Below are 115,343 nucleotides of genomic sequence, written 5' to 3'. Positions count from 1 at the left end.
GTTGATGAACCATATCAGCTGATGCATACTTTAACATCTCCCAATTTTCACTCATAAATGCAGCTGTTAAAAGTGATGAATGAGATATATTAAAAATTGTATCCTCTTTTGAATATTTATATGGAAGAGTTTTTCTTGATAATGTAGTTGAAATTGGTCTATTTGGTACAACAACAACTGCTTTTAAAGTTCTAGGAATTGATTTATTTATAAATTTTACCTCATTTTCATGTACGCTTGCTACATTAAATCCACCCATAACAGCTGGTGTTATATTATCAGGATGGCTTTCGTATGCCAAGGATAGATTTAAAAGTCTCTCTTTTTCTACTTTTATTCCTTCAATTGCATAAGCACTAGCAATTGCAGAAACAATAACAGCAGAAGAGCTTCCTAGACCTCTTGAAAGTGGAATTTCATTAAAAAATTCAAATCGAAAATGTCTCTTTTTTTGTGTCAAATTGTAGTAAAAGTCGTTAAAAATAGATATAAACATATTATTGTCTTTTAATGCTGGGTTATTTGAACCCTCACCTTTTAAAGATACACTATGAAATTTTGATGGTCTTATTATTACTTGATTTTTTAAATTTAAAGCTACTCCTAAACAGTCAAACCCAGGCCCTAAATTTGCACTGGTTGCTGGAACACTAATTCTCAAATATTCTCCTTTTTAAATGGTTCCCCTTTAAAAAGGAACCGAATCTCTTATAACTACTTTTTATAGTGTAGATTAAAAATCTCCCAAAAGTAGCAAAAACCTAAAGAGCTTCAAAATGAAGCCTTTATACAGCGGGTAAATTATATATTGGCAAAGTATCTTTAGAAAAATTTATATTTTCTAAACACTTTGGTAATTCAAAATCCGAGATTTTACACATATTTGGCAAAAAATCTACTTTAATCTCTCCATTTTCATTTATAAAATATTTTTTTCCTAATGCTTTTATTGGAGAATTTTGATTAAAAAGAAACCCATTTGATGCTAGAAACTCAATATTTTTTATCATAGATATAGTTTTTAAAAATATATAAGCAATTTTTATAGACATAAATGAACCTGGTGTATTTATATAAATTATAGTTTTTATATCAAACTCTTCTAATAAATCTTTAAATAAAACTGGTAATTCATCAGATGTTAATCCATTTTGTTCTATTTTTCTTAAAAGTTGTTTATCTTTATAAACTCCTATTAAAAGTGGTTTAGAAATAGTTATAACTAAAATTTCTATCAAATTTTTACTCTGCACTCAACTGTTTTGCAAATGCAAGCTCAAAAACTTCAGCTTCACTACTTGCCTCTTCTAAATCAATGATTTCATAATTATCTTTATCTTCATAAAGTTTTTTTGTTAAAAGATGATTCAAGTGATGACTTCCAGCCACTGCTTCGTACTCGCCAATCATTGTATACTCTAAAAGTGCCATATCACCAATTGCATCAAGGATTTTATGTCTTACAAACTCATCTTCATATCTTAAACCCTCTGGATTTAGAATTTTTGTTTCATCTAAAACTATAGCATTTTCCATACTTCCACCAAGTGCTAAACCAATACTTCTTAAATATTGAACTTCATGTAAAAATCCAAATGTTCTAGCTTTTGCAATACTCTCTTTGTACTCTTCAATTGAGTAATCAAAATGAAATTTTTGCTGTCCAATTGCTGGATGATTAAATTTAATCTCAAAATCATAAACAATTCTATTTGATGGTTTTAGACTTACTCTTTTCCCATCTTCTGTTGTAACAACAACCTCTTTTTTGATTTTTATTGCTTTTTTTCCCTCTTCTTGCTCTTGTATTCCAGCCTCTTCAATTAGCATACAATATCCAGAAGCACTTCCATCTAAAATTGGAATTTCATCATTATCTAAAACAACTCTTAAATTATCAATTCCATAAGCATAAATCGCAGATAAAAGATGTTCAATAGTTGAAACTACTACTCCATCTTTACCTAAAACTGTTGCCATTTTTGTATCAACAACATACTCTTTTTTTAGTGGAATAGTAACTGCTGCATCACTTCTATATATTATAATTCCACTATTTGATGGCAAAGGCTCTAATCTCATTCTTACAGGGACCCCTTTATGAAGCCCTATTCCAACAATTTCGATATCACTCTTTATTGTTCTTTGTTTCATTTTTTATTTCCATCTATAATTTTTATTGCACTATTTATTGTATTTGTAAGATTTAGTTTCATCCAATTTGAATCCAACCACTCATTTGGATTTGCTTCAATTCCTTGAATTAAAATTCCAAAGTGTAAATGATCTCCAAATACAGCTCCAGTAGAACCTGTATTTCCAATTTCTTGTCCAGCAACAACCATATCTCCAACATCAACACTCTGAGCACTTGTATGTGCATAAAGAGATGACAATCCTAAACCATGGTCAATAATAATACTCTCTCCATAAATTCCTAAATAACCCCTAAATATAACCTTTCCAGGATTAGTTGTAACAATACTTGCTCTTTTTACACTAGCCCAATCCATTCCTAAATGCCATGCTTCATCTATTTTTTCATTATTATAAGAATAGTGTCTTCTCTCTCCAAACATTGCAAAAGTTTTTGCATTTGTCATTCTTATAAAAGTTTTAACATCAAAAGGCATATTTTGACTATCTGCAAAATTCTTGATTACAACATTTCTCATAGTTGATAGATTTTTTGCTCTTAAATCTTTGTTTGCTTTTACAAAAATATCAGCAGGAGTTGTTGGAACATCAATATTGCTAAGCTCTAAAACATTTTTACTAACACTATAAATAAAATCATCACTAATATTTAAATTATCAACTTTTTCTTTAAATCTATCATAATAAAAAGGAACTTTTGCAGAAGCTTTATTTCCTGCCATATCAATAGCAACAACTTTAACACCTTTAAAGTCTGTTAAATCTATTGGCCATGTAATAATAGAGATATAAAAATTTTTTTTATGAAATGGAAAAAGTTCAAAAATAACTTCATCATTGAATGTAACATAATAATCTTTTAGGTTTTCATCATTTATTTCAACAATTAAAATTCCACTACCACCTTGTTTTATCATGTATGAATTTGAAATAACACTTGCTTGTGGTGATCTTCTATCAATTATTAAATTTGTATCCTTAATAGCTTCATTTCCATCAAAAAAATTCCAACTGCTACTATCTTTTGCTTTTACTCTTAAAATTGCATTTGTAGCTTTAAATCCATCTGTTGGCTTAAAAGGTTTTATTTCAAAAGTCAAAATTCCACTATTTGTATCTTCATTTATTAGTTCATTTTCTAAAACAAACTCTTTTTGGTCATCTATTAATATTGTTTCAAAAGATTTCAACTTACTTTTATCTGCAACTTCAACTCTTATTGGAGTTTGTAAATTCCAATAAATATCTTTTTGATTAACTTCAGTTTGAACATAAATACTCGGTTCTTCTCTATCTAAAGTTAAAATAACACCTAAAACAATAACAACAACAATCATAACTGAAATACTTATATATAATAATCCACTTTTTTTATCCATAATATTTTATAACTTCCTTTAATACTAAATTTTTTGCAACTTCTACATCTTTTGTATCTATTGTACATCCTGATGCATTAAAATGTCCACCACCATCAAAAATAGAAGCTATTTTTGAGACATCAAGCTCATTTTTAGATCTCAAAGATACTCTACAAGCTCCATTTATAAATCGTATAAAAAATGCAATTTTTACTATTTGCATACTCATAATCATATCAAGAGCATCTTCACAATCTCGACTGTGTGCACCAGTAATTTTAAACCACTCTTCAAGAGCATAAATAGTAGCTATTTCTCCCTCTTTATAAAGTTCTAAACTATCTAAAACTTTTGGAATAATTCTGTATTTTGCCAAACTATCTCTTCTTAAAAGCTTATTTGCGATAAATGATGGACTAGCACCACACTCAACCAAAAAGTTAACTTTTTTAAAAGTATCTTCATCGCATCTTCCTAAAGAAAATGCCAAAGTATCATCATATATTCCACAATAAAGTGATTGCGCACTATATTTTGATATATTTAATCCATTATGTTTGAAAAATTCAAAAACAATCTCAGCTGTACTGCTTTTATATGGATCTACTATATTTATTGTGCCAAAATTATTATTTGAAGCATGATGATCAAAATTTATAAGTGGTACATCTTTTGATAAATCAAATCCAATCCTCTTATAAGTTCCACAATCAACACTAATAGCTAAATCATAAAAAGGTGGTAAAATATTTGTTATTTTATCAAATCTATTCAAAAAATCTAAATTTTTTGGTAAATCAGAGCTAATATTAAAAACTTTATGTTTGATTTTATTTTCTGCAAATAAATTTGATAGAGCCAAAGCACTCCCAATAGAATCAGGATCTGGATTTACATGAGTTATTATTAAAATGTATCTACTTTTTTCTATTAGTTCTAAAGCTTTTTGATACAAACTCATATCTATTTTATTGCTCAAAATAAAATCTTTTTTCAAAATCAATCAACTCTCATTGAAAAATCAAGCCAAGTTGCTTGATGAATTATACTTCCACTACTAACAGCATCAACTCCTGTTTTTGCATACTCTTGAATAGTGTCAAGATTTATATTTCCACTAGCTTCTACTAAAATATGAGGATATTTATCATCTCTATATTTTACAACATCTTTTATTTGTTGAAATGTCATATTATCACACATTATAATATCAGCACCAGCTTCCATAGCTGTTTCAACTTGAGAAAAAGTTTCACACTCTATTTCTATTTTTGTAACCCAAGATATTCTTTTTCTTGCTATTTTTACAAATTCTGCCAGATTTTCAATAGTTCTAAGGTGCGTATCTTTAAGCATCAAACAATCATCAAGACCCAATCTATGGTTTATTGCTCCACCGACTCTTGAAGCATATTTTTCAAAATCTCTCAATTGTGGTCGTGTTTTTCTAGTGTCCAATAAAACAACATCAAAACCATCTAGTTTTTCAACAAATTTACTAGCCATTGTAGCTATTCCGCTTGCATGCTGAAGCATATTTAAAAAAGTTCTCTCACTTGAAAGTAGTTTTGAAGCTTTTCCTTCTAGTTTTGCCAAAATATCTCCAGCTTGTATTTTGTCACCATCTTTTTTCAAAAAATCAACTTTTATTTTTTCTGTTTGAGCTAAAGTTTGAGCATATTTAACACCAGCTAATACTCCATTACTTTTAGAAACAATCTTTGCTGTAAATTTTCCATCAGGAGCAATATCGTAAAATAAATCTCCTCTTCCGTTGTCTTCTGTTATTGCTTGCTTTACAAACCTTTTAATATGAATCATATTTCAAACATCCTTTCAAGAGCTATTTTTGCCCAGTATCTTGTCTTGTCATCTACTTTTATCTCTGATAATTCACTTATTTTATTCTCTTTTATAGATTTTAAAGTCAAATAAACATGCTCTAAAGTTGTCTCATTCATAGTAGGACACTCTGGTTTTGTTGAACTTAAAATATATGTATTTTTCTCTCTTAATCTATTAACCATATTAAACTCTGTCCCAACAACAACTTTTTGTTCCTCTGGTAGCTCTTTTATAAATTTTATTAATTGAGAAGTTGAACCAACAAAATCAGCTTTATCACAAACAGCTGGATCACACTCTGGATGGACAGCTACAATAATACCTGGATATTTTTCTCTATAAAAATCTATATCATCAATATTAAATTGTTGATGAACACTACAAAAACCGTTATAACAAATAATATCAGCATCTTTTAAATTTGTTCCATCTCCTATAACTGCTGATTTTAATCCTAAGCTTTTTGCAAAATTTTGTCCTAAACATCTATCAGGTACAAAAAATATTTTTTTACCATATTTTAAACCTTTTTCAATTATTTTATAAGCATTTGAAGATGTACAGACCATTCCACCCATTTCACCAACTCTAGCTTTTACGCTTGCACTTGAGTTAATGTAAGTAATTGGTAAAATATCATCATTTGATATTCCAGCTTCATTCATCTTTTTCAAATTTTCTAAAAAATAACCTTCATCAATCATTCTAGCCATTGCACAACAAGCAATTCTTGGCATTAGAACTCTTTTTTCTGGATTTAAGATTTTTGCACTCTCTCCCATAAATCCAACACCACAAAATACAACAAACTCTTTGTCGCTTTCCATAACTTTTTTGGCTAATTCAAGGCTATCACCAGTTATATCAGCTAATTCAAATACTTCATCTCTTTGATAAAAGTGAGCTACAAGTACAACATCTAGCTCTTTTTTTAGTTTTAAAATCTCTTCTTTATAATTCAATAATATTACCTTTTAAAAATTTTATTAAGTGAGAATATATCAAAAATTTAGTTATAATCTCATTTAATTTTAAAAACAACAAAGGTTATTGATGGATTTTTTTACAAATGAAAATATAATTTTTTATCTTTTAGCATATTTAATAGGCTCTATCCCTTTTGGTTTAATACTAGCAAAAACTTTCGCAGGTGTTGATATAAAAAATGATGGAAGTAGAAGTATTGGTGCCACAAATGTTTTAAGAGTAGTAAAAAAAACAAATCCTAGTTTAGCAAAAAAATTAGGTATTGCAACAGTTATTTTAGATGCTTTAAAAGGTACAATTTTACTTTTAGTTGGTATATTTATTTTTAATTTAAGTGAGCAAACTCTTTGGACAATGGCTGTTTTGAGTGTTTTAGGGCACTGCTATTCTATATATTTAGGATTAGAAGGCGGAAAAGGTGTTGCAACTGGACTTGGAGTTTATATTGTTTTAATTCCAATTTCTACACTAATTGGTGCAATTGTTTGGTTTATTTGTGCAAAAGTTTTAAAAATATCATCTTTATCTTCACTTTTGGCACTAATTGCGGTAATTATTAGCTCTATTTTTATAAACAACGGTTTAAATATAGGTTCAAATGCACCTATGTATCTAATTGCTTTTATAATTTTATACAAACATATTCCAAATATTATAAGACTTCTAAAAGGTGAAGAGAAAAAAGTAGTATGAAAATAGAGATTGAACAACTTACTTTTAAATGTATTATTGGAATTCTTCATTTTGAGAGAGTAAAAAAACAAAAAGTTATAATCAACCTTAGTTTTGATTATGATTTTATTAAAGATAATTTCATAGACTATTCAGAAGTTGCAAATCTTGTAAAAAAAACTATGAAAGAGCATAAATTTGAACTTATTGAAGATGCAATAAAAACAATAAAAAAACTTCTAGAAGATACTTACACAATAAAAAATCTCAAATTAAAAATCTCAAAACCAAATATTTTAAAAGATTGTATAGTAAGCATTTCTTCTTAAAAAAATTTAGTAAAATTATGGTAAAATCTTGTATTTTTAAAAAAAGGATTTTATCTTGAAAAAAATTATTGCTTCTTGTGCACTATTATGTGGAGCTTCTCTTTTAGCAGACACTACTATGTGCTTTAAAGAAAACTACCCATCTATGGCAACTATTGAAACTGTTCCTCTAAATGGTGGAGCTTGTGGAGGGAAATACTCTATTAATGATATGAAAAAAAAGGGTTGGCTTGTTGATGATATTAAAATAAATGGTTCTAGTTATATTTATATCTTAAAAACTCAAGATCATGGAAAAACTATGGCTGGTGTTGCACCATCTGGAATTAGTCAAGAACAAATGGAATCAAATATTCTTGCTAAGCTTGAAGCTAAACAAGAAGCTGAAGAGCAAGCTGCTATTGTAAAAGAGAATGAAACTATGTTAGCTGATGCAAAAGTTTTATATACAAATCAATGTCAAAGCTGTCATGGAGAAAAAGGTGATAAAACAAAAGGTAATTCAAAACTTAAAAATATAAGCCAGAAAGATATGGAACAAGCTCTGAAAGATTATGAATTAGGAATTAGTGAAGAGAAAAGAAGTTCTATTTATGGACCTGCTCATATTAATTTCTTAAATAACAAAAGCATAAAAGGTATCAAAGCTTATTTAGATAGTATTCAATAATTTTAAAGAGCATATTGCTCTTTAAATAATATTTTATTTACTCACAACATATTTAAAAACCTCAAAATAGAAAAACTAAAGGATAAAGCTATATGGATGCCTATGAATATTCAGAACTTCTAAAACTACTTAACACAAAACTAAACAACATAAAAGGTATTTTAAAGCCTGATTTATTAAATAAAAGATTGCAAGAGATTATAGAGCTTGAATCAGCTCAAGATTTTTGGAATGATATTGACAACGCTACAAAAATTGGAATAGAAAAAAATAGAATTTTAGGAAAACTAAATAAATTTAATAAGGCTTATGAGTCATTAAACGGTACAAATGAACTTTATGAGATGGCAAATAGTGAAAAAGATGAAGATACTTTAGAACTTCTATATGAGGAAGCTAGTGATTTAGAAAGTTTAATAAAATCAACTGAAATATCTGTAATGCTTTCAAATCCAGATGATACACTAAATGCAATCGTAACAATACATCCAGGAGCTGGTGGAACAGAGTCACAAGATTGGGCCTCAATTTTATATAGAATGTATTTAAGATGGGCTGAAAGAAATGATTTTAAAATTGAAGTATTAGATTATCAAAATGGTGATGAAGCTGGAATAAAAGATGTAAGCTTTGTAATAAGAGGTGAAAATGCATATGGATATATGAAGACTGAAAATGGTATTCACAGGTTAGTGCGAATATCTCCTTTTGACTCAAATGCAAAAAGACATACATCTTTTTCATCTGTTATGGTAAGCCCTGAAGTAGATGATAATATTGATATTGTAATAGAAGATAAAGATATAAGAATTGATACATATAGAGCCAGTGGTGCTGGTGGACAACATGTTAATAAAACAGAATCGGCTATAAGAATTACACATATTGCTACAAATATTGTTGTTCAGTGTCAAAATGATAGAAGTCAACATAAAAACAAAGCAAGTGCAATGAAAATGCTTAAATCAAGACTTTATGAGCTTGAACTTGAAAAACAAAGAGCATCTAAAGATACGGGTGATAAGAGTGAAAATGGATGGGGGCATCAAATTAGATCTTATGTTTTACAACCATATCAGCAAGTAAAAGATAGTAGAAGTAATATTGGATATTCAAATGTAGAAGCTATTTTAGATGGAGATATTACAAAAATTATGGAAGATGTTTTAATAGCTACTAGCTCAAATTAATCTTTTATAAAAAATTAAACCAAATAAAAAAGGCTAGAAGAAAATCTTCTAGCCTTTTTCTATTTTTACAAGGAAATCTTATAAAAATGATTTTGAATATGCACTGTCAGATACATTTTGAGTATCTACGATATATGGAACAAGTGCCATGTGTCTTGCTCTTTTAATTGCTTTTTCTACCATCTCTTGAGAATTTTTAGAATTTCCTGTAAGTCTTCTAGGCATAATTTTACCTCTTTCACTCATAGAAATTTTTAAAAGCTCAATATTTTTATAATCAATAAAATCTACTTTCATTTCAGTATATTTACAAGATTTTTTTCCGTATTTTCTTCTTTCAGCCATTTTTAACTCCTTATTTTCTAAAACGGTATTTCGTCGTCGATATCGATTTCAGGAATATTTTGCTCAGCTCTTGCTTGAGTTACTCTTCCTGCACCTTGATTTGGATTGTATGAAGGTTCATTGTATTGCTCTTTTGGAACTTGATTATAAGAGTTATTCCCGTAAGAACCACCCTCATTTGAACCTTTGCTATCCAACATTTTCATCTCTTCAACTCTTAAAGAGTGTCTGCTTCTAGAACTTCCGTCTTGCGCAGTCCACTGTTCAAGAACCAATCTTCCTTCTAGTAAAACTTTAGAACCTTTTTTTAAGTATTGATTAGCAACTTCTGCACTTCTTCCAAACATATTAAACTCTAGAAAACAAACTTCTTCTTTTTGTTCTCCTGTTTGTGATTTATATCTGTAAGATGAAGCAATTGAACTTTTAGCAACTGCTGAACCACTAGGTAGATATTTCAATTCAATATCTCTCGTAAGATTTCCAACCATAATTGTCTTATTATACATAAAAGGCTCCTTATTTTAAAGCGTTACTTTGAAGCTCTTTTTATAGCTTCTTCACTCATTTTAGTCCAAGAAGAAACCTCTTTTTTAGTTTCATATTTAATAAACATAAATCTAATAAGTTCTTCGTTGTTTCTATAATTTCTTTCAATCTCTGCAATTGAATTTGCTGGCGCTCTAAAATAGATTACATAGTAGTAACCTCTTTTACATTTTTCAATTTCGTATGCTAGCTCTTTTATACCAATATTTTCAGTTGCAACTATCTCTGCACCATTTTTTTCAAATAGAGCTTTAACTCCATCAAGTTGTGCTACTGTCTCTTCTTCAGTTAAAGTAGGCTTTAAAATAAACATTGTTTCATAATGTTTTAATTTTGACATTCGTTCTCCTTATAGATTGTGCCGATTTTCTTTACATTCCCATTTCATCAGCAAGGATATTTTTTTGTAAAGTTTGGGATTTTATCTAAATGAAACTATAAATTTTCTTAAACTTGCTTGTAAATATAAATTTATATTATCAATTTTTTCTGTTTTTATAGCTAATTCTAAATTTAAAATATACTCTAGCATATCTAAAAATTGTTTTGGTTTTATATTTATTGCTAGTTTTGATTTTTTTTCCCAAATATTCTTTGGAGGATTATAACCTAAAACTTCAATAGGATTTACAACCGCATAAATTCTAGCATGTGAGCTAATCATAAAAAGTTGTTGAATAAATGAACTAATTTGATTTAAAATAAAAACCTCATTTAATCCCTCTTCTAAAAGAAGTGTTAAATCATCTGATATATCTTTTGAAGCGATTAAATCATGTAAAAAATCATCAAAATTCACACTTCCAACACCAAAACAGTGTAAATCAACCAATTTAGTAGTTACTCTTTCATTCAAAAGAGCTAATTTACTTAAATCATTTGAGCTAAGACTGATATTTTGTCTGTGCATAAAATATAGATGACTCAAAGCATTTTCATCATAATCAATTTTTAATCTCTTTGCCTCATTTTGTAAAAAACCTATAGCTTCATTTGGCATTAATGCAAAAAATCTAACTGCACAAGCATTTTGTTTAGCACTAAAACTACTCTCCATAGATTTAAAATCAGTATCTCCAATACAAGCTAATATAAGTGTGCTATCTTTGTTTATATTTGCAGCTTCAACTAAAATATCTAACTCTTTTTTTGGAATTTTTTTATCTATTTTTATCAAAACTACATTATTTGATGAAAATAAAGATGACTGAAGAAGCCTATCTTTAGCATATTTAAAGTTGTACTCTTCAAAATATAGTTTTTCTATCTCTTCATCTTTTGCTATTATTTTTGAGACTAAATATGCATATTGCTCAACTAAAAACGTTGATTGACCATAAAACATATAAGAACTAAATCTTTTATCTGCTTTTAAATATTTATCAAATTCACTTTTATACATGGTTAAAATATTACCCTAAGTTTACTTTTATTATAATTTTTCTTATTTTAATTACTAAGGGGTTTATCATGTATAAAGTTGTTCTTCCTATTTTAGGCTTTGAAAAATTTTCAAAAATTGATGTAGAGAAAATAGACGAATTCGTTTCTTTTTTAAAGTTCGAAGATGGTTCTAAAATATCTATCATAAACATAAATGTTTTAAACAAAGTTTCGTTTGATTTTCAAATTGACAATAAAACTTTAGAGGCTTTAAAAATAAAATCAAAAGATGACTTCTCTACTTATTTTATCTTAGTTTCTCAAGAGCCTGTTGAGCACTCAATTATTAATCTAGTTGCCCCAATTTTCATAAATGAAAAAGAGAAACTAGTTGGTCAATATGTTACAAGCGAAAAAGTTGAACCTTATTTAGCATCTTTAAATAAGTGTATTAATTTATAATATTTTAGCAACTATTAATTTAGTTGCTAAATTACTTGAAACTATTTTTACTTTATGTTTTGAAAATAGTTTTTGCCCCTTATAATTTTCTATAGTTACTTTTAATCCAATCATGTTTTCATAACAAACAGCCTTTGCTCTTTCAATATCAACTATTTTTACTTTAATTTCACCATCAATATTCTCTTTTGCCCATCTTGCATATTTTCTATCTTCAAAATCCCAAACAAGTTTATCTATTTTTCTTTCTTGTTCTGAAATATGAGTACAAATATCATCTATGTTTTTTGGTAATTTTTTACTCTTTAAAATACGATGAATTACCAAGTCAGAATACCTTCTTATAGGACTTGTAAAGTGTGAATATGAACTAAATCCTAAACCAAAATGACCCAAATTCTTTGAGCTATATTTTGCTTGAGTTAAACTTTGAATAACAAGTTCATCTATTTCATCTCTTAAAAATAATTTATTTGATTCTTCTTGAATATGCGAAATTGTTTCATGTACATTATCTTTTAATTTTGCTTTTACACCCAAAATATTAACATCATCAATTAATTTTGATATAGCTTTAAAATTTGGCTCTTCATGAATTCTAAAAATTCCCAAAGCTCCAACTTTTTTACTAGCTTCAATATTTGCAAGTAGCATACACTCTTCTACTAATTGGTGAGAGGATGTTGATTTTTCTACTTCAATATTTTCTAATAAACTGTTTTTTAATTTAAGTCTATTCTCTTGTGTTCTAAAGTCATAACCCTTTTTTAATCTATCGTCTCTAAATTTTTTTGTAATTTTATAAAGCGGAATAATATAATCAAAAATTCTCTTTTCATTTTCATTATATTGGTCAAGTTTATTCTCTAAAACTCTATCAATTCTTCCATATGAAAAATTCCTATGATTTTTTATAGTTGCACAAAATAGTGAACTATTTTGGACTTTTAAATTTTTTAGATCTAATTTTAGTTTAAAAACATACGCGTATCTATCTTCATTCTCTTTTAGAGAACACAAGTTTTCACTTAAAAGTGGAGGAAGCATTGGCAATGTTCTACTTGGTAAATATATTGTTGAAGATTTTTTAAAAGCTAAAACATCAAGTTTACTCCCCTCTTGTACAAAATGAGAAACATCTGCAATTGCTACAAATAAAGTACTATTTTCTATATCAAAAAAGATAGCATCATCATGGTCTTTGGCACTATTTGGATCTATTGTGCAAAATGGTAAATCTCTTAAATCAACTCTTGTTTCTTCTTTTTTAGACTCATCTTCAATAAACTCATCTATTTCAATTTTTTCTTCATCTCTATAAAGTTCTTCATAAATATACAAACTTATAAATTCATCTATTTTTGCATCATCTAAATTTCCAATAAACTTGATTTCTTTAAACTCTTTATTATCAATTATTAGAACATCACCATTTACATAAGCTTTTGTATTTTTACTAGGTATTTCTATGTTCTCTTTTAAAGTAAAAAATGAGCCATCTTCAACATATACTAAAATTTCAGCTTTTTTTCCTTCAAGTACTTTTATAACCTTCGCTTTTATTTTACTTCTTGGATTAAAAACTCTTTTTACCAAAATTAAATCATTGTTAAATGCGCCATTTAAACTATCAAGTTCTAGTTTTATGTTTTTTATTGGATTTACTAAATCTTCTAAAATAGCAAAATTCTTTTCAATCTTCAAAACTCCAATTTTATATTTTGAATTTATCTCAAAATCTTCACCATTTTTTACTATTATCTCATCTTTTATGTAATTTTCTATTATATTTTTTTCATCTTGCGAAAAATTAAATATCTTTTTTTCAATTTTTGTAAATATATTTTTTAGCAATTCTTATCCTTTTATTTGCACTATTATATAGTTTTTCTTTTAAATCTAATATTTATATATATTTTTGTATAATCTTGATAAATTTTTAAAAAAACAGAGGGTAGATAAATGGCAATAAATGTATTCTATGACAAAGATTGTAATATAGAGTTAATAAAATCAAAAAAAGTTGCAATGATTGGATTTGGTTCACAAGGACACGCACACGCTGAAAACTTAAGAGATAGCGGTGTTGAAGTTGTTGTTGGTTTAAGACAAGATGGTAGTTCTTGGAAAAAAGCTGAAGCTAAAGGTTTCAAAGTTTTAACAGTTGCTGAAGCTACAAAAATTGCAGATGTTGTTATGATACTTTTACCAGATGAGAGTCAATCTGAAATTTATGAAAAAGAGATTAAACCAAACCTAAAAGATGGTGCTTATTTAGCATTTGGACATGGATTTAATATTCACTATAAAAGAATTATTCCTTGTAAAAAAATGAATGTTATGATGATTGCTCCAAAAGCTCCAGGTCATACAGTTAGAAGCGAGTTTACAAAAGGTGGAGGAATTCCAGATTTAATTGCAATTCATCAAGATGCATCTGGTGATACAAAACAAGTTGCTCTTGCATACGCTAGTGCAATTGGTGGTGGAAGAACAGGAATTATAGAAACTACTTTCAAAGATGAAACTGAAACAGACCTATTTGGTGAACAAGCAGTTCTTTGTGGTGGAGCAACTGCTTTAGTTCAAGCTGGATTTGAAGTTCTAACAGAAGCTGGTTATGAGCCTGAAATGGCATATTTTGAGTGTTTACATGAGTTAAAATTAATTGTTGACTTAATGTATGAAGGTGGAATTGCTGATATGAGATACTCTATTTCAAATACAGCTGAGTACGGAGATTATGTATCAGGACCTAGAGTTATAAATGATGAGTCTAAAAAAGCTATGAGACAAATATTAAAAGAGATTCAAAATGGTGTATTTGCTAAAGATTTCATTCTTGAAGGACAATCAGGATACCCAAGAATGAATGCTGAAAGAGCATATACAAGAGCTTCTTTATTAGAGCAAACTGGTGTAAAACTTAGAAATATGATGCCTTGGATTGCATCTAAAAAAATAGTAAATCAAGAGACTAACTAATTATTTTAAGAGCTTTTGCTCTTAAAATAAAACTATCTTATGACAAAAAAAACAAGAAAAAAACGAAAAATTTCACCTATAAAAAAAAGCTTAAGAAAAAGAAATCTTGCGAGAAATTTTATAGTACTTTTAACTCTTATTTTTCTACTTCTGCTTTTTGCTTATTTTTTCTTGAGTAAAAATAATCAAAGAATAAAATCTTCTTCTAACAATAACATCTTACAATCTCAAAAATTATATACAAATGATGAAATTATGGAAGAGGTTATCGAAAGCTTAAATCCAGATAGTAAAAATAACATTTTAGAAAAAAATTTACAATTAGAAGAAGATAAAAAAGAGATTTTTGAAAAAGAGCTAAAAAAAGATATTTTAAAAGAGGTTTTAGAAAAACAAAAAGAGATTGAAAAATCAAAAATTGAACAAAAAATAGAAATAAAACAACCCAAAGAACCATCAAAAGAGATAGAAGATGAGATAATCGAAGAAAAAGTTCAAATAGAAAAACCTATAACAAAAGAAAAAAAACAATTAATAACAAAAAAAGATAGCTACAAATATGATTTAAAAACTAAACCAAAACTAGTAATTATAATAGATGATGTAGTATCAAAATCACAAAAAGATAAAATTTTAAATATTGGATATCCTATAAGTATGGCATTTTTACCACCTAATGGTGCACAAAAAGAGTCAGCTACTATTACACAAAATTTACCATTTCATATGATACACTTTCCAATGCAAGCTTCTAAAAACTTTAAAAATATTGAAATTGATACTTTAAATATATCTGATAGTTATGAAAAAATAGAAGCACGAGTAAAACAGCTTAGAGCTTTGTATCCAAATACTACTTATACAAATAACCATACTGGTTCGGTTTTTACAGAAAATTATGAAGCTATGGATAAACTTTTTCGTGCATTAAAAAAATATAATTTTATATTTGTAGATAGCAAAACAACTCCAAACTCTGTAGCAAAAGAGTTATCTATAAAATACCAAATGCCATATATTGTAAGAGATACTTTTTTGGATAATGACAGAAGCTTTACAGCTATTCAAAATCAGCTAAAAGATGCAATAAGAGTTGCCAAAAAACAAGGTTTTGCAATAGCTATTGGACATCCTTATGAAGTTACTTTCAAAGTTCTAAAAGAGTCAAAACATCTTTTAAACGATGTTGAACCGATATTTTTAAACAAACTTCCATATTTATAAAAATTTAGTTAAAATAAATACAAAAATTATCAAGGGTTTTTTATGATAAATCAATTTGATTTTAAAATCAAAGAACTTGAAGCTATGAAGAAATACCCAAAAGAGCTCTATTTTATAGGAAATACTGAACTTTTAAAAAGAAAAAAAATCTCTATTGTAGGCACAAGAAGACCTTCAAATTATACAAAAGAGTTTACTTATAAACTAGCTTCCAATGTCATATACAATAACAAACTTAAATATACAACAACTAACTTAAATATAATTATATGATGATTTTAAAAAGTACAAATGAATTATTAAAAATATTCATCTCATATACAATTATAAACTTACATCAAAAAGAACTATCTTGAGTTTACATAAAATTGTTACATCTGAAAAAGATAAATTAATAAGATTAAATAGTTTATTTACGGAAGATGAACTTCAAGACCTAAAACTTACAGGATATGCTTATTATTACAAGTTTAATCATTATTTACTCATAATTCCATGTAGTGTAATCTTTGAAAGATACTATGCAACTAGAGCACCATTGTTAAAAGCTACTTTGAATGGTGATCTTAAATCAATATATTCCAAATTTAAATATTCAAAACGACATAATAAAATTGATATACATACTAGAAGACATTTTTCTGATAAAGTTATTGCTTTAGTATGTCAACTATTAATTGAAAAAAGAATAGAAAAGAATTTTCTATATATTTTTTTTCAAAAAATCAATAACAATAATAAATTAGATTATTCTCAAGTACGATGTTTTTTTCCTTATTTTGGCGAGTTTAATTTGGAATCACATTCAAATGAATTTATACATCCTAAATATGGTGAAGTATGTATTGTCAGAAATATTAAAACTAAAAGCTTTTTAAATATGTATGAACTTAAGAATATAAATATTCATTATAAAATATATAGTACCTCTATGCATAATGATTACTTTCCTGTTATAGATTTAGATTTAGAACAATATAGGTATTTCAATTATTGTTCATTAATGATAAGTAATAATTTTAAACAAGTTTTTAAGAACTTGTCTATTATTCAAGAATATAAAATAAATACCCATTATAAATTGGAAATTAGTTTATCACATGCAGAATATAAAGAATACTTAATTGTTTTCATGTTTATTCTAAATGACAGAAAACTAAAAAGAAATTTCTTTTGCTTTTATGTAAATAAAATTTTTACTTATATTGAAGATGATATAATTCAATTTTTGGAGTTGAAAAAACTAGAAGAACTAGAAGAAATATGTATACTTTTGAAAGCAAGATATAAAACTTATGAAGCACGTATCCCAAAATATCACATGAGTGATTATCAACAAAAAATGCTAATTAATGAAATAGCTAATACCTGCGTATAATATACTATTATACGGTTTATAAATGTTTATTTTTCTAACTTGCCTTTATTTCACACATCGTTTAAAAGCTAACTCTTTTATTCCGTAGTTCCATAAGGTTTGTTGCACTTCGTAGTTTTTACTTTTTGAACACATTGAGGAACACTGAAAATTAATATAAGTGATTGAATTCAAAACCTAGAAGTTTTGAAAAAAATTTCCAGAATTTTATGTCCTATTTCTTGTTGAAAGATTATAAAGCACATAAAATATATTAATTTAGTCGCTTAACTTTTTATAAAATATAATTAACAATTAGATTTTATTACAGAACCTATTGCTAGACCTATAGATTTAAATTCATCTGAAAAAAAAACATCTGATTTTGCATTATTACACCAATAACAAATAAAAGTACAATTATCCTCAGAATATTCTTTATCTTCTTTTCTATCAATTTCTAAGTTTTTCCCTCTAGTTATCTTTCTTTTGGAAGTTGTTCTTTCATAGAATGACTTTATTTCAATATCCGTACTATTGCAATAGAAGCACTTTTTTTCAGTTTGAATATACCATTTTATAAATTCTTCTCTTTTCCAAAAATTTTCTAAGTCATATCCCGGTTTCTTTTTTACTCTAGATTTAATACCACTATATTTATTTGATGCAATTTTCTGTTCTTTTGAATATTCGGTACTCATATTGTTATAATTTTCTCCTTAAATTTATACATAAAAATAAAAAATACATAATTTCTTATTAATTAACAATCTTTCTAGATATATATAATTTCAAAATAACCTAATGTATCTAATGAACTATCAAATCTATCTTCATGTATAGCAATACATAATAAATGGGTAGGTCTAGAAAAACCTACATAAGCCATTTTAGTACTTTGAGTATGTCTTAATGCCGGATTATTAAAAGGCACATTTTTAAATTGTTCTAAAAGCCTTTGCGATTCATATTCAGAATAATAAGAAGATTCTAAATATAAAGTTGCTGTATGGGTTTCACCCTTAACACTATGAACTGTTGAGATATGAATATCAAATCCATCTTGATTATAAATATTTTTAATTTCACTAGATGTGATATTAGCTGAGATTAATAAAGATTCATCATTAATAAATACTCTACTATTAACAATTGATTTCTCAAAAATATTTAAAAAAACAGGTATGTATTCTTTTATTTCATTGAAAGTAATATCAAGATTATTTGTCACTAAAAGTTTCTTACACCATTTGTAAATATTTAAATTGAAATCATCATAAATACTATTTTGTTGTTCTTTTTGTTTTTCACTAATTATATTTATTAATGATTTTTTTGTATAAAACCTATCATTTTCATCTTTTGTATTTTCTAATTTTAATATCTTTACAAGAGCATTTAGAATACTTTTTTTAATGCCTTTAAAACTTCCATTTCCTCTTTCAAAATAGACCAAATAACTTTTTAGATTTTTATAATTTTCTTTCACTTTATGTTGATTTTCTTCAAAGTTTTCAAAATAGTTTTTTAAAGCGATTTTTGTTTCATGTTCTTTTATCCAAGCAATAGCTTTAAAAGGTTTTTCTTTATCTATTTGAAACAATCCATCATTTACATAACTCCTAATTAATTGTGAATATTTAGGAATTATATCTTGAATATTTTCATCTTTATATATAAATAAGTGAGGTTTTAAATCTTCTCGACTATTTTGTAAAGAATTTATTGGGGTATTAATTATTCCAAAGTTTTGAACAAAAGTTGCAATTGTTTGAGAAAATCTATTTGTTCCTGTAAGATTTAAAACTTTTTCTCTATCTTGCCAAATTACATCCGTTTCAATATTTCCTCCATTATAAATAGCTTGATTTTTATCTCCAATCCTTTGAAAAATGGTTTCGGAATTAATAAAAAACATTTTTTCTAACAAATCATGCTGAATTTTATCCATATCTTGCATTTCATCGATGAATACTATAGTAAATCTTTTTCTTAATATATCAATTATATTTTCTTTTTTTACTAAGTAACGATTTGCCAAAAAATACATATCATCAAAATGTAATATCCCTGCCTTTAGAATATTTAATTTCATTTCATATAAAGCTTTATAGGTAGGACTTTCTTTATTCTTTAACCTAAAATTACTTTCTAAACCATTTATTCCTTCAATTAAATTTACATTATCATTAAATCTTAAAGATTTTTTGAAATCATCACTATCTTGTAATCTATTAACCCATTGTGTTGCACCATAAGGTAAAATATATTTTGATACTGTTTCATCATAGGTAATATTATCTATGATATTTATTTTTTTCTTTAGTATTTGTTTATAAAAAGGTATTGATAGGAATTTATTTACAAAAGATTGAATAGTACCGATAAAATTTGGATAAGAAAAAAGCTTTGGACAATACTTACCTATTTTATTTTTTATTTCATCAATTGCAGTATTAGTATGAGAGATAACAAGTATACCTGAGCCATCATCAAAAGGTAAATATCTTTCTAAAATTAATAATTTAGCAAGAAGGACCGTAGTCTTTCCACTACCAGGGACAGCTTGTAAATCAAGGGTGGTTAAATCTTTTATAAAATTAATTCTTTCATTGCTATCATCTTCAAATCTTTGACCTTCTTTTAACAGAATATTTTCTGCGTATTTAATATCTTCATCAGTAATATTAATATTATGAACAAGCATGTTCTATAGCCTCACATAAATATTTAATATTAGAATCTTGTTTAATTTGTTCAGGTTCTATATCTTCAGAACTATTCTCTAATATATCTGCAAATCTTTGAGCAATTATAGACTTAGATATTTTTTCTTTTGCATTATCTGAAAATTTTAATTCACCTAAAATTTGCCAATAAATATCAAATGCTATGTTATCATTATCCTCATTCCAGTTACTAAATGCTGTTTCATAATTAGAAACAGCATCTCTATAGTCTTGTAATATTGATTCTCGAATACAATCATTTTCTTTCTGTTCCAAATGAGCTTCAAGTATAGCTTTAAAAAATATTTTTCTTAGAACTTCAGTTTTCGCAATACAATATTCCAATGTCCAATGAGGAGAAATAAATGCTTTAATATTTGAAATTCCTACTGATTCAAAACTTGCTTTTTTATCTCTAATTACATCATCAGGAACGAATTCTGTAATAATATTATTCTCTGCATATTTACTTGTATCTAAATTTTTTTTAATAGCATATCTTTCAGGTCTTAAATCCAAGTCTGTAATAACTGAAACTTTAATCCCTATATCATTTTGCAAATCATTTCTTTTAAAAATATTTACATATCTAAGAAAAGCAGTATTTCCAACATTAACTACTGAAACTTGTTTTTCAGTTAAGTCATATCCTATTTTTTTGGCTAAAGAAGGTATGAGCATTTCTTCAGCCCAACCTTCAACTAAAATAACTCCTTTTGCAAAAAATAAATTTGATTTTGTAGTATCTAAAAACCTTTCCAAAAATTTATAATCTGTATCTTTAAGAGCTGTATTTTCTTTAGCCATAGAATTTGCTTTATTGTTACAAATAATTAGATTATCTAACTTTACTTTAGATGCAAGATTTGGACTATGTGTTGTTAAAATAAGTTGTTTATTTTCTTCTTTTTGCAACCTCTCAATAACCTTCATTTGAGCTTGAGGATGTAAATGTGCCTCTAACTCTTCAATTAATCCAAGCTTTAAACCATGGTAATCTTCTTTTCCAAGATGTAATAACTCTGTAGCCATAAATAACCTATTTAGAGTACCTAGTCCTAAGTTTTTTTCATCTTTTATAAATATTGATATTTTTTCTAAAATTTCTCGTAGTTTGCTTCCACTTATTTCAAATTCACTTTCTTTTGAAGGTTCATAAAAAGCTTTAATATATGTATCAATTTTATCTTTTAAGACTTTTCCTAATTTCTTTTCATCTTCAGTAAATTCATTACCATCTTTATCTTTGCCCTCAAAATATTTCTCAATTGTTTGATTAAATTCTTTAAAATAATCGATTAAATAATGTGTTTCTTCTTTTCCTTTAAAAGCTTCATCACCTAATAAAATTTGAGAAACCCTAGAATTCTTTTTGGCTACCAATTCATTCTGAGCGTCACGAAGGGGTTTAAGATAAGTAACTTTTAAATACTCTCTAGCTTCTGCAGTCATCTGTGAACCATCTTCATCAACACCAGCTTTTACTTCAGAAGGAAATATTCTTTCATCATTTCTTGATACATCATATATTAATCTAAGAAAAACTTTTTCACCTTCATAACCTAACCATTCAACAAAATTTTTCGCTTCATCATCTGTTAAATCATTAAATTCCACCTCTATTCTAAAGCGTTTAGAATTGTTATAAAAATCAAGATTTTCTATTTTTATGTATTCATAACTATGTGTTTTTAATATAAGTTTTATAGCATCAATAATAGCAGTTTTACCTGCATCATTTTGACCGATTAGCACATTTAAATTCTTTTGAAAAGTTAGATTTAAATCAGGAATATTTTTTTTTAAATTGTACTCTTGTTCATTTCCATATTTTCTAAAGTTCCAAAGTTTAATATTAGATAAAAACATTTATTTCCTTATTATAAATATCAATGATTTTATCATTTTTTCGTCACAAATTGAGTCACATTTTTTATAATTTGTTATTTTTTTACTTATCTTATCAAACACTTCTTCAAATCTTCATCAGTAGGTCTAATATATCGCATAGTAGTTTTTATATCACTATGACCAATAAATTCTTTAATGAATTTAGGATTAATAGATTTTGACATATCAGTTATAATTCCTGCTCTAAAAGAGTGAGATGAATATCTATGTCCGAGAACTTCTTGAATAAAACTATTTACTTTTGCAATAAATGTTGAACTACTTGGAGTTTTTAGTGGATTTCCTTTTGTTGTTATAACAAAATCTTCATCTTTTGAATCATCATTAAATACAAAATGTTTTTTAATTTATTTAATAGCTTCTTTTGAAAAAAATAGTTTTCTTTCTTTTCTAGTTTTATGAGTAACTATAATTAGTTCTTCTTTTTCAAAGATTATATTTATATCTTTTACTTTTAATTGTTTAACTTCATTAACTATCATACCTGTAAAATATAATAGAATAAAAGTTCGTCTTAGATTGTTTTTAGTATTAGTAGTTAAATCTTCTTTTCCATTTAAATATGTTAAAAGTTTTTAGTATTCAACTTCTTTAATATTTTCTCTAATTTTAGTAAATTTTTTCTTTTTCATATTATTCCCTCATAATTTGTCTTTTATAAGGTTATTTTAGGTGCTTTAAAATCACAAATGACTGACATAAGGACTTTAAAGCTGATGAACTACCCTAAATTATATACTTAAGAAATTTATAGTGTGAATGAAGTACGTAAATTTATGTGATTTAATAGAAATAAAAAATATACAATAAATATTTTAAATTAATTAATGTTTGATTTTAAAAGGTTTTATTAGTTATATTAAAAACAAAATTTTAATAATCATGAATAATAAACTATGAAAGAGTTTTATGGAAAATCAAAAACACGATGCTGTACTTAATGAAATAAATTTAGTGGGAATAAAAAAGCAAATATTTAAAAATAAAGATGTTATCTCTCATATAAAAAAGTTAGGATTAGATGATAATTTATTGGAATATGAAAAAAATAAAATTTTAGATATTGAAAGATCTATTAGGGATGTTGTTAATTATCAAGAAATAAATACTTGTATAATACCTATAGATAAAAGTAAAATTTTAGGAAAAGAACTTTATGACAGATTAAATATTCTTTTGAGAAAAATGGTTGATATAAATAATAAATACGTTGGTCAAATAGTTACTTCTGCTTTAATTAATCTAAGTGAAAACAAAGAATATTTTTCTATACGTAATGAGTTTTTAGAGTTGTCTAAAGAATATTGTTCTAAAAGAATTTCTAAAATTAACAATAAAGACAAAGATCAAGTTGATAGATATTATAGAATTTATCATGAGATTCTTCCTTGGTTTGATCAAAAAATCTCTATAAGAGAAAATACAATATTTTATTCTTTCATTGATTTGTTCCTTGAATATATTCCTTATTTCCTTTATGAACATACATTTAAACAATATGTTGAAATTAAAGATAGAACATCAATTAATTTAATTGGTAATATAGCATTAGAAAAAAGAGAATTTATAAAAAATCAGTTATACCTCTACAATTTTCATCAAAACTTCCTTAAAGAGTTATTATCTCTTACTAATTCAATTCAATTATCATCTAATTTAGAATCCCTAAATAAGGATGAGTTATTAAAAAAAGTTTTTGAATTAGCTCAAGATATAAAATGGTGGGGGACATTTATGAGCTCAAGCTATAAAGACTCTGATAATTTAATTCCTATTATTAAAGATGAATTTGATATATCATGGGCGTGGAATTTTGATAATTCTATTGGATTTATCTCATTCTGGTTTGATAATAATGAATTGAATAAACAATTAAAGAAAAAAAGAATATTTCAGGTTGTTCTAAATTATGATGGAGTTTTTGAAGATAAAATAAGACGTTGGATATCTACTTTAAATATTAATAATATAGATAATTTGTATGCTTTAAAAATAAATCTATTTATATTAGAAAAAATTTATTCTTATTTAGAAAATATATATAATAAAATAGATCATAATAAAATTCTTAATCAATTTATGAATAAGCATAATAATAATTTAATTATCGAGGATGAAGAAAAAAATATTGCAGATCTAGATGATGTAAAATTTGATAAAAATGAGATATTCACAATAAAACAATCAAGATTATTAATTATCTTAAAGTCAATTGGATGTGAAATTAGAGAAGGTAAAGGTAGTGAGATTTCAATATATAAATTTGGAGGAAAACATTATACTATGGGACATCATAAAAAAGATGAATATATTTATCCTCCTACGATAATTAACATATTGAAAACTTTAAATATTTCTCCCAAAGATTTTATGCAGTGTTTAAAAAAGATACACCCAACCGTTCTAATGAACTAATATTTAATCACCTAGATGCTAAATAAAATAAGCCTATCTATAATTATTGAGAATAATAATCTTTTGTTTAATTTATATTATATGATTTTGATAAATCATTGTAAACTAAATTTTCTTTTTTTAATTCATTATTTACTGTGATGTTTGAGTTACTATCTATTGGTATTTCAGAATTATCTTTAACTAATGTTTTTTTTGATTTATAAAATAAAATGTAAATTATATACAAAACTAAAGAGCCAATAAAAATTTCCACGCATATCCGTTATATTTTTTATAAATAATCTAATGCTTATACTTTTAAATATCATAACTTATTATTATTTTATACTAAAATTATCTAAAAACTCAATTGATTATAACTACTATGAAAATTACATCCAGTAATTCTACTCATACTCGACCTATTTACTTCTATTCCTTGTGAAATAAGATATTTCTTTGCATTTTGGATTTCTTCATCTGTTATTATTCTTGCATTATAGATTTCTCGGGGTATTATACTATTAATCAATTCATTATACCAATAAGATATGTAAGCCTTATCTCTTGTCATTTGCCAGTGAGATATTCTATTTTCTAAAATAAATCTTTTAAATTTAATAGGATATTCTTCAAATAAATCAATAATTATTGAAAATATTATAAACTGTTCTTTAATTGAAAGATAAAAATGAGTTGGTAAACTATTTGGAATTCTTTTCTTTATATCAATATATTTAAAAATATCATATTTTTTCACTAATTCTAAGTTTTTATGCTTAACAATCTTTTTTACTATTTGTAATAGTGCATCAAAGAACAAAAAAGAGTAGATATATCTATCACCTAATATCACAAAACCTTTTTTTATTATATCATTTAGTTTTTTTGTATGATTAATAAAAATCGATGGAATTTTTATTATTTCCACTTTTGTTTTTGATAAATCAAAGCCACAAAAGTGACAATATTTAAAACTCTTTTTTTGTTCAAACATTTTTGAAATTTGTAACTTTGATTTACAATTAGGACAACAATCATGAAGATAACAATTATGCTTTAAACATATTGTATTAATTATTATTTTCCAATTCTTTTTAAAATATACTATTTTTTCTTTCAAACATTTAGGACAAAATCTTAAAGAACAAATTAAAGAATTTTGTCCATTAGATATAATATTTTCTTGTAAATATCCATTATAACTTTTTAAAGTTGCTTGTCTCAAATTTATATTATTTGATTTTGACTCTAAAACTTTTATTTCATCATCTGATAATACAATATCAAAATTATTAGCCGTTAAAATTTGACTATTTCTTGATAAATGTAATTGTAAAAATGTATGAGGATGAGTATGATGAGCATAGGCAGTTCTTATGAACCAAGAGCTTAATAGCTCATCTTCGTATATTTTTGGTGCTACAACAAAATTTGTATCTTTTATAACAATATTTTTTAATCTTTTTATCATATCTCACTCAATTCTACTATTTTTTTAACATTTGACATTGAAATATAATCACATTCCCTGATTTCTTTAAGAGTAATTCTTTCACTTTCACTTTTTATAGCATAAATTGCTGCTTTTTTTAATAATCCGACAATATCACCTATATTGCCATCTGAAATTTCAAGAATCTCCATTGCTGTATTTGATGTTAAAATAATAGATTCTTTTTTTAATGGTAATGTTTTTATAAATGTAGCTAGTAAAGAAACGAACTCTTTATCCATTTTCCATTTTCTTAAATAAATTGGTCTAAATCTACTACTTATTTGAGTATCAGTACTTACAGCTCTTAGTGCATCTTTAGTACCAGAAAGAACAATTGGTATTTTTAAATGATTACTAAGATTTTTAATTGCATTTAAAACTTGTTTCTGTTTTGCAATCGAACCACTTAAGATATTGTGTATTTCATCTATGATAAGCATATCAACATTCAATAGATTTAAATAATACTGCACAAGATATTGTTTTCTAGCAACTGAATCTCTTTCATTAAATGGAGCAAAAATTTTATTTAATATGTTACTATAAAGCCTTGATTCATTTGGTTCATTTGGTGCTAAAATAGATAAAGCAGGTATACCAATTGCATTATAATTATCAAAAAACTCTTTTGTTAATTTGTCTGAATTCTCACTATAATAATCATAGCTAGGATTTCTTCTAACAAACTCTTCCAAAAGTGAAGTTTTTCCATTATTCGATGAGCCTACTAAAAGAATACTAGTAACTCTTGTCTTGTTTTTCTCATAAGTTTTTATACTTTCTAATGTTTGAATAATTTCTTCTGCTTGAGGATAATGTACCCATCTATCCTCTGAAATATATGTTATTCTTTCTGAATTTGTCTTATTTATAATTTGTTGTGCTTCATTTGTTAATGCCATACCATTCATTTTGAATCCTTTGAAGTAATATCATAAATTTGTATATCTTTGAATAAAGAATCAAAATGCTCTGATGATAAACTAATAGATTCTTTTTTTATTTCATTACTTTTAAGTGTTGTAATTTTTTGCCTTGAAGTATCTCTCTGATGCTGTGAATGTTTATTTTTTACTTCATTTTCTATCTTTAATAACTGTTCATAAGCGTCAAATATATCATCTTCATTGTAATTAGTTATTTTTCTATCTTTTAGGTGTTTTTTGACAGCATATAAATCCCATAGTGTCATAACTGGAGCTGAAAGTTTTCTATATGGTATTTCAAAATATTCTTTTAATTCTGAATCATAAAAATATATTTTCTGAATATTTAGAGGGTCTCTTTTTATTTTATGTTTTATTTTTGATTTTTCACTATCTGTTTTACCTATCCAATGTCTTAAAACATCAGAATAATAACCTATACCATCAAGTGTAATTCCATCTTTTTGAACTGTTCTATATTCAGTAGGTAGAAGCGAAATTTTTACATCTTCAATATTATCAATCATAGAAGGCAAATATCCAATACCAGCATTTTCATCATCACCTATCAATCCTTGCATATATTTTTGTTCAGGTGTCATCTCTATACCACTATGATATTTTTTATGATAAATGTTTACTATATAATGAATCAACCATTCTTTTAATTCATCCAGTGTATACATCGCTTCTTTATCTGATTTGTAAGCACCTTTCTCAGTTATATTTGAAAATGTAGTTCCTGCCAAATTATGTACTTCTTTATTTATAGTTCCAAGTACTCGCTCAACATGAGCACCAAATTGTGGTCTAGCAACTGGTCTTTTCATCAAAGTAATTCCATATTCATCACATACTCTTTGCATATCTGAACTAACTAAGTCAGCACCATTATCTACTCCTATTATTCTTGGAATTCCAAAAATATTCCAATCACCATCAATATTATATTGGTGAAGTATTTTTTCTTTTTGAGTAAATACATTATATAAACATTGTGATACATTATAATATCCTGGTGCTTGTAGTGACACATAAATTCCTGCTATCATTCGAGAATAAACATCAATAGCCAAAGTTAAATATGGTCTACCTATTGGTTTTCTATAGATATTATCAACAACTCTTATATCCAAAGGTGTATGATCAATTTGTATAAATTCCAATGGATAATTTCCTTCAGGAAATTCCCCTTCAAAATTATCAAATTGTTTTCTAGCTTCTTTATATCCTTCTCGTTCTTTTACTACTCTTTTAGGGTCTAGAGATTCAATTCTATTTCTTAGAGTGTTTTCATGTGGAGGAATTATATTTTGATGTTTACATGAAGTGTAGATTTTGTTATAAATTCTTTTAAAACTATATCGCTGTTTATTTAGATACAAATCTTCAAGTACTTCTGTTATCACATTATCTACTTTTGGATCAAGTCTACTTCCTTTTTTACCTCTTTTTGATATATTTGATACTAATGAACTTATCTCATTTGTTTGTTCAAAAAGTTTTATCCATTCATACAAGGTAACATAACTATAGCCATATTTTTTGCCAACTTCTTCTACTTCATTTTTTGTTCTCTTTACAAAAACTAAATCTTTAATAATCTCATATCTTTTATTTGCTTCTTCCCATTCTTGGTCTGAGTAATTATCAAGGTAAGTTTTCACATCAACAACATTAATAATTTTAGAAGATAATTCATTAAGTGTTACAAATAAAATATCAAATGTAACTAAGTTTTCTATTTCAACTTCATTTATACTAATTATTCTTACGATTTTATATTGCTCATTATTGTAAAAAACAACTGAACCAATTTTTAATTCTATTTTTCCCATTACATCATAACCTTTTTTTCTAATTCAGTATTCATTGTAAATTTTTTATAGAGATTAACCACCTTAATATTTTCAAATACATATCTCCATACATAAGGTAAACATTTCATTTGTTCCATTTTATTGTCACTTAATACATCCAATAATTCTTTTACATTGATTTTATCAACTTCATTAAGTATCTTATTAATTCTTACTATTTTCTCATTATCTTGAGAAATAAAAGCAAATTTATATAAAAATTTTAAATTATCAAGATAAATTTTACTAATTTCTTCATCAGTAAAAATATCGAATTTTAAAGTATACTCATTATAAAAATATGATTTAAGAAAATCTATTTTTTCTCTAAGTTCACTATCATTTCTAATCTCGTTTATATATTTTACTTCATAATATCGATCTGTTCCATCTTTATAAGCAACAAGACAATCTGGTGTATATTTTCTTTTTGAACCATCTTTATACTCATAATTTATTGTTATAGGTTGTTCTGCATAAGAAATCACATTCTCATCGAATTCTAACAACATATAAAAATCTCTTTCAAGAACAGACTCAAAAGCAATTTGTTTTTTATTTTTATAACTAGCGAAATATCCTGTACAAGATATATAACTTTTTTTGATTTTTCTAGTACTCATATTTATATTATACAAAGCTTTCTCAAATTCTCCAACCGCTAATTTATTTAAGTTAGTTATTATTGTATTCAATTTATTTAACCTTTATCTTATATTTATTTAAGTTAATTATTGTAGATTTTCTTACGAATTGTTTCATATTTTTATACTGTGAATTAAGTTTGTTGATGGAACTGACATCCAAACTATCTCAAAATGGAATTTGTATAGTAAGTGGTGCAGCCATGGGAGTTGATAGCATAGCTCACAGTGGAGCTGGAGTAAATAACACAATAGCAGTTGTAGCAAATGGTTTAGATATAAAATATCCAACAGTGAGCAAAAATCAAATTGTTGAGATTGAGAAAAATGGTTTAATTATTTCAAGTTTTAAAGAGGGCGAAAAAGCAAGAATCTATAGTTTTGTACAAAGAAATGAGATAGTTGTAGCTTTGGGTGAAAAATTAATAGTTACTCAAGCTGATTTAAACTCTGGAAGTATTACATCTTTGGAATTTGCACTTAAACAAAACAAAGAAATTTTTGTTTTACCACATAGAATAAATGAGAGTTTAGCCACAAATGAATTAATCAAAAAAGGTTTAGCAAAAGCAATTTATGATATTGATGAGTTTGTACAAGATATTATTGGAGTTGGTCTTTTTGGGTTTGAAAATAGCTTTGATGAGATTTTAGAATATTGTAAGAATAATCCAATTTATGATGAAGTACTTTTAAAATATCCAGATAAAATTTTGGAATATGAGTTAGATGGCAAAATATCTATCAAAGATGGAAAAGTTTTTGTAGTTTAGCCACAAATACTAATAGATACAAAATGTATCTATTAGTATCTTAATTGATAAGTTATATCTCCAGCTCCAACACCCAAAAATATCCCCTCATCATAAGTTTTTATGATTTTATCATCTTTTATGAGCTCAATTTTTCCTTTATATGAAACTATTCTATCAGCAAAAATTGGATTATAACTAGCAAACTCTTTTTGAAAATCAATATCTATCTTTTTCTCACCAGCAACTGTCCATAAAGGAAGAATAATTAACTCATCACATCTTCTAAAACACTTTTTAAAGCCTTCAAGATTATCACTAGTTCTACTATATTTATGAGGTTGCCAAAGAACTATTCTGTTATTAAAGTTTGTAAGATTATCATATAACTCAACTGATTTCATAGTTGCTTCAATCTCTGTTGGATGATGTGCATAATCATCAATTACTACAAATTTATCATTTGATTGAACAATATCAAATCTCTTTTTTATACCTTTATAGTTTAAAAGATTTTTTCTAATAGTCTCAATATCTAGCTCATTTAAAGCTGCAAGAATTGCTAAAGAGGCATTTGAAGCTATATGAAAACCAAATCCCCAAACTTCAAAAGTACCATAATCTTTTAAATCAAATTTAGTACAAGGTTGTCCATTTTTTAAAGTGTAGCAAAGATTTTTTATATCTTTTGATGGATAAAGATATGTTGCATCTTCAATTTTTAATTTTTGGACATCTTTATCCTCAGCATTTACAACTCTTTTTTTTGCCAAATTTAAAAAAGTTTCATATGATTCATAAAATTTATCATAATCATAGTGATAATACTCCATATGCTCAGGTTCAGCATTTGTAACAATTGCACAATATGGATTTGAAAGTAAGAATGAAGCATCACTCTCATCAGCTTCAAATGCAACTGTTTTATCTACATATCTAAAGTTACTTCCAAACTCTTTTGAAATAGCACCAATTAATGCACTGCTTTGTAAAATTGTTGCTAATATTGCTGTTGTAGTTGATTTTCCATGAGCACCTGCAACACAATAATTTTTCTTATCTCCTAAAATTATAGGAAGTGCTTCTTTTCTTGATAGAGTTCTTATTTGTTTAAGTCTTGCTTCTATTAACTCAGGATTCTCATCTGTAACTGCTGCTGAATAAATTACTAAATCCAAATCATCAGTTATATTTTTTGCTTCTTGCGGACAAGATACTTTTATTCCCTCTTTTTCTAACTCTTTTGTTATAGATGAACTTTTCATATCGCTTCCACTAACGCTATGACCATCAAAGTTCAAAAATCTAGCTAATGCTGAAAGCCCTATTCCACCAATTCCTATAAAATGAACTCTCAATTTATTTCCTTTTTTCGATTAAATGTTTTAAGTTTTCATACTCTTTTTGTAAAAACTCTTGATGATTTTTTAAAAAATCATCAACATCAAAGTTAAAACTTGTAATAAAATACCCATACTCTTCTTTAGATTCTAGTTCATCTTTATCAACAAACTCTTCATAAAAATCTTCAAAATCAAGCTCTTTTGATAAATTCACAAGTAAAACTTCCATATTTTTTTTCAAAAACTCATCATTAATACCATTTGCAAGAGTAAAAAATAGTGCTTTTGCTAATTCAAAATCACTATTTGACCATTTTTCAATAGCAAGTTCATAAAAAGCTCTAATAGTTAGAAAATCACTATTTTCTAGCTTCAATAACTCATTTTTTTCTAATTTTTCTTCAAGATTTTTACTTGCAACCTTTAAAATCTCATCATAAATTTTGTTTGTTTTTTCTTCTTCCAAATCTAAAACTAGCATAGTGTCTAAAATTTCATACATCATCTCTATGTTTTGATTTTTTATTGAATTTTGCATTGCTGCTTCTAAATATATTAAAAAATCTGGGTTTGTTCTAGCTTCGTTTAAATCATCTTTGTTCATTTTTGTACCTGTTCTTCAGAAATTGGGATTAAGATTTGATTAAATTTATTCATATCAAAAGCAACTAAATCACTATTTGTATAGAAAAATTTGATAAATGACCTTTTTTTAAACATTTTTTGTTTTAAAGGTAATATTTGTAACATCTCTTTTTGTTTTTTTAACTCTCGTATTGGATTTTCAACACCTTTTATAATCTCTAGTTTTTCATTAAAAATTTTTGCCAAATTTTCATAGTGGTCTAGCAGACTCAACTGGTTATCTTTTTGTCCTATTGGATCATAATCAAATATTTTTGTTTTTAATTTTAATTGAGTTGCAACATCAAAAACTATTGGTGAAATTTGCTCATAACTTGCACTATCATTTAGAACAATTCCAACATTTTTTGAAGCTTTTAAACTCTCTTCTCCTATTTTAAAAATTGGAATCTTTAGCTCCAAAAGAAAATTTAATTTATATAAATCTTTAAACATAAATTTTGTCAAAACAAGTAAACCAATATTATATTTTCTACTATCTTCTTTAATTATCTCTTTAAATCCTAAATTTGCATAATCTATTTGTAAAATTATTGTAGGAAAATATTTTAATTCAGTTTTTATAAGCTCCATAATTGAAACAGTTGAAGGTCTTGTAACTTTTACAATAAGCAAAGAATTTTTTAATTTTTCATTTAGATATTTTGCTTCATCAAGAGCTTTTTTTACACTCTTTTCATTTTCTAAATATAGATCCAAATATAAATAGATTTTACTTCCAAATGGCATAGGAAATTGACCTTGAGTTTTTCCTATTACATTGTAAATATTCATCAAAACAGTTGGTTTTCCAATAACTAAAATCAAATCATTTGGTTTTAAAACCAAAGATGACTTTAGATTCATTAATTTTTGATTTCTATAAAGCCCAAAAATTCTCCAATCTTTTTGCTCAATAGAGTCAATAGAACGATAAGCATAAGAACTTCCAAATGGAATTTTTATCTCCATTATCTCACCTTGTTTTAGACCAATATTTTGTGCTAAAACTGGTACATTTGGTAATCGTTCAACCATTCCATTTGCTAAAACATCAATTCCTTTGTAAATGCTAACCATTGGATCTTTTATATTAATTCCCCAATAATCTAAAATAGTAATTTGCAGATTTTTTTTGTATTCTCTAATATTTTTAATAACACTCATCATCTCATCTTTTGAGCTAAGTGCCATTAAAACTTCACTATGAATATTTTTGTCAAGAACCATTGATAATTTTGAATTGGAAGTAGGATCAAATTTATAGAATGTAAAGTTTGAGGGCTTTTGAATAGGTAAAATCACATCATTCATATATACAACATCATAGTTGTTATCACCTGTATTTGACTCTACAATTCTTTGCAAAAGCTTCTTTGCAACTATTCCATCAAGTATAATTAATATCTTTTTCATGGGCGAAATTATATCTTAAAAAGTTTAATAGTAGATTTTAGATAGAATATAGCCTTAATTAAAAAAAGGTTTATAATATTTATGGAATTTCAAATTGACGCAACTTCAAATGGTGCTAGAGCATGTACAATTAAAACAGCTCATAGTACTATTTTAACTCCTGTTTTTATGCCTGTTGGTACTCAAGGAACTGTAAAAGCTTTAGATGCTACAGATTTACTAGAAATGGGTACTAAAATTATTTTAGGAAATACTTATCACTTGTATTTAAGACCTGGTAGTAAATTAATCAAAAAGTTCGGTGGGCTTCACGGTTTTTCAAAATTTCCAAACTCATTCCTTACTGATTCAGGTGGATTTCAAGCATTTTCACTAAGTGATAATAGTAAACCAGATGAAAATGGAATAATGTTTAAATCTCATATTGATGGAAGCCGGCACTACTTTACACCAAAAAGTGTTTTAGATACACAATATGAGCTAAATAGCGATATTATGATGATTTTAGACGATTTAGTAGCTCTTCCAAATACAAATGAAAGAATAAAACTATCAATTGAAAGAACTACAAAATGGGCTAAAGAAGCAATTGATTATCATATGGAGCAAAAAGCTCGTGGAATTGGAACAAAGCAAAATATTTTTGCAATTATTCAAGGTGGAACGGATAAAGAGTTTAGAAAACAAAGTGCAACTTCTCTTTGTGCAATGAGTGATTATGATGGTTTTGCTATTGGTGGACTTAGTGTTGGTGAACCAAATGCTATTATGTATGAAACTGTTGAGTGGACTACACAATTTATGCCAAAAGAAAAACCTAGATATCTAATGGGAGTTGGAACTCCTGAAGATTTGATAGAAAATATTGAGCGTGGTGTTGATATGTTTGATTGTGTAATGCCTACAAGAAATGCAAGAAATGGTACACTTTTTACAAGTTTTGGAAGAATGAATATAAAAAAAGCAGAGTTTAAAGAAGATAGTAAACCAATAGATGAAACTTGCTCTTGTTACACTTGTAAAAATTTCACACGAGCTTACTTAAATCATCTTTTAAGAGCTGGAGAAATAACATATTTTAGACTAGCTTCTATACACAATATCTATTATTATTTAGATTTAATGAAACAAGCTAGAGAGGCTATTTTAGAAAATAATTGGCTTGAATTTAAAAAAGATTTTTATGCTAAAAGAGGCAAATAAATCTTTTTTTTGATAGAATAGGCAAAAAAATTTAAGAGCAACTCATTGCTCACTTTAGGATTTTGCTACTTTTAGTTAAATTTATTTAACGCTAAAAAGTAGTATTTAAATATTTTGGTTACCTTTAAAATGGTAACCTTTTAAAGGAAAAATTTATGATAACTGTAGATGATAATTTAATAGCAAAATTAGAAAAACTTTCAAGTTTAAAAATAGAAGATGATAAAAAAGAGAAAATAAAAAGTGATATTTCTCAAATGCTTGAGTTTGTAAACAACTTAAATGAAATTGATGTTTCAAATGTTGAAGCAATCGCAAGTACAGTAAAAGGTGGAACTCCTTTTAGAGAAGATATTGCAGTTTCAAGCAAAGAGATATCTGATGCAATTTTAAAAAATGCACCAAAAAGTGAAGATAACTACTTTGTAGTTCCAAAAATTATAGAGTAAAAAACATGATAAAAGTTTATGGAATAAAAACTTGTGGAAGTGTACGAAATGCTTTGAAATTTTTCAAAGACCACAATATAGAAGTTGATTTTGTAGATTTTAAAACTACAAAAATAGATTTAGAAACTGTTAAAAAATGGTCACAAAAAGTTGATATAAACATACTTTTTAACTCAAAAGGTACTAAATACAAAACTATGAATTTAAAAGAGTTAAATCTTGATGAACAAGGAAAAAAAGAGTATCTTGCAAATGAACCTATGCTTTTTAAAAGACCAGTTATAGAGTATGGTGATAAACTTCTAGTTGCTTGGGATGAGGAAGAGTATAAGAAGATTTTTTTATAAATCTTCTTATACAAATTTTAAAAAAATTATCTATACTCCCAAACAACTCCCAAAGCTGTATCCATAATTGATATATTCATAGCAGACAAATCATCTCTTATGCTATCCGCTTTTACAAAATCTTTATCTTTTTTAGCCTCTGTTCTTTTTAAAATTAGCTCTTCTATTTGTTTCTTTAACTCTAAACTAACTCCAAATTGGAAATAAGAGAAAGCATCACTTCCACCAAAACCTAGAATTTTTTCAATAAACTCAATATTTGCAACTATCTCTTGTTTTAGAAGCTTATCTTTTGGATTTTTATCCAAACTATCATTTGAATTGTTTATAAATTCATCAATAGTAGCAAGAGCTAATGATGTATTCAAATCATCATTTAATGCTTCCAAAATACTCTTTTCAAACTTTTCATTCACTTTTGAAGTAGCTACCTCATAAACTCTTTTTTTTACTCTATAAAGTTTATCTAGTCTTTTTTTTGAGACAAGTAAATCCTCTTCATTGAAGTTTATATTTACTCTATACGAAGAGCTCAGAAGATAAAATCGAACAACCTCTCCACTATAAGATTTTAAAACATCTTTTAAGAAAAATGAATTTCCCAAAGATTTACTCATCTTTTCACCATTTATATTTACAAAACCGTTGTGCATCCAATATTTTGCAAGATTTTGACCACTCGCACATCTTGTTTGACTAGCTTCATTTTCATGATGAGGAAAAAGTAAATCAGCTCCACCACAATGAATATCTATTTGAAAAGGCTCATCTTTATATGCTAAATGTTTTTCAATCATAGCACTACACTCAATATGCCATCCAGGACGACCTGAGCCAAAATTTGAAGCAAAAGATACATCACTAGATTTTTCAAATTTCCATAAAGCAAAATCAGAGCTATTTCTTTTTTGATTGTTTGTTTCAACTCTTGCAATTGAGTTTTCATCACTTGCTTGGTGTGATAATGAACCATAAGAGTTATCTTTAGAAACATCAAAATATACACTATCTTCTGTTTTATATGCAATATCTTTTGAAAGTAAATTTTCTATCATAGCTTTCATTGCATCAAGATTTTCAGTCGCTTTTGGCTCAAAACTGTTTGGTAAAATATTTAGAGTTTCCATATCATTTTTATAAGTTTTTATATAAAAACTTGTAATTTCATCTAAAGATTTACCCTCTTCTTTCATTTTTTTAATAATCTTATCATCAATATCAGTAAAGTTTTTTGCAAAAACCACTTCATAACCATTTGATTTTAAAACTCTATGAAGTAAATCAAAAGCAATAGCACTTCTTGCATGTCCCAAATGAGAATTATCATAAACAGTTGGTCCACAAACATATATTTTTACTAAATTCTCTTTTAAAGATACAAACTCTACTTTTGATTTTTTTGATGTATCATAAAAATATATATTTTTCATACTATTTAAATAGTGCCTCTAGGCTTGATGCATCTGTTATTTTTTCATCTTTTTTAGTTTCAGAATGTGAAGCTAATACCCCTGTTTCAATCTCAACAATCTCTATATCATATTTTGTAAGCATAGAAGCTAATCTTATATTTAATCCAGCTTTTCCTATTGCTTTACTTTTTTGCTCACTGTTTATTGTTACAATTGCCTTACCTTTTTCACCATTTTTTGGATGTTCTTCTATTTTTACACTATTTACTAAAGCTGGACTTAAAGAACGAGCAATAAACATCTCTGGAACACTAGAGTACTCTATACAATCAATATTTTCTCCATTTAACTCTTTTGAAACTGCGTTTATTCTAACACCTTTTACACCAACAATTGCTCCAATTGCATCTATTTGTGGACTTGTAGATATAAGTGCTATTTTTGATCTACTACCTGGAATTCTAGCACTTGCTTCAATAATAATTTTTTCATCTTTAAGTTCTGGAACCTCTAATGTAAGTAAATTTTCCAAAAACTTTGGACTTGTTCTTGATAACTCTACCATCAAGCCCATATTTTTATCAATATTTACAGATTTAACAACAGCTTGAAGAGTATCTCCTACTTTAAAATACTCGCCTTTTATTCTATTTTTTCTTTGAAGAATACCTTTTATTTCACCTATTTCAATAAAAGTACTATCATTTTTATCTACTCTTGTAACAACGGCAGATACAGTTTTTCCAACTTTTTCTTTGTATTTTGTCATGATATTTTCTTCTACAAATCTTTGAAGTTTGTATTCAAAATTACTTGAAAGAATTGTTGCTGCATTTCTTCCCATATTTTCAAACTCTAACTCATAACTCAAAGAGTCTCCTAGTTCCAAGTCACTATTAATAGCTTTTGCTTCATCTATTGCTATAAAATTCTCTTTGTTTATAGGAGTTCCATCTTCATTTTCTAAATCTTCAAATAATCTTTTATCATCATTTGCTACAACTTCTATTTTTTGGAAAAGTGTTAATTTTTTACTTGCTCTATCTACTTTTGCATCAAAAATCAAAGTATAATCAACCATTTTTTGAGCAGTTTTAATCAAAGCCTCTTTTAAAGCGTTTTCTACATCAGTGATTTTAAGACCCTTTTCGTAAGCTATTGAGTCTAAAATATCTATTATTTTATCCATAATTGTATCCTATAGTTTTTTTAACATTGAAATGGTAAGTTTGATTTTCAATGCAAGTTTTAGGGCAATAGTATATCAAAAATACCTTTTATACAAATTAAAGCAATTTTTCACTAAAATATACGATTATTTGAAAAAAAAGGTTTAATGAAATGGAATTATTAATTGCTAGAAATGAATTAAATGAAAAGCCAAAAAAAGTACAGTTGGAAAAAATCAAAGATGAGTTAAAAAAAGAGGCTCAAAAAATATTTTACTTTGATAGAGACAACTCTCACAAAGATATGATGGCTTTAGTTGAAGCTTTAGAAAAAGAGGGATTTAATATCTATTTTAGAGAGATTAAATTTGGATTAGCTGATGATGAGTATATGTATGAGGTTCATGCACTTTAATATTTTATAGTGATAAAAAATATGAGTAAAAAACTATTTATACAAACTTTGGGTTGTCAAATGAATGACACTGATAGTAAGCATATTCAAGCAGAACTTGAGAAACACAAAGGCTATAGTGCTACACAAAATATTGAAGATGCTGATTTAATTATTATAAACACTTGTTCTGTTAGAGAAAAACCAGTTCAAAAACTATTTTCTGAAATTGGACAATTTAATAAGAAAAAAAAAGATGGTGCAAAAATCGGAGTTTGTGGATGTACTGCTTCTCATTTAGGTGAAGATATTATAAAAAGAGCTCCTTATGTTGATTTTGTTTTAGGTGCTAGAAATATTTCAAAAATCAAAGATGTTGTTGATATAAAGGGCTCTGTTGAAATAAGTATTGAAAATGATGACTCTCAATATGAGTTTGCTATAGCAAATAACAACAACTTTAGAACAAGTGTAAATATATCTGTTGGTTGCGATAAAGAGTGTACATATTGTATAGTTCCTAGCACAAGAGGTGATGAGATATCTATTCCACCTCTTATGATAGTTTCACAAATACAAAAAGCTGTTGATAATGGTGTCGTTGAAGTTGCACTTTTGGGACAAAATGTAAACTCTTATGGAAAAAGATTTAGTAATAATGCAGATAAATATAGCTTCACACAACTTCTTCAAGATATATCAAAAATAGATGGTTTGCAACGTATTAGATTCACATCTCCTCATCCACTTCATATGGATGATGATTTTATAGAGGAGTTTGCAAGAAATCCAAAAATCTCGAAATGTATTCATATGCCATTGCAAAGTGGTTCTACAAAGATTTTAAAAGCAATGAAAAGAGGATATACAAAAGAGTGGTTTTTAAATCGTGCTTTTAAAATGCGAGAGTTAATTCCTGATTTAAGAATTACAACAGATATTATCGTAGCATTTCCAGGGGAAACAAATGAAGACTTTTTAGATACTTTAGATGTTGTAAATCAAGTAAAGTTTGATCAAATTTTTAACTTTAAATACTCTCCTAGACCAAATACAAAAGCACTTGAACTAAAAGAACAAGAACTAGATGATAGCATTGGAAGTGCAAGACTTGATGAACTAATTGAACTTCATAAAAGACATTTAGAAAAATCAATGCCTGATATGATTGGAAAAACTGTAAATGTTTTAGTTGAGAGCTTAAAACCAAATGGTGAAGTAAGTGGATATACAGATAATTACTTTTTGGTATTTACAAAAGGAAGCGATGAATTACTAGGAAAATTTGTAAATGTAAAAATTACAAGTGCAACAAGAACTTCATTAAAAGGCGAAATTGTAGAGTAATGTGGAAGTCAATCAAAAAAAAGTATGCTCCATATTTGTTATATTTAATAGCAAAATTTATCTATGCAACAAATAAGAAAGTTTATCACCATCCAAAAGATGACAAAGAAACTTTTCTTTTATGTATGTGGCATGGTGATTTACTTTCACAAATATTTAACTATCATCACTTTAGAAAAGGTTGGGTTGTAAAAGCCATGATAAGTGAAAATAGAGATGGAGAAATTATTGCAAAAACAGCAGAACTTTTTAATTGTGGCTCAATTCGTGGTTCTAGCTCACATGGTGCTTCAAAAGTTTTAATAAGAGCATTAAAAGAGTTAAAAGCTGGAAATGATGTTGCAATTACTCCTGATGGTCCAAGAGGTCCTAGATATAGCATTGCAGATGGAGTTGTAATAATTTCACAAAAAAGTGGAAAAAATATTAGATGTTTTAATGCCATACCTTCTAAATATTGGCAGTTTAAATCATGGGATAAATTTGTATTACCAAAACCTTTTGGTAAAATAGATTTTTACATAAGCGAACCTTTTAGTGTAAAAGATATGGAACTAGAAGATGCAAAATCTTTAATAAAAACAAAGATGTTGCAATACTCTTTAATATAAATTAGGAAAAAAAATGTTTAAAAAAGAGACTATGTTTATAAATGTTGTAAAACAAAACAACAACCTAAAAGTTGAGTATAAAAAATATATAAATAACAAAGAAATAAGTGAAGACAACTCAACATTTCTACTAGATGGAGATATTCTACCCGATAATATTGTCCAAAAATTAAATAATCTACAAAATGAAAATGATTTAAGCTATATATCAACTCTACTTTTAAGTGATACTACAAAATTAATCCCAAAATCAATATCGCCAAAAGTAAAAGATTGTGAAATTATAAATTTCAATGATGCTTACGATATTGTTGTACTAAAAACAACACTATTTGAAACACAAAACTATTTTGGAAAAACTGGAATTGATTATATATATTCAGCTTTTCATATAATGAATGCTCATATTCAAAAACAAAGCTCAAAAAATGAACTTTTATTCTTTATATACAACGACCGAGCTTATATTTTAATAGTAGATAAAAATAGTAAAATAGTTTACAATGAAGTTGTAGATTTACTAACTTTTGATGCTGTAAAAAGAACACATTTTTATGAAGATAATTTGGAGGGTCAAAAACTTTTTGATGAGCTTTATTACCTTGAATTAAGTGAACTTTTACAAAAAATATTAAAAAAATTTCATGAGTCTCAAAAAGAGATTTTTATACAAAAAATATCTTTTTTATTTGCCCTAAGAAATCTTACAAAAGAGCAATTAACAAATCTAAGTCTTGAATTGATGTTAAAAATAGATGATTATAGCGTTGATATTCATGATGAACTTTTTAGCTTATCACGAAATCAAAATGTTTTAAAAAGTTTTGTAGTTCCAAGAAAAAAGAAGAAAAAAAAGGATTCTAGATATATTTTTGTATTTATTCTATTTGCTATGATATTTTATGGTGGATACAAAATTTACAATATGATAGATTTTAGAAAAATTGCAATAAACTTAAATCTAATAGAAGCAAATAAAACTATAAATCTTGAAAAACTTCCTGATCATATTTTAAACAATAGTAAAATTGAGCATAGAATTAAAGCTATTTTTAGTACTACTCCACAAAATATAATGATAAACGAGTTGGTTTTAAAAAATAAAGTATTAGAATTAAAAGTTACATCAAAAGATAATGAAAATCTAGATTTACTAAAACAGTCTCTAAACAATATATATCAAATTGTTGAGACAAAAAAACTAGATGAGAAACAAGATAATAATTTTGAAGCAATAGTTGTAGCAAAAGATGAATTAGAGCTTAAAGATGTTGTATATGGAATATTTACAAAAGATTATCTACAAGATGAACTTTTTGACAAAGATAGTATAAACGAGCAGTTGAAAATACTTTTACCAGAACACTCTATCATAAAATATATCGAAACATACAATGCAAATAAGGTTGAAATTTTTACTTATAGTGTAAATACTATTATAAAAGAACCAAAAGATTTATTCAATATATTTACAAATATAAATAGTGAGCTATACTCTATAACTATTTCAAAACCTATTTTAATGAAAAATACAAATTTAGGAATAGAAGTTGATTTTATTATAGAGTTTAATCAACTAAAAAATTAAGAAATTTATTTATTTTAAACTAAGTTGTTGTTCTTTTAGTATTTTGGCTTTAGAACATACAACTTACCTTTTTCCTTCATTCTTCCAGCATAGTTTAAAGCCTCAGGACCAAATCCCCAAAAAAAGTCAGCGCGTATTTCGCCTTTAATAGCACCACCAACATCTGCTGCAATTGTGAGTTTATTTATAGGTTCTTTAGAAATAGGATTTTGTGTATTTAAAAAAACAGGCATTCCTAAAGGAATATATGTTCTATCAACTGCTATATTTCTTTTTGGAGTTAAAATAGTATTTAAAGCTCCCGTAGCACCTTGATTTGAAACTTTAAAAAAAACATAACTCTCGTTTATATTTAAAATCTCATCTATTTTTGAAGGATTTTTTAATAACTCTTCTTTTATAGCTTGAACACTTATCTCCTCTTTTGAAATTATCTCATTATCAATAAAATATCTACCAATACTTTTATATTCTCGTCCATTTTGTCCAGCATATCCAATATTTAAAATCTCTCCAGAATCAAGTTGTATTTTTCCACTTCCTTGAACTTGTAAAAAAAACAGATCTATTTTATCATCTACATAAGCTATTGGTTCAAGATTTTTGTTATTTTGATTATTTTCTATAGAAGCTCTTGTATCATAAGGAACAATTTTTTTACCAACTTTTTTTCCAATATTTTTATAACCTTGTAAGCTAGTTGTAGTTGAAAGAACTAAATCTTTTGGGATTTTATAAACTGGATATTTGTATCTTTGAGTCTTTATCAAACTTCCATATAAAAGTGGCTCATAATAACCTGTTATCGTCCCCTCATCTTTTAAGTTATTATCATAAAGTTTATATGCTTGAAAGTTTGATACAAAAAACATTGCTCCATCATTTGTATGCTGTGCTTTTTGGCAAACATTTTTTAACTCTTCATACCTTTGAGATTTTTGACAATCTTTTTTGAAAACTTCTAAAGCATGATTTAAATCATCATCAAAAAAACCTTTTATTTGAGAAAAAGGAACTATTTGCATTCCATTTAAAATCTCTTTTTCATATTTTGATTCAAGACTGTTTTGATGATGTTTGTTATCTGTTTTTATATTTTCATCTTTTTTTGAACAAGCTGTTATTAAAAAAATAAGCAAACTTAGAAATATTAAATTTTTCATATATTACACTCCACTTGAGAATTTATTGAATGTATCTCTTTTAAACCACAACTTGTACATAAAAACTCTACATCTTTTATACCTGAGCAACCATGATATTTTAAAACAGTTGTTTTAATTATCTCTTGTGTAAAATTTTTATCACTATTTTTATCAAAAAACAGTTTTCTTGTCTCTAAACAACTAGGACAAGTACCACTTAATAGTGAAAAAAGATGATTTTGTTTTGATTTAAAAAAGATATATATTAGGAGTAATACTACTATAAAAAGAATAAAAATATAAATAAGTGTTTGCATAAGGTAGAGTTTTACTCTACCTCAGCATCGATAACATCGTCATCTTTTTTTGCTTTTTGATTTGCATCTGCTCCAGAAGCAGCCTCACCATCTTTTTTATACATAGCTTCTGCTAATTTGTGAGATTTTTCAGTTAAAACTTTTAATTTCTCTTCAATTTGCTCTTTTGTAGAATTATCATCTTTTAGAACCTCTTCAAGCTCTGCTGCTGCATCAACAATCGCTTTTTTATCTTCTTCAGAAATAGAACTTTCATTCTCTTCTAAAGTTTTTCTTGTAGAGTGAAGCATTGCATCTGCTTGGTTTCTTGTCTCAATTAATGCTTTTTTCTTAGCATCTACATCTTTATTTGCTTCAGCCTCAGCAACCATTTTTGCAATCTCATCATCACTTAATCCAGAACTTCCAGAAATAGTAATTTTATTCTCTTTTCCAGTTCCTTTATCTTTTGCAGATACATTTAAAACACCATTTGCATCTATATCAAATGTTACTTCAATTTGAGGAACACCTCTTGGAGCTGCTGGAATATCTGAAAGTTCAAACATACCTAAAGATTTGTTATCTCTTGCAAACTCTCTCTCACCTTGAGAAACATGAATAGAAACAGCTGGTTGATTATCATCTGCTGTACTAAATACTTGAGATTTCTTAACGGGGATTGTTGTACCTTTTTCAATAAGTTTTGTCATAACTCCACCAAGAGTTTCAATTCCAAGTGATAGTGGTGTAACATCAAGTAATAAAACATCCTTAACATCTCCTCTTAAAACTCCAGCTTGAACAGCAGCTCCAGCAGCTACAACCTCATCAGGATTTACACCTTTATTTAAATCTTTTCCAAAGAAATCTCTTACAACTTGGTTTGCTTTTGGTAATCTTGTACTTCCACCAACCATAATAATCTCATCAATATCACCTTTGCTTAAGTTTGCATCTTTTAAAGCCACTTTTATGTGTTCTAAAGTTTCATCTATTAACTTCTCAGTCATAGATTCAAATTTAGCTCTTGTTAAAGATTTTACTAAGTGAATTGGTCCTGCATTTCCCATTGAAATAAATGGTAGATTAATCTCTGTTGATTCAGCTGATGATAACTCTTTTTTAGCATTTTCAGCAGCATCTTTTAATCTTTGAAGTGCCATTTTGTCATTTTTAACATCAAAACCATTTTCAGCTTTAAATTCATCTGCTAACCAATCAATAATTTTATTATCAAAATCATCTCCACCTAAGAAAGCATTTCCATCTGTACTTAAAACTTCAAAAGTTCCATCTCCAATTTCAAGAACTGTAACGTCAAATGTTCCTCCACCTAAATCGTAAACTAGAACTTTCTCTTCACCTTTTTTATCAAGTCCATATGCAAGTGAAGCAGCTGTTGGCTCATTTATAATTCTTAATACGTTAAGACCTGCAATTGTTCCAGCTTCTTGAGTTGCTTTTCTTTGTGCATCATTGAAGTATGCAGGAACTGTAATAACAGCATCTGTAACACTACTTCCTAAATACTCTTCAGCATCTGCTTTTAGTTTTCCTAAAATTTTTGCTGAAATTTCTTGAGGAGTATAAACTTTCCCACCAATTTCAACAGCAGCTGCCCCATTTCTATCAACTATTTTATATCCAACTTTACTTTGAGCCTCTTTTGCATTTGGTTCATTCATCATTAAACCCATAATTCTTTTTATAGAATATATAGTTTTTTCTGGATTTGTAATAGCTTGTCTTTTTGCAGGATCACCTACAAGGACTTCACCTTTATCTGTAAAAGCAACAATAGAAGGAGTTGTATTTTTTCCCTCTTTATTTGGAATAATTTTTGCTTCACCATTTTCGTAAACTGCAACACAAGAGTTTGTTGTTCCTAAATCTATACCAATAACTTTACTCATTTTTTCTTCCTTTTATTAAGTTTTTTAAATTCTAAATTCTATTCATAGTTTATTGACATTTCGGTCAATTTTCTAATTTGCTATGCTAACCATCGAAGGTCTTAGCAATCTATCTTTTAACATATAACCTTTTTGTAACTCACTTACAATTTGACCACTTTCATGATTTTGGCTATCTACTTGCATTACAGCATTATGCATATTTGGATCAAACTCACCAGTTGTATCAACTTTTGTGATATTGTGTTTTTCAAATGTTGTAATGAAACTTTTAATTGTTAACTCAATTCCCTCTTTTAGTTTTGGAAGTAACTCTTCAGCACTTAAATCTGCATTTGCAGAGTTTAAAGCCATTTCCAAAGTATCAAGAGGAGTTAATAAATCTTTTGCGAACTTCTCACTTGCATAATCTATTGCTTGATATTTTTCTCGCTCTAATCTTTTTTTAATATTTTCAAAATCAGCATGAACTCTTAAAAATTTCTCTTCACTTTGTTTTAAATCCTCTTCAAGTTTAGAAATAATATCTTCCAAACTCTCATCTTTTTGCTCCTCGTTTGCTTCACAACACTCTTTAGAACTTTCACAACAATTTTCTGTTTTTTCTATCTCTTCGTTTAAAACTTCATCTTGTTTTAATTCGCTCATTTTATCTCCTTAAAAATTTATAATTTGTTCAAAAAAATATTCATAATCTTTTGATAACTCACCAACAACAAATATTTTATAATCTTCGTTATTGATTTTGCAGAATTTACAAATTCCTATGTAATTTTGTGGTAAAAAACCATCAAAATATAGACCTTCTTTTAACTCATCTAAAATCGAGCCTTTTAAAAATCTATTAATTGTAAACTCATCAAAATCAAAATTTAATGCCAAAGATAAAAACTCTTTGTAGTTAAAAATATCAAAATCACTGTTTTGTAAAGTTTGGTTTATAGAACTATAAAGCTCATAAGCACCAACATCTTTTGATATTTTTATAATATCTTTCAAAGAACTTTGCAAAAAATCACTCAAAAACTTATATAAAGCTTGACTATATTTTATATTTACAACAAAAGTTGTAAACTCCAAAATTATATACTTATTTTCGACATTTATAATATTTTGTAAAATATCACTTTTCTCTTTTTTTAAAATAACTGTTAATCCAATTTTATTAGCCAAAAACTCCATAGCTTTTATATTCACACCAGAAATAGGGAAATTTAACTTTCCTATCCAATACTGCTTTAAAGCTTCATTTGTAGGTGTTCTTCCACTACTTATATGCTCTTGAGCTAAAAAACCTTCATCGCCTAGTTTTTTAAAATATCCACGAATTGTTGCAGGAGAATAATCTAATTCATACATAGATTTAAGCTCTTTTGAACCTATTGGTTCTAAATGCTCAATATATGCTTTAATAATAGATTGTAATAAAAACTCTTTTTTATCTATCATAAATCCTGCTTTTTCTAAACTTTAGCACTCTATCATATAAACTGCTAAAGAATTATATCTTATTGAGCCAATGTTTGTCAAGTATTTATTCTAAAAAATATAAATAGATACATTTTTACTCATTAAGCTTATAAACTCTATTTAGAATTCTATCCCATTTGTTGTTATTTTGCCAATCAATAGTTACAATTTGTGTAAATTTATCTTTTGTAAATTGATATGAATTTAACTCATTAAAAGCTACAACAGGAGTTAAATCATCTCTTTTTGAAAAAGGAAGAACTCTAAAGCTAAGATTGTCTAAAACTATTGGAGAGGAGTTTTTATTTTCAACATATAATAAAACCATATGAGTTCCAGCACTAGCTTTTACATTTACAATTGCTAAATACAAACTCTCTTTTTTTACTCCTAGTTCCAAAAGTGTAAAATATTTTGCTATTGCATAATCTTCACAATCTCCAAAACCTTTAATAAAAAACTCTTTTGGTGTCATCCAATAATCATCTATTCCAACACTTTGACTATCAAATTCAGGTAAAGTCTTGTTTATAAAAAAGTTTACTTTCCCTAGTTTTTTCTCAATATCAAGATTTTTTGTCTCTTTTTTAAACTCACTATATTTTTCTAATCTTTTCAAAATAGCTGTTTTTTGTCTTGAGTTATTAATTGTATTTTTATCTTTTGAATTTAATGTAAATTCATATGCAAAGCTATTTATCAAAAATAAAGAGTTTAAAAAGATTAAAAAAAATAATTTTCTCATTTATAAAAAATCCTTGATAGATATAAGCCATTTGGACTAATTGGTGTTTTAAATATATTTTCTTCACAGTTTAGTTGTTTTTTCAAATCTTTTATTGTTAGCTTTTTATCATTAATTGCAATTAAAAATCCTACCATAAGTCTTATTTGACTTCTTAAATAAGAGTTTGCACAAAATTTTAAAACATAAATATCTTTATACTTATAAAATTTTGTATCAAAAATTTCTCTTTTTGTATTCTCTTTTTTACTACCTGTTTTATGAAAATATTTAAAATCATAAACCCCAATAAACTCTTTTATAACACTTTTTAAAAGTTCTTCATCTATATTTTCTACATAAGTTACAAATTTATCATTAAAAGGAGTTGTTGGTTTTGAAGTTATTATATATCTATAAACTCTTTTTTTTGCACTAAATCTTGAGTGAAAATCATCACTTACTTTTGATATTTTTTTTATTTTAACTGCTCTTGAGAGTTTATTATTTAAAATCTCTTTTAGTTTTGAAAAATCTTCCCAATAATCTGGGATAAGACAGTTAAAAACTTGCCCTGTAGCATGGACATCTCTATCTGTTCTTCCACTTAAAACTATTTTTGTATCAATATTTATATTTTTAAAAGCTTTTAAAAGTTCATCTTCAACTGTATTTTTATTTGGTTGCTTTTGACTGCCAAAAAAAGAGCTTCCATCATAAGAGACTTCAAACTTTAAATTCAAATTTAATACTCTTTTTTTGTAGTTTTAGAATATAAAATATAACTTGCAAATACCCAAATAATTGGAATAATATATAAAGAGTGCAAAAATAATCTCTCACCAATATATTTAATTAATATAAAATATATAATAACAGCCAATACGGAGTATGCAACAGCTCTATTTTTTTCATATCTTGGATTAAAATAACCAAAAACTATAACTAAAAATAGAGATATTAACGGAAAGATAGATGACAAAATGAAAAATGAAAAATCATCAATATCTCTATTATTTTTCAAAGCATTTTTCCAAAAATTATAAGATGTATCAAAATTTACAATATCAGCATTTGAAATTGAATCATTTATATACATCTCTTTATAATCAATCTGACTAAGCTCTTTATCATCAATTGCAAAAACTTTTCCATTTATTAATTTAAAACTCAAATTACCTTTTTCATTTTCAAGTATGGCTTGATCACTTATTATAAAACTTTCTGAATTTTTTTCACTTTTAAAAAGTGTAACTTCTTTATAAACTTTTTCATCTTTTCCATTTATATAAATTAGCCAATCACCAAATTTTTGTCCAAATTCACTCTCTTTTATATTAAAATTTGCCTCTTTTTTCTTAATTTCAGAGAAAGTTTTTGTTAAATATTTTGTTTTTGGAATAAGACCTAAAGAGATAACGAGTAAGAATATAGTTAAAATAGCTGTTAAAGGTAAGAAAATTTTAATTATATTTAGCGGGTTTAATCCATAAGATGTAATAACAACCATTTCGTATTCGCTTGATAATTTTGACAAACAAATTGTTAATGATATAAAAAAAGATATTGGTAATGTATAAAATACAACTTGCGGAATTGAATATATATAAAGTTTTAAAAGTTCAAAAGATGTCATTGTAATCACAGAAGTAAGACTTGCAATTTTAACCAAAAAAACAACAGAAGTTATAAAAAAAAGTCCTAAAAATATAGGAAAAAAGCTAATAGCTAATTGTGAATGTAAATAGTTACTTAATCTCAATAAAAATCCTTAAAAATATTTGATAAATTAAAAAAATACTCTAATAAAAAACCAAAAACGAGAAATGGAATAAAAGGTACTTCAATCTCATTTTTTCTATTTTTTAAATAAACTGCATAAAACATAGCTACAATTGCACTTAGAAATATTGCAATAAATGTATTATAAACTCCTAAAATTACACCAAAAGATGCGATTAAAGGAATATCTCCTTCTCCTAGTGCTGTTTGAGTTTTTAAACTCTCATCTTTTAAAAATCTTGATTTTATATTTTGTATATAAAAAGTAACCAAAAAATTTAATATTACAAAAGCTCCAGCAATTATAAAAGCACTTTGTAATGCTTCAAAAATATCAAGAGTTGTAATAAAAAAAGATGATAACAGTGCAAACAATAAAAGATAATCAGGCACAGCTTTATATTTAAAATCATAAAATGATAAAACTACCAAATTTATCAAAAATAGTGTAAAAAGTAACATTTGTAAAATACTAAACTCCACCAAATCTTCTTTGTCTTTTATTAAAATCTTCTATTATATCATCTAGCTCTTCAATATTAAAATCAGGCCAAAGTGTCTGAGTAAAAAACATCTCGGCATAAGCATTTTGCCACAATAAATAGTTAGATAGTCTTACTTCTCCACTTGTTCGTATAAGTAAATCAACTGGACCTATTCCTGCTGTATCTAAACAAGATTCAAAGTTTTTTTCATTTACATCAAGTTTTTTCTCATTTAACTTTTTTATTGCTCTAATTATCTCATCTTTTGAGCCATAATTTAGTGCTAAAACTTGTGTAAGCCCTGAGTTTTTTGATGTCTTTTCTTCAATATCTTTTATAGTTTTTTGTAAATTTTTTGAAAACTTACTTAAATCTCCAATAGCTTTAAATCTAATACTATTTTGCATAAATGTTTCAAGCTCATTTTTTAAGTATTTTTCCAAAAGCTTCATTAAATACTCAACTTCCAGTTTTGGTCTTGTCCAGTTTTCAGTCGAAAAAGCGTATAAAGTAAGATACTTAACTCCAAGTGTTGCACAATATTTTGTTATATTTCGAACAACCCTAGCACCCTCTTCATGACCTGCTGTTCTTTTAAGACCTCTATTTTTTGCCCATCTTCCATTTCCATCCATAATGATTGCTATATGAGATGGGCAACTAGAGTTAATCATTTTTCAAACTCTTTTTCTAAATATTCTAAGATATTTAATGAAATATCTAATTTATCACCACTAAAATTAAAACTTTTATCTTTTAAAATAAGCTCTATATTATTGTTTTGGCTCCCAAAACTGTTATTTTCATCTAAAATATTTAAGCAAACTGCATCTAAACTTTTATTTTTTAACATATTTTGAGCATTTATTTTTGCTTCTTTTTTATCCATTTCAGCTTTAAAACCAATAGAAAAAATATCTTTTTTCTCTATTGAAGCCAAAATATCTATATTTTTTTCAAGTTCCAAGCTCCAATTATCACCTAAACTCTCTTTTTTTAATTTTCCGCTGAAACTCTCTTTTGGAATATAATCACTAATAGCAGCTACCATAAATAAAAAACTTTTTTTTAAAGATTTTAAAGCTAATTTATCTTGCAAAGCTAAAAACATAGTTTGTGAGCTATCAACAATTTGTAAATCAATATCTTTGGGTATATTTTCATACCCTCTTGTTGTAACTAAACTTACATTCGCTCCAAGATAGTAAAGCGCAGTTGCAATACTTGATGCCATTTTTCCACTTGAAAAGTTTGAAATATATCTTACACCATCAATTTTTTCTACTGTTCCCCCACCACTTAAAATAACTCTTCTATTTTTCCAGTAAGAAGTTTTTAAAAGCTCTCTACAAGTTATTTGAAAAATATCTATTGGTTCAAGCATTGCACCATTTCCAACATCTTTACAAACTAACTCTTTTGTTTGTGTTTTTAAAACTTTAAAACCTAAATTTTCTAAACTATCTATACTATTTTTTGTAATAGGATTTTCTATCATATTTGTATTTGCAGCAGGAGCTATTATAATTTTCTTTTTACAAGCAAGAACTGTTTGAAGTAATAAATTATCAGCAATTCCTACAGATATTTTATTTATAGTATTTGCACTAGCTGGTGCAATTACTAAAATATCAGCCCATTTTGCTATATCTATATGATTATAATCACTATTTTTATCCCAGTTTTCACTATTTTCATCTAAAATTTTATTTTGGCTAATTGCTTCAAAAGTTATTGGATTTATAAACTTTTTTGCACTTTCACTCATAATAACTCTAACTATTGCTCCAGATTTTATATAAAGTCTTATCAAATCCAAAGTTTTATATATAGCAATAGAGCCAGTAACTCCTAGAAGAATTTTTTTATCTTTTAAAATCACTATTTATTTCTCTTCTTTTGCTTTTTTGGCTTTATCAAAATGTTTATAAAAATAACCATCAATAGTTTTTGCTTTTGCTCTTGTTAAATAAAGTTCACCTTTTTTTATATTTCCTGTTACACAAGATCCAGCAGCTATTAAAACATCATCTTCAATTTTTACAGGTGCAACAAACTGCGTATCACTTCCTACAAAAACATTTTTACCAATTATTGTTTGATATTTATTTATCCCATCATAGTTACAAGTAATTGTCCCGCAACCAATATTTGTACCCTCAGCTATAATACAATCTCCCAAATAACTCAAATGCCCAGCTTTTACACCAGTTAAAATAGCTTTTTTTGTCTCAACAAAGTTTCCTATATGTGTTTTATTTATTTCACTTAGAGGTCGTATTCGTGCCATTGGTCCAATATCACTATCAATAATTATTGAATCTTCAACAACACTATTTGTTTTTATATGTGAGTTTATAATTTTTGAATTTCCAAGAAGACTTACACCATTTTCAATAATTGATTCACCTTCAATTTGCACACCCTCTTCTATATAGATAGTATCAGGCAGTCTCATAATAACACCTGCTTTTAAAAACTCTTTTTTAATTCTATTTTGGTGAATTACTTCAGCATCGGCAAGCTCAACTTTAGAGTTTACCCCTTTAAAATTCTCTTCATTTACAACAAGTGGTTTTAGAATTTTACTTTGCTTTATCGCCATCTCAACTAAGTCTGTTATGTAGTACTCTTTTTGATTATTATTGTTGTTTAACTTTGGTAAATTTTCAAGTAAGAATTTTGTCTCAAACTGATAAATTCCAGCATTTGCTTTGTTGATTTTTAGCTCTTCTTTTGAAGCATCTTTTTGCTCAACTATTTTTTTTACATTTCCATTTTCAATAATTACTCTTCCATAACCATCTGCACTTTCTAACTCTAAAACAGACATTATAATAGTTGCATTTTCTATATCAAATTTTTCAAGTTCACTTGCTTGAATTAAAGGCATATCTCCATTTAAAACCAAAGTTTTCTCATATTTTGGTGTTATTCCCATAACTGCTCCACCAGTTCCTGGATAGTTTTTATGGTCTTGAATTACAAAATTTATGTTTGAAAAATATTTTTCTATTTCAGATTTAACTTTTTCAAATTGATGATATAAAACAACTGTAATATCATCACTTAATTTTAAAGCCTCTTTTATTGAGTAATAAATCATAGGTTTTCCAGAGATTTTATGTAAAACCTTTGGTGTACCTGATTTCATTCTTGTTCCCTGTCCAGCTGCAAGGATTATTATAGATTTTTGATTCAAAAAAATTCCTTATTATTTTTTAAGCAAAGCTTCATTTATCTCTTTTTTAAAGTTTGTAACAACTTCAATAAGAGCATTTTTCATCTTACTATCACTAATATCTTCTGCTGCAACTAATTTATCAAGTATCTTCTCTTTACTTTTGAAAAATTCAGCTACTTTTTTATTTTTTGGATTGTTATTGTACATCAAAACTCCAGAAGAGATAAGAGTTATTACAAGTCTAGTATGTCCTAAAATTGCGGCATAGTTTAATATATTAAATCCACTATTATCAGGTTCATTCATATTTGCACCTGCTAGAATTAACCATCTTGCTATCTCATAGTTTCCTTTCCATTGAGTGTGATGAAGTGCCGTTCTTCCGTGGTTATCTTTTATATCAAGATTTGCTTTTTTTATCATTAATTTTTCAACAATAACCAAATCATCAGCTATTACAGCTTTATGAATAACAGTTCTTCCATCTTTATCTTGAATATCCATATTTATTCTATATTTTAGAAAATTCTGTAATCTTTTTATAAAATATGCTTTCAAAGTTCTATCTTCTATTCTTAAACCCTCATCAACCATATACATCAAAGGAGTATTTCCATCAAAATCTTTGTGGTTTAAATCTACTTTATACTCAACCAAAATATCAAGAATTTCAAAACTATCATAAGGAACCAAATCAAAAACTATATTTTTTCCATCTACTCTTGTATAGCTTATATCAGCTTCATAAACTAATAGTTTTTTTAATAAGATATCAAATCCACCATCTTCTTGTATATATTCATCTAAACTTTGATTTCTTGTTTTTTCGCCTTTTGAGATTAAGATAATTTCTATAAGATTGTCTACAATTGTTCTAAAATATTTATCTCTTTGGTTTAAATTTGCACCTTTTAGGATTAAAAAATCTATTATTTTATTATTTGAATAGCCCTTTAATACCTCTATATGAAATAAACTTCTGTGATGTTCATCAAAAATATTTAAACTAGCTCCACAATTTAATAAAAACTCTGCATTTACAAAATTTTTTCTCTCTAACTCTTTTTGTAAAGCAGTTTTTCCATATTTATCTAAAGTATCAACTTTAAATCCTAATTCAATAATTTGAAGAGCCAAAGATAAGTAATCATCTTTTGGATTTATAAGTACATATCTTTTATCTTCAATATCTTTATCATATTTTTGTAAAACCATTATATAAAAAATTTCATCTAAAATAGACTTATCTCTATTATCGACAACATTAAGATTTATTCCTCTTTTTGCTAAATGCTTTAGAAGTATCTCATTTTTCATACCTTGCAAAATTGTGTTATACAATACATTTTGACCATTTTTATCTAAAATATTTAGATTTATTCCAATATTTATCAAAGCCAAGGCAAGCCTTAAATCATCTTTTAAAACAGCTTCAAAAAGTGCTGTTTGTCCATTTTTATCTACTGCATTTATATCTTTTACATTGTCAATAACTTTTTTCAAAGTCTCTAAATTTCCATTTTCTATAGCATCAAAAACTACGTTTCTGCCATCATTATCTTTTATATCAAAATCCAAATTATAGTTTAAAAGTATTTGAAAAACTTTATCATTTCCTAAAAGTACACTATCTTGCAATACTGTTCTACCAGCAGAGTTTTTTCTATTTCCATCAAAACCATTGTCTAGTAAAAATTTTATCATCATAAAATCATATTTTTCACAAGCCTCACTTAGTACTGTTTTACCAAGCTTATCCTCTTTATACATATCTATACCGAGGCTTATCAAAATTTTTATTGCATTAAAATTTTTTTTAGCAGCAAAGAAAAAAAGATAGTTCCTACCTTTTTCATCTACTCCATTTATATTTACACCATTTGCAATATATTTTTTGAGTTTATCGATATTGATATTTGAAGACATCAACTCTTTTACAAATGCATCTTCATCGGCTCTAAAAAAACCTAGCACAATACTTTCCTTATTCTAAATATTCATCTTTATTATGGATATATTCTATCAAAAAATATATTAAACTCTTTTTCTTCCTCTAGAATAAAAATTATTTTTTTTATCTTCTTTTCCTTTATCTTTATCTTTATAAAAAGGTTTTTCATCTCTTTTTTCATCTATTAAAACACCTTTTAAAGATTTTTCAATAAATCTATTAAAAGATTCTCTCAAAATAAAAGCCTTATCATGGTCAGGAAAAAGATCAGGCAACTTATACGAAAGCCAAAGATACAAAGATATTTTTTTTACTTCATCTTCAACCAAAAGCAAATCTTTTTGTGTAATTGCCTTTTTTGGTAAAGTAATAGATGGCTTATAGTGATTTGGTCGTTTTTTAATCACACTTGCTATATATGAGTTATAGGCTTGGACAATAATAGTTGATTTTGTAGTAATTGGAGCTTGTGCCAAAAGATATTTCTCTTCCAAACTCAAACCATCTTTACTATCAACAATTCTCGAAGCTTCAAGCATACTAGATAAATTTGCTGCTTCAAAAGGACCAGCAAATTTCATGTTTAAAGCAAAAAAGTTTAAAACTTTTGTAAGTGATTTTGTTTTTAAATGCATTGAAAGATTTTCTAGTTGAGAGTTATTTATCTTTACTTTAAAAGGTGGTTTTATAGTTCTAATTGGTGCTTCAAACTCATCTTTGATATATTCTAAAACATCTCTTCTTGTTGATCCTAAATATCCAGCTTCAAAAAGTCCAAATCTTCCAGCACGACCTGCAATTTGAACTATCTCATTTACACTTATTTTTCTTTTACTAACTCCATCAAATTTTGTATCCGTTGTAAACAAAATTGTCTTAATTGGAAGATTTAATCCCATACTTATAGCATCTGTTGCAATTAAAATTTGACTCTCACCTCGTCTAAATCTACTTGCTTCATCACGTCTAACTTCAGGAGATAAATTTCCATAAATTACAGATACAGAGTATTTTTTTTGCAATTTTTGTTTGAGTTTTAAAACTTCAGCTCTTGAAAAAGCTATCAAGGCAGTTGCATTTTCAAGTTTTTCAAGGGGTGTCCATTTTTCAAGAACCAACAAAGGATTTTTTCTTTTATGTCTTACAACTTCTAACTCTTCATCTAAATATTGAACTATTTTTTTTACAGCTTCAAGAGCATTTACACTTCCAGTCATAATAACTTTTTTTGCAGGAACTCCAATAATAGCATTTACCCAAGCCCAACCTCTATCGTTGTCTTCAAGCATTTGAACTTCATCAATAACTGCAACATCAACTTCTAAATCAAAATCTAACATCTCAATAGTTGAGCAAATATGTGCTGCATCTTCACATAATTGTTGCTCTTCACCTGTTATTAGTGAAGCTTCTATTTTTGACTCTTTTAAGTCTTCATACCCTTCAAGTGCTAAAAGCCTCAAAGGAGCAAGATATAATCCACTATTTGCCTCTTTTAGCTTTTTCATAGCGTTATATGTCTTTCCACTATTTGTAGGTCCTACATAAAATTCCAGTTTTCTGTTCATACTTCTTGCTAGTGGATATAGTGTTTTTAAATCACAATTTAATAAATCTTTTAGTTGCTCTTGCCAATTTTCTTTCATAAACTCTTCTTTTTAAATATTAAGCGATTATATCTACTTTTACCAATATTTACATATAATACACTTTTTAAAAAAGGGATATATTTTATGACATGCAAATATTTTGGGCTTTGTGCCTCTTGTACACTTTATGATAAAAATTATGATGAACAACTAAACTACAAAATACAAAGAGAAAAAAATAGATTTTCAAATCTTACTGCTTTAGATTTTGATATTATAAAAAGTTCTGAAAGAAACTTCAGGAATCGTGTTGAATTTAGAGTTTGGTGGGAAAAAGATGAGCAAAATAATAAAGATATTTTATCTTACGCTATGAATGATTTTAATAAAGAGATTCTAAAAATAGACTCTTGCTCTATTGTAAGCTTAAATATAGCAAATCTTATGCCAAAACTTTTGGATGAACTTCAAAAATCTATGATTTTATCTTTTAGGCTTTTTTCTATTGAGTTTTTGGTTAGTTCAACTTCTGATATGCTTGTAACTTTGATTTATCACAAAAAACTTGAAGATGAGTGGATAAGTTTGGCAAAACAGATTGAGCAAAAATTCGGTATAAAAATTATTGGAAGAAGTAGAAAACAAAAAATAGTTTTAAGTAGTGATTTTATAAATGAGAGCTTAAATATAAATAATCAAGAGTTTAAATTTGCCTATGAAGAAAATGGTTTTACTCAACCAAATACAGATGTAAATGTACAGATGATTGAATGGGTCTTGAATAATATAGAAAAATCAAATAAAGATTTATGTGAGCTTTATTGTGGAGGTGGAAACTTCACAATTGCTCTTTCAAAAAAATTCAATAAAGTATTAGCAACAGAGATTTCAAAAACATCTATAAAATCAGCTCTTAGAAATTGTGCTTTAAACAATATAGAAAATATAGATTTTATAAGAATGAGCTCAGAAGAGTTCGTGGAAGCTTTAAATGAAGTTCGAGCTTTTAATAGACTAAAAAATATAGATTTAAAATCTTATGATTTTGATACTATTTTTATGGACCCACCAAGAAGTGGACTTGATGATACAACAAGAGCTTTAGCAAAAAATTTCGAAAATATAATATATATATCTTGCAACCCTGAAACTCTGCATAGAGATTTACAAGAACTTTTAAAAACTCATAAAATAGTAAGATTTGCCCTGTTTGATCAATTTGCATTTACTCAACATATAGAAAGTGGTGTGATTTTAAAAATAAAATCATAAAATATTCATTACTATATAAAATTTAAACTAATTTTAAGAAAAGTTATATAATACTTCGTTTATAAATTTAGGGTTGAATTCAATCCGAAGATAGTAAAAGAGATTTTGCAATCTATGCTAGGTAAAACTAGAAGGTTTTAGGCTTGGATATTTTTTAAATATTCATAAACTATTTTACAAATTCACAAAGGATTTATTATGAGAATTAATACAAACATATCTTCTCTAGGAGCTCAAGAAGCTGCTAAAATCACAAACAACAGTATTTCTAGTTCTTTAGAAAAACTTTCTACTGGTTTAAGAATCAACAAGGCTTCTGATGATGCTTCTGGTCTTGCAATTGCTGATAAACTTAGAACTCAAGTTACATCTATAAACCAAGGTATTTCAAATGGTAACTCAGCTATTGCTTTACTTCAAATTGCTGATAAATCTATGGCTGAGCAAGGAAAAATTCTAGACACTATAAAGTCTAAATTAATTCAAGCTAATACGGATACTACTTCATCAGTTGGTAGAGTTGCTATTGCAAAAGATGTTAATAAATTACTTGATCAATTAAATAATATTGCAAAACAAACAAACTACAATGGTACTGCTCTTTTACAAAAAGGTATGGGAAGTGCGGCAACTGATACTGTGAGTTCTGCTGGTTTAACATTCCAAATTGGGGAGAGCAATACAGATATAATTAGTACAAAATCTATTCAAGCAAATGTTACTGGTTATTCTTTAAATAGTTTAAAAGACAATGCATCTGCTGGAGCTACTGCTACAGTTTCTAGTGATGGTAAAACAGTAACTGCAAATGGATTTACAAGAACAATGGCTAGTGCTGCACAACTTCAAATTGATAATGCTATTACAAAGCTAAATGGATTTAGAGGGGATATAGGTTCTACTCAAAACCAAGTTGAAAGTGCGGTTAGAAATCTTATGACTCAATCTACAAATATAAAGGCGGCCGAGTCTATTATCCGTGATGTTGATTATGCTGAAGAGAGTGCAAACTTTAATAAGTTAAATATTATATCTCAAGCTGGGTCGTATGCGATTAGCCAATCAAATGCAACTCAACAAAATGTTCTAAGACTACTTCAATAATTAAATAGCTTTTAGTTCTCTTTTATTAAAAAAGTGGAGTTTTTCTCCACTTTTACTATTTTTAATTTTCATTTAAACTAATTTTATGAATTAGTTTGCAATAATTATGTAATTAAGTTTTATTTACACTGTGAAATAAATCAAAACTAAGGACAAACTTATGAAAATTAACACAAATATATCTTCTCTTACAGCCCAAGAAGCAGCAACGAATACGAATAGAAGTATATCTAGCTCTTTAGAAAGGCTTTCTACTGGTTTAAAAATCAATAAAGCTAGCGATGATGCTTCTGGTCTTGCAATTGCTGATAAACTTAGAACTCAAGTTACATCTTTAAATCAAGGTATTTCAAATGGTAACTCAGCTATTGCGTTACTTCAAATTGCTGATAAATCTATGGCTGAGCAATCAAAAATTCTAGATACGGTAAAAGCAAAACTAATACAGGCAAATACTGATACTACTTCTTCTATTGGTAGGGTTGCTATTGCAAAAGATGTTAATAAATTGCTTGATCAATTAAATAATATTGCAAAACAAACAAACTACAATGGTACTGCTCTTTTACAAAAAGGTATGGGAAGTGCAGCAACTGATACTGCTAGTTCTGATGGTTTAACATTCCAAATTGGAGAGAGCAATACAGATATAATTAGTACAAAATCTATTCAAGCGAATATTTCTGGTTATTCTTTAAATAGTTTAAAAACTGATGTATCAGCTGGAGCTACTGCTACAATATCTAGTGATGGTAAAACAGTAACTACAAATGGATTTACAAGAACAATGGCAAGTGCTTATATGAATAATGTAGATAGTGCTATTACAAAACTAAATGGCTATAGAGGTGATATAGGTTCTACTCAAAATCAAGTTGAAAGTGCAGTTAGAAATCTTATGACTCAAGCTACAAATATAAAAAATGCTGAATCAGTTATTAGAGATGTTGATTATGCTGAAGAAAGTGCAAACTTCAACAAGCTAAATATTATATCGCAAGCTGGATCTTATGCAATTAGCCAGTCAAATGCAGTATCTCAGAATGTGTTAAGGCTTTTACAATAAAACTGGAGACAATCCAGTTTTATTATCTTTATAAAACTCTTTTTAAGCAAATTACATAATCGTTTACTAAATTAGTTATTTGTTTAACAAAAATATCTTTTATCTTTTTTACTTTCTTTTCTTCATTTCTTACTTTAATATCGTTAAAATGATAAAATAGATATGGAATTACTATCTGAAAATGACCAACTATTATTTGAAAAAAACTTTTATACATGCTATCATTAATTATAAAAGTAATCTCTATTGTATCTTGAAAAAGTAGAGTAAACGTTTTATAATCCTTTTTTGAAATATCTTTTACTTTTTTTAAAACTTCATTTTCTAAAAAAATTATCTCATTTTCTATCTCTTTTTTAGATTCTTCAGATAACTCTTTTATAGAATATTTTGTTAGGTTAGACAAAAAAGTTTTACTTTCAAAGCCTACTATCTCTTTCAAAATTTCAGTATTTACTTCATTTTGTTTTATTGGAATTGTATTTTCAAAATATGCACCATGGAGAGACATATTATACACATTAACATCTTCTTCTTTTTTACTTAGCTTACCATTAGCAGATTGTATTGATGAAAAGAATAATGGAGTTGTGAATACAAAGTCACTATGATTTCCTTTTGTTTGTATTAGACTATCTATTTGACTAAAAGTATCCCTACTTTGTTCTTCATCTAAATTTAAACTAGATGTAATAGAATCAGATCCTTTTGCGTGGCTATCTCCTGTCTCTTGATTTAATGCTAAATCAAGCCCTATTAAGTAAATATTTTTAGCATTAAAATGAAGAAGTATATCTAAAGTTATTTCTCCTATACTATAACCACTAAAAGATATATTATCTTTATTAATAGATTTATATAACTCAAATAAAAATAGGTTTTCTTGATTAAATTTTTTTAGTACACCTTCATTTGTCATATTTCCAGATAAAATAATAGTATCTTTGCTTATTTTAGAAACACTTTCATCATCAAACTGCATAGTAGTTAAAAAATGCGATTCATCTAAAGATGTAATTATATCTATACGAATATTATTTGCTAACAATTTTTTATATGCTGCACCAATAGTTACTATAAAAAATTTATTTTGATTCTTTTTAATCCAATCTATGTTCTCATCTAAAGAAGGACCTGCTGCTAAATATAATATTGGAATATTTTTAAAAAAATTAAAGTCATTTTTTAGCTTATTAAAAAGCAAAATTTTATAACCATCTTTTACATATTTTGTAGATCTGTTTAAATGAACATACATTCTTCTATTGTAATCATAAGTTGTAGGATCTAGAGTAGTTAAAGTTTTTAAAATAGTATCTATATATTCACCTACATTTATGTTTGTTGTAGAAAACTTTAATATATAATTTTCTAAATTTCCAATATTTAAAAACCTCATTATTTTTTTCTCAAGATTATTAGTATCATCCATAATTGAGAAAATAACTCCATCATTTCCCGCTAATATTGTGTAATCTACAGTAAACAAAGATAGTCTAAAAATTTCTAAATTTCTTTCTAATACTAAATATATTTTTGCATCTATTTTTCTTGCAATTCTAGGGATATGCCTTCCTAAAAGTGTTCCCATAAATATAAATTTCTTTATATCTTTTAATCTTCTTTTTCGGTTTATCAAGAAATCATTTGTAATCTTCGAATATTCCCAAGTATCATTAAAAGTCATAGCAGATACAAAATCTGTATCTTCAAAATTAAATCTATCTTTCCTATCAACTTCTTCTTGAAATTCATATAAAAAATGCTTTGAGACATTTAAAATAGAACTTTTTTCATCAAAATCTACTTTTCTAATTAAATCATTATTAAATTTTTTTGGAGACTTATTATACAAATATTTATCATGTACAATATCATAAATATCAAAATCTCCATCTTGCATATTAAATTCTAAAGCATATCTTTCTCTATAAGTACCATTTTCAATCATTCTTGATAACTCATCTACCCTATGGTAAAGTTCATTGTCATACTCACTTAAGAATGCTAAATTTGCTAGAAATGTCGTTGTTAGTGCATTTTGTAGTTCTAATTGTGCTTCTTCCATTTTTTATCCTTTATATAAATACTTATTAATTTTTATAAACTAAACCCATCATCAACTATAATATTTTGACCATTTACATATTTACTCATATCACTTAATAAATAAACTAAGGTTCCTTTTAAATCACTATTTTCTAGCATTCCCTTATTTAAACACTTTTCTTTGTATTTTTCCAAAAAAGCTTCTGGTTGTTTATCTAATATTCCACCTGGGCTCAAAGAGTTTACTCTTATATTCATACACTTAAAATATTTTGCCATATACTTTGTTAAGTGTATAAGCCCTGATTTAATAGCTGCATACTCTACTGGCATTGTCATAGAAGTATTTTCATATACTTCAAATTTTGGAGCAACTACTCCATAAATTGAGCTAATATTTATAATGTTACCATAAGATTGCTTTTTAAAATACTTTGAAAAACATTGAGATGTTAAAAAGTATCCACCCAAGTTAAGACCTAGATTTTGTATGAAATCTTCATATTCAACATCAAAAAAATGTTTTCCATAATTTTTATTTCTAGGATATGCATTATTTACCAAAGCATCTATTTTTTTATATTTTTTATCTAGATAGTTTATACATTTATTTAAAGATTCTTTTGAAGTAATATCAAGTTTTATAAAATCTATATTTGTAGTATTTAACTCTTTTGACAAATTTTCTTTTACTTCTTGTCCAATTTGTTCATTTATATCAGCTATTATTGCAATACCTTTATTTTCAATAATTGCTTTTACAAACTCTTTCCCTATAAGTCCAGCTCCACCTGTTATTACTACAACCTTATCTTTAAGCATTTTTATTTTCCTTCATTAAAAAATCTACAAATTTAAAATCAAACTCTGTATCTATATCTATTGATCTCTCTTCTGGCATCACATATAATCCTGTTTTTTCTAAAAAAATAGATATTTCATTTAAAATAATATCTCTTTTCCATATATAAATCGATGCATTCATATCATAAGATTTTGGAGCATCTTGTCTTCTAATAATTTTGTTATCTAGTTTTTTTGATAAATACACCTTTCCATTTTCATCTTGCTCAACAAGATTAAAATATGGACTTCTCCTACTTGGCATTGCTGTGATTAAGTTATCATTGTTATTTTCTTTAAACTGATTAAATGAATCTATTATATCTTCTGTCAGCCTAAGTGGTGCTGTAGCATCTAAGTCTATCAAATAATCAAAAGTTTTATTATAATACTCTTCACTTCTTTTAAAAGCATCTCTTATCACATCAAGTTTACCTGCTGTATCACTTGCCATTTCAGAACTTCTTTTAAAAAACACTTCTGCCCCATACTGTTTTGCTACATTTGCTATATCATCACTATCTGTACTAATAACAATATGTTCAAAAAGTCCTGATGCTTTTGCTTGTTCGATTGTATAAGCAATAAGTGGTTTACCATGAAGTTCTTTGATGTTTTTATTTTTAACACCTTTACTTCCACCTCTTGCACAAATTGTGCATAAAACATTACTCATAGATTTTGCTCCTGTATAGTTGAAATAGTCTGCATCACTTCCAAAGCTTCTTTAAAAGTACAGATATTTTTTTGTTGATTAAAAATATCTAAATGCATTTGTTCAAACATATAATTTCTTTTTAGATTTAAAGAAGAAAATATCTCTTCAAATCCAGTTTTATCTTTCTTAATTAATTTATTTTCAATAAAATCTAATTCGTAAGTATATTCTAAAGTTTCTATTAGTAATTTTCTATGTGTTATTTTACTTATATAATCAATAGAAATATTTATAAAAATATCTTGATTAGTTTTTCCTATTAACATAGTTAAATCATCAGAATTTATCTCTAAATCTGAGATTTTTACTTGATAGCTTTGTAGTTCATTAATTTGTCCACACAACCATTGAACATAGTCTATCTCATGACTTAAATCTAAAAGTACTCCACCACCTTCTTCTTTTTTTGAACTATAGCATTTTCTATAATCTGTATCTACTCTCCAAGAAGGTAAGTATTGTCCACATTTAGCATTTAATAAAATAATCTTCTCATTTTTTACAAATTCTTTTAGTTTTTCTAGTAATGGATGAAATCTAAGAACATAACCAATAAATAATCTATTATTTTTTATTTCTAAATCTTGTTTTGATTCAAAAAGTGGTTTCTCACAAAAGATTAATTTATCTTTAACATTTTTTTCTAAAAAATTTAATTGTTCAAAATGTTTATTAGTTTTTGATGCTATTACAAAGTAATCATACTCTTCTATATTTTTTATAATTTCTAAATTTATATAGCAATTTTTATCTTCAATATTTTGTTTAGTGACTAAATCTATATTTTGAACTTCAGATAATTGAGATAAAACCTCATAATGTCTTTTTCCAATAGATCCAAAACCTATAATTAAAACTTTCAAATTTTAGTACCTAATTAAATAAATTTACTATTTTTTAATTTCCAATTACCATTGTTTTTTCTCTCAAAAATATCTTGGTTATAGTTATTATCTATAATTTCCCAAAACTCTTTTTCACTGTATCCAAAGAATTGACAAAATTCTCTTACACTTCTTGGATCTAAATCATGATCATGTTTTTTAACAAGTTGTATAGCTTCCTCTCTAGTAAGCATTCCATATCTTACCATTCTTGCACTATAATCTGTTGCACTTGCATGTCCAAATTTAGGGTATTTCATCCAAGAATGAACTAAATATGCAGGAGTATCAACTTGATCAAATTGTTCAACATGATGAGTTCTAATCCATTCATGAGTTAAATCATGAAAACCATGTTTTTTTGCAATTTGGTAGTTATCAAAACTACTCCATTCTAAAAAGTAACTAAGATATATTGGGTCTAGCTTATCAATATCTTTTTGATGTGGTGGTTCAAAAAAATTTAAACTCTTTTGCTCAATACCAATATCTAAAAGCTCTTTTGTTGGTATTCCACTTCCTACACCATTATTTATTTGATCTTTTGATGAATATGTTTCAATAGCTCCTGCTCCACCATATTCATAAGCAATATTTTCTCCATAAACTAGAAGGGGAGTATTAAATCTAACAGCCATATGAAGCGGATAAGTATAAATATATCTATCTATAAAATATGTTGGTTTACCATATTTTTCAAATGTATATTTTCCAATCTTTTTTTGAGCTTGAATATTTGGTTTCATAGATATTAAATCACAACCAAAAGCTTCAGAGATATTTTTTAAATTATGTACTCCTGCATTTGTCATAGGAAAATTATCTTCAACAGATACTAAAAGAGGATTCATACCCATTTTTTCTTTCATAATATATGTTTGAAAATGGCTATCTTTACCACCTGATACTGCTATCATACAGTCATAACCGTTTGGTCCATTCATACCTCTATATTTATTACAAAGAGATTCTAATTCTTGCCATCTTTTTTTATAATCAACATTTTTTCTATTTTCATAAGATTGACAAGCAGCACAAACTCCATTTTCATCAAACGTAATACCTGGTCTAGTACTTGGCATAACACACTTAACACAATATTTCATATTTAATTCTCCCTTTTATTTGATTTAAAAAACTTCACTATACTCATCATTAGCTTTTTTATACTCTTCAATTCTTCCAATATCAAGCCAATATTCATGAATAGGAAAAGATAAAATTTTTCTTTCTTTTTCTATCAACATATTAAAAAGCGTTGGCATATCAAAAAACTCATTTTTTGGAATAAATTCAAAGATATTTGGAGATAAAACATAAATTCCTGCATTTACAAAAAATTTTTTTACAGGTTTTTCAACTATTGAAATTATATTATCTTCATTTATTTCTACTACTCCATAAGGAATTGAATATTCATACTCTCTTACACACATAGTAGCATTTGCATTTGCAAAAGAGTGGAAATCTAATAAATTTGAAAAATTTACATCTGTCAATAAATCTCCATTCATTACAAAAAAAGGTTCATTTGGTTTATCTTTTAGAAGACTTAATGCTCCTGCTGTTCCCAACCTACTATTCTCTTCAATATAATCTATATTTACACCAAAATCACTTCCATCTTTGAAATAATTTTTTATAATATCACCTTTGTAGTTTAAACTAATTGTAATATTAACAAATCCATGACTTGCGAAATTTTTAATAATTGTTTCTAATATAGGCTTATTACCAACTTTTAACATAGGCTTTGGAGTATCTTCTGTAAGTGGTCTTAGTCTTGTTCCAAGTCCTCCAGCCATTAAAATAACTCTATTTCTCTTATTTGTAGTTTTAAGCAAAGTTGCTAAATTTACTATATCAACTAAAACATTATTTTCATCTACAATTGGAATTTGATAAATTTGATTTTTTATAGCTTTTTGTATTATTTTATCTTTTGGCTCAGTATTTAAAGATGTTATGGGGTTTTTAAAATATAAATCATTTATAGTATCATCTAAAGTATAATTTTTTAAAAGCCCCCTTCTTATATCACCATCTGTAAGAGTTCCTATTAATCTATCATTATCATCTACTACTAAAGCTATCTGAATAGCACCTTGGTTAATTATTTGTAATGCTTCTTTTATTGTTGAATTAATACCTATTTTTATATTTTCTATATTTTCCATTTTAACCCCTTAAATCATAAAAAGATTTTTTAAGTATATTTTTCAAATCTACACTTTTTAAAATTTCAACTATTTTTTTACTAGAACATCCATCACCATATGGATTTATTGTAGTTCTTAAAGTTTCTTGAAACTCTTTTGAATATAATCTATCAAATGCTTGTAAAATAGAACCTTTATTTGGTTCACAATCAATCAAGCTAGATGCTTTTATTCTTCCTTTTTGTCTATCCCCTATATTTATAGTTCCTATTTTAAAACTTGGTGCTTCTGCTAAGCCACTAGAACTATTTCCTACAACGGCATCTACATATTGTAAAGCACTTAAATATCTTAATTGTCCCAAAGATGTAAATCCAATAGATTTATGAGAGTTTTTAGTTACATACTCATCAATCATTTTATTTATAACTCTTCCATCTGTATCACTATTTGCTTTTGTAAATATAATATTTGTATCTTTAAGTTCATCTATTGCGTCTAGTAGCTCTTTAAACTGATTTTTAGCAGTAGATTTTTCTAAAGTAACTGGATGAAAAGTAACTAAGATATTTTTAATATTAAGGTTAAACTCTATTGATTTTTCAAACTCATCTTTAGATATAAGTTTAAGTCTTTTTATATTTTCAATTCCCATACCACCAACATTAAAAACTCTAGAAGGATCTTCACCTAGCTGAATTACTCTATTTTTATACTCTTGTGTTGCTGTAAAGTGAAGATGACTCATCTTTGTAATACTATGCCTTATTGATTCATCAAATGCTCCCTCAGTTGTCTCTCCACCATGAAGATGAGCTATAGGAATTCTTGCTATCATAGCAGCAGTTGTTGCACTAAATATCTCATATCTATCTCCAAGAACTATTAAAACATCTGGCTTTAACTCTTCATAAGCTTCACTAAAAGATATTTGAGCTAATCCCATAGATTTTGAAATACCTATAGCAGTATCACTAGATAAAAGCATCTCTATTTTTTTATTCACACTAAACTCTTTTTCTATCTCTTTGTATGTTAATCCAAACTCAGGACTTAAATGCATACCTGTAACTATTAGTTGAAGTTCAAGTTCCTTATCAGCTTCTATCTCTTTCATTAGCCAATAAAGTAATCCATATTCTGCTCTTGTTCCTGTTACTACACAAATCTTTCTTTTCATATTAACTCATCTTCTTTGTAGTCTTTGAGTGCAACACTTCCAACTATTTCATCCCATCTCATAGGATTTATTCCATTCCCTGGTCTTTTTATAGTAATATTTTCTTCACTTAAAATATCACCTTTTTTAATATCTGATTTTGCAACAATAGATTTTCTGGCTATTTGCATATTGGGTATTTCACTTTTTGATGGTTTTTTAACACTACTTCCCAAAGCTAACTCTATATTTCGTATTGCTTTTACCATAGCTTTTAGTTCATTTGGTTCTAAACTAGCTTTATGATCAGGTCCATCCATAGTACAATCGAGTGTAAAATGTTTTTCAATACAAGAAGCACCTAAAGCAACAGCAGCAATTGGAACTTCAATTCCTAAAGTATGGTCACTATATCCAAAAGCAATATCAAATGTATTTCCAATAGTAAGCATAGCTTTTAAATTTACATCTTCCATAGAAGTTGGATACATAGTGTTTGCATGTAAAACTGTGATATTCTCTTTTTTTATTCCTGCATTTATTAAGATATCCAAAGCATCTTCAATCTCTCCAATATCTGCCATTCCAGTTGAAAGTATCACTTTTTTATCTAATCTTCCAATATGTCTAAGATAGGGTAAATTTGTAATCTCACCACTTGGTATTTTAAATATTTCAAGTCCTAAACTATTTAAAAGTTCAATGCTATCATGATCAAATGGAGTTGATAAAAACATAATATTTTTTGATTTGCAGTAAGATATCAATTCTTTATGTGTATTCACATCTAGTTCAAGCTTTTTTATCATATCAAATTGAGACTCCGAATTATTAGTAGTTTGTTTTTGATAATCTGCTTTTTGTGCATTTTTTGAAACTAAATTTTCAGCTTTAAATGTTTGAAACTTCACTGCATCTACTTTTGCTTCAACCGCTACATCAATTAACTTCTTAGCTAATTCAATACTGCCATTATGATTAACACCAGCTTCTGCTATTATAAATACTTTATCCATTTTATCTTTCACTTTACTAGGCTCCCTGCTTTTACAAATCCAGCAATTTCTGTATATTGTTTTGAAGTAGCATTACTTCCAACAAAACTATTTTCTTTTACAATAACTCCACCATTTATAATACTTGCAGTTGAGATATGGCAGTTGTCTTCTATAATTGCATCATGTTCTATCAAAGCTTTTGTATTTATTATACAGTTTTTTCCAATCTTTGCATTTGCATTTACAAGTGCATGATGCATAATCACAGTTCCTTCATCTATAAATGAATGTTTTGAAACATAAGCTAGTGGTGAAATGATAGTTGGAAAATTAAATCCTATATTTATAAGTTTTTCAAATAGTTTTTTTCTTAACTCATTTGTTTTTATATATCCTATTGTAATAACTGCATTTTTACAAGTTCCAAAAATAGTTTTTAAATCATCATCACAAGCAATAATTTCATAATCTAAAACTTTTTTTCCAATATTATCTTTTGTATCAACAATACCAATAATCTCATATTTGTTTGTTTGTTCAATAACATCAATAACACTATGGCAATGCCCACCACCACCAATAAGAACTATCTTTTCTTTCATTACAAAATAACCGAACTAGGAATATTCACAACTCTTTGTTCTAAATATTTTGAATTTTTTAAATCATCTTTTTGACAATCTTTAAACATATCAAGTTCATTCATAAGTTTCCAAATAGGTCTTGTCATAACACCATTTTTATTTGTAAACTCTAAAAAATCATCTCTTTGTTTTATATCCTCGAGTAAAACAGCTTGAAGCCAATAGTTTGATTTACTATTTTTTGGTTCTTCTATAAACTTTATACTATTTAATGAAAAAAATTCTTTATATATTTTTGCTAACTCTCTTTTTGAAGCCAAAAATTTATTTAACTGTTCAAGCTGAGCTACAAGCAAAGCTGCATTTAAATTTGGAAGTCTATAGTTATATCCAATTTCACTATGAACATATTCATAAGGATGAGGAATTTTTGCTGTTGTTGTGATATGTTTAGCTCTTTTTGCTAAAGATTCATCATCTGTAACAATAACTCCACCACCACCACTTGTGATAATTTTATTACCATTAAAACTAAATGCACCTACTTTTCCAAAAGTTCCAGTATGTTTATATTTATAAAAACTTCCTAAACTCTCTGCTGCATCTTCTACTAAAGTTATACTCCAAGTATCACAGATATCTTTTATCTCATCAATTCTGCAAGGATGCCCAAAAGTATGCATAGGAACACAAGCTTTAATTTGTTTATTTGTAGTTTTATTTATACATTTATTATCTACAATTTCACAATTAGTTTCTAAAAAGTTTTTAAGTGATTTTGGGCTTAACCCCATTGTATCTAAATCAACATCTACAAAAATTGGTTTTGCTCCAATATAAGAAATTGCATTACAAGTAGCTATAAAAGTAAGTGGTTGAGTGATAACTTCATCATCTTTTTTTACATCAGCTAAAATAAGTGATATATGTAAAGCAGCTGTTCCGTTTACAGTAGCTATTGCATATTTTGCTCCAACAGATGCAGCAAACTCTTTTTCAAAACTATCTACATATTTTCCAACACTTGATACAAATGTAGAATCAATACAATCATTTAAATACTTCTTTTCATTACCAATAAATCTTGGCTCATGTAAAGGTATAAACTCATTTGTATTAAAAGTTTGTTTTATAAAATCAACTATTTTTTGCATTACATCTTCCCATCAAGATATTTACCTGTTTCTTTATGTCCAAAGTCTGGAATCATTTTAAAAAACTCTTTTACAATATCATCTTTACTCCATTGTAAATTTTGTTTATATTTTTTAATTGTAGTTTCAAACTCATTTAAGAGTTTTTCATCAAATATTGCTTCATTTTTTATAATTCCAAGATTTTGAAATCTATTCATATCTAATATTTCATTATCTGTAAAAAATTCTTCAAAATCTTTTTCACCAGTTGTATCACTGGCAGTGAATAAACAAGGCCATTTTCCTTTAATAGGTAAAGTATTAGCTAATTGCCTTGCTTCATCTTCATCTTTACATAAATATGGTTCATATCCTAAATTTTTAAGATATTTTACAGCAATATCTGCAAAAGTTATAAGGTGTAAATGTTCACTTAGTTTTGGGAAAAATATATCTCTATTTTCACCAAAAATACAAGACATCAAACAAAGTTCACCACTCTCTTGTGGAGTTACAAAATATCTTTTTATATCATTTGGAGCAACAAGCGGTTGATTTTTTTGAATTCTTTGATTAAATCCATGAAGTAAACTTCCATCACTAAAAGCTACATTTGCAAATCGAGCCATTGAAACATTAATTTGTTGCGATTTTCGCATGACAAACATCTCCATAATTCGTTTACTTGCACCCATCATATTTACTGGATTTGCAGCTTTATCTGTAGAGACACAAAAATATTTTTTAGTTCCATTTTCAATTGATTGTTGAAGTGTTTTATCTGTGTTAAAAACATTTGTTTCGATCATTCGCATAAGAGTAAATTGGTCTTTTTCACTTCGTACATGTTTAAGTGCTGATAGATTTAAAACATAATCATATTTTCCATCTGCTTTTATAAAAGCATCATATTCGCTACTTCCAATATCAAGTGCAAATGTTTGGAAATCTCCATTTATATATCCAAAGCTACTTCTTATATCTCGAACAAGTTCAACCATATTATTTTCAGAAATATCAACAACATGAAGCTTTTTCGGATTTCGTTTAAATATCTCTTTTGTAACAGCTTGACCAATACTTCCTGCTCCACCAATAACTAAAAAAGTTGAATTTGATACTATTTTTGAGAGATCTTTTTCATGAGTTTGTATATCTTCTTGAAAAAGTTCTTTGGTTCTGCCTATTAGTTCCAATATCTTAACTATTTTCAAATATACTCTCCTACAAAAGATTAATAATTTTTTATATTGTATTGTAGCACATACTTTATTTATAATATATACAAATATTGCTAAAATCTTACACAAAAACTTGAAAGAAAAAAATGGATAAACAAAAACAACTAGAAGAGTTACAACAAACTTTAGAACAAATATATCTTAAAAATATAGAGTTTTTCAAAAAAAATTATATAAATCTTTATGAAAAAATAGTTTTTATTGAGAAACAAAATATCCAAAACTACTCTTTAGAGTTTATAAATGATGAATTTAAGCTCATAGATTTAAAAACAAAAAAAGATTTATACAAAAGAGAGCCTTTTAGCGACTCTTTAGATAGAGTAAATAACTTTTCACTTTCAAATGCTTTCAATCTTATAAAAATGGAACAAGTAAAAAAGAAGAATCACTATGAAGGTGAGATAAATAGTTATATATATTTAAATGAATATATAAAAAAATTTGAAAATATAGAAATAAAAATAAATAAATTTATATTTCTAGGAACTTTGCTTGGAGTTCATCTAAATGATTTTCACAATAATTTAAATGCAAAAAGTTATTTAATAATCGAGCCAAATATTGAAATTTTTAGACTATCTTTGTTTTTGTGTGACTATGAATCTTTAAATAAAAATTCAAAACTATTTTTTGCTATAAGTGAAGATAGTTTTGGTTTAGAAAATATCACAAAAAAGTTTTTGGAAGATAAATATCAGCTAAATCATATTATTCATTTTGAATTATCAGGTGAAAATAACTCATATTTAATAGAAGAGTTACAAAATATTTTTATTCATAGTTCACAAATGCGTTATCCATTTAGTGATTTTATAATCAGTCTAAAAAGGGGTTATAAATACTTTTTTGAAGAAAAAAAAAGTATTATAGATTTATCACAAAATCAAAATTTATTTCAAAATAAAAAAGTTCTTTTTTTAGGTGCGGGGGTATCTTTGGCAAAAAATTTAGAGTGGCTTTATCTAAATCAAGAGAAATTTGTAATAGTAGCTTCAAGTGCAGTTTTAAAACACCTTATAATTTTAGAAATTATTCCAGATATTATTTTAGCTGTTGATGGTCAAAAAGAACCAATGATTGAGCAGTTTAATACTGATTCTAAAATGTATCAAGACTCTATAATTTTAGCTTCTATAAAACTTGATACAGAGCTATTCTTAAAACTAAAAGATACAAAAATATTTTTTATGCAAAATGCACTAGAGCTATTTTCTAACTATGGTTTTTTAAGTGGTGTTACTGTTGGAGATATTGGTATTGATATAATTGCTAGACTTGGAGCTAAAGAAATTTATCTTTTGGGAGTTGATGCGAGCATTGATAGTAAAAATGGTAAAACCCATATAGGAACTCATAAATCAAGTAGAAAACTAAATCTAAATGCAAAAAATAGTGGAGATTTTAGAGAAGATATTGTTTATGTCAAAGGAAATCTTGAAGAAGAAGTCCCTACTTTTAGAGAGTACTTAGATATGATAGATAGTGCACAAGAGATTATTTTAAAGCATAAAAACTATTTAAAAGTTTATACTCTAGGCTTTGGAGCATATTTTAAAGGAAGTACACCGTTAAAAATAGAAGAGATAAAAGATGATTTAGAAAAATTAAATAAGGAGCTTCTTACAAATGATTTTTTACAAAATCTTCAAAATATAAGCAAAAGAAATCTAGAAGATATTGATAAAAAAGATATTGAAAAAGAAAAAAAAGTGATTAAAAAATTAAATACCATAAAAATAGAAAATTTTCATAAAGATTTTAAAATGGTTTTTGAGAAACATCCAAACTCTATGATTTGTAATATTTTAGATAGATTTTTTAAACTTATATTGCCTTATAATAGTATTTTAAATAGTAATGAATCAAATAAGATTTTAGAACAACAGCTTTGTGAAGTTTTGAGTAGTTTTAATAGCATATTTGATAAAATTGACATCAAATCTAAAAAGGTAAGAAATGACTAGCCCTATACAACTTGATAAAACATACGGTGTTCTTCATACTGAAAACTATTTTTCATTTTTAGGTTTTGCAAAAAAAGTAGGAAGTGATGAAATACAAAAAATAGATGTGTACTTAGATAACAAACTAATTGACACAATTCTAGCAAATGAGTTTATACAAAAAATTGATGATATATATGATGTTGAAAACAAAGCTTTCATATATAATCTACCAACACAATATATAGGACAAAAAGCTATTATATCTTTTAAAAATAACGATTCTGGTGAAGAGCTTCTAAACTCTCCATATACTTTAATCGATAAAAATCATGAAGAATTTAATGAAGCTAGTTTTATGCATAGCTTAAGTGAACCTTTAAGTGAAGAATTAAAAAATATGTATAAATCAAATTGTGTAGGATTTTTAGCTACTAAAGAGAATTTGGAAGATGAAGAGTTTGTCGAATTTATAAATGAAATCATCAGAGATTTTCCTGAGTATGATTTCAAAGCTTTATATTTTGATAAAAATTCAATAAAAGAGATAAAAAATAAGTTTCAACATAACAATCTAAATTTTCTAGAACTAAAAAATGCAAAAGATATTTTTGAAAATTTGGAAGTATATTTAAGTAATTATGAAAAAACTTTTAAAGATAGATTTGAAATGCCTATTATGAATCTTTTAAGATATAAATCAAATGATATAGGATTATTACCTTTAGGTCTTAATAGAGATAAATATTTTACTTTAAGAGAATTTGAAAACCAAAACAAAATATACTTTCAAAAACTAATAGATAATCTTGATCATCTAGGTTTCAATAAAGATGATATAAATAAATATGGAAATAGTTTTAACGCAATAAGTTTTAAATCATATAGCCAAAAATATAGTATAGATATAGATTTTAATTTAGATGAAACTGTTAAGAAAGCTTATGTTTATTATCATTTAAAATTAGGTCATAAAAATCATAATTATTTTAAAAAAGTTATAAATAGAATAAAAAAATCTATAGAAGTACAAAAATGAATAAAAATAAAATACTACATGTGATGATTCTTGATAAATTTTTAGCTCCTTATATAGATTTTGTAGATGAGCATTTTGGCAGAGTTGATCACCACTATATATTTATTACAAGTGAAAAATATGATTATGGATTAACTCCTGAGCATAAAGTAGAGTTTTTGCATACAGATGATGATATATTTATAACTCTTTTAGAATATATGAAAATGGCAAAAAAAATCATACTACATGGACTTTGGAGGGATAAAGTAGATATTTTATTATATTTTAATCAAGACCTCCTAAAAAAATGTTATTGGGTCATGTGGGGAGGGGATTATTACTTCCCTGAAAAACAGTCTTGGATGAGACATAAAGTTATAAAAAATATTGGAAATTATATTTCAGCTACAATATCTGATATAGATTATATTAAAGAAAAATATAAGATTAAATCAACTAATATATTTTTCAGTCAATATTATCCAAATTGTATATCTGATTTTGAATATATTTCCAATTATACAAATAATAATAAAATTAAAATTCTAGTTGGAAATTCCGCTACAGATACTAATAGACATAAAGAAGTATTTAATATTCTAAAAAAGTATAAAGATACAAATATTGAAATAATTGTTCCTCTAAATTATGGAACTAAAGAATACAAGGATGAAGTAATAAAAGAAGGTAAATATATTTTCAAAGAAAAATTTAAACCCATTATAAATTTTCTTGAATTTAAATCATATAAAAAGATTTTATCAAATATTGATATAGCAATTTTTAATAATAATAGACAACAAGCTGGAGCTAATATTAAATTACTAATTGGTTATGGAAAAAAAGTATATATTGCAAAAGAAAATTCTTTTTATAAAGAGTTAAAATTTAATAATATAGAAATTTTTGATATTAAAAATTTTAATTTAGAAAAAATTGACCAAAAAAGTGCAAAAAAGAATAAAAAACTTGCTTTACAATATTATTCATTAAACTCTCTTATAAAATCATGGCAAGATATTTTTAATTCAAAATGAAAAAAATAGCAATTTTACAATCAAATTATATTCCATGGAAAGGATATTTTGATATGATAAATATTGTAGATGAATTTATTTTTTATGATGAAGTACAATATACAAAAAATGATTGGCGAAATAGAAATAAGATAAAGACATCTCAAGGTATTCAGTGGATAACTATTCCTGTAAGACAAGACAATCTAAATCAACTTATAAATGAAACAAAAATAAGTGATAAAACTTGGGGAAAAAAACATTGGAAAACATTAGTTCAAAACTACTCTAAAGCAAAATATTTTAAAGAGTACAAAGATATTTTTGAAGAGTTATATCTAAATTGCAATGAAGAGTATCTAAGTCAAATAAACTATAAATTTATATTTGCTATAAATAAAATTTTAGAAATAAATACAAAGTTAAGGTGGTCTAATGAATTTAAGTTAGTTGGTGGGAAAACAGAAAAAATAATAGGTATTTGTAAAAATTGTAATGCTGATATATATCTCAGTGGTCCTACTGCAAAAGATTATTTTAATATAGAACTAGCAAAAAAAGAAAATTTGAAAGTAGAATGGATGGATTATAGCAAATATAGTGAATATCCCCAACTTTTCGGAGATTTTGAACATAGAGTTACTATTTTAGATTTAATATTCAATACTGGACCTAAAATAAAACAATATTTAAAAAAAGGTATTTCATGAAATCAGTTGATATAGAAATTTCTTCAGTATGTAATTTAAAATGTATTAATTGTGCTTACAACAATACAAATAATCTAAATAAAAAATTTATGAAAATAGAAATTTTTAATAATATTTTAAAAAAAATTGAAAATATAGATAATGTAGTATATATTCATTTAGTTGGATTAGGAGAAGCTACATTACACCCGAAGTTTATTGATTTTTTTGAATTAATAAAAAAAATTAAAATAAAAGGTATTAATATTGGAATTACTACAAATGGTACAAATATTTCTAAATACCTAGCAGTGCTAAATCAGTTTGATACAATTACTATATCATTTGATTCAGCTACACCTGATACATTTGATAAGTGTAGACCAGGATATGATTTTTTTAAATTAATAGAAGATGTAAAAAAACTCTCTAATAAAAAAAAGCGTGTTTCATTTATAATAAACAATTATAACTTTCTAGAAATTGAAAAATTTATTGACTTAGCAAAAGAATTAAATGCAACTGATGTTTATTATGAATTTGCTAATGAACCATGGATTAAAGATAATATATTTTACAATCAATCAGATATTAAATTAAAAATTCATAAATTAAAAAGATCAACTAATTTAAATGTTATTTTAAAAGAGCCTCCTATTCATGGAGTATGTAATTATTTTGATAATGTTATAAAATTTAATCAAGATGGTACTACTTCAATCTGTCCTTTTATTAATAAAAAAATTTCATTTGAGGAAATGACCCTTTATAGAGAAAAAATAACTGAAAATATAAACAATATGCATTACAACGAATGTAAGAAATGCAATCATTTTTCAATTATTAATAATGGAATTAATAACTAATGTATGGTTTTCAAAAACACTTAAGTAGTGAATTTCCATCACAAATTATTGTAGATAGCACTCAGTTTTGTAATCTTGCATGTATACATTGTCCTCATCCAAGTTTTATCAAAACAGATGCTTATAGTGGTTCAAATTTAGACATAGAACTTCATAAAAAACTTATTGATGAAATAGCAACAGATGGATTAGGAATTTGTCAATATATAAGATATACAGCAAATGGAGAGACTCTTATTCACCCAAAATTTGATGAAATGATACAGTATGCAGGTAAATACAGTAAAACAAGAATAAATGTAACAACAAATGGTGTTTTACTTACAGATAAAAAATCTAAAAAACTTCTAGATGCAGGAGTAAATGTTTTTGATATTAGTTTGGATGCATATAGTAATGAAACTTATTCAAAAGTAAGAGTAAAAGGTGATTTAAGTAAAGTTAGACCAAATGTTTTAAACCTAATAAAATTAATAAAAGAAGGTGGTTATGATGCAAAACTTGTTGTAAGTTTTGTCGAACAACCATTAAATATACATGAAACAAAAAATTTTGAAGATTTTTGGAAAAATGCAGGAGCAGATTTTGTAGTAATAAGAAGACTTCACTCTGCTGGTGGTGCAAAAGATGGAATTAAATCTAAAATGGAAGAAGGCTTTAAAACTATAAAGAGAAAACCTTGCTTATATCCTTGGGAAAGATTAACAATTACCCCTGAGGGTGACTTATCTTATTGTCCAACAGATTGGATGAATAAGTCACATTTTATACACTTTTCAAAAACTACTATAAAAGAAGCTTGGCAAGGTGAATTTATGAATAGTTTAAGAGAGGCTCATTTATCAAATAATTATAAAGGATTTGATTTTTGTAAACAATGCCCCGATTGGATTCATACTAGATGGCCAGAAGAAGGTAGAGGATACTCTGATATGATGCAAGAACTTGTTCCCAGCGATCTTTTGTAAAGGAATAAAAAAATGATTAGATTTTCAAAAGCTTGTGTAGCAGGTAATGAATTGAAGTATATTAAGGAATCAATGGAAACTTTTAGCATAAGTGGTGATAATTTATTTACAAAAAAATGTCATAAATGGTTTGAAGAAAATCTTAGATGCAAAAAAGCTCTTTTAACCACTTCTTGTACTCATGCTCTTGAAATGGCTGCAATTTTACTAGATATAAAAGAAGGAGATGAAGTGATTATGCCTTCATATACTTTTGTATCTACTGCAAATGCTTTTGTTCTTCGATGTGCAAAAATAGTTTTTGTAGATATAAGACCTGATACTATGAATATAGATGAGACAAAAATTGAAAAAGCAATTACTTCTAAAACAAAAGTTATAGTTCCAGTTCATTATGCAGGAGTTGCTTGTGAGATGGATACAATTATCGATATAGCAAAAAGATACAATCTTTTTGTAGTAGAAGATGCAGCACAAGGTATGATGAGTACATATAAAGGTAAAGCTCTTGGGACTATTGGACATCTTGGAGCTTTTAGTTTTCATGAAACAAAAAACTATACAAGTGCTGGAGAAGGTGGACTACTTATCATAAATGATGAAAAGTTTAAAGAAAAAGCTGAAATCATAAGAGAAAAAGGTACAAATAGAAGTCTATTTTTTAGAGGTATGGTAGATAAATACTCTTGGGTAGATGTGGGTAGTAGCTATCTTATGAATGATGTAAGTGCAGCATATCTTTGGGGAAATCTTGAGAAAGCTGATGAGATAAATCAAAATAGATTAAATAGTTGGCAAAAATATTATGATGAATTAAAAGAGATTGAAAACAGAGGTTTTATAGAGCTTCCAAAAATTCCAAATGAATGTGTACAAAATGCTCATATGTTTTATATTAAAGTAAAAGATTTGGAAGAAAGAACAGCTTTATTAGATTATTTAAAAGAAAATAGAATTTATGCTGTATTTCATTATATACCGCTTCATAGTTCTGAAGCTGGATTAAAATTTAGTAAATTCGTTGGAAAAGATATTTATACGACAAAAGAGAGTGAAAAATTGATTAGATTACCTATGTATTATAAATTAGAAGATAAAGATATAAAACATATTATTAATATTATTTATAAATTTTTTGGAGTATAAATGCAAAAACCAAGTAAACTTCATAATAATAGAAAACCATACAATTGGCTTATATATGATAATGCTGACAAATGGCTTTTAGAGTACTCAAAACATTATAAAGGAATATTGGTTGATTTAGGTTGTGGCACTGCTCCATACAAAGATTTCTTTTTACAATATGCTAATGAATATATCGGTGTTGATTGGACAAATACTTTACATAACTCAAAAGCAGATATTATTTCTGATTTAAATAAGAAAATTGAATTAGAAAATGACTTTGCAGATACAATAATTTCACTTTCTGTGATGGAACATCTTTGTGAACCTCAAATATTTTTAAATGAAAGCTACAGAATCTTAAAAAAAGATGGAACTATAATTTTACAAGTTCCTTGGATGTGGTGGATTCATGAAGCACCTTATGATTATTTTAGATATACACCTTATGGTTTAAAATATATGTTTGAAAAAGCAGGATATAAAGATATTCATATTCAACCAACTACAGGATTTTTCACTATGTGGTTTTTAAAAATGAACTATTTTAGTTTAAGATGGATAAAAAGTTCAAATATAAGAAAAAAAATCACAAAAGCTTGTTTGATACCATTTTGGTATGCTGCACAAAAAGTCGCTCCTTGGCTTGATTCAAAACATAGAGGTTGGTCAAATGAAAGTGCTGGTTATTTTGTGATAGCTAAAAAATAAATTTAGGAGAAAAAATGTCAAGATATTGCCCAATATGTGAAACTTATCATGAAAAATTTAATTCTTTTGGATTAAAACCAAGGGAAGATGCCTTATGTCCAAATTGTGGTTCATTAGAAAGGCATAGATTAAGTTGGTTAGTAATAAAAGATAAAATTGTAAATAAAGATATCACAAATAAAAACTTATTGCATATAGCTCCTGAAAAAATATTTATGCAAAAATTTACAAATTTATTTAAAGAAAATTATTTAACAGCAGATTTATATGATAAAAATGCAAAAATCAACATGGATATTACAAATATAGAATATATAGAAGAATCTTTTGATTATATTTATTGTTCTCATGTACTTGAACATATTATAGATGATAAAAAGGCTATGAAAGAGTTAAACAGAGTATTAAAAAAAGATGGGTGGGCTATTTTATTAGTACCAATTATGACAAAAGGTCCTACAGAAGAAGACTTCTCAATAACAGATTCAAAAGAGAGAATTAAGCATTATGGGCACCCTGAACATGTAAGAAATTATGGATTTGATTATATAGATAGACTAACAGAAAGTGATTGGAAAGTTGAAGTTATTTATCCAGAAGATTTTTTAAATCCTGAAGAAATAGAATTTATGGGAATTACTAAAGCAGCTGGCGAAATTTACTTTTGTACAAAAAAACAATAATATGAAAATCGCAATAGCAGGTACTGGTTACGTAGGACTATCAAATGGACTATTACTAGCTCAACATAATGAAGTAATAGCTCTTGATATAATTCCACAAAAAGTAGAAATGATAAATAATAAAATATCTCCTATAGAAGATAAAGATATCAGTGTATATCTTCAAAAAGATACTTTAAATTTTAAAGCTACTTTAGATAAAAATGAAGCTTATAAAGATGCTGATTTTATAATAATAGCAACTCCAACAGATTATGATGCAGAAACTAACTATTTTAATACTAAAAGTGTTGAAGCTGTTATAAAAGATGTGCTAGAGATAAACCCAAATTCAACTATGATTATAAAAAGTACAGTTCCAGTTGGATATACAAAAAGTCTAAAAGAGAAATTCAATACTAATAATATAATCTTTTCACCTGAGTTTTTAAGAGAAGGAAAAGCTTTATATGATAATTTGTACCCAAGTAGAATAATTGTAGGTGAACAAAGTAAAAGAGCTGAACTTTTTGCTTCACTACTATCTGCTGGTGCTATTAAAAAAGATATTCCAATTTTATTTACAAACTCAACTGAAGCAGAAGCTATAAAACTATTTTCAAATACTTACCTTGCTATGAGAGTTGCATACTTTAATGAACTTGACTCTTATGCTCAAACACATAATCTTGATACTAAACAGATAATTGATGGTGTAGGTCTAGATCCTAGAATTGGAACACACTATAATAATCCAAGCTTTGGATATGGTGGATACTGCTTACCTAAAGATACAAAACAACTTTTAGCAAATTATAGTGAAGTACCAAGTAATTTAATAGAAGCTATTGTAAAATCAAATTCAACAAGAAAAGATTTTATAGCAGATAGTATTATAAAAAGAAATCCTAAGGTTGTAGGTATATATAGACTTGTAATGAAAAGTGGAAGTGATAATTTTAGAAGCTCTGCAATACAAGGAATAATGAAAAGAATAAAAGCAAAAGGTATAGAAGTAGTAATTTATGAACCAGTTCTAAAAGAAGATAGTTTTTTTAACTCAAGAGTTATTAAAAATATTGTTGAATTCAAAGCTATAAGTGATGTGATACTGGCAAATAGATTAAGTGACTCTATCATGGATGTAAAAGAAAAAGTCTATACTAGAGATATATTTAGAAATGATGATTAGGTAATAACTATGTACTTTGATTGGTTAAAAAGAGATAAAGAGAAGATATTAAATAATAAAAAAGCTATACCAGTTAGTGTTGTATTAGTTGTTATAAAATCAAGACTAGAATTTGTAAATGCATTTGTTTTACCATCTATAGAAGCTAATAATCCAGCAGAAATTATTATTATAGATGATGAAGATTTATCAAATCAAGAAAAAAGAAATAAAGGGGCAAGACAAGCAACTCAGAAATATTTATTTATATGTGATGATGATGTGATAATGCCGGCTAATCATTTAAAAATATTGTATAAAACTCTTGAATATAATCAAAAATATGCTTTTGCATATACTGATTATCAAGCTATAGTAATGGATCCAGAAACTCATCCAATTGGTAAAAACTACTATCATAAAAGTAAAGAATTCTCTTTAGAAGAATTAATATTTAAAAATTATATTGATACTTGTTCGTTGGTAAAGAAAGAATTTTTCCCATATTTTGATCCTGATATTAAAAGATTTCAAGATTGGGACTTATGGCTTACAATTGCTCTTAAAGGACATCAAGGTATTTATGTTAAAGAAACTGGAATCATAAAATATTATTTAGATGAAGGAATTACATCTAAAAAATCATCTTATATTATTAGCCAAAATATAGTATTAAAGAAACATAATTTATCTAATAAATTTTATGTATCTGCAAAAAATAAAAATTCAATAGCTATACAAAATAATTTAAAAAATAAATTAGTTTTTTTTGGTGTTTCAAATTTATTTAATAATATCTTAAATGAATTCTCAAGATGTAATGTATTTCCAAATTATATCTGTGACAATGATATTAATAAACATGGGAAAGAAGTTGAATCTTATATTATTTATAATCCTGAAATATTATTTAATAAAAATGAAGAGTTTATTGTAATAATTACAAGTTCTTTTATAGATGAAATTAAATCTCAACTTAATAAATATCCTAATATAAAAGCAGTATATTCATACAATGAAATAAGCTATAAATTACAAACAGAATCCAAATTTGGAAAAATAGATGCAAATATTTAAAAAATGCACTCATCTTTTAAATAAAGAGTGTAAAGAAATTATTTCTTACAAATTAAAAAACAAAGAAAATAGTAAGTTGGTATTTTTTGGAACTTCAATTTTATTTCAAAGATTATTATATGATTTCATAAGATGTGATATATATCCAGATTATTTATGTGACAATGATATTAAAAAACATGGAAAAGAGGTTGAATCTTATATTATTCATAATCCTGAAATATTATTTAATAAAAATCAAGAGTTTATTGTAATAATTACAAGTTCTTTTATAGATGAAATTAAATCTCAACTTAATAAATATCCTAATATAAAAGCTATATATGCGTACAATGAAATAACTTATAATATTAAATATAAATTCATAGAACAAACAATTACAAAATCAATCAATAATACTATTTTAAATTTTGAAAAAAAACCTTTAATATCTATTGTATTATTTAACTATTATGAAAATATAGAGTGGTTAAATTTAGCTATTAATTCTATACAAAATCAATGGTATCAAAACTGGGAAATATGTGTAATTTGTAATACAAATAAAAATCAAAAAATAGTTGAATATCTAAAATCAATCTCTAGTAAAAGAATTAAATATTTAGAAACAAAGCCAAACTTATCTAGTACTCTAAATGAAGCTTGTAAACTATTATCAGGTGAATACTTCTCTATTGTTTACAGTCATGACCAAATTACAAATAATGCACTATATGAAGTAGTAAAAGCTATAAATGAAACAAAAGCAGATTTTATTTATAGTGATGAAGATAAAATAAATATGGATAATAATTTTTGTGAACCACATTTTAAACCAGATTTTTCTCCCGATACTTTGTTATCGTACAACTATATTAAACATTTAACTGTTATTAAAAAATCATTTATTGATATGACAAATAGCTATAATTCAGAATTAGACGGAGCATTTGAATATGATTTATATTTAAAAGTAATAGAAAAAACATCAAAAATACACCATATTCAAAAAGTTCTTTATCACTCAAGGAAAAATAAAAACTGTGATATAAATAAATTTAACAATATTAAAAGTTCTGAAAAAGAAGTTATAAAACAAGCTTTAAAAAGAAGATCCCTTAATGCAAAAGTGGAAGATGGTAAATATCCAGGAATTTATAAAATAGAATATATTTTAGATAAACAACCATTAGTTAGTATCATAATACCATTTAAAGACAAACCAGAATTACTAAAAATGTGCATAGATTCGATTCTAGATAAAACAACTTATAAAAAATTTCAAATAATTGGAATAAGCAATAATAGCCTAGAAAAAGGAATTTTTGATTTAATGAGTGAATATGAATCAAAAGATAAAAGAATTAAATTTTATGAGTTAAATATTCCTTTTAACTATTCTAAAATTAATAATTATGCTGTTGATAATTATGTTGAAGGTGAGCATATTATTTTATTAAATAATGATATAGAAATAATTTCTTCAAACTGGATAGAAGAGATGCTGATGTATTCTCAAAGAGAAGAAATAGGTTGTGTTGGAGCTAAATTATATTATCCTAATAAGAGAATTCAACATGCAGGAGTTATACTTGGAATATACGGCTGTGCTGGTCATTCACATAAGTATTATAATTATAAATCTACTGGATACTCTTTTAGACTAATTTCTGTACAAAATGTTAGTGCTGTAACTGCTGCTTGTTTAATGGTAAAAACTAAAATTTATAAAGAATTAAATGGTTTAGATGAAATTAATTTAGAAGTTGCTTTCAATGATGTAGATTTTTGTCTTAGAGCTCAAGAAAATGGTTATAGAAATATTTTTAATCCATACTGTGAAGCACATCACTACGAATCAATATCTAGAGGGAAAGATAATAATTCTTTTAAAATGAATAGATTTAAAAGAGAAGTTGAATATATAAAAAAAAGATATTCTAAAATTTTAGAAAAAGGTGATCCTTTTTATAATCCGAATTTAACATTAATAAGAGAAGATTTTAGTTTAAAATAGGGATATAGGATAATAAACAAATAAATGATTAAATTGAAAAATAGTGAAGAAAAATTGATTCTAAAATATACTAATTATCTAAATACAAACAAAAATAATAAACTTTGTATACTTTCACATTATGATAAAAATCAAGTTATTGAAAATTATGTAAAATATATGGTTAAAAAACTACATAAACTAAAATTTGATATTGTCTTTGTAAGTACATCAGAAAATATATCTTTACTTGAACTTGATAGCTTAAAAAATTATCTTCATACTAGTATCATTAGAAAAAACATAGGTTATGACTTTATATCATGGAAAACAGGACTTAGCTTTGTAAAAGATTATCAAGATTATGAAAGTATCTTACATATAAATGACAGTATATTTTTTCCTTTAGTAAATTCTAAAAAAATGTTTAAAGAAATGAATAAAAAAAAAGTTGATTTTTGGGGTATGACTGATAGTTTTAAACAAACTTATCATATAGAAAGCTTTTTTTGGGTTGTAAATCAAAAGCTTATTCAAAGTGATGTTTATAAAGATTTTTGGAATAGTTGCACCATACTTGAAGATAAAAATCAAATCATTAAAAATTATGAAATGGGTTTTGCGAATCTATTTATAAATCATGGATATAAATGTTCTGCATATATTCCCATAAAAAAAGTTTTACAAAAGTTAAAATCTTCTTTTAAAGAAAATAGCTTAGAGAACTTAGAACAAAAAAGAAGTTTTAATCTTTTTTGGGACTTAATAATAAAGAAATTCAATGCTCCTTTTATTAAAAAAAAGATTCTAATAAAGTCTCATTCAGAGTATAATCCAACTACCTTTGTATATAAAGAAATTTTAAAAAAATACACTTCTTACAATATAAATTTAATTGAAAATTATTTAAAAAAAGAAGATAAAACAAAACATCCAATAAATGAAAAAGCAAATATTTTTTTTGTAAATCTAGAAATTCTTCATAAATCAATGAAAGAGCTTAAATCTAATAAAAATTTAGTCATTTATGGATTTGGAGAAGTTGGATATCTCATTTATTCTAATCTTGAAAAAAATATAAAAAAAATAATTGATCAAAATTATATATCTTTATCAAATAGATATCAACATATTAATAAATTTCATTCTGAAAAAGATATAAGTATTAAAGATGAAATATTAATTACAGCATTTAGTAGAGAAGAAAATATCATAAGTAATTTAGAAAAAATAAATATTAAGTATAAAAAAATAATTCCAATAGATAACTTATTACCTTATAATTCATTGAAGTTTGCAAATAATATTACAAAACTTTTATACAATATAGACTCTTTATCTAGACTAAGTATAGAAAAAAAATATGAATTGTTTATATCTACATCTAGCAAAAATTTGAATAGTATTTTAAAAAATTACCTGGAAATAAGTGGTATAAAAAATATAGCTTTTGAATTGAATGAAGAGAAAAATAGTATCCAGTTTTTAATATTTAAATCAAAGAAACTACTATATAAATCGGATTTTACTTTCGTCTAAATAATCTTTTTACTCACATCAAAAGATTTTATATTACTATTCTTTTGAACTACTCTATTATCATAACTTTCAATAGAAGTATCTTTTTTAGGCTCTTTATAGTTTCCATACATAAAAGTTAAAAAATCATCAACTTTGTAAGGAAGGTAAACAAAACTATCAAAAGAATCTACTCTCTCATATCTTTCAAAATGTAAAGCTGGTGCATAAAATATTCCAGCAGATGAGTCAAGGTGAGATAATCCATCTTTTATAGTTCTTTTTTGTAAGCTAATTTCAAACTCTTTTAACATATTTAAATCACTACTTTTAAGCTCTAAACTCAAGCATACATCTTCATTTGATAGACTTATTAATTCTAATTTCCATTTTGAATATTGGTTTTTAGGTAATATCCCTTTTAATCCATTTGCTAAACTAATAAGTTGTTCAAAACTTTTAGAGTCTATAGCAAAATCTATATCATCATCCCATTTTATTAGGTCTTTATCTCTAACGATACCAAGAGCTGTTCCTGAATCTATGATTGCTATGATATTGTGATTTGATAAATACTGCGTTATTTTACACAAACTCTCTCTAGCAAATTTTAATGTTTCATCATGTTCAAATGGTTTAAAACTCTCTTTTAAACTAGATTTTTTAGGTATTTTTATTTTTTCTAAAGATATTTTTAAATCTTTAGTAAGCTGATAAGTTATACTATCTACCCACTGGCTAGTAATATAGATATTGTCAAAATCATATTTTAAAATATCTTTTGGATTAATAACTTTTAATCCTTCCAAAACACTTCCCCATCTTTTTTGATCATTATCAGCAATAGCTAAAATCTCATATTTTATTTTATTATGTTTTATAAAATTCTCTCCACCTCTACTAGCGCCAAATAATATAATTTTTTCTTTTTTATTCATCAGGTAATCCTAAATATTTATTCAACTCTTTTTTAAGTTGTGTAGTTGAAATATTTTGAGTTCTTGGTAAATAAATAACCTCGCAATAATCTTTTAGAAAATCAAATTTATCTTTCCAGTCATTTCCCATTGCAAAAATATCAACATTATATTTTTTTATATCATCAATTTTTTGTTCCCAATTTTCTTCAGCTATTACCATATCAACACACTTTAAATTTTTAACAATAAGTGCTCTTTGCTCAAAAGGAATTAAAGTCTTTTTACCCTTTATTGAGTTAAATTCATCTGTTGAAACAGCAACTATGAGTTTGTCACCCAAGCTTTTAAGCCTATTTAAAAGATTCAAATGCCCTATATGAAACATATCAAAAGTACCGTAAGTTAAAACTATTTTTTCTTTTTTCATATATTAATCTTTTCTTCTAATTTTCTTAAATCTATCACTAAAATTTGTTTTATCAACTAAATTTACCTTTGTAGGTATTTTATAAGCATCCAATCTATCTTTACAAAAAATTCTTACTCTTTTTTTGATATTTTCAACTTCAAAATTTAAAACCACATCACAAACAACGGTTTGCCCTGTAATTACATTTTGCTCACCATAAACCATACAATCATCAACTTCTTCCATAGATAAAATCACCGATTCCACCTCAGCTGGAAGTACTTTTTGACCACCTACATTTATAATCTCTTTAGCTCTTCCGATAATTTTTATATATTCACCTTCAACCTCAACCAAATCACCAGTTTTAAACCAACCATCAGCTGTAAAACTATCCATTGAAGCATTTAAATATCCTAAAACTTGAGTAGAACTTCTAAGATACAACTCATTTTCAACTATCTTATACTCACTATTTATATCTTCAAGTTTCATAAATAAAGAGTTTGATGATTTTGAACTAGTAGTGCTAATTCCTGTTTCACTTGTACCAAATGTTTGTAGAAATTTTACTTTTGGAAAAACTTCTTTTAGTTTTAAAAGAAGTGATTGGGGCATTGTTTCAGTACCATATGTAATCATTCTCAATGAACTTAAATCATAGTTTTTATACTCTTCAGATATTAAAATCAAATTCAAAAAAGTAGGACTACTTGGAAGAACCATAATTTTATATTTTTCTATAAGTTCACAAATAGTTTTTGCATCTTTTATTTTTGGAATAATCAAACAAGCTCCCATAAATAAAGCATTAAATACTGTATTTAATCCACCAATATGGTCAAACATCAAAAAAACCAACATATTCATAGATTTAGTTTTTTTATCTTTATAAGAGTCTATAAGAGTATCAAGATTGTGTATCATAGCTTTTGGTTTTCCTGTGCTTCCACTTGAAAAAAGAATAAGTCCTGAACTATTTTTTACTCTTAAATTATCTATCATATTATGAGAAGATATATTATCTATATCTTTAACTATAAGATTTTTTTCATCTATTTTTATAAGAATTTGACAAAAAGACTCTTTTATAAAATCATCTTGAACTTTTTTTATATTTGAAGTAATTGGTACAATTATATTTTTATTTTCATATAAAGCAAAAAATAGTGCTAAATTATAAAAAGAGTAATCACCTAAAATTGCGACAACTTTTGAAAATATTTTATTTTTATTCAAAATATTTTTATACTCTTCAATCTGCTTTACAAACTCTTCATAAGTGTAAATTGTATTTTCAAAAACTATTGCATTTTTAGAATTAAAACTTTTTAATTTTTCTAGCATAAAACTCATTAGTTATTAACTCCACCAAGATATATTATTTGTCCTGTTATAAAACTACTTTTATCATCAATAAAAAAATTACAAACATTTATAATATCATCAAATGTTCCAAATCTTTTAATCGTTTGCTTATTTAACAAATCTTCAATTTTATCTTTTGGAACAGCTTTGATTAAATCAGTTTGTATTGGAGTTGGTCCAATCGCATTTACTGTTATATTAAAAGGGCTTAACTCCTTTGAAGAAGTTTGAGTAAAACTCTCAATTGCAGCTTTACTTGCTGCATAAACAGCTTCACCTTCAAGTCTAAGTGGTTTTGCAACAGTTGAGAAATTTATTACTCTTCCATATTTTTCTTTCATCATAACTTTTGCTACTTCTCTAGTAAATAGAAAAGTTCCTAAAAAATTTGTATTAAAAAGTTTTGATATAGATTCATTTGAAGTTGTAAGAATATGATTCATAGATGCAATACCAGCATTGTTTATAAGAATATCTATTGTTCCAAACTCTTTTTTTATAGCTCTTACCATACTTACAATATTTTTTTCATCTGTAATATCTAGCTCAAAGTGTCTATAATTTGGATGTTCTATTAAACTAATGCTTCTACTACAACCAGCAACTATGAAATCTTTATTTAGATAATAAAGAGCCAAAGCTTTTCCTATTCCTTTTGAAGTTCCAGTTATAACTACTACTTTGTTCATTAGTTTTCCAATAAACTTTTTATATAAGAAGTTAGACTCTCAATATTTCTAAAAGGTGAAGTTTTTGCACTCATAGCTTTTTCATCAGCTAAGACAATATCTTTTTCAAATTCATCTGAAATTTTATCTTCTAAATCAGCTATAAAACTAACAAGTGCTAAAGAGTCCATTGCTCCATCTATACCATAAAGTTTTGTTTTTGAATTTGGATTTAAAAATGCCTCATTTTCTAACTCTTCATTTAACTCTTTTAAAGTATCTATTATAATTTTTTCAATTTTTTCTTGCATCTCTTCCTAACTATTCAAAGTAATACTCAATTTTATCTAAATATCTTTTAATTGGTTTTAGTAATCTTGATTTTTTACTATTTTCCCAAATTTCTTTTGATAGTTTCAAATAAAAATACTCTTCATCCTCTTTAAAAATTTCAAATCCAAAATTTTTGTTAAAATTTAATGCTTGAATATTTTTTATTTTAACAAAGGAGTTTACATCTTCACTGAATTTAGAAAAAATAAAATCTAAAAAAAGATATGTTACACAAGATTTTATAATAGGATTTGCTTCTTCTTTAAAATATAATCCCCAAATTAGCTCTTCATTTTTTATAATATTTAAAGAACCAATTAATTCATTATCAAAAAATATAGCAAAATAGGTTTTGTTCTTGCTATCTTTTAATGACTCTATAAATACAATATGATTCTCTAAACTTATTGGCTCACTATTAATCATATTTTCTCTTACATACTCTTTATTTCTAAGCTCTAAAATATCTTTTTTCTCTATATCGTTTAAAAAGATAAAATTCTTAAAAACTATTTTCAACTCTACTTCCAAATTTATAATCTTTTTTTGCCTTTTTACCTAAAATATCTTTTAAATATTTTGGATGAAGTCCATAAAAAGGTCTTACACTTTTTATATTATCTTCACTAAAAACTTCGCCCTCTTTTATATCTTTTGATACATACAAACTTCTTGCAAAACGACGCTGTTTTTCTCTTTTTTCATTTAAACTATAATCAACTCTTCCAATTAACTTTTCACTATCTCTAACAGCTTTTATCATCTCTTCAAACTCTTTTTTATCTAAAGAAAAATCAGCATCTGCTCCACCTATATTTTTATCCAAAATAAAATGCTTCTCTATTACTTTTGCACCCAAAGTAACTGCAACAACAGGAGCAATATACCCCATAGTATGATCAGAAAATCCAACCTCAACACCAAAAGTATCTTTCATATTTGGTATTGTTTTTAAATTTGCTTCATTTAGCTTTGCTGGATATTCACTTGTGCATTTTAGAAGAATAATATTTTCATTTCCAACACTTCTACAAATATCTACAACATCTTGTATCTCATCAATAGTTGCAATTCCTGTGCTTATAATTATAGGTTTCATTTTTGAAGCTGTATATCTTACAAGCTTATAGTCAGTTATTTCAAAAGAGGCCATTTTGTATGCACTTGGATTAAATTGCTCAATAAAATCAACAGCACTTTTATCAAAAGGTGTTGAAAATATATCGATATTTATGCTTCTTGCATAATCAAACAACTCTTTGTGCCATTCCCAAGGAGTATATGACTGTTCATAAAGTTCATAAAGATTTTTTCCATCCCAAAGTGTTCCACCGTCTATCATAAAATCAGGATTTTTACTATTTAATGTTATGGTATCAGCCGTATATGTCTGAAGCTTTATTGCATTTGCACCAATCTCTTTTGCAGCTTTTATTGTATCAAGTGCAGTTTGCAAACTTCCATTATGGTTTGCGCTAAGCTCTGCAATTATATAAACTCCATCTTTTTCTAAATCAAAATTTCCTATTTTCATATTTACCTCTTTAAAAATAGTTTTAAATATTTCTTTAACTTTTGTTTATCAAAATTTTTTATAGTTTGATAACCTCTTTTCTTCAAGTACTTATACATTTGCCTTTGATTTTTAGCTGTTTTTATAGCAATCATAGGTAAATCTAAATAAAAAATCTCATTAGCTGTTACACTAGGTGTTACAATAGAAAAATCAGATTGACTCATTAGTTTTGCCACTTCATTTGAATTTATGTATAAATTTATCCACTTCTTATTTTTACAATAATCTTTTAGCTTTTCTAAATTTTTATTTGCTATTGTAGTTACTAAATTTACTTGTAAATCTTTTTTAAACTTTCCTATTAATTTTAAAATCTTTATATTTAAATTTTTATGATCTGCTCCACCTAAGCTCAAAAATATTGTTTTTTTCTTTTTCTTAATTATTTTTTTGTTTTTTTTAGCTTCTAAAAATTCATCTCTTAAAAGTGTATATCTACTTCCACATCTTAATTCACAATTTTTTTGTACCTTATTTTTATATTTTTTTTCATCTGCATAGATATTATGATTTAATAAAATATCACAAAAATGTTTTTCATAAGTATCATCTAAAACAAAAGTTTTTAAACTTAAATTTTGTTCTTTTAATTTTTTCTCAAAACTATAATCTATCTCATAATTATCAATTATTATCATATCAATATTTAGTTTTTTGATTAATTCATTTAACTCTTCAAAATCATTTGATTTTAAAAGCTCTATTTTATAACCAGCTTCAATGATTTTATAATTTATATTTCCATCTAAATTTTGTGTAGCAAATATTACATTGTATTTTTTAAACTCTTTTACAAGAACCAAATCTCTCATAATATGCCCAGTTCCAATATATGAAGATGAATCAGCTCTTATTACAATATTCATTACAATTCTCTTTTTATAGCTTCATACATAAATTCAGCTCTAATCCAATCTTCTAAAGTATCTATATCTTGAACTAAATGTCTTGGAAGAACTATTGGAATACTATCTTTACCAAATATAATATCATCTGATTTTATATTTAAATTTGTCCAGTAAAACTGTCCAGCATCTTGAAAAGCCTCTTCTAAATCTTGACTTCGTTTAGAAAAATTCTCAGGACAAAACATTTCACATCTATTGTTTTTTGTTATTTTAAAAGTTCTTTGGATTGGAAATGGCATAGATGTACATGAAAAAGCATTTCTTGCATTTGAGTTTTTTAGTTTAAGAAAGCCTTCTTTTAAATATTTTTCTTGTAAAAAAGGAGCTGTTGCATAGATTGTACAAACAAAATCTATTTTTTCACCAATTTGTTTTAAAAATTCTATTGCATGATTTACAACAGCACCAGTACCTGTAAAATCATCACTTATCTCTTTTGGTCTTAAAAATGGAACATCTGCTCCAAAACTTTTTGCAATTTTAGCTATTTCTTCATCATCTGTTGAAACAATTACTTTAGAAAAGAGTTTTGATTTAATAGCAGCTTCAATGCTATAAGCAATAAGTGGCTTTCCATGAAAATCTTTGATATTTTTTTTAGGAATTCTTTTACTTCCACCTCGTGCAGGAATTATTGCAACACAATTAAGCATTTAAAACCTCAAACAGAGTTTTTATAACATACTCTTGCTCTTCATCTCTCAAGCTTGTATATATAGGTAAAGAGAAACACTCTTCATAAAACTTCTCCATAATAGGTGTTATCTCATCTCCATACCCTAAAGATTTATAATATGGTTGCTTATTTATAGGAATATAATGAAGTTGTAATCCAATATTTTTTTCTCTCATTTTATTAAAAAGCTCTATTTTTGAGATACTTAAATTACTAAAATCAACTTTTACAACATATAGATGATAAGAAGAGTTTCCATTAAAAACATATATTGGTTTTACGACACTATTTAAAAAAGATTTATCATATTTTAAAGCTATCTCTCTTCTTCTTTTTATAAAACTATCTAGTTTTTTTAATTGGCTAATTCCCAAAGCACACTGCATATCTGTAATTCTATAATTATATCCCAAAGAGTGCATCTCATAATACCAAGGAGCTACTTCTGGTAATCTTTTTATCCCATGAGCTCTTAACTCTAAAAGTTTTTCATAAAGCTCTTTAGAGTTTGTAGTAACGGCACCACCTTCACCAGTTGTTATATGTTTTACTGGATGAAAAGATAAGATACTACAATCACTATTTTCACAGCTTCCAGCTTTTATACCATCAAAACTAGCTCCTAAACTGTGAGCACAATCCTCTAGAATTTTTATATTGTAAGTCTCTTTTAAATATTTTAATTTTTTCTGATTTACTGGATTTCCTGAAAAATGAACTACATATATAGCTTTTATAGAAGAGTCTTTTTTAAGCTCCTCTTCACACAAATCTAAATCTATATTTCCATCTTCTTGTATGTCTACAAATATTGGTTTAGCTTCTACATACAAAATTGAATTTGAAGTTGCTAAAAAAGAGTTAGCAGTTGTAAGAACTTTATCACCTTTATTTAGAAGTACAAGCGAAGCTAAATGCAAAGCAGCTGTTCCATTTGCTACGGCTACGCAATATTTTGCACCTGTATATTTGCAAAGTTCAGCTTCAAACTCCTCAATCTTTGGACCAGTTGTAAGATATGGTGATTTTAATACTTCAATAACACTTTTTATATCATCTTCATCAATAGTCTGTTTTCCATAAGGAATAAAATCCATCATACTTTGTAAACCATTTTTAAAAACTCTTCACTACTTAACAACTGCTTATTATTCCCAGAGTTATACTCAAACCCTTGAGCTACTGGAACTCCAATCTCTCCTAAAAGGTTTTTAGAAAAATCAGATCCACTTGTAAATTTAATAGTTGGTTTTATTACATAATGATTTTCAAACTCTAAAGTTAAGTGACTATCATCTGCTGGGCACATAATCTCATGAAGTTTTTCACCAGGTCTAATTCCAATAATCTTATGAGGTAAATTTGGAGCTAAAGCTTTTGCCATATCAACTATTTTCATAGATGGAATTTTTGGAATAAATATCTCCCCACCTTGCATTCTTTCAAAGTTTTTTAAAACAAAATTCACTCCATCTTCAAGTGTTATAAAAAATCTTGTCATCTTATCATCTGTTATTGGAAGTTCTTTTGCTCCTTCATTTATTAATTTTTTAAAAAAAGGTACCACAGAACCCCTGCTTCCTACAACATTTCCATATCTTACAACAGAAAATTTTATATCACTTTTTCCAACTAAATTATTTGCTGCAACAAAAAGTTTATCGCTAGCCAATTTTGTAGCACCATAAAGATTTACAGGATTTGCAGCCTTATCAGTTGATAGTGCTATTACTCTTTTTACACTATTTTCTAATGCTGCTTCAATTACATTTTGAGCACCATCTATATTTGTTTTAATACACTCCATAGGATTGTATTCAGCTATTGGAACATGTTTTAGTGCAGCTGCATGAATTATAAAGTCAACATCTTTAGTAGCTTGTTTTAATCTTTGATTATCTCTTACATCTCCAATAAAATATCTCATACATTTAGCATTGAACTCTTGAGCCATCTCATACTGTTTTAACTCGTCTCTACTAAAAATAATTACCTTATTTGGTTTATATTTTTTTAACAAAATCTCAGTATATTTTTTACCAAAACTACCAGTTCCACCAGTTATAAGTATATTTTTTCCGTTGAACATATTTTTGCCTCAAGTATAAATTAGTTTTTATTTTATCGAAAATTGGATTTATTTAATATTTTATTAAATTATGCAATAATAGATTTATATTTTTAGAGGAAAAAAAATGATTGAAGTTATTCCTGATGATATTTTAAAAATACAAAAAAAACTAGCAAGTTTTGAAAAAGACTCAAGAAATTACAAAAAATATACAAAGATATTAGCAAAACATATAAAAACTCATACTATGCAAAAAAGAGTAAAGTCTCATATAAAAGTGATTGAAACAGTACAAACTTTAAATGAAGAGTAAAAATATTGCAATTTGACATATTTTTAATAACTTTTAAAAATTTGTGCTAAGATTTCAAAATAAACAAACAAAAGAAAACTAAAAAAGGAAATCAAATGGATGAAAATCAAAAAAAATCATTAGAACTAGCAATTAAACAAATAGACAAAGCTTTTGGAAAAGGAACACTTATTAGACTTGGAGATAAAGAGGTAATTCCAACTGAAGCTATTAGTACAGGTTCTCTTGGTCTTGACTTAGCTCTTGGAGTTGGAGGATTGCCAAAAGGAAGAGTTATTGAAATATATGGACCTGAAAGTTCTGGAAAAACAACTTTAACTCTTCACGCAATTGCAGAAGCTCAAAAAGCAGGAGGTGTATGTGCATTTATTGATGCAGAGCATGCTTTAGATGTAGGATATGCAAAAAATTTAGGTGTTGATACTGATAATTTACTTGTTTCTCAACCAGATTTTGGAGAACAAGCTTTAGAAATACTTGAAACTGTTATTAGAAGTGGAGCTGTTGATTTAGTTGTAATTGATTCAGTTGCAGCACTTACTCCAAAAGTAGAAATTGATGGTGATATGGATGACCAACAAGTTGGTGTTCAAGCTAGACTTATGAGTAAGGCTTTAAGAAAAATTACTGGACTTTTAAGCAAAATGAACTGTACAGTTATTTTTATTAATCAAATAAGAATGAAAATTGGAATGACTGGATATGGAAGTCCTGAAACAACAACAGGTGGAAATGCACTTAAATTTTACTCAAGCGTAAGACTAGATATTAGAAGAATTGCAACACTAAAACAAGGTGAAAATTCTATTGGAAATAGAGCAAAAGTTAAAGTTGTAAAAAATAAAGTTGCAGCTCCATTTAAACAAGCTGAGTTTGATATTATGTTTGGAGAGGGTATTTCTAAAACAGGAGAGCTTGTTGATTACGGTGTTAAACTTGATATTATCGACAAAGCTGGAGCTTGGTTTAGTTATGGTGATACAAAAATAGGTCAAGGAAGAGAAAATTCAAAAATTTTCTTAAGAGATAATCCAGCTATTGCAAAAGAGATAGAAGATAGAATTTTAAACTCAATGGGAATAAATGATGCAATAATCACAGGAACTATAGAAAGTGAAGATGACGCATCTTCTTTAGATGACTAATTTTTATAAAATAAAAAATTAATCAAATAAATAAAGGCTTAAAGCCCTTATTTATTGATGACAAGCAAAAGCTATTTCATATCCTAAAGCTGTAACAGCTTTTATATCATCTTCAGCACTTGCTCCTCCAGTTGTCAAATAATCTCCAACAACTAAAGCATTTGCACCATGTTTAAATACATCGTACTGATTTTCTCCAAACATCAACTCTCTACCACCTGCAATCATTAACATTTGATTTGGTAAATAACTTCTTGTTAATTCAACTAATTTAAAAGCTTCCTCTTTTGATAAAGGATTCTTTACCAAAGGAAGTGCTTCATTTGGATGAAAAAAGTTAATTGGTACAGACATTGGCTCTAAAGAAGCAATTGATTCAAGCATAGAAACTCTGTTAGCTTGTGTTTCTCCAAGACCAAAAATTCCACCTGTACATAAATATAATCCAGCTTTTTTTGCATCCAAACAAGTGTTATATCTATCATCCCATGAATGAGTTGTACAAATTTCACTATAAAACTCTCTTGCCGTTTCAAGATTGTGGTTGTAATTTTCAATTCCATGTTTTTTTAACTCTTTTAACTGCTCATAAGTTGCAATTCCATTACAAGCAATTAAAGAAATATCTGGAACGGCTTTATGTACAGCATCAGCAGCTCTACAAACATAATCTAATCTTTTATCATCAAGCCCTGTTCCAGCTGTTACCAAACAAAACCCAACAGCTTTGTTTTCTCTAGCTTTTTTTGCTTCTATTACTATTTCTTCAATCTCTTTTCTTCTATATCTTTGTATATCTGCTTTATATTTTACACTTTGTGTACAAAATTTACAATCTTCATTACAAGTTCCGCTTTCAATATTTGAAATTGCACATAAATATATTTGATTACTGCTCATATCTAAACTCTTCTTTCATAAAATTATTTTCATCTATTTTTTTAAAAAATCTTGTGATTATATACTCATTTGGATTAATCTGTAGTTTTACACACGAAATTATTGGCTTTTCTCTAGCGCATATCTCTCCTGGATTTATAAAAAGTTTTTTATTTTTATATTGACAATCAAATTGATGAGTATGTCCAAAAATAATAATATCCGTATCGGGATATAGGTGAAATGGCAAGTGCATAAGTTTAAAAGTACTATCTGCAATTTTGAAATAATATGGCTCTTTTTTTATATTATACTCTGGCGACAATTCAAATAAATCTCTATCATTGTTTCCAAAAACTGCAACATATTTTAAATTTGAATTTTTCAAAATCTCCAAACCAACTTTTGAGCAAATATCTCCAGCATGGATTAAATATTCACAATCCTCTTTTTTTAAAAATTCTATACACTCTTTTAGATAGTCATTTTTATGGTGACTATCTGATAAAATTCCTATTTTCAAGTTTATTTATCCATTAATTTTGAAAGTTTTACCATATCTAAAATAGTATCTACTCTATTTTCCCATGTGTGATATTTATCTGCTATTTCATAAGCATTTTGAGAAATATCAAAAAGTTTTTTATCATCACTCAAAATAGTTTTTAATTTTTCAATATCTTTATCTAAACTATTAAAACTATAATATAAAATATTTTTCTCATCTTCAAAAAACTCATCATAATATCTGCTTCTGTCACTAAATAAAACAGTATTATTTAGCATTCCAGTAAATACTCTCTCATGACTTCCATTTCTTAGAGTAGGAGAAGAATTTATTAAAACTTTTGCTCTATTTATTAGATCTAGGTTTTCTTCTATATCTAACGCTCCAATATAATTTATATTTTTATATTTTTTAGCAAAATCATCCCAATCATTACCACAAATTGTTATAGTTAAACCGCTTTCTATTAATTTTATTAATAAATAAATTCTTGAATATGCTCTTAAATAATTTTGAACAATTGAGTATAAATTTGCTAATTGAACTTTTCCAATAGATGAAAACTTTATTTTATGTTTATCAAATACTATTTTAAAAGCCTGATTTACACTTAAATAATCATCGTATATTAATAATTCTGCTACTTCATCAAGAAGCTTTGAAGGATAATCTTCATTATCTTCCCAAGGTTTAAATATTTGTCCTGGAAAAGTTCCTGAAAAAACTATATCAATAGATTTAGTTTTTTTATATTTTTCAAAATCTTTTAATTTACTATTCTCTTTAGCACCTCTTCTAAGACCACCTTGTGGTAAGAAAAAAGATATTTTATGATGATTTGGTAATATTTCATTTACATACTCAATATGCTCTTTATCATTAAAGCAACATAAAAAGTTTTTAATATTTTCAGTAAGAGTATTTAAGTGATAAGATGGATGATCTACATAAAGAGCCAATAGAGTAGTATTTGCGGCATCATATAAAGATCTGCCATCATTTAATAAAGGATTATTTGCCATACCGAAAGATATTACCAAATCAATAATTTGTGTATTAAAAATATTTGAAAGCTGATGAACTCCATCTGAATCACATGTATCAACAATTGTAACTTGATGACCTTTTTCTTTTATAAAATGAAAGATATCATACATAAATAGATTTACAACGTTATAATCAAATTTACCTTTAAATAGTACTATATTCATTATTTAACTTCACCTACTTTTTTTATCTTCTATAGATTTTGTAATTTTCTTCTTACTAGCTACTGTTTTAGTAGCTGTTCTTCTTGTAGGCTTTTTTGAAACTTTACTATCTTTTTCTATTATTTCTAAACACTCTTCTAGAGTTAAATTTTCAGCAATTTTTGTTTTTGGAATTTTGAAATTTTTTCTACCTTGTTTTATATAAGCTCCATATTGTCCATTCAAAATTTGGATTTTCTCTTTTTCAAAATCTTTAATTAAAGCTTTACTTTTTGCTTCATCAATCTCTTCTATAATCTCTTTTGCTCTTACTTCATCAATCGTGTAAGGATCATCAGTTTTTAGTGAATAGTACTTTGTTTTTACTTGTAAATATGGGCCAAATCTTCCAATATTTGCTTTAATTTCATTTCCACTATCATCAACTCCAACAACTCTTGGAAGAGTAAATAAAAATAGAGCTTCATCAAGTGTAATTGTATCCATATTTAGTTTTTCAGGAATTGCTACGAATTTAGGTTTTTCTTCATCATCTTTTGTTCCAATTTGAATAAAAGGTCCAAATCTTCCAACTCTAGCACTTACAGGTTTCCCAGATTTTGGGTCAATTCCCAATTCTCGCAACTGTAAATAATCAGACTTACTGATATTTTCCTCTTTATCTTTAATAGTATCTTTAAACCCTGTATAAAAGTTCTTCATTACATCAACCCAAACTTTTTTACCCTCTGCTATTTCATCAAACTGCTCTTCGATTTTAGCTGTAAATCCAAGGTCAATAATATTTGAAAAATGATCAGTTAAAAAGCTATTTACAATCTCTCCTGTAGGAGTAGGTGCTAATTTCTTATCTTCTGTTTTTACTACATATTCTCTTGCTTGAATAGTTGAAATAGTTGGAGCATAAGTTGAAGGACGTCCAATTCCTTCACTTTCAAGTTTTTTTACCAAAGAAGCTTCAGTATATCTTGAAGGTGGTTTTGTAAAAAGTTGTTCACTATTTAAATTTTCTAGCTCTAAAACTGTACCAACTTTTATATTTGGAAGAATTTTTTCAGCACTATCAAGTGCAGCTTCAGGATTATCACTTCCTTCTGTATAAGCTTTCATAAAACCAGCAAAAATAATTCTTTGACCTTTCGTTTGAAACTCAAACTCTTTTTTAGCTCCAGCTTCTATTTTATATGTAGTATTTGCTATTTTTGCTTGTGCCATTTGAGTAGCAATTGTTCTTTTCCAAATTAAACTATATAGTTTATACTGAGCATTGTCTAAATACTGTTTTACGAGGCTTGGCTTTAAGCTCATATCAACAGGTCTTATAGCTTCATGGGCTTCTTGAGCACCCTTTGCTGTTGATTTAAAAGCTCTTGGTTTAGAAAGTGAATAATCTTTCCCATACTCCTCTTCTATCACTTTTTTTGCAGCAGTTGTAGCAAGAGTTGAAAGATTTAAAGAGTCCGTTCTCATATAAGTTATTAAACCACCTGTATGATTTGGAATATTTGCTACATTTCCTTCGTAAAGCTGTTGTGCTATCATCATAGTTTGAGCAACACTTAGTCCTATTTTTCTACTTGCTTCTTGCTGTAGTGTTGAAGTTGTAAATGGAGGCGCTGGATTTCTAAGGCTATCTTTTTCTTCAATATCTACAAGTTTGAAATTCCCATCATTTAAAGAAGTTTCAATTTCTCTAGCCTCTTTTTCATTTTTTACTTTGATATTTTTCCCATCTTTTTTTGCTAATTCACTTGAAAGTTCTGGGTTTATAAAATCTGCTTTTATTTTCCAATACTCTTCTGGAATAAAAGCTCTTATCTCATTCTCTCTATCTACAATTATTTTAACTGCAACACTTTGTACTCTTCCTGCACTAAGTCCATATCGCACTTTTTTCCATAAAAGAGGTGATAACTCATATCCAACAGCACGATCAAGTATTCTTCTAGCTTGTTGTGCATCTACTAAATTTTGATCCACATCTCTTGGATTTTGTAAAGCTTTAAGTATTGCATCTTTTGTAATTTCGTGAAAAACTATTCTTTTTATTGGATTTTTCTCAATTTTAAGCGCAGGAATTAAATGCCAAGCAATAGCTTCTCCCTCTCTATCTTCATCGGCTGCGAGGTAGATTGTTGTATCTTTTGATATCTGTTTTTTCAACTCTGTTATTACTTTTTTCTTATCATTACTTACTTGATAGTTTGGTTTGAAGTTATCTTCAGGATCAAATCCTAAAGTTGATTTTGGTAAATCTCGAACATGACCCATAGATGCCATAACTACATAATCAGAGCCTAAAAATTTTGATATTGTTTTTGCTTTTGCTGGAGATTCCACTATTACTAAATTTTTCACTTAAATTGCCTTTTATTTATAAAAGTTTGCATTCTAGCATAAAAAATGTAAGATTTTCTTATATGGTTTAAATATTTATAATTTATTAATTTTAATTATAGCTTATACAAGAGTATAAACTTACTCAAAAATTATAATCTCATTTTCAAGTTCTATATTAAACTCTTCTTTTACTTTTTGTTTTGCAAGATTTATTAAATTCACAGCTTCATCAAAAGTCCCTGTCCCATGATTTACTAAAAAATTTGCATGAGTATTTGAAAATTCCATATCTCCAACTCTATATCCTTTTAGCCCAACTGCTTCTATTAATCTTCCAGCAAAATCACCTTTTGGATTTTTAAAACAGCTTCCAGCACTAGCAATTTGTGGTTGATTATCCCTCATTTTTGTGAACTCATTTTGCATATCTTTTGAGAAACCTTTACTCTTATTAAAAACCACTTCATAAACTATGGTATCAATTTTTGTCTCTCTATATGAAAAATTTACATTCTCTTTTTTTATATATCCATCTTTAGTTTTTATAGAGTCTATATAATTAAAAATCTCCCACTCTTTTAGACCTGCATTCATCTTTACAAGTCCACCTAAATTACCAGGCAATTTTGCCAAAAACTCTAAATTTGCAATATCATTTTTTCTTGTATATGTAAGAAGTTTCCCACTGCTTGTAGCACAACCTACAAAAAGTTTTTCATCTTCATCTTTTATATAATCAAAGTTTTCACCCAAAATAGCAAATTTTTTTTCACATTTTGGAGAAATAAGCAAATTATTTCCTCTTCCTATTATTTGAATATCAGGATAATCACCTACTTCATTTATAACTAAAACTTCTTTTTCTCCACCAATATGTATAGAAGAGTATCTTTTAAAATCTACTGTTTTATAGTAATTAGCTATTTTTTCACTCATCTAGCTCTTAACTCTTCATATTCGCTTGGGATTAAAAAATCTTCTGCTTTTATTAAATTTTGATAATGCCCATTTTTATATCCCAGCTCAAAAAGTTTATTTAGAGCTTTATATTGAATTTCACTCATTTTTACAGAATTATCGTTTGCATATAAATCCAAATACTTATCCAATGTTTTAGCATCTACACGAATTAATCCTTTTTCTAAGAGCATTGGAGCTAGAGTTTTTCTATTTTTATTTGCTACATCAACTGCTTTTATTAAAGCATTTTCATACTTTATGGCTTCAGTAAGTGGAATTGAACGACGAAGGCACATTCCACCAAGAGGAAGCGGTAGAGCTTCACCTTCACAAAGGTCTACCCAAATATCCCAGATTTCTCTATGTACATCAAGCTCATTGCTATAAGTTAAAATTGACTCATGAATTAAAACTCCAGCATCAACAACTCCATCAATTACAGCTTTTTCAATATCCAAAAAGTTCATATACGAAATTCTTGCATCTGGATAAGCAATTTTAAAAAGTAGTGCATTTGTAGTAAACTCTCCACTTAAAGCTACTTTGAAGTTTTTCTTTAGTTTTACACCTTTCTTTTTGATAAGTTTTGGACCATAACCCTCTCCAAATGAAACAGCAGTTTTAAGTAAGGCAAAATCATCTTTAACAAAAGGATACAAAGCAAAAGATATAGCACAAATGTCGTAAGTGCCTTTTAGTGTTGCTTGATTTAAAGTCTCTATATCTAAAGCTATATTTTCAAATTTTACTTTGGGTAAACTAACCCAGCCAAATTTGATTGCATAATACATAAATATATCATCTGCATCAGGAGAGTGTCCTACACTAATAGTTCTCAATTTTGCTCCTTATTTAAAACAATTTTTACAAATCTATAATTTGATGTTGGTTCAGATATTAAAGCGATAGTTCCTAAAAGATTTTTATCTAAAACTACCTCTTTTTTATATATTTTATTATCTATTTTAAAGCTAACTATATCTGCTGTTTTGACTTTTGCAATATTTAAAAAAGTTTGACTAGCAACTAGTTTTTCGTTATTTTGAATATTTGTAAAATAAACCAAAGCTCCATTAAATGTTTGTAAATCATCTATTTCATCTAAAGATAAATCAGAACAAGAGTTTACTTTTTCTTCAAAAGTTTTATCACAAAATATAAGTTCAAAATCTATATATTTTTTAATATTTGCTAGAAGTTTTACAATATTTTCAACTCTTGCGTGTTTGATTAAATCATCTCCAATTAAAAGAGCTTTTTTTGAAGCTTCTTCAAATTTTAAAAATGCCTCTTCAAACTCCTCTTCTCCTGCACTACTCTCAGCTGATAAATACCCAATATCAAGATTGTCTAAAAAATCTTTTTGTTCTTTTGGTAACTTTTTTGAAAAAAAGTTAAAAATCAAAGCTAAAATAGCCTCTTCACTTGCCACTTCATATTTTATAAATTGAGCATAAAAATCTTTTAATTCAAAATTATCAATTGGGTGCATATATATAAAATTAGCTCCATTATTAAGAGCTTTTTGTAAACTATTTTTTAATTTATCATCTTCAAAAAATGCCCCAACACTTAAAATATAATCATAATTTTCTATAATTTTCACTAATATTCCTTTTAAAAAAATCCAACTTTTGTTTCACTATCAAACTGACCTTTTTTCTCTTTGCTTATTTGCTCTTCAAAATCTTTTAGAGTAAAAACTGCATCTTCTAAAACAGCTAGTTTATAAGCTGTATTTTTGATAACTAGCTCTATTTGTCCACCTGTAAGCTCATGTTGTGCAATTTTTTCAAAATCAAAATCTTTTTCTAATGGCAAAGTTGCTGGAATTAGTTTCTTCCAAAGCTCTACTCTTTGCTCATGGTTTGGTTTTACGAACTCAATTTTATAGTTAAATCTTCTTGAAAATGCTTTATCAAGATTTTCAAGCAAGTTTGTAGTTGCTATTAAAATTCCATCAAATCTCTCGATTTGCTCCAAAAATATATTTTGCATTTGATTATGCATTTTATCGGCACTGCTTCCTGTTCCACTGCTTCTTGAACTTAAAAATTGATCTGCTTCATTTAAAAGTAAAACTGGTTCTGTTTTTGTTTGCTCTTTTATCTCATTATATTTATCAAAAATATTTCGTACATTTTTTTCACTCTCACCTATGTACATTGAGAGAATTTTAGAGCAATCAAAACTTAAAACCTCTTTTTTTAGTGACTTTGCAAGAGCTAAAGCTGTTATTGTTTTTCCAGTTCCTGCAACTCCATAAAAAATTATTTTTGCATCTATTCCTCTTTTTTTATCTTTTATTCCCCAAGCTTTTAGTCTATTTATAACACTTTTATCAACTTGCTTTAAAAGATTATTTAAAGTCTCTTTTGTTTTTGGATTTAAAACAACATCATCTAAACTTTTTTGTGCAAAGATTAATTCAAACATCTCTTGATCTTTTATGATTGTTTCAAGTTTTATTTTTGAAACTGTTGAGCCTTTTTTATTTGGATGAGATATTTTATACAAAACTTCATCTGGAATATAAAAGTTTCTATTAATTCCACCAAATGGTGTTAAAACCTCATCATAATCAACCAAATTTTTTGAAATCAAAGTTGAGCTCTCTTCAAGTAAACTTCTATATTTTATCTTCTCATAATCATCATTTGATATTAACTCAAGCAGATAGTTCATCTCTCTTAATGTTCCATCTCCTCCACTATACTCTTCTTTTAGAAGAGCCAAAAATAGTATTTTTTCTTGCTCATCCAAGCCTTGTTCTTTAAAAAATTCTTCTATTAGAATTTTGTTTGTAGTTGCATTTATTCTATCTTTTATTCTATTTTCTACAAGTAAAAGCTTATTTTTTAATCTATTTGAGCTAGGAGAATTTATATCGAAATTTCTTTTTACTATATTTAGTTGTTGAGTGATATCAATTTTTAAAAATTGGTCTTGAAGGTACTCTAAGTGGTCACTATAATTTTTTATTTCAGGTAATACAAACTCACTATTTCCGCTTTCAAGCATTTTTAAATAGGCACTAGAAAGTGCTACGCTTGAGTTGATAAGTTCTAATTTTGAAGCTTCATTTAATTTTACTTGATCAAACGCAACTTGAATCAACCATCCAAACTCAAGTAAAGATTTTATCAAACTTAGTTTTTCCAAATGTTCATATTTTTCAATACTATAAAACTGTCCCAAAATATCAATTGTACTTAGTACATCTCTTCCATTTATATACTCTTTTGAGAGGTACTGCAAAATTTTTGCTTCTTCTAAACTACATTTTAGCTGATTAAAAAAGTTTGTTTTTTCAACATTTTTTGCTTTTAAAAAATCTATTACCTCTTGCATAAAACCCTTACAAATATTAATTTAATTAAGCATATATATTATCTTAAATCGTCTTAACTACAAATGAATAAAAAAATGATAAAATACAAGCATTTATTTTTAAAGGAGACTTTTATTATGCTAAAAGTTATTAAGTTCTCTTCTATTTTTATAGTTTTATCTCTTTTTAGTGCTTGTGCTAATCATGAAAAAGCTATGAAAGTTTTGCCAAATGAGCTTGAGCAAGTAAATATTGATTGCAAAAGAGATAGCTTGGCTTTTGAGTTAGATTGTTATGATTTTATAGCAGAAAAAAATAGTTTTGCAATGCTAAGACTTGGAATTGATGCTCAAGATAAAGGAAGACCTGCTGAAGCCTTTGAAAGATATACAAAAGCACAAAAAGCTGGTAATTTCTATGCAAATGCACTTTTATCAGTTCTTTATGGTAATGGTTTAGGTGTAGAATTTGATGAAAAAAAATCTATAAATCTTCTAAAAGATGTTGAAGATGTTGATCCAATAGCAGCATATAGATTATCTTACTACTATTTTTCAAATGGAAATCCACAAAAAGCTATAGAACTTCTTGAATATGCTGCTACAAATGAAGTAAAAGATGCTCAAAAAGATTTAGTTCTTGTTTATACAAATGGTCAGTATATAGAAGCGAACGATGAAAAAGCTCTTTTTTATGATAATTTATATCAAGATGGAAAAGAAGATTTTACAAAAAAAATTTATGGTAGATAGTAGATGATAAATTATATTTTATTACCAATTTTTACTATTTTTCTTTTTAGTGCTTGTTCTTTAAAAATGCCTGAATTTCTAACTTTTTCTGATATAAATTATGATGAACTTCTAAAAGAAGCAAATATTTGTCAAGATTTAGATACCCAAAAAGAAAAACTAGAGTGCTATAAAAAAATAGAAAATAGTAACTCTTTTGCACAAATTAGACTAGGAACTTATTATTCAACAAAAAAAGATTATAAAGAGAGTTTAAAATACCTAAATATGGCTGATGAGAATAAAAATCTCTATGCAAAATTGCCATTAGCTCTTTTATACTACAAAGGAGAAGGGGTTAAAAAAGATATAAATAAATCTTTTGAGCTTCTAAAAGAGTCTAGCGATATTGACCCTATTGCAGCATTTCAGTTATCAAGATTTTATCTTCAAGGAATAAATACAAAAATAGATAACGAAAAAGGTATAGATTTACTTAATTTCTCTGCTCAAAATGGAGTATTTCAAGCTCAGGATTTATTATCAAATGTCTATAAGCAAGGACTTTATGGAGTTGCAAAAGACCAGATAAAATATGAATATTGGCTAAAAAAAGCTAGTTCTAACAAAGAGGACAAAAACTCAAATATTTATATCTTCTAAAAATTTTTAAAAAGGTCGCAAATCCTATTTTAAAGAGTAAAAGATGATAAAAAGTAATATCTTTTCAGGACTTACAGTTGGAATTATTGCATTGCCTTTATCTATGGCACTTGCAATTGCAACTGGAGTTCCACCACAATTAGGTCTTTATACAGCAATTATTGCAGGAATTTTAGCTGCTATTTTTGGAAGTAGTAAAGTAAATATTTCTGGACCCACTGCTGCTTTTATTGTTATTTTAATCCCAATAGTTCAACAATTTGGAATAACAGGGCTACTTTTGTGCGGATTTTTATCTGGTATTATTTTAGTTTTAGTTGGACTTTTTAAACTTGGTAACTTAATAGAGCTAGTTCCTTACCCAGTAACAGTTGGATTTACATCTGGAATTGCAGTTGTCATTGCAACTCTTCAAATAAAAGATTTTTTTGGGCTTACTATAGAAAATTTTAGTGGAACTTACATAGATAAAATTGTTTTGCTTTTCAACTCTTTTTCTACATTTAATCTTTTTGAGTTTTTAACTGCAAGTGCAACACTATTTTTACTAATAATTTGGAGAAAAACAAAAAGTAAAATTCCAGCTGCTTTGGTTGCTTTAGGAATTGTTACAATTTTTGTAGCTTTTTTTAACTCTTTTGATGGTTTAAATATTTCAACAATCAACTCTACTTTTACTTATGTTATTGATGGAGTAACTGCAAATGGAATCCCTCCGATTCCTTTACAATTTTCTCTTCCTTGGGAGTTTTTAAAACCTCATGAAATAAATATTGATTTACTAATAAAACTTCTTCCTCATGCAATTGCAATTGCAATTTTAGGAGCTTTGGAATCACTTTTATGTGCAGTTATAAGTGATGCTATGACTGGAAATAAAACAGACCCAAATAAAGAGTTAATAGGTCAAGGAATTGCAAATATGGTAGTGCCATTTTTTGGAGGAATTCCAGCAACTGCAGCAATTGCAAGAACAGTAGCAAATATAAATTCAGGAGGAACAACAAAATTATCTTCAATAGTTCACTCTATTTTTATATTAGCTTCTATTTTATTAATTGCTCCAATTATCTCATATCTTCCAATGGCAGCATTATCTGCGCTTTTACTTATGGTTGCTTGGAATATGAGTGAAGTTAAACACTTTGTAAATATTTTAAAAACTGCGCCAAAAGATGATATTTATGTGCTTCTAACATGTTTTTCTTTGACTGTTTTAATAGATATGGAAGTTGCTGTTGCTGTTGGAATTGGTCTTGCATCAATACTATTTATCAAAAGAACGATTGATTTATACTCTATTGAGCTTGTAAGCGAAAATTTAGAAACACATAAAGATATACCAAAAGATATTTTAATCTATGATATAAATGGACCTATGTTTTTTGGTGCTGCTCAAAAGGCTTTAAAAACTTTAGCAAATATAAATGAACAAAAAAATATTGTAATTTTAAATATGAAAAATGTATCAATGCTTGATATGACAGCAATGGTTGCTTTAAAATCAATCGTTGATAGTTTTGAAGCTAAAAATAAAAAGCTTATATTTGCAGGACTAAATCAAAATGTTTTGAAAAAACTAGAACGTGCAAAATTTGATTATGTTACAACTTTTTCAAATATAAATGATGCCATAGAGTATGCAATGCATAAAAAGAATTTTATTCGATAATTAAGATATTAATTTTAAACAATATCTACTAATTTCTTTTAAGATAGACTCCATTTTATTTAAATAAAAGGAGTTTTCTATGTCAAAAGTTGTTTTAATCACAGGTGCTACTTCAGGTATGGGAGAAGCCACTACTAAGTTACTTTCTCAAAATGGATACAAGGTTTATGCAGGTTGTAGAGATAAAAATATAGAAAAATGTGATGGAAATATAAATTATATATATCTTGATGTTACAAAAACTGACTCTATAAAAAATGCTGTAAAAAAGATAATTGATACTGAAGGTAAAATTGATATTTTACTAAATAATGCTGGTTATGGTCTTTTATCAACTTTAGAAGATGGTACAGATGAAGAGATTTTTAAGCAATTTGATGTAAATGTTTTTGGACTTATAAAAACTACGAGAGAAGTTTTACCATATATGAGAAAAGAAAATTATGGTGTTATTATAAATATTAGCTCATTTTTAGGGAAAATGGGGCTTCCTTTACTATCTCATTATAATGCATCAAAATATGCAGTTGAAGGAATAACAGACTCTTTAAGATTTGAAACTTTACCTTTTAATATTAGAGTGCACTCTATTGAAGCTGGACTTTTTGGAACAAATTTTGTTAAAAAAGGTTTAGTAATAAATGAAAAAACTATGAGTGAAAATTCACCTTATAAGAAATTAACTTCTCATTTGGTTCCAATTGTTGCAAAAGCAATAAATGAAGGACCAGACCCAATAGCAATCGCAAATGCTGTAAAAAATATTATTGAAGATGAAAATAGTAATATTGCAATTCCAGTTGGAGCAGAAGCTACAACATTTGTTCCTCTTAGAAAAGAGCTAAGCAATGAAGATTTTGAGAAAAAAATAATTGAAACTTTTGGATTGTAAAATTTTCTTTATTTATGAAAAGTGAGTTTTAAATTCTCACTTTTCTATTTCGTAGTTGAGCTATTTTCTATAAAACTATATAAAGTTTCTATCTCTTTTGCCCAAATAGATTCATCAATAGTCTCTAAAACAAGTGGAATATCATCCATTCTAGAATCATTCATAAGAAATTTAAACGCATCCCAACCAATTTTTCCCTCTCCTAAACTATCGTGTCTATCAACACGACTTCCAAGCTCAGGTTTAGAATCATTTATGTGCATTCCACTTAAATACTCAAATCCTACAATTTTTCCAAACTCATCCCAAGTTTTATCGTAAGCTTCTCTTGTTCTAATATCATAACCCGAAGTGAACATATGACAAGTATCAATACATACTCCAACTCTGGTCTTATCTTCGATTTTATCTATAATATAAGCCAAATGCTCAAACTTATATCCAAGATTACTTCCTTGGCCTGCTGTATTTTCAAGCACTAGCTTTACGCCACTTGTTTTATTTAAAACTATATTCATAGACTCTGCAATATTATTCAAACACTCCTCTTCACTAATTTGTCTCAAATGAGAACCTGGATGAAAATTTAGTCTATCAAGAGCTAAAATTTCACATCTTTGAACTTCATCTATAAAACTATTTAAAGATTTCTCTCTAGCATCAATATCTGGATGCCCAAGATTTATCAAATATGAGTCGTGAGGTAAAATATGTCTAGGCTCTATTTTTGATTTTTCTAACTCTTTAAACCATAAATCTATGGTTTTATTATCAAGTGCTTTTGCACTCCACTGTCTTTGATTTTTTGTAAAAAGTGCAAAAGCTTTAGCACCAATTTCAACAGCATTCTTTGGAGCATTAAAAACTCCCCCACTAGCACTTACGTGCGCACCAATAAATTTCATTTTTACTGCTTCTGACAAAACATGTTAGATTCAGGATAATTTGATAATAGATTTTTCATAACATAAGTCCCTTTTTTTAACGATTTTATAATATTTTTTATTAAAACAAATTTTATATGTGTACAATAAAAATTGATAATATTTTATGGCTTATTGTTTTTTATTAATGAAACAACTTTATTTATTTATTTTTATTTATTAAAAATTCTATTTTTATATTATATCTTTAGTATTAATTATATATAAAATTATTTCTTAAATGAGCTTACTATATCAGCAACAGTTACACTTGTTTCATCAGTTATAATTCCATGATTTGTTTGTCTAAAAATATTATCTAGTATTACTTTTCTATCACTTTCTTTAAATCCTTTTCCATCTTCTAATAAAACAAGATATGTATTTAACATAATAACTCTTTCATTTGCATCTACGGCTAAGTGATAATTACTAAGCATTATTTTTACTAAAATTTTCATCATCCAAACCATAATAGTGGTAAACATAATAAATATAATGTAATTAAAAAATGATGCACTATGAGCAATTTGAGAGATTGTCTCAGTTATTTTTTTGTCGGCTGAATCAGGTATATTAGTTATAAATAATCCTGTATAATTTATTAAAAGAAAAGTAATTATAATTAAAGCTACTCCTATTCCAATATTTGTTTTAAAATAGAACTTATATTTTTTATCATATTTTTCTACTTGTTCTTCCCAATAAGTTGTTGCTTGTTTAAGTTCTATATTTTTAAGAACAGCTTCTTTTGCATTATCAAATTCACTTTCCAAAGTTTTTGATTTTTCTAATATTTCACTAACTTCAGCAAATTCTGTTTCTCTTTTTTCAAAAAGATTTTTTAACTCACTAAATTGTCCTAAAACTTCAAAATTCTTTTTTTCTAAATCTTTAATTTTTGATTCTAATATTATGTTTGGTAGTCCATCAAAATCATTTTGTCTTTCAAAATTATCAAAAATAGTATTATCAAGTATTTTTTCAATAACAACAGTAAGATAAACTTCATCTTTTGAATAATTTTTATTTTTATAAATAATATCAATTAATCTACTTTTTGATATAGAAATATTATCATTTTCTGAGATTCCTGTATTTATTATTATAGAACCACTATCATTTTGAAAAAGTTTAAATGGCTGATTCCCTAATTTTGTATGTAAAATCAAATTACTTTCTTCGCTACTATAATTTAATAGAGTTGCCAATCTATCATATCTTTTAGAGAATTCATCTTCTGAAATTTTTGGTTGATTTATAACTTTTATTTTGATATTGGGTTTATCTTTTAATTTATTAAAATAATCTATAATAATATTTATACTATCTAGTAAAGGAACTTTATAAGAAAGCATTTTATTTTCATTATCAGTATAGTTTAAAAATCTATTTAATTCATCATATAAATCATTTAGGTCTGTTTCTTTTAACAAACCTAATTTATTATTATTATTGATAAATTCGTTAATTAAAGAGGTGAAATTTTCAATTGAAAAATCATAATCTGCAAAATGAGCTTTAAATATTGCTATTATTAAAGAATTTTTTAATTTATTTTGCACAGAATATAATTTTTTAATTACTTCTTCTATAAGTTGATTATCGACCATTATTAAACCTTACAACAAACATATTTAAATTCAAATGTACAATATCCAAAGCAGCAGGAGTAATTCCAGAAATTAAACTTGCATTGTATAAAGTTGGTGGTCTGTGCTTTTCAAGCTTTTCAACAACTTCATTTGAAAGCCCTGGAAGACCTCTATATGAGAAGTTTTCAGGTATATTTAGTTTTAGCATTTTTTTCATCTTTTCTATCTGTTTTTGTTGTTTTTGAATATATCTATAATATTTTGCTTCTATAATAATTTGCTCTTTTAGATAAGCATCTATATCTTTTAGGCTAGGTACCAAAATATCAAACTTCTCTTTATCAATTGTATTTCTTCCCATTAAATCTATTAGTAATACTCTATCATTTATTTTATCTTCTCCAATGCTATCAAGAAGTTCCAATGTCTCTTTTTTTGCAGTTAGCCAGCTATTTGCCATAAACTCGACTGCTTCTTCAATAATTTTTCTTTTTTCTTCTACTTTATCCATTTGCTCTTTAGAGATTAATCCTAACTCATATCCATAATGGCTTAGTCTTAAATCTGCATTTTCTTCTCTTAAAAGAAGCCTATACTCAGCTCTTGAAGTAAACATTCTATATGGCTCGTGCGTTCCTTTTGTAACTAAATCATCAATTAAAACACCAATATATGCTTCATCTCGTCTTAAAATAAATGGCTCTTTATTATCTATTGCCAAAGAAGCATTTATACTTGCCATCAATCCTTGAGCTGCTGCTTCTTCATATCCAGTTGTTGCATTTATCTGCCCTGCATGATAAAGATTTTTTATCTTTTTAGTCTCAAGTGTATGTTTTAATTCAGTTGGATCAACATAATCATACTCTATAGCATATCCATATCTAATCACTCTTGCATTTTCAAGACCTTTAACGGAAGCTATCATCTTTTTTTGTATTTCAATAGGTAAAGAGCTAGACATTCCATTTATATAGTACTCTGTACATTTTGCTGTTTGAGGTTCTAAAAATAGTTGATGCCGTTCTCTTTCACTAAATCTTTTCACCTTATCTTCAATACTAGGGCAATATCGTGGACCTGAGCCTTGAATTTGTCCCGTATAAATTGGGGCTCTATGAAAATTTTGTGAAATAATATCATGAGTATCAAGGTTTGTATATGTTACATAACATGGATATTGTGTTGGATTAAAAGTTTTTTTAGGCGTTCTAAATGAAAATGGTGTTGGTTTTATATCACCTCCATGCATATCCATAACACTAAAATCAATACTATTTGCATCTAGTCTTGATGGAGTTCCAGTTTTTAATCTTCCTACATTTAATCCTAACTCTTTTAGTTGAATAGAAAGAGTACTAGATGGTAACTCCCAAGCACGTCCTGCTTGATATGTATTTTCTCCAATATGAATTAACCCTCTCATAAAAGTTCCAGTTGTAAGAATAGTTTTTTTAGATTTAAACTCTTCTCCAAGCTTTGTTTTTACTCCTAAAACTTCATCATTTTCAACAACTAAATAACTAACCTCATCTTGATAAATATCTAAATTTGGTGTACTATGACAAACTTTTCGCATATACTCCTTGTATTCATCCATATCAATTTGAGCCCTTGTTCCTTGAACAGCTGCACCTTTTGAATCATTTAATATTCTAAACTGTATTCCTGTAGCATCTGTACAAAGTCCCATTTCTCCACCAATTGCATCTAGTTCTCTTACTAAATGACCTTTTGCTAAACCACCAATTGCAGGGTTACAACTAGCTGCTCCTATTTGCTCAACTAACATAGTAATTAATAGTGTTTTTTTTCCAAGTCTTGCACCTGCTAGTGCTGCTTCAATACCAGCATGTCCTGCACCAACCACGATAATATCGTATTGCATTAAATTTTCCTTTTTAAAGAGTATCAGATTTTTAAATATTAGTAAAAATTAGCTTCTTATGAATTTTTGGCTATTATAACCAAATTTTATCTAAAGGTTTTTTAAGTGTTTACAGGGCTTATAAGAGAATTAGCAAAAGTAGAAAGCTTTTCAAACAATATTTTAACTCTAAAATCAAACTACAAACCAAAAATTGGTGACTCTATTGCTGTAAATGGAGCTTGCTTAACAGTTATTAAAATTTCAAATAATAGTTTTAGTGTAGAGTTATCTCCTGAAAGTACATCTGTTTTAGCTTTAGAAAACTATAAAAATGAAGTACATATTGAACCTGCTATGCTGCTCGGTGATAGATTTGAAGGTCATATTGTCCAAGGACATGTTGATTGTATCGGTGCAGTTGAAAAAATAGAAAAAAATGGAAACTCTACTGATTTTTATATATCTTTACCAAAAGAGTTTATTAAATTTGTTATTTCAAAAGGAAGTATTACTATTGATGGAGTTTCTCTTACAGTTAATGATGTTTTTGAAAGTTCTTTTAGACTAACAATAATTCCACATACTATACAAAATACAATTTTTAAAAATTATAAATCAGGTAGCAAAGTTAATATAGAAACTGATATGTTTGCAAGATATATTTATAATATGTTTAAAAAGGATAATAAATTGTCTTGGGGAGATGTTGATGGAATAATGGCTAGATACTAATTTTATAAATA

At 26.7% G+C, this 115,343-nt stretch carries 115 protein-coding genes (1 of these 115 cut by a window edge); 41 read left to right on the top strand and 74 right to left on the bottom strand.

From position 1 onward, the window contains the following. The 7 genes from thrB to nadA all read right to left on the bottom strand — a co-directional run. Positions 1–661: the 5' portion of a homoserine kinase gene (thrB, locus tag ACRYA_RS01105; protein ID WP_105917585.1), read on the bottom strand. Its footprint begins 221 nt before the window's first position; the window shows 661 of its 882 coding nt (coding positions 1–661); its start codon is at positions 659–661; the stop codon falls past the left edge of the window. Positions 662–785: 124 nt separating this feature from the next. Further along, on the bottom strand, positions 786–1,238 hold the full coding sequence (locus ACRYA_RS01100) for a hypothetical protein (RefSeq protein WP_105917614.1): 453 nt from the start codon (positions 1,236–1,238) through the stop codon (positions 786–788). Between the two features lie 4 nt (positions 1,239–1,242). Further along, on the bottom strand, positions 1,243–2,154 hold the full coding sequence (gene lpxC, locus ACRYA_RS01095; RefSeq protein ID WP_105917584.1) for a UDP-3-O-acyl-N-acetylglucosamine deacetylase: 912 nt from the start codon (positions 2,152–2,154) through the stop codon (positions 1,243–1,245). Continuing rightward, positions 2,151–3,536, bottom strand: coding sequence for a M23 family metallopeptidase (locus ACRYA_RS01090; protein WP_105917583.1), 1,386 nt, complete (start codon positions 3,534–3,536; stop codon positions 2,151–2,153). Before ACRYA_RS01090 ends, lpxC begins: the two co-directional genes overlap by 4 nt. Further along, positions 3,529–4,497, bottom strand: a complete 969-nt coding sequence (locus ACRYA_RS01085) for a DHH family phosphoesterase (protein WP_228199760.1) — start codon at positions 4,495–4,497, stop codon at positions 3,529–3,531. The genes ACRYA_RS01090 and ACRYA_RS01085 overlap by 8 nt, the downstream gene beginning before the upstream one ends. Positions 4,498–4,517: 20 nt before the next feature. After that, a complete protein-coding gene (gene nadC, locus ACRYA_RS01080) occupies positions 4,518–5,339 on the bottom strand; it encodes a carboxylating nicotinate-nucleotide diphosphorylase (protein WP_105917582.1) in 822 nt (273 codons plus the stop codon). Further along, positions 5,336–6,325, bottom strand: coding sequence for a quinolinate synthase NadA (gene nadA / locus ACRYA_RS01075; protein ID WP_105917581.1), 990 nt, complete (start codon positions 6,323–6,325; stop codon positions 5,336–5,338). The genes nadC and nadA overlap by 4 nt, the downstream gene beginning before the upstream one ends. A 91-nt stretch (positions 6,326–6,416) precedes the next feature. On the opposite strand from nadA, the gene plsY reads away from it, so the two are divergent. From plsY to prfB, 4 genes are all read left to right on the top strand, one after another. Continuing rightward, complete coding sequence (plsY, locus tag ACRYA_RS01070; protein WP_105917580.1) at positions 6,417–7,043, top strand: glycerol-3-phosphate 1-O-acyltransferase PlsY; 627 nt, start codon at positions 6,417–6,419, stop codon at positions 7,041–7,043. Then, a complete protein-coding gene (locus ACRYA_RS01065; protein WP_105917579.1) occupies positions 7,040–7,351 on the top strand; it encodes a dihydroneopterin aldolase in 312 nt (103 codons plus the stop codon). The genes plsY and ACRYA_RS01065 overlap by 4 nt, the downstream gene beginning before the upstream one ends. Before the next feature lie 55 nt (positions 7,352–7,406). After that, entirely contained in the window at positions 7,407–8,021 is a 615-nt protein-coding gene (locus ACRYA_RS01060; protein WP_228199759.1) for a c-type cytochrome, read from the top strand. A 92-nt stretch (positions 8,022–8,113) separates the two neighbouring features. Next, complete coding sequence (gene prfB / locus ACRYA_RS01055; RefSeq protein ID WP_105917578.1) at positions 8,114–9,211, top strand: peptide chain release factor 2; 1,098 nt, start codon at positions 8,114–8,116, stop codon at positions 9,209–9,211. 78 nt (positions 9,212–9,289) lie between these two features. Here prfB and rpsR read toward each other — a convergent pair whose 3' ends face one another. The 4 genes from rpsR to holA all read right to left on the bottom strand — a co-directional run bounded on the left by rpsR (position 9,290) and on the right by holA (position 11,507). Continuing rightward, entirely contained in the window at positions 9,290–9,556 is a 267-nt protein-coding gene (gene rpsR / locus ACRYA_RS01050; RefSeq protein ID WP_066156531.1) for a 30S ribosomal protein S18, read from the bottom strand. Between the two features lie 17 nt (positions 9,557–9,573). After that, positions 9,574–10,065 carry a single-stranded DNA-binding protein gene (ssb, locus tag ACRYA_RS01045; protein ID WP_105917577.1) on the bottom strand — a complete coding sequence of 164 codons (492 nt, stop codon included), beginning with the start codon at positions 10,063–10,065 and terminating at the stop codon, positions 9,574–9,576. A gap of 23 nt (positions 10,066–10,088) precedes the next feature. Continuing rightward, positions 10,089–10,445 carry a 30S ribosomal protein S6 gene (gene rpsF, locus ACRYA_RS01040; protein ID WP_105917576.1) on the bottom strand — a complete coding sequence of 119 codons (357 nt, stop codon included), beginning with the start codon at positions 10,443–10,445 and terminating at the stop codon, positions 10,089–10,091. Positions 10,446–10,526: 81 nt separating this feature from the next. Beyond that, complete coding sequence (gene holA / locus ACRYA_RS01035) at positions 10,527–11,507, bottom strand: DNA polymerase III subunit delta (protein WP_105917575.1); 981 nt, start codon at positions 11,505–11,507, stop codon at positions 10,527–10,529. Between the two features lie 68 nt (positions 11,508–11,575). Here holA and fliW point away from each other — a divergent pair, with 68 nt between their 5' ends. After that, on the top strand, positions 11,576–11,950 hold the full coding sequence (fliW, locus tag ACRYA_RS01030; protein ID WP_105917574.1) for a flagellar assembly protein FliW: 375 nt from the start codon (positions 11,576–11,578) through the stop codon (positions 11,948–11,950). On the opposite strand, the gene ACRYA_RS01025 is transcribed toward fliW, so the two are convergent. After that, positions 11,945–13,804: an RNB domain-containing ribonuclease gene (locus tag ACRYA_RS01025; protein ID WP_105917573.1), complete on the bottom strand. Its 1,860-nt coding sequence runs from the start codon at positions 13,802–13,804 to the stop codon at positions 11,945–11,947. The two genes, fliW and ACRYA_RS01025, sit on opposite strands and share 6 nt — an antisense overlap. A 108-nt stretch (positions 13,805–13,912) precedes the next feature. Between ACRYA_RS01025 and ilvC the strand changes: the two genes are divergently transcribed. From ilvC to ACRYA_RS01005, 4 genes are all read left to right on the top strand, one after another. Further along, complete coding sequence (gene ilvC, locus ACRYA_RS01020; protein WP_105917572.1) at positions 13,913–14,935, top strand: ketol-acid reductoisomerase; 1,023 nt, start codon at positions 13,913–13,915, stop codon at positions 14,933–14,935. A gap of 39 nt (positions 14,936–14,974) precedes the next feature. Further along, positions 14,975–16,159, top strand: a complete 1,185-nt coding sequence (locus ACRYA_RS01015) for a divergent polysaccharide deacetylase family protein (RefSeq protein ID WP_105917571.1) — start codon at positions 14,975–14,977, stop codon at positions 16,157–16,159. Positions 16,160–16,201: 42 nt separating this feature from the next. Further along, entirely contained in the window at positions 16,202–16,432 is a 231-nt protein-coding gene (locus ACRYA_RS01010; protein ID WP_105917570.1) for a DNA-processing protein DprA, read from the top strand. 79 nt (positions 16,433–16,511) lie between these two features. Next, the gene (locus ACRYA_RS01005; RefSeq protein ID WP_105917569.1) at positions 16,512–17,537 is read left to right on the top strand and encodes a hypothetical protein; all 1,026 of its coding nucleotides are present in this window, start codon (positions 16,512–16,514) and stop codon (positions 17,535–17,537) included. A gap of 287 nt (positions 17,538–17,824) precedes the next feature. Here the strand turns inward: ACRYA_RS01005 and ACRYA_RS01000 are convergent, their stop codons facing one another. The 5 genes from ACRYA_RS01000 to ACRYA_RS10870 form a co-directional block, all read right to left on the bottom strand. Then, complete coding sequence (locus ACRYA_RS01000; RefSeq protein ID WP_105917568.1) at positions 17,825–18,217, bottom strand: hypothetical protein; 393 nt, start codon at positions 18,215–18,217, stop codon at positions 17,825–17,827. A gap of 74 nt (positions 18,218–18,291) precedes the next feature. Beyond that, entirely contained in the window at positions 18,292–20,223 is a 1,932-nt protein-coding gene (locus ACRYA_RS00995) for a UvrD-helicase domain-containing protein (RefSeq protein WP_105917567.1), read from the bottom strand. After that, complete coding sequence (locus tag ACRYA_RS00990; protein ID WP_105917566.1) at positions 20,210–22,114, bottom strand: ATP-dependent nuclease; 1,905 nt, start codon at positions 22,112–22,114, stop codon at positions 20,210–20,212. The genes ACRYA_RS00995 and ACRYA_RS00990 overlap by 14 nt, the downstream gene beginning before the upstream one ends. Before the next feature lie 86 nt (positions 22,115–22,200). After that, positions 22,201–22,452 (bottom strand): tyrosine-type recombinase/integrase, encoded by a 252-nt coding sequence (locus ACRYA_RS00985; protein WP_228199791.1) that lies wholly within the window; start codon positions 22,450–22,452, stop codon positions 22,201–22,203. 51 nt (positions 22,453–22,503) lie between these two features. Further along, entirely contained in the window at positions 22,504–22,638 is a 135-nt protein-coding gene (locus ACRYA_RS10870; protein WP_119184503.1) for a hypothetical protein, read from the bottom strand. 427 nt (positions 22,639–23,065) lie between these two features. On the opposite strand from ACRYA_RS10870, the gene ACRYA_RS00975 reads away from it, so the two are divergent. Beyond that, positions 23,066–24,571, top strand: coding sequence for a hypothetical protein (locus tag ACRYA_RS00975; protein WP_121443263.1), 1,506 nt, complete (start codon positions 23,066–23,068; stop codon positions 24,569–24,571). Positions 24,572–24,638: 67 nt separating this feature from the next. Here ACRYA_RS00975 and ACRYA_RS00970 read toward each other — a convergent pair whose 3' ends face one another. The 5 genes from ACRYA_RS00970 to ACRYA_RS00950 all read right to left on the bottom strand — a co-directional run bounded on the left by ACRYA_RS00970 (position 24,639) and on the right by ACRYA_RS00950 (position 29,531). Continuing rightward, entirely contained in the window at positions 24,639–24,827 is a 189-nt protein-coding gene (locus ACRYA_RS00970; RefSeq protein ID WP_105917165.1) for a hypothetical protein, read from the bottom strand. An 84-nt stretch (positions 24,828–24,911) separates the two neighbouring features. Beyond that, positions 24,912–26,027, bottom strand: a complete 1,116-nt coding sequence (locus ACRYA_RS00965; RefSeq protein ID WP_105917163.1) for a TniQ family protein — start codon at positions 26,025–26,027, stop codon at positions 24,912–24,914. Then, a complete protein-coding gene (locus tag ACRYA_RS00960; protein ID WP_105917161.1) occupies positions 26,024–26,962 on the bottom strand; it encodes a TniB family NTP-binding protein in 939 nt (312 codons plus the stop codon). Before ACRYA_RS00960 ends, ACRYA_RS00965 begins: the two co-directional genes overlap by 4 nt. After that, positions 26,959–28,815: a TnsB C-terminal domain-containing protein gene (locus ACRYA_RS00955; protein WP_105917159.1), complete on the bottom strand. Its 1,857-nt coding sequence runs from the start codon at positions 28,813–28,815 to the stop codon at positions 26,959–26,961. The genes ACRYA_RS00960 and ACRYA_RS00955 overlap by 4 nt, the downstream gene beginning before the upstream one ends. After that, on the bottom strand, positions 28,815–29,531 hold the full coding sequence (locus tag ACRYA_RS00950; protein WP_228199758.1) for a TnsA endonuclease N-terminal domain-containing protein: 717 nt from the start codon (positions 29,529–29,531) through the stop codon (positions 28,815–28,817). The genes ACRYA_RS00955 and ACRYA_RS00950 overlap by 1 nt, the downstream gene beginning before the upstream one ends. 95 nt (positions 29,532–29,626) lie before the next feature. On the opposite strand from ACRYA_RS00950, the gene ACRYA_RS00945 reads away from it, so the two are divergent. Then, positions 29,627–30,253 (top strand): DNA-processing protein DprA, encoded by a 627-nt coding sequence (locus ACRYA_RS00945; RefSeq protein WP_105917157.1) that lies wholly within the window; start codon positions 29,627–29,629, stop codon positions 30,251–30,253. 32 nt (positions 30,254–30,285) lie between these two features. Here the strand turns inward: ACRYA_RS00945 and murC are convergent, their stop codons facing one another. The 3 genes from murC to ACRYA_RS00930 are packed head-to-tail and all read right to left on the bottom strand — an operon-like array spanning position 30,286 to position 33,615. After that, positions 30,286–31,590 carry a UDP-N-acetylmuramate--L-alanine ligase gene (murC, locus tag ACRYA_RS00940; RefSeq protein WP_105917155.1) on the bottom strand — a complete coding sequence of 435 codons (1,305 nt, stop codon included), beginning with the start codon at positions 31,588–31,590 and terminating at the stop codon, positions 30,286–30,288. A gap of 1 nt (position 31,591) precedes the next feature. Continuing rightward, on the bottom strand, positions 31,592–32,179 hold the full coding sequence (locus ACRYA_RS00935; RefSeq protein ID WP_105917153.1) for a hypothetical protein: 588 nt from the start codon (positions 32,177–32,179) through the stop codon (positions 31,592–31,594). Continuing rightward, positions 32,176–33,615, bottom strand: coding sequence for a COG3400 family protein (locus tag ACRYA_RS00930; RefSeq protein WP_105917151.1), 1,440 nt, complete (start codon positions 33,613–33,615; stop codon positions 32,176–32,178). The genes ACRYA_RS00935 and ACRYA_RS00930 overlap by 4 nt, the downstream gene beginning before the upstream one ends. Positions 33,616–33,696: 81 nt before the next feature. On the opposite strand from ACRYA_RS00930, the gene tgt reads away from it, so the two are divergent. The 3 genes from tgt (at position 33,697) to ACRYA_RS00915 (ending at position 35,614) form a co-directional block, all read left to right on the top strand. Further along, positions 33,697–34,818: a tRNA guanosine(34) transglycosylase Tgt gene (gene tgt, locus ACRYA_RS00925; RefSeq protein WP_105917149.1), complete on the top strand. Its 1,122-nt coding sequence runs from the start codon at positions 33,697–33,699 to the stop codon at positions 34,816–34,818. A gap of 158 nt (positions 34,819–34,976) precedes the next feature. Next, positions 34,977–35,267, top strand: coding sequence for an Asp-tRNA(Asn)/Glu-tRNA(Gln) amidotransferase subunit GatC (gene gatC, locus ACRYA_RS00920; RefSeq protein WP_105917175.1), 291 nt, complete (start codon positions 34,977–34,979; stop codon positions 35,265–35,267). Positions 35,268–35,272: 5 nt separating this feature from the next. Then, positions 35,273–35,614, top strand: coding sequence for an arsenate reductase family protein (locus ACRYA_RS00915; RefSeq protein WP_105917147.1), 342 nt, complete (start codon positions 35,273–35,275; stop codon positions 35,612–35,614). Positions 35,615–35,640: 26 nt separating this feature from the next. Here the strand turns inward: ACRYA_RS00915 and cysS are convergent, their stop codons facing one another. Both cysS and nusA read right to left on the bottom strand, forming a co-directional pair. Further along, positions 35,641–37,044 carry a cysteine--tRNA ligase gene (gene cysS / locus ACRYA_RS00910; protein ID WP_105917145.1) on the bottom strand — a complete coding sequence of 468 codons (1,404 nt, stop codon included), beginning with the start codon at positions 37,042–37,044 and terminating at the stop codon, positions 35,641–35,643. Position 37,045: 1 nt separating this feature from the next. Beyond that, complete coding sequence (gene nusA / locus ACRYA_RS00905; protein WP_105917144.1) at positions 37,046–38,215, bottom strand: transcription termination factor NusA; 1,170 nt, start codon at positions 38,213–38,215, stop codon at positions 37,046–37,048. A 152-nt stretch (positions 38,216–38,367) separates the two neighbouring features. On the opposite strand from nusA, the gene ACRYA_RS00900 reads away from it, so the two are divergent. Genes ACRYA_RS00900 through ACRYA_RS00885 form a run of 4 tightly spaced genes read left to right on the top strand, consistent with a single transcriptional unit; the run spans position 38,368 to position 42,135 of the window. Further along, the gene (locus ACRYA_RS00900) at positions 38,368–38,610 is read left to right on the top strand and encodes an HP0268 family nuclease (protein WP_105917142.1); all 243 of its coding nucleotides are present in this window, start codon (positions 38,368–38,370) and stop codon (positions 38,608–38,610) included. A gap of 21 nt (positions 38,611–38,631) precedes the next feature. Further along, positions 38,632–39,936: a tRNA (N6-isopentenyl adenosine(37)-C2)-methylthiotransferase MiaB gene (miaB, locus tag ACRYA_RS00895; protein WP_105917140.1), complete on the top strand. Its 1,305-nt coding sequence runs from the start codon at positions 38,632–38,634 to the stop codon at positions 39,934–39,936. Further along, positions 39,936–40,547 (top strand): lysophospholipid acyltransferase family protein, encoded by a 612-nt coding sequence (locus tag ACRYA_RS00890; RefSeq protein ID WP_105917139.1) that lies wholly within the window; start codon positions 39,936–39,938, stop codon positions 40,545–40,547. The genes miaB and ACRYA_RS00890 overlap by 1 nt, the downstream gene beginning before the upstream one ends. A gap of 13 nt (positions 40,548–40,560) precedes the next feature. Then, the gene (locus ACRYA_RS00885; RefSeq protein WP_105917137.1) at positions 40,561–42,135 is read left to right on the top strand and encodes a DUF8569 domain-containing protein; all 1,575 of its coding nucleotides are present in this window, start codon (positions 40,561–40,563) and stop codon (positions 42,133–42,135) included. 35 nt (positions 42,136–42,170) lie between these two features. Here the strand turns inward: ACRYA_RS00885 and mltA are convergent, their stop codons facing one another. From mltA to ACRYA_RS00815, 14 genes are all read right to left on the bottom strand, one after another. Further along, positions 42,171–43,298 (bottom strand): murein transglycosylase A, encoded by a 1,128-nt coding sequence (gene mltA / locus ACRYA_RS00880; RefSeq protein WP_105917135.1) that lies wholly within the window; start codon positions 43,296–43,298, stop codon positions 42,171–42,173. Continuing rightward, the gene (locus ACRYA_RS00875; RefSeq protein WP_105917133.1) at positions 43,295–43,597 is read right to left on the bottom strand and encodes a hypothetical protein; all 303 of its coding nucleotides are present in this window, start codon (positions 43,595–43,597) and stop codon (positions 43,295–43,297) included. Before ACRYA_RS00875 ends, mltA begins: the two co-directional genes overlap by 4 nt. An 11-nt stretch (positions 43,598–43,608) precedes the next feature. Further along, positions 43,609–45,492, bottom strand: coding sequence for a molecular chaperone DnaK (gene dnaK, locus ACRYA_RS00870; protein WP_105917131.1), 1,884 nt, complete (start codon positions 45,490–45,492; stop codon positions 43,609–43,611). Between the two features lie 72 nt (positions 45,493–45,564). Then, the gene (gene grpE / locus ACRYA_RS00865; RefSeq protein WP_105917130.1) at positions 45,565–46,140 is read right to left on the bottom strand and encodes a nucleotide exchange factor GrpE; all 576 of its coding nucleotides are present in this window, start codon (positions 46,138–46,140) and stop codon (positions 45,565–45,567) included. A gap of 9 nt (positions 46,141–46,149) precedes the next feature. Beyond that, on the bottom strand, positions 46,150–46,941 hold the full coding sequence (locus ACRYA_RS00860) for a heat-shock protein (RefSeq protein ID WP_105917128.1): 792 nt from the start codon (positions 46,939–46,941) through the stop codon (positions 46,150–46,152). Between the two features lie 115 nt (positions 46,942–47,056). Then, positions 47,057–47,707 (bottom strand): transglutaminase-like cysteine peptidase, encoded by a 651-nt coding sequence (locus ACRYA_RS00855; protein ID WP_105917127.1) that lies wholly within the window; start codon positions 47,705–47,707, stop codon positions 47,057–47,059. Further along, positions 47,704–48,429, bottom strand: coding sequence for a tRNA pseudouridine(38-40) synthase TruA (gene truA, locus ACRYA_RS00850; protein WP_105917125.1), 726 nt, complete (start codon positions 48,427–48,429; stop codon positions 47,704–47,706). The genes ACRYA_RS00855 and truA overlap by 4 nt, the downstream gene beginning before the upstream one ends. 2 nt (positions 48,430–48,431) lie before the next feature. Beyond that, complete coding sequence (locus ACRYA_RS00845; RefSeq protein ID WP_105917123.1) at positions 48,432–49,448, bottom strand: LptF/LptG family permease; 1,017 nt, start codon at positions 49,446–49,448, stop codon at positions 48,432–48,434. Further along, complete coding sequence (locus ACRYA_RS00840) at positions 49,445–49,951, bottom strand: prepilin peptidase (protein WP_228199757.1); 507 nt, start codon at positions 49,949–49,951, stop codon at positions 49,445–49,447. Before ACRYA_RS00840 ends, ACRYA_RS00845 begins: the two co-directional genes overlap by 4 nt. Continuing rightward, complete coding sequence (locus ACRYA_RS00835) at positions 49,941–50,627, bottom strand: di-trans,poly-cis-decaprenylcistransferase (RefSeq protein ID WP_105917122.1); 687 nt, start codon at positions 50,625–50,627, stop codon at positions 49,941–49,943. The genes ACRYA_RS00840 and ACRYA_RS00835 overlap by 11 nt, the downstream gene beginning before the upstream one ends. Then, positions 50,624–51,835 (bottom strand): bifunctional phosphopantothenoylcysteine decarboxylase/phosphopantothenate--cysteine ligase CoaBC, encoded by a 1,212-nt coding sequence (gene coaBC / locus ACRYA_RS00830; RefSeq protein WP_105917120.1) that lies wholly within the window; start codon positions 51,833–51,835, stop codon positions 50,624–50,626. The genes ACRYA_RS00835 and coaBC overlap by 4 nt, the downstream gene beginning before the upstream one ends. Before the next feature lie 3 nt (positions 51,836–51,838). Continuing rightward, positions 51,839–53,155 carry a bifunctional UDP-N-acetylglucosamine diphosphorylase/glucosamine-1-phosphate N-acetyltransferase GlmU gene (gene glmU, locus ACRYA_RS00825; RefSeq protein ID WP_105917118.1) on the bottom strand — a complete coding sequence of 439 codons (1,317 nt, stop codon included), beginning with the start codon at positions 53,153–53,155 and terminating at the stop codon, positions 51,839–51,841. A 12-nt stretch (positions 53,156–53,167) separates the two neighbouring features. Beyond that, a complete protein-coding gene (locus ACRYA_RS00820; protein WP_105917117.1) occupies positions 53,168–55,111 on the bottom strand; it encodes an ankyrin repeat domain-containing protein in 1,944 nt (647 codons plus the stop codon). A gap of 60 nt (positions 55,112–55,171) precedes the next feature. Beyond that, a complete protein-coding gene (locus ACRYA_RS00815) occupies positions 55,172–56,734 on the bottom strand; it encodes a helicase-related protein (RefSeq protein ID WP_105917115.1) in 1,563 nt (520 codons plus the stop codon). Between the two features lie 87 nt (positions 56,735–56,821). On the opposite strand from ACRYA_RS00815, the gene trmA reads away from it, so the two are divergent. From trmA to ACRYA_RS00800, 3 genes are all read left to right on the top strand, one after another. After that, complete coding sequence (gene trmA / locus ACRYA_RS00810; protein WP_105917113.1) at positions 56,822–57,949, top strand: tRNA (uridine(54)-C5)-methyltransferase TrmA; 1,128 nt, start codon at positions 56,822–56,824, stop codon at positions 57,947–57,949. A 198-nt stretch (positions 57,950–58,147) separates the two neighbouring features. Further along, positions 58,148–59,053, top strand: coding sequence for a flagellin N-terminal helical domain-containing protein (locus ACRYA_RS00805; protein WP_105917111.1), 906 nt, complete (start codon positions 58,148–58,150; stop codon positions 59,051–59,053). 160 nt (positions 59,054–59,213) lie between these two features. Then, positions 59,214–60,119 (top strand): flagellin N-terminal helical domain-containing protein, encoded by a 906-nt coding sequence (locus tag ACRYA_RS00800; RefSeq protein WP_105917110.1) that lies wholly within the window; start codon positions 59,214–59,216, stop codon positions 60,117–60,119. A 28-nt stretch (positions 60,120–60,147) separates the two neighbouring features. On the opposite strand, the gene ACRYA_RS00795 is transcribed toward ACRYA_RS00800, so the two are convergent. Genes ACRYA_RS00795 through ACRYA_RS00745 form a run of 11 tightly spaced genes read right to left on the bottom strand, consistent with a single transcriptional unit; the run spans position 60,148 to position 71,857 of the window. Next, positions 60,148–62,187 carry a motility associated factor glycosyltransferase family protein gene (locus tag ACRYA_RS00795; protein WP_105917109.1) on the bottom strand — a complete coding sequence of 680 codons (2,040 nt, stop codon included), beginning with the start codon at positions 62,185–62,187 and terminating at the stop codon, positions 60,148–60,150. Positions 62,188–62,219: 32 nt separating this feature from the next. After that, on the bottom strand, positions 62,220–62,990 hold the full coding sequence (locus ACRYA_RS00790; RefSeq protein WP_105917107.1) for an oxidoreductase: 771 nt from the start codon (positions 62,988–62,990) through the stop codon (positions 62,220–62,222). Continuing rightward, a complete protein-coding gene (locus ACRYA_RS00785) occupies positions 62,983–63,687 on the bottom strand; it encodes an acylneuraminate cytidylyltransferase family protein (RefSeq protein ID WP_105917105.1) in 705 nt (234 codons plus the stop codon). The genes ACRYA_RS00790 and ACRYA_RS00785 overlap by 8 nt, the downstream gene beginning before the upstream one ends. Further along, positions 63,684–64,592, bottom strand: coding sequence for a Gfo/Idh/MocA family protein (locus ACRYA_RS00780; protein ID WP_105917103.1), 909 nt, complete (start codon positions 64,590–64,592; stop codon positions 63,684–63,686). The genes ACRYA_RS00785 and ACRYA_RS00780 overlap by 4 nt, the downstream gene beginning before the upstream one ends. A 14-nt stretch (positions 64,593–64,606) precedes the next feature. Next, positions 64,607–65,719, bottom strand: coding sequence for an N-acetyl sugar amidotransferase (locus tag ACRYA_RS00775; protein WP_105917101.1), 1,113 nt, complete (start codon positions 65,717–65,719; stop codon positions 64,607–64,609). A 24-nt stretch (positions 65,720–65,743) separates the two neighbouring features. Then, positions 65,744–66,790 carry a nucleotidyltransferase family protein gene (locus ACRYA_RS00770; RefSeq protein ID WP_105917099.1) on the bottom strand — a complete coding sequence of 349 codons (1,047 nt, stop codon included), beginning with the start codon at positions 66,788–66,790 and terminating at the stop codon, positions 65,744–65,746. A 1-nt stretch (position 66,791) separates the two neighbouring features. Then, positions 66,792–67,952 carry a UDP-N-acetylglucosamine 2-epimerase gene (gene neuC, locus ACRYA_RS00765; RefSeq protein ID WP_105917098.1) on the bottom strand — a complete coding sequence of 387 codons (1,161 nt, stop codon included), beginning with the start codon at positions 67,950–67,952 and terminating at the stop codon, positions 66,792–66,794. Next, the gene (gene neuB / locus ACRYA_RS00760) at positions 67,949–68,947 is read right to left on the bottom strand and encodes an N-acetylneuraminate synthase (protein WP_105917171.1); all 999 of its coding nucleotides are present in this window, start codon (positions 68,945–68,947) and stop codon (positions 67,949–67,951) included. Before neuB ends, neuC begins: the two co-directional genes overlap by 4 nt. Before the next feature lie 8 nt (positions 68,948–68,955). After that, positions 68,956–69,531 (bottom strand): NeuD/PglB/VioB family sugar acetyltransferase, encoded by a 576-nt coding sequence (locus ACRYA_RS00755; RefSeq protein WP_105917096.1) that lies wholly within the window; start codon positions 69,529–69,531, stop codon positions 68,956–68,958. Beyond that, positions 69,531–70,667 carry a LegC family aminotransferase gene (locus ACRYA_RS00750; RefSeq protein WP_105917094.1) on the bottom strand — a complete coding sequence of 379 codons (1,137 nt, stop codon included), beginning with the start codon at positions 70,665–70,667 and terminating at the stop codon, positions 69,531–69,533. Before ACRYA_RS00750 ends, ACRYA_RS00755 begins: the two co-directional genes overlap by 1 nt. Then, positions 70,667–71,857 (bottom strand): UDP-N-acetylglucosamine 4,6-dehydratase, encoded by a 1,191-nt coding sequence (locus ACRYA_RS00745; protein WP_105917169.1) that lies wholly within the window; start codon positions 71,855–71,857, stop codon positions 70,667–70,669. Before ACRYA_RS00745 ends, ACRYA_RS00750 begins: the two co-directional genes overlap by 1 nt. Before the next feature lie 119 nt (positions 71,858–71,976). Between ACRYA_RS00745 and ACRYA_RS00740 the strand changes: the two genes are divergently transcribed. Genes ACRYA_RS00740 through ACRYA_RS00680 form a run of 13 tightly spaced genes read left to right on the top strand, consistent with a single transcriptional unit; the run spans position 71,977 to position 86,659 of the window. Then, positions 71,977–73,857 (top strand): 6-hydroxymethylpterin diphosphokinase MptE-like protein, encoded by a 1,881-nt coding sequence (locus tag ACRYA_RS00740; RefSeq protein WP_105917092.1) that lies wholly within the window; start codon positions 71,977–71,979, stop codon positions 73,855–73,857. Further along, on the top strand, positions 73,850–74,875 hold the full coding sequence (locus ACRYA_RS00735; protein ID WP_105917090.1) for a hypothetical protein: 1,026 nt from the start codon (positions 73,850–73,852) through the stop codon (positions 74,873–74,875). The genes ACRYA_RS00740 and ACRYA_RS00735 overlap by 8 nt, the downstream gene beginning before the upstream one ends. Next, entirely contained in the window at positions 74,872–75,894 is a 1,023-nt protein-coding gene (locus ACRYA_RS00730) for a TDP-N-acetylfucosamine:lipid II N-acetylfucosaminyltransferase family protein (RefSeq protein WP_105917089.1), read from the top strand. The genes ACRYA_RS00735 and ACRYA_RS00730 overlap by 4 nt, the downstream gene beginning before the upstream one ends. A 53-nt stretch (positions 75,895–75,947) precedes the next feature. Further along, positions 75,948–76,583 (top strand): WbqC family protein, encoded by a 636-nt coding sequence (locus tag ACRYA_RS00725; protein ID WP_265936543.1) that lies wholly within the window; start codon positions 75,948–75,950, stop codon positions 76,581–76,583. Next, positions 76,580–77,428, top strand: coding sequence for a radical SAM protein (locus ACRYA_RS00720; protein ID WP_105917085.1), 849 nt, complete (start codon positions 76,580–76,582; stop codon positions 77,426–77,428). Before ACRYA_RS00725 ends, ACRYA_RS00720 begins: the two co-directional genes overlap by 4 nt. After that, the gene (locus tag ACRYA_RS00715) at positions 77,428–78,396 is read left to right on the top strand and encodes a radical SAM/SPASM domain-containing protein (RefSeq protein ID WP_105917084.1); all 969 of its coding nucleotides are present in this window, start codon (positions 77,428–77,430) and stop codon (positions 78,394–78,396) included. The genes ACRYA_RS00720 and ACRYA_RS00715 overlap by 1 nt, the downstream gene beginning before the upstream one ends. Before the next feature lie 12 nt (positions 78,397–78,408). Next, the gene (gene rffA, locus ACRYA_RS00710) at positions 78,409–79,542 is read left to right on the top strand and encodes a dTDP-4-amino-4,6-dideoxygalactose transaminase (RefSeq protein ID WP_105917082.1); all 1,134 of its coding nucleotides are present in this window, start codon (positions 78,409–78,411) and stop codon (positions 79,540–79,542) included. After that, complete coding sequence (locus ACRYA_RS00705) at positions 79,543–80,235, top strand: class I SAM-dependent methyltransferase (RefSeq protein ID WP_105917080.1); 693 nt, start codon at positions 79,543–79,545, stop codon at positions 80,233–80,235. A gap of 14 nt (positions 80,236–80,249) precedes the next feature. After that, positions 80,250–80,918 carry a class I SAM-dependent methyltransferase gene (locus ACRYA_RS00700; protein WP_105917078.1) on the top strand — a complete coding sequence of 223 codons (669 nt, stop codon included), beginning with the start codon at positions 80,250–80,252 and terminating at the stop codon, positions 80,916–80,918. A gap of 1 nt (position 80,919) precedes the next feature. Further along, the gene (locus tag ACRYA_RS00695; RefSeq protein WP_105917076.1) at positions 80,920–82,089 is read left to right on the top strand and encodes a nucleotide sugar dehydrogenase; all 1,170 of its coding nucleotides are present in this window, start codon (positions 80,920–80,922) and stop codon (positions 82,087–82,089) included. Between the two features lie 9 nt (positions 82,090–82,098). Further along, positions 82,099–83,145, top strand: a complete 1,047-nt coding sequence (locus ACRYA_RS00690; RefSeq protein ID WP_105917074.1) for a glycosyltransferase — start codon at positions 82,099–82,101, stop codon at positions 83,143–83,145. After that, positions 83,132–85,141 (top strand): glycosyltransferase family 2 protein, encoded by a 2,010-nt coding sequence (locus ACRYA_RS00685; protein ID WP_105917072.1) that lies wholly within the window; start codon positions 83,132–83,134, stop codon positions 85,139–85,141. Before ACRYA_RS00690 ends, ACRYA_RS00685 begins: the two co-directional genes overlap by 14 nt. Before the next feature lie 33 nt (positions 85,142–85,174). Then, the gene (locus ACRYA_RS00680; protein WP_170144467.1) at positions 85,175–86,659 is read left to right on the top strand and encodes a rhamnan synthesis F family protein; all 1,485 of its coding nucleotides are present in this window, start codon (positions 85,175–85,177) and stop codon (positions 86,657–86,659) included. Here ACRYA_RS00680 and ACRYA_RS00675 read toward each other — a convergent pair. Genes ACRYA_RS00675 through pseB form a run of 11 tightly spaced genes read right to left on the bottom strand, consistent with a single transcriptional unit; the run spans position 86,656 to position 95,585 of the window. Further along, on the bottom strand, positions 86,656–87,576 hold the full coding sequence (locus ACRYA_RS00675) for a LicD family protein (RefSeq protein ID WP_105918017.1): 921 nt from the start codon (positions 87,574–87,576) through the stop codon (positions 86,656–86,658). The two genes, ACRYA_RS00680 and ACRYA_RS00675, sit on opposite strands and share 4 nt — an antisense overlap. Then, on the bottom strand, positions 87,569–87,985 hold the full coding sequence (gene tagD, locus ACRYA_RS00670) for a glycerol-3-phosphate cytidylyltransferase (RefSeq protein ID WP_105918018.1): 417 nt from the start codon (positions 87,983–87,985) through the stop codon (positions 87,569–87,571). Before tagD ends, ACRYA_RS00675 begins: the two co-directional genes overlap by 8 nt. A 3-nt stretch (positions 87,986–87,988) precedes the next feature. Continuing rightward, entirely contained in the window at positions 87,989–89,314 is a 1,326-nt protein-coding gene (locus ACRYA_RS00665; RefSeq protein ID WP_207796777.1) for an ANL family adenylate-forming protein, read from the bottom strand. An 8-nt stretch (positions 89,315–89,322) separates the two neighbouring features. Beyond that, entirely contained in the window at positions 89,323–90,024 is a 702-nt protein-coding gene (locus ACRYA_RS00660; RefSeq protein WP_105918020.1) for an SDR family NAD(P)-dependent oxidoreductase, read from the bottom strand. Continuing rightward, a complete protein-coding gene (locus ACRYA_RS00655) occupies positions 90,024–90,314 on the bottom strand; it encodes a hypothetical protein (protein WP_105918021.1) in 291 nt (96 codons plus the stop codon). The genes ACRYA_RS00660 and ACRYA_RS00655 overlap by 1 nt, the downstream gene beginning before the upstream one ends. 10 nt (positions 90,315–90,324) lie before the next feature. Then, positions 90,325–90,855 (bottom strand): hypothetical protein, encoded by a 531-nt coding sequence (locus ACRYA_RS00650; RefSeq protein WP_105918022.1) that lies wholly within the window; start codon positions 90,853–90,855, stop codon positions 90,325–90,327. Beyond that, the gene (pseI, locus tag ACRYA_RS00645; protein WP_105918023.1) at positions 90,839–91,870 is read right to left on the bottom strand and encodes a pseudaminic acid synthase; all 1,032 of its coding nucleotides are present in this window, start codon (positions 91,868–91,870) and stop codon (positions 90,839–90,841) included. Before pseI ends, ACRYA_RS00650 begins: the two co-directional genes overlap by 17 nt. 2 nt (positions 91,871–91,872) lie before the next feature. Further along, a complete protein-coding gene (gene pseG, locus ACRYA_RS00640; RefSeq protein WP_105918024.1) occupies positions 91,873–92,778 on the bottom strand; it encodes a UDP-2,4-diacetamido-2,4,6-trideoxy-beta-L-altropyranose hydrolase in 906 nt (301 codons plus the stop codon). Continuing rightward, positions 92,778–93,473 (bottom strand): pseudaminic acid cytidylyltransferase, encoded by a 696-nt coding sequence (gene pseF, locus ACRYA_RS00635; protein ID WP_105918025.1) that lies wholly within the window; start codon positions 93,471–93,473, stop codon positions 92,778–92,780. Before pseF ends, pseG begins: the two co-directional genes overlap by 1 nt. Continuing rightward, on the bottom strand, positions 93,466–94,596 hold the full coding sequence (gene pseC, locus ACRYA_RS00630; protein WP_105918026.1) for a UDP-4-amino-4,6-dideoxy-N-acetyl-beta-L-altrosamine transaminase: 1,131 nt from the start codon (positions 94,594–94,596) through the stop codon (positions 93,466–93,468). The genes pseF and pseC overlap by 8 nt, the downstream gene beginning before the upstream one ends. Continuing rightward, complete coding sequence (gene pseB, locus ACRYA_RS00625; protein WP_105918027.1) at positions 94,593–95,585, bottom strand: UDP-N-acetylglucosamine 4,6-dehydratase (inverting); 993 nt, start codon at positions 95,583–95,585, stop codon at positions 94,593–94,595. Before pseB ends, pseC begins: the two co-directional genes overlap by 4 nt. Before the next feature lie 106 nt (positions 95,586–95,691). On the opposite strand from pseB, the gene ACRYA_RS00620 reads away from it, so the two are divergent. Further along, on the top strand, positions 95,692–95,880 hold the full coding sequence (locus ACRYA_RS00620; protein WP_105918028.1) for a hypothetical protein: 189 nt from the start codon (positions 95,692–95,694) through the stop codon (positions 95,878–95,880). 95 nt (positions 95,881–95,975) lie between these two features. Then, complete coding sequence (gene recA, locus ACRYA_RS00615) at positions 95,976–97,025, top strand: recombinase RecA (RefSeq protein WP_105918029.1); 1,050 nt, start codon at positions 95,976–95,978, stop codon at positions 97,023–97,025. Between the two features lie 51 nt (positions 97,026–97,076). Here the strand turns inward: recA and ACRYA_RS00610 are convergent, their stop codons facing one another. The 8 genes from ACRYA_RS00610 to ACRYA_RS00575 form a co-directional block, all read right to left on the bottom strand. Further along, positions 97,077–97,925, bottom strand: coding sequence for a biotin synthase (locus tag ACRYA_RS00610; RefSeq protein WP_105918030.1), 849 nt, complete (start codon positions 97,923–97,925; stop codon positions 97,077–97,079). Then, positions 97,915–98,427, bottom strand: a complete 513-nt coding sequence (locus ACRYA_RS00605; RefSeq protein ID WP_105918031.1) for a YfcE family phosphodiesterase — start codon at positions 98,425–98,427, stop codon at positions 97,915–97,917. Before ACRYA_RS00605 ends, ACRYA_RS00610 begins: the two co-directional genes overlap by 11 nt. 2 nt (positions 98,428–98,429) lie before the next feature. Beyond that, complete coding sequence (locus tag ACRYA_RS00600) at positions 98,430–99,623, bottom strand: glycosyltransferase (protein ID WP_105918032.1); 1,194 nt, start codon at positions 99,621–99,623, stop codon at positions 98,430–98,432. A 9-nt stretch (positions 99,624–99,632) separates the two neighbouring features. After that, positions 99,633–101,981 (bottom strand): type I DNA topoisomerase, encoded by a 2,349-nt coding sequence (topA, locus tag ACRYA_RS00595; protein WP_105918033.1) that lies wholly within the window; start codon positions 101,979–101,981, stop codon positions 99,633–99,635. Positions 101,982–102,101: 120 nt separating this feature from the next. Then, positions 102,102–102,899, bottom strand: coding sequence for a UDP-N-acetylmuramate dehydrogenase (locus tag ACRYA_RS00590; protein ID WP_105918034.1), 798 nt, complete (start codon positions 102,897–102,899; stop codon positions 102,102–102,104). Next, the gene (locus ACRYA_RS00585; RefSeq protein WP_370685182.1) at positions 102,896–103,714 is read right to left on the bottom strand and encodes an MqnA/MqnD/SBP family protein; all 819 of its coding nucleotides are present in this window, start codon (positions 103,712–103,714) and stop codon (positions 102,896–102,898) included. The genes ACRYA_RS00590 and ACRYA_RS00585 overlap by 4 nt, the downstream gene beginning before the upstream one ends. Positions 103,715–103,758: 44 nt before the next feature. Continuing rightward, the gene (locus tag ACRYA_RS00580) at positions 103,759–104,529 is read right to left on the bottom strand and encodes a hypothetical protein (protein WP_105918036.1); all 771 of its coding nucleotides are present in this window, start codon (positions 104,527–104,529) and stop codon (positions 103,759–103,761) included. Between the two features lie 11 nt (positions 104,530–104,540). Continuing rightward, positions 104,541–106,274 (bottom strand): ATP-binding protein, encoded by a 1,734-nt coding sequence (locus tag ACRYA_RS00575; protein ID WP_105918037.1) that lies wholly within the window; start codon positions 106,272–106,274, stop codon positions 104,541–104,543. A gap of 117 nt (positions 106,275–106,391) precedes the next feature. Between ACRYA_RS00575 and ACRYA_RS00570 the strand changes: the two genes are divergently transcribed. The 4 genes from ACRYA_RS00570 to ACRYA_RS00555 all read left to right on the top strand — a co-directional run bounded on the left by ACRYA_RS00570 (position 106,392) and on the right by ACRYA_RS00555 (position 110,212). Next, positions 106,392–107,006, top strand: a complete 615-nt coding sequence (locus tag ACRYA_RS00570) for a tetratricopeptide repeat protein (RefSeq protein ID WP_105918038.1) — start codon at positions 106,392–106,394, stop codon at positions 107,004–107,006. Positions 107,007–107,009: 3 nt separating this feature from the next. Next, positions 107,010–107,648: a tetratricopeptide repeat protein gene (locus ACRYA_RS00565; protein WP_105918039.1), complete on the top strand. Its 639-nt coding sequence runs from the start codon at positions 107,010–107,012 to the stop codon at positions 107,646–107,648. 43 nt (positions 107,649–107,691) lie between these two features. Further along, positions 107,692–109,320: a C4-dicarboxylic acid transporter DauA gene (dauA, locus tag ACRYA_RS00560; protein WP_228199756.1), complete on the top strand. Its 1,629-nt coding sequence runs from the start codon at positions 107,692–107,694 to the stop codon at positions 109,318–109,320. Between the two features lie 79 nt (positions 109,321–109,399). Next, on the top strand, positions 109,400–110,212 hold the full coding sequence (locus tag ACRYA_RS00555) for an SDR family oxidoreductase (protein ID WP_105918040.1): 813 nt from the start codon (positions 109,400–109,402) through the stop codon (positions 110,210–110,212). A 44-nt stretch (positions 110,213–110,256) separates the two neighbouring features. Here the strand turns inward: ACRYA_RS00555 and nfo are convergent, their stop codons facing one another. The 3 genes from nfo to mnmG all read right to left on the bottom strand — a co-directional run bounded on the left by nfo (position 110,257) and on the right by mnmG (position 114,618). Further along, positions 110,257–111,117 carry a deoxyribonuclease IV gene (nfo, locus tag ACRYA_RS00550; protein ID WP_105918041.1) on the bottom strand — a complete coding sequence of 287 codons (861 nt, stop codon included), beginning with the start codon at positions 111,115–111,117 and terminating at the stop codon, positions 110,257–110,259. Between the two features lie 248 nt (positions 111,118–111,365). Continuing rightward, a complete protein-coding gene (locus ACRYA_RS00545; protein WP_121443260.1) occupies positions 111,366–112,748 on the bottom strand; it encodes a DUF6161 domain-containing protein in 1,383 nt (460 codons plus the stop codon). Beyond that, complete coding sequence (gene mnmG, locus ACRYA_RS00540; protein ID WP_105918304.1) at positions 112,738–114,618, bottom strand: tRNA uridine-5-carboxymethylaminomethyl(34) synthesis enzyme MnmG; 1,881 nt, start codon at positions 114,616–114,618, stop codon at positions 112,738–112,740. Before mnmG ends, ACRYA_RS00545 begins: the two co-directional genes overlap by 11 nt. Positions 114,619–114,723: 105 nt before the next feature. On the opposite strand from mnmG, the gene ribE reads away from it, so the two are divergent. Then, entirely contained in the window at positions 114,724–115,332 is a 609-nt protein-coding gene (gene ribE, locus ACRYA_RS00535) for a riboflavin synthase (RefSeq protein WP_105918305.1), read from the top strand. Positions 115,333–115,343: the final 11 nt, after the last annotated feature.

The sequence above is a fragment of the Aliarcobacter cryaerophilus ATCC 43158 genome, assembly GCF_003660105.1.
In the GTDB taxonomy this organism is placed as follows: domain Bacteria; phylum Campylobacterota; class Campylobacteria; order Campylobacterales; family Arcobacteraceae; genus Aliarcobacter; species Aliarcobacter cryaerophilus.
The sequence above is the reverse complement of the archived record's forward strand: the minus strand, read 5'-3'. Positions and strand labels throughout refer to the sequence as shown.

Excerpts from the sequence above, each read along its gene's own strand:
- ACRYA_RS01015 (WP_105917571.1), top strand. The coding sequence starts at position 14,975 with ATGACAAAAAAAACAAGAAAAAAACGAAAAATTTCACCTATAAAAAAA.
- ACRYA_RS00655 (WP_105918021.1), bottom strand. The coding sequence starts at position 90,314 with ATGCAAGAAAAAATTGAAAAAATTATAATAGATACTTTAAAAGAGTTA.
- ACRYA_RS00575 (WP_105918037.1), bottom strand. The coding sequence starts at position 106,274 with ATGCAAGAGGTAATAGATTTTTTAAAAGCAAAAAATGTTGAAAAAACA.
- ACRYA_RS00955 (WP_105917159.1), bottom strand. The coding sequence starts at position 28,815 with ATGGGAAAAATAGAATTAAAAATTGGTTCAGTTGTTTTTTACAATAAT.
- pseG (WP_105918024.1), bottom strand. The coding sequence starts at position 92,778 with ATGAATATTGTAATAAGAGCTGATTCATCTTCATATATTGGAACTGGG.
- ACRYA_RS01000 (WP_105917568.1), bottom strand. The coding sequence starts at position 18,217 with ATGAGTACCGAATATTCAAAAGAACAGAAAATTGCATCAAATAAATAT.
- ACRYA_RS00915 (WP_105917147.1), top strand. The coding sequence starts at position 35,273 with ATGATAAAAGTTTATGGAATAAAAACTTGTGGAAGTGTACGAAATGCT.
- ACRYA_RS00835 (WP_105917122.1), bottom strand. The coding sequence starts at position 50,627 with ATGATTAACTCTAGTTGCCCATCTCATATAGCAATCATTATGGATGGA.
- recA (WP_105918029.1), top strand. The coding sequence starts at position 95,976 with ATGGATGAAAATCAAAAAAAATCATTAGAACTAGCAATTAAACAAATA.
- ACRYA_RS00740 (WP_105917092.1), top strand. The coding sequence starts at position 71,977 with ATGGATAAACAAAAACAACTAGAAGAGTTACAACAAACTTTAGAACAA.
- mltA (WP_105917135.1), bottom strand. The coding sequence starts at position 43,298 with ATGAAAAATTTAATATTTCTAAGTTTGCTTATTTTTTTAATAACAGCT.
- ACRYA_RS00965 (WP_105917163.1), bottom strand. The coding sequence starts at position 26,027 with ATGATAAAAAGATTAAAAAATATTGTTATAAAAGATACAAATTTTGTT.
- ACRYA_RS00700 (WP_105917078.1), top strand. The coding sequence starts at position 80,250 with ATGTCAAGATATTGCCCAATATGTGAAACTTATCATGAAAAATTTAAT.
- pseI (WP_105918023.1), bottom strand. The coding sequence starts at position 91,870 with ATGAAAATAGGAAATTTTGATTTAGAAAAAGATGGAGTTTATATAATT.
- ACRYA_RS00725 (WP_265936543.1), top strand. The coding sequence starts at position 75,948 with ATGATAAATATTGTAGATGAATTTATTTTTTATGATGAAGTACAATAT.
- ACRYA_RS00585 (WP_370685182.1), bottom strand. The coding sequence starts at position 103,714 with ATGTATTATGCAATCAAATTTGGCTGGGTTAGTTTACCCAAAGTAAAA.
- ACRYA_RS00675 (WP_105918017.1), bottom strand. The coding sequence starts at position 87,576 with ATGAATAAAAAAGAAAAAATTATATTATTTGGCGCTAGTAGAGGTGGA.
- ACRYA_RS00860 (WP_105917128.1), bottom strand. The coding sequence starts at position 46,941 with ATGATAGATAAAAAAGAGTTTTTATTACAATCTATTATTAAAGCATAT.
- ACRYA_RS01090 (WP_105917583.1), bottom strand. The coding sequence starts at position 3,536 with ATGGATAAAAAAAGTGGATTATTATATATAAGTATTTCAGTTATGATT.
- ACRYA_RS00930 (WP_105917151.1), bottom strand. The coding sequence starts at position 33,615 with ATGAAAAAGATATTAATTATACTTGATGGAATAGTTGCAAAGAAGCTT.
- ACRYA_RS00620 (WP_105918028.1), top strand. The coding sequence starts at position 95,692 with ATGATTGAAGTTATTCCTGATGATATTTTAAAAATACAAAAAAAACTA.
- ACRYA_RS00705 (WP_105917080.1), top strand. The coding sequence starts at position 79,543 with ATGCAAAAACCAAGTAAACTTCATAATAATAGAAAACCATACAATTGG.
- nadC (WP_105917582.1), bottom strand. The coding sequence starts at position 5,339 with ATGATTCATATTAAAAGGTTTGTAAAGCAAGCAATAACAGAAGACAAC.
- ACRYA_RS00720 (WP_105917085.1), top strand. The coding sequence starts at position 76,580 with ATGAAATCAGTTGATATAGAAATTTCTTCAGTATGTAATTTAAAATGT.
- ACRYA_RS00750 (WP_105917094.1), bottom strand. The coding sequence starts at position 70,667 with ATGCAAAAAATAGTTGATTTTATAAAACAAACTTTTAATACAAATGAG.
- ACRYA_RS00960 (WP_105917161.1), bottom strand. The coding sequence starts at position 26,962 with ATGAATGGTATGGCATTAACAAATGAAGCACAACAAATTATAAATAAG.
- dnaK (WP_105917131.1), bottom strand. The coding sequence starts at position 45,492 with ATGAGTAAAGTTATTGGTATAGATTTAGGAACAACAAACTCTTGTGTT.
- nusA (WP_105917144.1), bottom strand. The coding sequence starts at position 38,215 with ATGGATAAAATAATAGATATTTTAGACTCAATAGCTTACGAAAAGGGT.
- ACRYA_RS00975 (WP_121443263.1), top strand. The coding sequence starts at position 23,066 with ATGGAAAATCAAAAACACGATGCTGTACTTAATGAAATAAATTTAGTG.
- ACRYA_RS00805 (WP_105917111.1), top strand. The coding sequence starts at position 58,148 with ATGAGAATTAATACAAACATATCTTCTCTAGGAGCTCAAGAAGCTGCT.
- ACRYA_RS00770 (WP_105917099.1), bottom strand. The coding sequence starts at position 66,790 with ATGGAAAATATAGAAAATATAAAAATAGGTATTAATTCAACAATAAAA.
- ACRYA_RS00565 (WP_105918039.1), top strand. The coding sequence starts at position 107,010 with ATGATAAATTATATTTTATTACCAATTTTTACTATTTTTCTTTTTAGT.
- ACRYA_RS00995 (WP_105917567.1), bottom strand. The coding sequence starts at position 20,223 with ATGCTTGTTCATAATATTAATATTACTGATGAAGATATTAAATACGCA.
- ACRYA_RS00665 (WP_207796777.1), bottom strand. The coding sequence starts at position 89,314 with ATGCTAGAAAAATTAAAAAGTTTTAATTCTAAAAATGCAATAGTTTTT.
- ACRYA_RS00555 (WP_105918040.1), top strand. The coding sequence starts at position 109,400 with ATGTCAAAAGTTGTTTTAATCACAGGTGCTACTTCAGGTATGGGAGAA.
- ACRYA_RS00755 (WP_105917096.1), bottom strand. The coding sequence starts at position 69,531 with ATGAAAGAAAAGATAGTTCTTATTGGTGGTGGTGGGCATTGCCATAGT.
- ACRYA_RS00715 (WP_105917084.1), top strand. The coding sequence starts at position 77,428 with ATGTATGGTTTTCAAAAACACTTAAGTAGTGAATTTCCATCACAAATT.
- rpsR (WP_066156531.1), bottom strand. The coding sequence starts at position 9,556 with ATGGCTGAAAGAAGAAAATACGGAAAAAAATCTTGTAAATATACTGAA.
- ACRYA_RS00890 (WP_105917139.1), top strand. The coding sequence starts at position 39,936 with ATGTGGAAGTCAATCAAAAAAAAGTATGCTCCATATTTGTTATATTTA.
- neuC (WP_105917098.1), bottom strand. The coding sequence starts at position 67,952 with ATGAAAAGAAAGATTTGTGTAGTAACAGGAACAAGAGCAGAATATGGA.
- cysS (WP_105917145.1), bottom strand. The coding sequence starts at position 37,044 with ATGAAAAATATATATTTTTATGATACATCAAAAAAATCAAAAGTAGAG.
- ACRYA_RS00690 (WP_105917074.1), top strand. The coding sequence starts at position 82,099 with ATGTACTTTGATTGGTTAAAAAGAGATAAAGAGAAGATATTAAATAAT.
- pseF (WP_105918025.1), bottom strand. The coding sequence starts at position 93,473 with ATGCTTAATTGTGTTGCAATAATTCCTGCACGAGGTGGAAGTAAAAGA.
- ACRYA_RS00775 (WP_105917101.1), bottom strand. The coding sequence starts at position 65,719 with ATGAAATATTGTGTTAAGTGTGTTATGCCAAGTACTAGACCAGGTATT.
- ACRYA_RS10870 (WP_119184503.1), bottom strand. The coding sequence starts at position 22,638 with ATGATAGTTAATGAAGTTAAACAATTAAAAGTAAAAGATATAAATATA.
- lpxC (WP_105917584.1), bottom strand. The coding sequence starts at position 2,154 with ATGAAACAAAGAACAATAAAGAGTGATATCGAAATTGTTGGAATAGGG.
- ACRYA_RS00735 (WP_105917090.1), top strand. The coding sequence starts at position 73,850 with ATGACTAGCCCTATACAACTTGATAAAACATACGGTGTTCTTCATACT.
- ACRYA_RS00695 (WP_105917076.1), top strand. The coding sequence starts at position 80,920 with ATGAAAATCGCAATAGCAGGTACTGGTTACGTAGGACTATCAAATGGA.
- grpE (WP_105917130.1), bottom strand. The coding sequence starts at position 46,140 with ATGAGCGAATTAAAACAAGATGAAGTTTTAAACGAAGAGATAGAAAAA.
- ACRYA_RS00815 (WP_105917115.1), bottom strand. The coding sequence starts at position 56,734 with ATGAAAGAAAATTGGCAAGAGCAACTAAAAGATTTATTAAATTGTGAT.
- ACRYA_RS00800 (WP_105917110.1), top strand. The coding sequence starts at position 59,214 with ATGAAAATTAACACAAATATATCTTCTCTTACAGCCCAAGAAGCAGCA.
- ACRYA_RS00785 (WP_105917105.1), bottom strand. The coding sequence starts at position 63,687 with ATGAGTAATGTTTTATGCACAATTTGTGCAAGAGGTGGAAGTAAAGGT.
- rffA (WP_105917082.1), top strand. The coding sequence starts at position 78,409 with ATGATTAGATTTTCAAAAGCTTGTGTAGCAGGTAATGAATTGAAGTAT.
- holA (WP_105917575.1), bottom strand. The coding sequence starts at position 11,507 with ATGTATAAAAGTGAATTTGATAAATATTTAAAAGCAGATAAAAGATTT.
- miaB (WP_105917140.1), top strand. The coding sequence starts at position 38,632 with ATGAGTAAAAAACTATTTATACAAACTTTGGGTTGTCAAATGAATGAC.
- ACRYA_RS00685 (WP_105917072.1), top strand. The coding sequence starts at position 83,132 with ATGCAAATATTTAAAAAATGCACTCATCTTTTAAATAAAGAGTGTAAA.
- nfo (WP_105918041.1), bottom strand. The coding sequence starts at position 111,117 with ATGAAATTTATTGGTGCGCACGTAAGTGCTAGTGGGGGAGTTTTTAAT.
- ACRYA_RS00660 (WP_105918020.1), bottom strand. The coding sequence starts at position 90,024 with ATGAACAAAGTAGTAGTTATAACTGGAACTTCAAAAGGAATAGGAAAA.
- ACRYA_RS00945 (WP_105917157.1), top strand. The coding sequence starts at position 29,627 with ATGGAACTGACATCCAAACTATCTCAAAATGGAATTTGTATAGTAAGT.
- ACRYA_RS00600 (WP_105918032.1), bottom strand. The coding sequence starts at position 99,623 with ATGAATATAGTACTATTTAAAGGTAAATTTGATTATAACGTTGTAAAT.
- plsY (WP_105917580.1), top strand. The coding sequence starts at position 6,417 with ATGGATTTTTTTACAAATGAAAATATAATTTTTTATCTTTTAGCATAT.
- ACRYA_RS00610 (WP_105918030.1), bottom strand. The coding sequence starts at position 97,925 with ATGAGCAGTAATCAAATATATTTATGTGCAATTTCAAATATTGAAAGC.
- ACRYA_RS00990 (WP_105917566.1), bottom strand. The coding sequence starts at position 22,114 with ATGTTTTTATCTAATATTAAACTTTGGAACTTTAGAAAATATGGAAAT.
- ilvC (WP_105917572.1), top strand. The coding sequence starts at position 13,913 with ATGGCAATAAATGTATTCTATGACAAAGATTGTAATATAGAGTTAATA.
- tgt (WP_105917149.1), top strand. The coding sequence starts at position 33,697 with ATGGAATTTCAAATTGACGCAACTTCAAATGGTGCTAGAGCATGTACA.
- dauA (WP_228199756.1), top strand. The coding sequence starts at position 107,692 with ATGATAAAAAGTAATATCTTTTCAGGACTTACAGTTGGAATTATTGCA.
- neuB (WP_105917171.1), bottom strand. The coding sequence starts at position 68,947 with ATGGATAAAGTATTTATAATAGCAGAAGCTGGTGTTAATCATAATGGC.
- ssb (WP_105917577.1), bottom strand. The coding sequence starts at position 10,065 with ATGTATAATAAGACAATTATGGTTGGAAATCTTACGAGAGATATTGAA.
- ACRYA_RS00730 (WP_105917089.1), top strand. The coding sequence starts at position 74,872 with ATGAATAAAAATAAAATACTACATGTGATGATTCTTGATAAATTTTTA.
- ACRYA_RS00875 (WP_105917133.1), bottom strand. The coding sequence starts at position 43,597 with ATGCAAACACTTATTTATATTTTTATTCTTTTTATAGTAGTATTACTC.
- ACRYA_RS00590 (WP_105918034.1), bottom strand. The coding sequence starts at position 102,899 with ATGAGTGAAAAAATAGCTAATTACTATAAAACAGTAGATTTTAAAAGA.
- ACRYA_RS00855 (WP_105917127.1), bottom strand. The coding sequence starts at position 47,707 with ATGAGAAAATTATTTTTTTTAATCTTTTTAAACTCTTTATTTTTGATA.
- pseC (WP_105918026.1), bottom strand. The coding sequence starts at position 94,596 with ATGATGGATTTTATTCCTTATGGAAAACAGACTATTGATGAAGATGAT.
- ACRYA_RS00935 (WP_105917153.1), bottom strand. The coding sequence starts at position 32,179 with ATGAACAAAGATGATTTAAACGAAGCTAGAACAAACCCAGATTTTTTA.
- ACRYA_RS00900 (WP_105917142.1), top strand. The coding sequence starts at position 38,368 with ATGGAATTATTAATTGCTAGAAATGAATTAAATGAAAAGCCAAAAAAA.
- ACRYA_RS00545 (WP_121443260.1), bottom strand. The coding sequence starts at position 112,748 with ATGGTCGATAATCAACTTATAGAAGAAGTAATTAAAAAATTATATTCT.
- ACRYA_RS01010 (WP_105917570.1), top strand. The coding sequence starts at position 16,202 with ATGATAAATCAATTTGATTTTAAAATCAAAGAACTTGAAGCTATGAAG.
- tagD (WP_105918018.1), bottom strand. The coding sequence starts at position 87,985 with ATGAAAAAAGAAAAAATAGTTTTAACTTACGGTACTTTTGATATGTTT.
- mnmG (WP_105918304.1), bottom strand. The coding sequence starts at position 114,618 with ATGCAATACGATATTATCGTGGTTGGTGCAGGACATGCTGGTATTGAA.
- ACRYA_RS00885 (WP_105917137.1), top strand. The coding sequence starts at position 40,561 with ATGTTTAAAAAAGAGACTATGTTTATAAATGTTGTAAAACAAAACAAC.
- ACRYA_RS01065 (WP_105917579.1), top strand. The coding sequence starts at position 7,040 with ATGAAAATAGAGATTGAACAACTTACTTTTAAATGTATTATTGGAATT.
- ACRYA_RS00795 (WP_105917109.1), bottom strand. The coding sequence starts at position 62,187 with ATGGAAGAAGCACAATTAGAACTACAAAATGCACTAACAACGACATTT.
- trmA (WP_105917113.1), top strand. The coding sequence starts at position 56,822 with ATGACATGCAAATATTTTGGGCTTTGTGCCTCTTGTACACTTTATGAT.
- prfB (WP_105917578.1), top strand. The coding sequence starts at position 8,114 with ATGGATGCCTATGAATATTCAGAACTTCTAAAACTACTTAACACAAAA.
- pseB (WP_105918027.1), bottom strand. The coding sequence starts at position 95,585 with ATGTTCAACGGAAAAAATATACTTATAACTGGTGGAACTGGTAGTTTT.
- rpsF (WP_105917576.1), bottom strand. The coding sequence starts at position 10,445 with ATGTCAAAATTAAAACATTATGAAACAATGTTTATTTTAAAGCCTACT.
- fliW (WP_105917574.1), top strand. The coding sequence starts at position 11,576 with ATGTATAAAGTTGTTCTTCCTATTTTAGGCTTTGAAAAATTTTCAAAA.
- ACRYA_RS00570 (WP_105918038.1), top strand. The coding sequence starts at position 106,392 with ATGCTAAAAGTTATTAAGTTCTCTTCTATTTTTATAGTTTTATCTCTT.
- ACRYA_RS00790 (WP_105917107.1), bottom strand. The coding sequence starts at position 62,990 with ATGCTTAAAGATAAGGTTGTAGTAATAACAGGTGGAGCTGGACTTATA.